Origin of the sequence: Chondromyces crocatus (genome assembly GCF_001189295.1) — a bacterium.
GTDB classification, from domain to species: domain Bacteria; phylum Myxococcota_A; class Polyangia; order Polyangiales; family Polyangiaceae; genus Chondromyces; species Chondromyces crocatus.
Map to the genome: position 1 here is coordinate 4,431,418 of NZ_CP012159.1, position 115,343 is coordinate 4,546,760.

Here is a 115,343-nt window from a genome sequence, read left to right on the forward strand (position 1 = left end):
CGGGGCAACCTGGCGCAGGAGGTGCCGCCCGCGACCATCCGCGAGCTGTCCGCGCTGGGGAGCGCGTTCAACGCCATGACCCGTCGGCTGCGGGCGTCCTTCGAGGCGCTGCAGTCGAGCCGTGTGCTGCTGGAGGACGCGAACGAGGCGCTGGCCGCGTCGAACCTGAAGCTCGAGACCACGAACCTGGAGCTGGAGCACCGGGTCGAGGAGCGCACGGTGGAACTCCTGCGGGCGAAGGAGGCCGCCGACGCCGCGAGTGCAGCCAAGAGCGAATTCCTGGCGAGCATGAGCCACGAACTCCGCACGCCGCTGAACGGCATCCTGGGCTACGCCCAGATCTTGCATCGGATGGCGCCAGAGGGATCGGTGGAGCGGGAGCGGGCACAGATCATCCAGCGCTCGGGAGAGCACCTGCTGCGGCTGATCAACGATGTGCTCGACCTGGCGAAGATCGAGGCGCGGAAGCTTTCGCTGTCCCCGCGCGACATGCACCTGCCGACGCTGCTGGAGAGCGTGACCGAGGTCTGCCGGGCGCGGGCCGAAGACAAGGGGCTCGTGTTCCAGGTCGAGCTGTCGGGGCCGCAGGGGATCGGGGTGCGCGTGGACGACAAGCGGCTGACGCAGGTGCTCTGGAACCTGCTGGGGAACGCGATCAAGTTCACGGAGCGGGGGCGCGTCACGCTGCGGGTGACGACGTCGGAAGGCGAGGCAGGCAGCGCGGTGCGCCCGGGGCCGCAAGGCGAGGTGGAGGCGGGCGAGGCGGCTCCGGGCATGCGGCGGATCGTGTTCCGGGTGGAGGACACCGGTCCGGGGATCCTGGCGGAGGATCTCGAACGGATCTTCCAGCCCTTCGAGCAGGCGGGGAGCGGACGCCGGCGCGCCGAGGGGACGGGTCTGGGGCTCTCGATCTGCAAGCAGATCGTCGAGCTGATGGGGGGCACCGTGCGGGTGGAGAGCACGCCCGGAGAGGGGAGCGTCTTCGAGGTGGCGCTCTCGCTGCCCGAGGTGACGATCGCGGCGGCCGAGGTGAGCTACCCCTGGGAAAGCATCATCGGTTACCGCGGCGCGCGGCGGCGGGTGCTGGTGATCGACGACATGCCCGACAACCGCGCGGTCATCGCCGACATGCTCGCCCCGCTCGGGTTCGACGTGGCGACCGCGGAGGGAGGCGCCGAGGGGCTGATGATGGCCGAGCAGCATGCGCCGGACGTCATCGTCGTCGACCTGGCGATGCCGGAGCTGGACGGCTACGAGGTGACGCGGCGTCTACGGCGCCTGCCGTCGCTCGCCGGCGTGCCCATCCTCGCCTCCTCCGCGAGCCTGTCGTCGGACATCGAGGAGAAAACGCGGGAGGCCGGGGCCGATGACTTCCTGCCGAAGCCCGTCCGCGCGGCGGAGCTGATCGGGGCCCTGGAGCGGCGCCTGGGGCTCGTGTGGGTCTTCCGGGACGGCTCCCCGCTGAGCCGGAGACCTCCTCCGCCAGGAGACGAGGTGGATGGGGCCGTGTCCGTGCGCGTCGCGCCATCCGCAGAGGACCTGGCGAGGTTGCTCGACCTGGCCAACCGCGGACGGATGCGAAAGCTGCTCGACGAGGCGGCGCGCTTCGAGCAACAGGACCCGGCCTACCGCCCGTTCGCCGCCCGCCTGCGCGAGCTGGTGCAGGGCTACCGGTTCAAGGAGATCGCCGCGCTCATCCAGCATCACGCCGGGCGGAGCGGCCCCGGTTCGTCGCGTTGAACGACGCGACCTGACGCGTGGCCATGGCGTGTGCGATGCCGTGCTGGAGGGTGCCGAAGGTGGCGACGCGGGTCATGTCGACGTCGAGTTCCACGAGCGCCTTGGCCACCTCGGGGCGGATGCCCGTGAGCAGGGCGCGGGCCCCGATGAGGCGAAGCGCATGGGCGCCGCGGAGGAGCTTGGCGGCGATGGCCCCGTCGACCCAGGGGACGCCGGTGATGTCGAGGATCACCGTCTCGGCGCCACGCGCCGTCACGCCGGCGAGCGTGTTCTCCAGGGCCTGATCGGCGCGTGCATCGTCGATCTCGCCGATGAGAGGCACGACCATGAGCCAGTCGGTGATGGGGATGAGCGGCGCGGCGAGATCGCGGAGCCGCTTGGTCTGGAGGGCAATGATCTGGTCGGTCAGCTCCGCGCGGGCCAGCTCGGCCTCTTCCCGATCGGCGAGCTGTCGTTCGAGCTGCTCCTTCGCCTCCCGCAGCGCCTCGGCGCTCTGCTCGAGCGAGAGCGTGAGCGTCATGCGTGTCGCCTCGGCGCGGGCCCGCTCCTCCATCTGGCGCGTCAGCTCGGCATTCTTCTCCCGGAGGGCGCGCGTGGCGTGGAGGAGGGCGAGATGATTCTGGACGCGGAGGGTCACCTCCTCTTCCTCGAAGGGCTTGACGAGATAATCGGCAGCGCCGAGCCGGAGCGCGCGGATCTTCTGTTCGCTGGAGGCGATGGCCGTCAGGAAGATGATCGGGATCTCGCGCGTGGCCTCGTTCTCCTTCAACCGGCGGCACGTCTCGAACCCGTCCACGCCCGGCATCAGGGCGTCGAGGAGGATGAGATCAGGGGGCTCGTAGCTGACCCGCTCCAGGGCCATGGCGCCGTCGCTGGCCGACGCGACCTCGTACCCCTGGAGCTCGAGGAGGTCGGAGAGCACCTCGAGGTTCACCGGATTGTCGTCGACGATGAGGATGAGCGAAGCGTTGCGGTCTGGAAGCATGAGCCTCGGCGTGGGCTTGCGGGACCCAGGAGAGCGCGCCCTCCAGAGGTCGTGTACGGGCCGCTACGATTGGACACTTCCAGACGGATGCGACCCAGTCAAGCTCCGTCGGCGACTTCCCCCGAGCGCTCACGTTCACGGTGCATGCGGTAGAGCAGGCGAGGCGAAGAACACGCAGGTTGCAGCGAGCGGGAGCGTCGTGTCGTCGTGAGCCGTGGCGGGAGATGGCGCGAGTGAACGCGAACGGCAGGGTCCAGTGAGGGCGCCTGGGCGAGCGCGTCGATCCTGCGTTGCCTCGACCGTCGAAGGACCGCTCGTGACGGCGAGGCCGTCCGCCCTGTGAGCCCGACGGCGTGCAGGCGAGCTTGATGGAGAGGAAGCGCTGGGCAGGCAAGAAACGAGGACGCGCTGTGCTGCTGCGCGCCCTCCTGGCGATCAGAGCGGCGCGCTCTGGGACAGCGGCGCCTTGGTCGACACGGGCGCCCGGCTCGACACCGGCCCGCTCACCCGATCAGCCGAGCCCTCCTCGGGGCCCCGTGCGGCCTCGGCGCTTTCGGTCGGGCCTTCGAGCGCGACCTGCCCGGCCGACATCGTTTGCGCGGCCTTTTCTCGCAGCGTCGCCCGGGCCCGCGCCTCGGTGCGCAGCTTCTTCAGCGGGACCGTCAGCGGCGACAGCAACATCTCCCCCTCGGCGACGCGCGCCTTGTCACGGCTCGACGCGCGGCTCTGCACGTAGCGCCGCAGCCGTCGCGCCACCTCGACGAACTCGCCCTGCGCATCCAGCGCGTGGTTCACGTGCTGCGACCGCGCCAGACGCGCCTTCGAGGCCGCGGCGAACGCCGCTTCGCTTTCCTCGATGGCGGCGGCCCATTGCGTGAGCCAGTCCGAAGGGAGCCTGATGGCCAGCACCGTCGGCGCGTGCTCTGCGCTGCCGAGCACCGACAGCGCCGTACGGCAGTAGCGGTTCTCGTCGGGCACATAGGCCCGGATGGGCTCCAGCCCATCGGGGAACGCTTGTGCCTGGAGTGCCTTCACGGCCCCCTGGAGATCGCCGGTTCGACGCAGCGCCTCCACTTCCAGGTAACTCTCGACGTGACGGAGCCAGGTGTCCACGTCGTCGTCGGCCTCGTCGAGCTGCACGAGCTGCGTGCGCCGCGCTGCATCCGCGACCTCACCCCCATCGACATGCCCATTCAATCTGGCGCTCACCGCAGTGAGCAGCGGAATGAATTCATCGAGCGCAGCTTCCGGCGGACCAGCCGCCGCGCGGTCCTGCAGCGCTCGAATGAGCTGCTGCGCAATGTCCCGCATCTCGGCACGATTTAATCTCGATAGCCCACTCATACGTTTGCTCCTCCCGAATCGGTTGGGTTGGTTCTCTGTCCCCGTCAGTGGGGTTCTTTCGGGAACGTGAACCCACGCTCTGGCTGAAACCAGGGAAATCTACATTCCTTGGAGTATTTTGGTGTGATGGGAACCTACGGTGCTGGCTGAGGTGGGTAATGGTGAGGGGTTCGTGTGGTGACGGTGGATTCAGAGGTCCTGGCGGGAGGGCGAGGCGCGGTCCAAGCGGATGGAGGGGACCTGTGCGCAGGGCGAGGCGCGGTCCAAGCGGATGGAGGGGACTTGTGCGCAGGGCGAGGCGCGGTCCAAGCGGATGGAGGGGACTTGTGCGCAGGGCGAGGCGCGGTCCAAGCGGATGGAGGGGACCTGTGCGCAGGGCGAGGCGCGGTCCAAGCGGATGGAGGGGACTTGTGCGCAGGGCGAGGCGCGGTCCAAGCGGATGGAGGGGATCTGTGCGCGGGGCGAGGCGCGGTCCAAGCGGATGGAGGGGATCTGTGCGCAGGGCGAGGCGCGGTCCAAGCGGATGGAGGGGACCTGTGCGCGGGGCGAGGCGCGGTTTAAGCGGATGGAGGGAACTTGTGCGCGGGGCGAGGCGCGCTCCACGCGGATTCCACCGCCGAGCATCTCGGCATCGCGTCCGGGTTCTTGGAAAGACCGACGACCACAGAGCGTAGGGACTTGGTTCGAGGGCTTCCGAGACAGGAACGATCCCGTGTGGGTCAACCAGGTCCCGGTTCGTGAGGAAGGTCGTGGTTCCCATGCCTTGGTCCTCTTCGCTCAACCAGCTCCGGTCCTGTGTGAGTCGACCAGCCGGGGGCGTGGATCATGGCCGTCCCAGGGATGCCTGTTTCTCTGGATCCTCGTCGATCCAGAGGTCCGCAGATGTTCGTGGTAATGACCCCAGGCTGAAGGGAATTCACAAGCTCCTCGTGACTGGTCAGTTCGGGCGTGAGGCACGGTACGTGCTGCCGGACTGGTGACGCCGCGTACTACCAGGCGTCGGCCAGGAGGGGTTTCCTTCGATGCGATCGAGGTCGTGTTGCCGCCCCTTGGGGACGGCGCTGGCGCTGCTTTGCGCCTGCAATCTGTCGAATCCTCTCCAGGATGCCCCTCAGGGAGCGGGAGGGCATGGCGCACATGTAGAAACGGGTGGTGTCCCTGCGACGAGCAGCACGGCTGGGGCGTCTTCCGGTGGTGGTGATGGTGGTCGTGGCCATGAGCAGGCCGGGCCCGGCGGTGATGGTGGCGGCGCCCAGGGGGGCGGGCCCGGTGGCCATGGCAGCGGTGGACTCGGTGGGCATGGTAGCGGCGGGCCCGGTGGTCAGGGCGGCGTAGGAGGTCAAGGCGGTGCATCCGTGGTCACCGTCTGCCTTCCTCAGGGCGCCAACGGTCCTCCCGCCCCCTCAGGGACGCCCTGCATCGACGCGGATCCTTGCAATGGTGACGAGGTGTGTGACGGGGCTGGCCATTGCGTTGCCAGCGCACCTCCCGCGATTGACGATGGGAATCCCTGTACGTTCGACGCTTGCGATTTCATGAATGGCGTCACGCACACGGCTTGCACACCCCTGGATCGCACCGTCGCCACCTTACCCGCGGACGGGCTGGCGTTTCTCCTCGAAGGCGCTGAGCCCATCCAGGCTGGCGCGGACCCGGGGATCCTTTCTCCGCGACGCGCTGCTGGGCTTCGTGGGACGGTGCACACCGTCGACGGCGACCCGCTGCCTGACGTCACCATTGCGCTCCTCGATCACCCCGAGCACGGGACGACGCGCACGTTCGCGGATGGTGGGTTCACGATGGTGGCTCGAGGGGGCGGCTCACTCGTGGTCACCTATGAGGCCGACGGGTTCTTACCAGCAGCGCGTCGGATCGATGTTCCGTGGCAAGGCTACGCTCAGGCCCCGGACGTCGTGCTCGTCCCGCTCGATCCGCAGGTCACGCCGATCGACCTCGATACCGCCCCTCCGTACGTCGAAGCCCGCGGTAGCGTCGTCACCGATGCAGACGGATCGCGCCAGGCGACGGTGCTCTTTCCGCCGGGTACGACAGCCAATCTCTTGTTCCCGGATGGCACGCTCCAGCCGATCAGCACGCTGAGCTTGCGCGCCACGGAGTACACGGTCGGCGCTCGGGGCCCAGCGGCGATGCCCGGTGAGCTGCCGCCGACGAGCGGCTACACGTACGCCGTCGAGCTGAGCGCGGACGAGGCGCTCGCAGCCGGTGCGGTGAGCATCGAGTTCAACCAACCGATCCCGTTCTACGTCGACAATTTCCTCGGGTTTCCTGCCGGCACGGTGGTGCCCATGGGCTACTACGACCGCGCCCGGGCGGCGTGGATCCCGTCGGAGAATGGGCGTGTCGTCGAGATCGTCGAGGTCTCGGGCAGTCTCGCCGTGCTCGACACGAACGGCGATGGCGAGCCGGACGACAGCGCGACGCTCGATGCGCTGGGGATCACGCCAGAGGAGCAAGCGAAGCTCGCGCAGCTCTATGCGTCCGGCCATTCGCTCTGGCGGGTGCCGATCCAGCATTTCACGCCGTGGGATGCGAACTGGCCCTATGGGTTTCCGGCCGATGCGTGCGTGCCGTTGAGCCTGACCTGCTCGATGGAGGGGGGCGAGGGCGACGGCGGAGAGGATGAGAGCCGTGATCCCGACCGGAGTGAGCCCGAGCCGGGCGCTTGCGAGGAGCAAGGGTCGATCATCGACTGCGAGAACCAGGTGCTCGGGGAGGCGCTGCCCATCGCAGGGACCCCGTTCTCGTTGCACTACCGGAGTGATCGCGCTGCGGGTCACGGTGCGCGGAGTACGCTGACGATTCCTCTCGCGCGGGGAGGTGTTCCGGCTTCGGTGAAGCGTATCGAGCTGCACATCGAGATCGCGGGGCGGCACATGGAGCAGTCATTCGCTTGCCCTTGCGCGCCGAGCAGCGAGACGACCTTTTCATGGGACGGCAAGGATGCTTTCGGGCGGGAGACGCAGGGTGAGCAGCCGATCACGGTGCGGATCGGATACGTCTACGAGGGCGTGTACCAGGCGCCGCGGGATTCAGCGCCAGCCTTCGGGGCGTTCGCGAGCGAGGACATCGCCTACAGCCGCACGCGCAGCGATGTCACCGCGTGGAAGCGGTGGCGAGGTCGACTCGGGGGGCTCACGGCGTCGGCGCTGGGGCTCGGGGGATGGACGGTGGATGTGCACCACGTCTACAGCCCGAGCGCGGAGGTGCTCTACCTGGGGGATGGGCGGCGTCGCACGGGGGCCGCGCTGGGGACCGAGCTGCGGACGGTGGCGGGCAAGGGGGGAACCACGGGGGCGCTCGGGGATGGAGGGCTCGCCATCCAGGCGCCGCTGGACACGGTCTCCGGGGTGGCGGTGGGGCCGGATGGGAGCGTGTACCTGAGCTCCACGGGGCAGGCGCGCGTCCGACGGGTGGATCCGGAGGGGTTGATCTGGCCGGTCGCGGGCACGGGGGTGAGCGGCGGTGGGGGAGACGGGGGGCCGGCCTTGCTGGCGCAGGTCCAGGCGCCGAGAGGGATCGCGCTGGGCGCGGACGGGAGCCTCTGCATCGCGGAGCAAGGTGGCCATCGGGTGCGCAAGATCGCGGTGGATGGGACCATCACCACGGTCGCTGGAAACGGGACGGCGGGCTTCTCGGGGGATGGGGGGCCGGCGACGCAAGCGCAGCTCCGGAATCCGTTCAGCGTTGCGGTGACCGAGGACGGGACGCTGTTCATCGCCGACACGCAGAACCACCGGATCCGACGGGTGGGGCTGGATGGGACGATCACGACGGTCGCGGGGAGCGGCACGGCGGGGTTTTCGGGCGATGGAGGGCTGGCGACGGAGGCACGCCTCGGGAGCCCGCGCGGGGTCGTTGTCGCGCGCGATGGGGGGTTGTTCGTGGTCGACCATGACAACCACCGGATCCGGCAGGTCGACAGGCGGGGGAGGATCTCGACGTTTGCGGGGACAGGCGTCGCGGGCAACACGGGGGATGGAGGGCCAGCGCGTGCGGCTCGGTTGCGGCATCCGACGGCTCTGGTGCTGGACGGGGAAGGGACGCTCTATGTGGCGGATAGCACGGGCTACCTGATCCGGAGGATCACGCCGGATGGGGTGATCCATGCGGTCGCGGGGACGGGGAACTGCTGTGATGTACCGCTGCCTGAAGGGGAGCGCGCCCTGAACGCGCGCGTCGGGACCATCGCTCAGCTCGCGCTGGGGCCCGATGGGGGTCTGTACACGGCCGAGATGGTGCTGAACCGGGTGCGGCGCATCGCGCGGTCGCCATTGCCCGGGGTGGGGCTCAGCGAGATGGCGATCCCGACGGAGGATGCGCGGAAGGCGTACGTGTTCAGCGGGACGGGGCGGCACCTGCGCACGATCGATGTGCGGACGGGGGCGACGCTGCTGGGGTTTCATTACGATCAGGCCGGGCTGCTCACGGGGATCCAGGATGGGGATGGGGCGCTGCTGACAATCTCGCGGGGGGTTGGCGGGATGGCCACGGCACTCACGGGAGCATTCGGGCAGACGACGACGTTGAGTGTCGATGGGGCGGGGTTGCTGGCCGCGGTGAGTAACCCGGTCGGGGAGAGCACTGGCCTGAACTACGATGGCCGCGGGCTGCTCACGCGAAGGACTGATGCGCTCGGACGAGAGCACAGCTTCGCGTACGATGGGCTCGGGCGGCTCACCCAGGACAGCGATCCTGCCGGCGGGAGCAAGACGCTGACGCGCAGTGGGATCGGGGGCGGGCGAGCCGTGAGCGTGACGACGGCGATGGGTCGGAGCACGACGTATGCGGTCCAGCGTCCAGGGGCGGCGGACGTGCAGCGCAGCGTCACCAGCAGCGCCGGGCTGACGGGGACGAGTGGTCCTGGTGCTGCTGGTCAGACGACGATGGAGCTGCCGGATGGGCGGATGATGCGCTGGTCACTGGCGGCGGATCCGGTGTTCGGGATGCTCGCGCCTTACAGGAAACAAGAGAGCGTCACCACGCCGGGGGGGAGGACGCTGACGGTGACGCGCTCGCGCAGTGCCGTGCTGTCGAACCCTGCCGATCCGTCGAGTTTCGTCTCGCTCCAGGACATCACGAACATCAACGGAAAGTCATTCGTCGACGTAACTACGCGAGGCACACGTACGACGACACGCACGACACCGGCAGGCCGGAGCTTCGTCACGACGACGGATCTGCAAGGCCGAATCGAGCAGATCGTGGTAGCAGGAATGCATCCCGTGCAGCTCACCTATGGGCCCCACGGGCGCCTCGACGCCATGACGCAGGGGATGCGCACGATCTCGCATGCCTACGGTCCGCACGGGTTCCGGGTCAGCACGACCGATCCGCTCGGGCAGGTGGAGGGGTTCGTCGTCGATCCGGTGGGGCGGGTGCAGGAGGCACTGCGGCCGGATGGGGAGGTGGTGGTCTACGATCATGATCTCGTCGGGAATCGGGTGTCGGTGACGCCGCCGGGCCGACCTGCGCACAGCTTCGGGTACACGGCGGTCGATCTGCGGGCGTCGTACACCCCGCCGCCGCCGGCCGCTGGGCCGACGACTCCGACGCAATGGGGCTACAACCTCGACGGTCAGCTCGCCACGACGGTGCTGCCGGGCGGCGCGACGCTGACCCAGGCGCGGGATGCGGCGGGGCGCCTTGCGGAGCTGGCGTTTACCGGGGGGACCGTGGCGCGTACGTACCACCCGACCACAGGCAAGCTCGCGACGATCACGGGTCCCGCTGGCGTTGATGTGAGCTTCACCCACGACGGGGAGCTGCTCACCGATGTCACGTGGACCGGGGAGATCAGTGGCACCGTTCATCGGGTCTACGACAACGATCTCCAGCTTGCGCAGGAGCTGGTGAACGGTGGGCACGCGGTGGTGTTGGGGCGGGATCCCGATGGGCTGCTCACCAGCGCCGGACCGCTCACCCTCAAGCGTGATCCCCAGAATGGTTTGCTCACCGGCATCACCGTCGGGCACGTGGTCGAGACGCTGAGCCATGATGCTTACGGGGAGATCATCGAGCGGAACGTGATGGTCGATGGCGCTACCCTGATGACGGTCGGTTACACCCGCGACCTGCTTGGCCGCATCGTCGAGAAGACCGAGACGCTGAGCGGTATCACCCACGTCACCGGCTACGACTATGACCCTGCAGGTCGTCTGCGCGACGTCTACCTCGACAGCAGCCTCGCGCTTCACATCGACCACGACGAGAACGGGAATCACCTCGCTCGTGTCGCACCCGATGCCGTGGTCGAGGGGCACTTCGATGCGCAGGATCGTTTGCTCTCTCAGGGGGACCTGGCCTTCACCTACGACGACGCGGGAAAGCTGCAGAGCCGAACCGACACCGCGACCGGCGATACCACGAGCTACAGCTACGACGAGCGTGGCAACCTGCGCCAGGTGATGCTGCCGAGCGGCACGGTGATCGACTACGTGGTGGATGGCCTCGGACGCCGCGTCGGGAAGAAGGTCGACGGTGCATTGGTCAAGGGATGGCTCCACCGCGACCAGCTTCAACCCGTCGCCGAACTCGGTCCGAGCGGCGCGGTCATCGCTCGCTTCCTCTACGGCGACAGGATCAACGTCCCGGAAGTGATGCTCAAGGAAGGTGCTGTCTATCGACTCGTTACCGATCATGTCGGCAGCGTGCTCCTCGTGGTCGACGTCGCGACGGGCGCCATTGCACAGCGCATCGATTACGACGCCTTCGGCCGCGTGCTGCTCGACACCAGTCCAGGATTTCAGCCCTTCGGCTTCGCGGGCGGAATGTACGATCCCGACACGAACCTCGTTCGGTTCGGTGCGCGCGACTACGACCCAGAGAGGGGCCGGTGGACGGCAAAGGATCCGCTCCTCTTCGAGGGCGGCGATTCCAATCTCTATGCCTACGCGCTGGGGGATCCGGTGAACCGTGTCGATCCTCATGGTCTTCGAACACTCTCGGACTATTTCTGCGTTGCAGGGGGGATTCTGCTCAGTGGAGGGATCTTTGGCGAGCCGCTCCAGGACATCCTGTCGTTGTGCATGCCGGGTCCCGCTGATGAGGAGGTGGATGGAGGGCTCTGCGAAGAGACTGCCGTATCCGATTCGTCATGCGACGAGCGCTATCAAGCATGCATAGGCAATGCTCCACGGAGCTGTATGCAGTACGAAGCTGGCAAGACGAAATGTCAGCGCTGCTGGGAACGTTGCAATGCAGGAGATTCACCCTCCCGCTCCTGCAAGAAGTGCCTCTTCTAGAGAACGAGCATGTCACTTCATATCGCCACCAGCGACCTGTCCCGACAACTGAGTCGGCTCATCGGTCAAACCGATCGTGTTCTCTCATTCAGCGACAATCTCCTGATAGGGCCGTGCCCTCGAAGCCTGGAGGATTTTGTACGCGCTCGTGTCGATTATTGGCGGGGTGTTCCGGCATCCGGAAGGACTTGGCGTGCCAGGTACATGCGGCTGCTTGATGCTGTGCAATCCCACTCGGAGATCATCATCTGGTCGACCGGCTCACTTCATCATGAGGTGCTTTGCTGGATGATCTGCTCACTGGCGAATGATCTGGACGACAAATGCGTACGCCTGATGGTGTGTGTGAGAGATGGGGGTGCCACGGAAGATGTGTTCCAGTGCGGGGAATGTCCGCTCGGACCAGGCAAAGTCCGAGCAATGCTCGCCGATGGTGGACAGCTTCTCAGCAGGACACAGCGGCGTGTCGCTGCACGAAACTGGCGCCGGTTCACGGCTCCCGATCCAGCAAGATTCAACAGAGCGTGTCGAAGCAGTGGGCCCAGGCTACAGCGAATCGGACAATACCATGTGCAATTTTTCCCCAGGAAGGTCAATGAGCGCCTACGGCTATCCTGCTTCGATGAGAGTCTATTTGCTGCCATTGGTAGCGAATGGAAACGGCCTGCAGAAATTGTCATGGCGGCTTCGAATGAAGGTCGCGTGTTGCGGCGTTTTCTCTATTGCACCGGTGACGCATTCATCGCTCGACGTATGTACGAATGGCACAATCACACAAGTCACAAGCCAGCGATCGAGATTCAGATCGACTCACCGCAAGACCTCTTTCACGGTGTACGCTACCGAATGAGCCGCTATGGTCGCAGTCTCCTGAAACAGGGGCTTCACGAGGTCTCTCGTGGCCCCGTATGCTTCATAGGGGGTGGTGCGGCGTACGATTCCAAGCGAGGCAGCGTAGCCGTCATGGAGGACGGGGCGTGGAGGCTCGTCGACCTGTGAGAGCAAACCCGGCTCAGGGCTTGGTCGGAGCCTGCACACGACCATCACCACGGTCGCGGGGAGCGGGACAGCGGGTTTCTCGGGAGACGGGGGAGGGGTTCGTCGTCGAGCCGGTGCGGCGCGTGCAGGCGGCACGGCGGCCGGATGGGCAGGCGGTGGTCTACGACCGCGAGCTCGTCGGGAGCCTGGTCTCGGTGGCGCCGCCGGGCCGACCTGCGCACAGCTTCGGGTACACGGCGCTCGATCTGCGAGCGTCGTACACCCCACCGCCTGCGGTCGCTGGGCCGACGTCACCAACGCAATGGAGCTACGACCTCGACGGTCAGCTCGCCACGACGACGCGGCCTGGTGGCGCGACGCTGACCCATGGGCGTGATGCGGCGGGGCGTCTGTCCGAACTGGCGTTTGCCGGGGGGACCGTGGCGCGTACGTACCACCCGACGACGGGCAAGCTCACGTCCATCGCAGGGCCTGCTGGCGTTGATGTGAGCTTCAGCCATGACGGCGAGCTGCTCACCGACGTCACGTGGACAGGCGTCATCAGCGGCACCATCCATCGGGTTTACGACAACGATCTAAAGCTTGCGCAGGAACAGGTGAACGGTGGGCACACCGTGGTGTTTGGGCGGGATCCCGACGGGCTGCTCACGAGTGCCGGGACCGCTCACCCTCACGCGTGATCCCCAGAACGGTTGGCTCACTGGCATCAGCGTCGGGCACGTGGTCGAGACGCTGATCCATGATGCTTATGGGGAGGTCATCGAGCGGAACGTCGTTGTCGATGGCTCTGCCTTGATGACGGTCGCCTACAGCCGCGATCTGCTCGGGCGTATCGTCGAGAAGACCGAGACCCTCAACGGTATCACCCATGTCACCGGCTACGATTACGATCTCGCGGGGCATCTGCGCGACGTTTACCTCGACAGCGACCTGGCGCTTCACATCGACCACGATGAAAACGGCAATCCGCTCGCCCGCGTCACGCCCGACAGCGTGGTCGAAGGACACTTCGATGCGCAGGATCGTCTGCTCTTTCAGGAGGATCTCGCTTTCGCCTATGACGATGCGGGCACCCTTCAGAGTCGAACCGACACCGCGACCGGCGACACCACGAACTACGGCTACGATGACCTCGGCAACCTGCGCCAGGTAACGCTGCCTGGCGGAACGGTGATCGACTACGTGGTCGATGGTCTCGGACGGCGTGTCGGGAAGAAGGTCGACGGCGCGCTGGTGAAGGGCTGGCTCTATCGCGACAGACTTCAGCCGGCTGCCGAACTCGGTGCGACTGGCGCGATCGTCGCACGTTTTATCTATGGGGACAAGATCAATGTCCCGGAAATCATGCTCAGGGAAGGTGTGGCATATCGGCTTGTTAGCGATCACGTCGGCAGTGTGCGCCTTGTCGTCAATGCTGCCACGGGAGCGATTGCCCAGCGTATTGATTACGATGCGTTCGGCCGCGTTCTGCTCGACACGAATCCAGGGTTTCAGCCGTTCGGGTTTGCCGGTGGCTTGTACGATCCGGATGCTCAGCTCGTACGGTTTGGTGCACGAGATTATGACGCCGAGGCGGCTCGGTGGACATCCAAGGATCCGCTGCTGTTCGACGGAGGCGACATGAACCTGTATTCATACAGCGCTGGGGATCCAGTGAATCGTGTGGATCCCATGGGAAAAGCCGTCGTAATACTCCCATTGTTCCCGTTGATTTCTGGGGAGATGGTTGTGGCCGCTACCGCTGCCACGGTTGGCGTGTGGGCTATATGGGAGGGCATATGTGCGATGATGAAGCCCACGGTGGCCATCGACGAGGCAAACCCGGATTCTGACGATTATCAGGAAGCCTGTCTTGGGAAACTATGGTTGTGTCAGGGGCAGGCAGACCAGCCGGTGTGGAATCAGGCTGACTTCGGAAAAAAGAAAGACTGCGCCGCTTGCTACCGCCACTGCATGAACGAGAAGGGTATCTGGCCTTATGACAAATGTCCTGAATGAACCTTGAATCCCAAGGGTAGGTGTCATGAGCCGTCGGTCCTGCGGTAGCTGTGGTCGCCACATTGAAGCGTCGTCGTCTGACGACGCTACACCTCAGGGGTTCTGTTCAAAGAGGTGCTTCGATCTGGCGCAGGTTCGAGAGGCGTTCGACAGCAAGCTCATCGAGATCGTGATGTTGAGCCGACCAGGCGGCGATGGTGAGCGCGCACTCGAGATACTGGATGGGTTGCGCAATGCATGGCTTGATAGCGATCACGATGGATGGCTCGATAGAACTATCCGATCTCATCGTGCCATCGTCTATCAGAATGCTGGTAGGCACCAAGATGCGCTAGACGAGTTGCGTATTGTCGAATCGAGTTTGCCCCCCTTGTCGGATGAACTTGTTTTGACCAAGGCATCCATCGTGAGGGGGCTGGAGGGCGCTGGTCGATACGATGAGGCGCTGGAGGAGTTGACGTCTCTCATCGCGGCTTGGGAGCAGCTACCTATTTTGCGCATTATGGGCATCTTGGGTATGTATGTGGATATCACTGCTGCCGCGGGGAAGGTCGTGGACGTGATCTGTTCTGAGGTACTTTTGCAATGGTCTGCGCGAACTGGTATCCACCTGTCGTCGGAGTTGGTCGAAACGGATCTTCCCGCTGCCATCCGCGATGCTACCGATCGACAGCAGAAAGGTGAAAAGCGATTTTCGCAACTTTGTCGGTTCCTGGAGAGTCAGACGGAAGAAGAACGAACCGACACGATACGTCAGTACATTGCCTCGGAGCCGATAATTTATTTGCAACAGCGCGCGAGCCGTTTGCTTGCCTTGGACGATGAAGAGTGATGCGAGGTTAATCATTCAGAACCAGGCCGGAATGGGGCTCTGCTTACATGTTGTCGCAATACTGTCGGCGCAGCACCACCGCAAATGTTGGTTCTTTCGGGCAGACGACCACGCTGAGTGGCGATGCTGCGGGGTTGCTGGCCGCGGTGCGTAACCCGGCCAGCGAGAGCACCACCCTCGGCTACGACGCCCGCGGGCTGCTGACACGACGCACCGATGCGCTCGGTCGTGAGCACTCCTTCGCATACGACAACCTGGGGCGGCTCACCCAGGACAGTGATCCTGCCGGCGGGAGCAAGTCGCTGACGCGCAGTGGGGTCGGGGGCGGGCGGGCCGTCAGCGTGACGACAGCGATGGGTCGGAGCACCACGTATGCGGTCCAGCGCCCGGGGGCGGCTGATGTGCAACGCAGCGTGACCAACAGCGCCGGGCTGATGGGGACGAATGGTCCTGGTGCCGCAGGACAGACGGCGATGCAGCTTCCGGATGGGCGCACGGTGCGCTGGTCGCTGGCGCCGGATCCGGTGTTCGGGATGCTCGCGCCTTACCGGAAGCAAGAGAGCGTCACCACGCCAGGGGGCCGGACGCTCACGGTGACGCGCTCGCGTAGTGCCACGCTGTCGAACCCTGCCGATCCGTCGAGCTTCGTCTCGCTTCAAGACATCACGAACATCAATGGAAAGTCATTCGTCGACGTATATGCGCGAGGCACACGGACGACGACACGCACGACACCGGCAGGCCGGAGCTTCGTCACGACGACGGATCTGCAAGGCCGAGTCGAGCAGGTCGTGGTAGCAGGAATGCATCCCGTGCAGCTCACCTATGGGCTCCACGGACGCCTCGACGCCATGACGCAGGGGATGCGCACGATCTCGCATGCCTACGGTCCGCACGGGTTCCGGGTCAGCACGACCGATCCACTCGGGCAGGTGGAGGGGTTCGTCGTCGATCCGGTGGGGCGCGTGCAGGAGGCACAGCGGCCGGATGGTGACGTGGTGCTCTACGAGCATGACCTCGTCGGGAACCTGGTCTCGGTCACGCCGCCGGGCCGACCTGCGCACAGATGATCTCCTACGGTGCAGTGAGACCGTCGGTCGTAGATCCTCGGAAGAGGTCGACCAGGCCCGCTCGCATGGATGAGCAAGACGGGGTCGTCCCTCGTCGGGGTGCGTAAAATCCCTGCGATGGTCAGGGATCTCGGCGTTTCGGGTCGATGCGTCGTGCTGGCCGATCGGCAGGTCACACGCTAGCGTACGCGGCGGACACGCAGAGAAGGTCGCATGCTCGCCGGACAGCAGATTACGCCTACGTTAAAGCTGGTGCGCCCGCTGGCCGAAGGGGCGATGGGCAGCGTGTGGATCGCCGAGCATCTGACGCTCGGCGTGCAGGTGGCGGTGAAGTTCATGTCCCCCACGCTGGCCGCCGATACCGAGCTGGTGGCGCGATTTCAGCAAGAGGCGCGGGCTGCGGCGACCATCCGGAGCCCGCACGTCGCGCAGGTGTTCGATCACGGCGTGACCGACGAGGGCTCGCTGTGCATCGTGATGGAGCTGCTGGAGGGCGAGACGCTCGGGCGGCGGGTCACGCGGCTGAGAAGACTGCCCGTGGACGAGGTGGTGCACATCGTGTCGCAAGCGGCGCGCGGGCTCGGCAAGGCGCACCGCATGGGCATCGTTCACCGCGACGTGAAGCCGGACAACCTGTTCCTGACCGACCTGGAGGGCGAGCTGTTCGTGAAGGTCCTCGACTTCGGGGTGGCGAAGCGCCACGCGGGGGAAGGGAACCCGGAGATCACCGCCACCGGGATCATGCTGGGGACGCCGCTGTACATGAGCCCGGAGCAGTTCGTGAGCGCGAAGCGGGCGACCGCGCAGTCCGATCTGTGGGGGCTCGCGGCCGTGACGTACTACGCGCTGACGGGAAAGACGCCATTTGCTGGCAAATCCCTGGGTGCGCTGGCCGTGGCGGTGAACGAGGGGGTGTTCTTGCCGCCGCGCCAGCTCCGGCCAGAGCTGCCCGTCGGCATCGACGAGTGGATGGCGAAGGCCTTGAAGGTCAAGCCAGCAGAGCGGTTCGGCTCGGCGGCGGAGATGGTGGATGCCCTCGTGGTTGCCGTGCAGGGGACCCGAGGGGCGCGCGCGTCGATGGACTCGGACGCGAACCCGACCACGGGTCTCCACGTCCCTGGACCGATGGTGAGCGGGGCGCTGCTCCCTGCACCCCTCGCGACGACGCCGCTCGCAGCAGCGCCGGTTGCGACAGCTCCGCCAACCATGACGCCGCTCGCAGCAGCGCCGGTGGCGACAGCCCAGCCGGTAACGACGCCATTCGCGGGAGGGCAGGGGGCGCCTCCGGCGATGAGGGCACCGTCGACGATGTCGCCCATGGCGGCGCGAGGGGCGCCGCTGACCGGGAGGTCGTCGCTCCCTGCGGGAGGGAACCTGGGGGCGTCGGACGGGACGGGTGGGGGGCCTGGTCTTGGTGGCGCTGGACTTGGTGGAACCATCGGGCTCGACGAGGGGCTCCCTCGAGGGACACTGGAGGGCGTCGGCTCGTCTGCGGTCGAGGTGGGGACGCTCCGGGGGCCACTGATGGCGGCCGCCGTCACCATCGGCGCGGCGCTCGCCGTGGGGGGAACGGTGGTCGCGGTGTCGGGGCTGGTCGCGGACGGTGCTTCCCCAGCGACCTCGGCGACTGGTGGGGCTCCCACGGCGCAGCAAGGCGAGGTCGACGCCATGAACGAGGAGACCACGGAGGGCGCGTCCGGGGCCATGGGAGCGGCTGGCGATGGCGGTGAGGCTGCAGCGCGGGGACTCCCTGCAGCAGGCGAGACAGCGGGCGAGGGGGCTGCGGGAGGGTCGGGGAACGGTGTGGCCAGCGAGGGCGAGGCGGGCGTCGTGACGCCAGGGGCGCAGGGGCTCGTGCCTTCGGCAGGTGGCCGCGCGGTGCGACCGCCTCCGGTGCCCCGGAGCAGCGCTTCCGTGGCGCCGGCCAGACCGCCGGCGAGCGCGAAGCCGCCAAACCGCTCCCCGCGTACGAAGACACGGAGGGACGATATTGGCTTCTGAAGGAAGATCGCCGTCGCGAGCTTGGCTGCGGGGTCCCGCTGCGGTCGCGTTCGCGGTGGTGTTCGCGAGCTCCGTGGGTGCGCAGGCGGCCGAGCCGACGGCCAGCGACAAGGAGCGGGCGCGTTCGCTGCTGCTGGATGGGCGGGCGAAGCTCGAGGCGGGGGATGCTCAGGCCGCGGTGAAGGCGTTCGAGGCGGCGCACGCGATCATGGGGGTGCCGACGACGGGGCTGGATCTGGCGCGAGGGCTCGCGGCGTTGGGGAGGCTGATCGAGGCGCGCGCGGTGGCGCTGGAGGTGACCAAGAAGCCTCCGGTCGCGAAGGAGCCCGCGGCGTTCACGCACGCGCGCGGGGAGGCGGCGAGCTTCGCGGAGGCGCTGGCGGGGCGCATTCCTTCGCTGGTGATCGAGGTGAGCGGGCCGCGCACCGGGGACGTGTCGGTGACGGTGGATGGGGGCGCGGTGCCGGCGCAGGCGCTGGGGCTTTCGTGGAAGGTGGATCCGGGCGAGCACACGGTGGAAGCGAAGGCCGCGGGCTTCGAGCGTGCGTCGCGGTCGGTGGCCGTGAAGGAGGGGGAGACGCTCGTGGTGGCGCTGTCGCTGCCCGCTGACCAGGGGGCGGAGGGGAGCGGGGGCGTCCCGGTGTGGGCCTGGATATCGGGGGGCGTGGGGCTGGCAGCGCTGGGGGCAGGGGTGGGGTTCACCATCGACTACGCGAACGTGCGGTCGCAGGTGGATCGAGACTGTCCAGGCGGGGTGTGTCCGGCGGCGCGGTACGACGTGGCGTCGGTGGAGGCGCTGACGGCGCGCTGGGACCGGGATCTGGGGTTCATGGTGGGGCTCGGCGCGGTGGCGGCGCTGGGGATCGGGGCGGCCATTTACGAGGTGGCGTCTGCGGGAGGCGCGGCGCCTGCCGACGTGGCGGTGGTGCCGTGGGTGGGGCCCGGTGTCGCGGGGATGTCGGTGGGGAGGGCTTTCTGATGGGGCGGCGTCGATGCGCGTGGGGGGCTGTCGGCGCGTGGGCCGGGGGATGGAGCGTGCTCGGTGGGTTGCTGCTGTTCGGTGCAGCGTGCGCGCCCGATCTGACGCTGGGGCCAGGGGCGGCGGAGGACTGCGACGACGGGCTGTCGGCGTGCGGCGAGGGCTGTGTCGATACGGCGATCGACGTGGGTCATTGCGGGGCGTGTGGTCACGACTGTCAGGGAGGCGCGTGCGTCGAGGGAATGTGCCAGCCCGTGCGGCTCGGCCAGGGGCCGACGCTGGCGTTCGACGTGGCCGTCGACGCACACAGCGTCTACTGGACGGCGCAAGGGCCGGGAGGCGCGGGCGAGGGGGCGGTGAGCAAGGTGGCGCGCGATGGGAGCGGCGAGGTGACGACGATCGCGGGCCGGCAGCTGGCGCCGCGCGGGTTGGCGCTGGATGAGGAGGACGTCTACTGGGTGAACCAGGACGGCGGCGCGGTCCTCTCCGCACCCAAGGCGGGAGGCTCGGTCAGGACGATCGCCAGCGGGTATACCGTCCGCGATGTGGCGCTCCACGCAGGGGTCGTCTTCTGGACGAGCCAGACGGGCGCCATCTTGCGCGCCGGGCCTGGCGCCGTCGGTGTGGTGACCTTGTTCGAGGGGGACGTCGGGCCTGATGGCATCGCGCTCGATGATCAGTTCGTCTACTGGGCGAACCGGGATACGGGCGATCTTCTGCGGGTGGCGCAGAGCGGAGGGGTGATGGACGCGGATCGTCTCCACAGCGGGCCGGACGGGCCGACGGACATCGCGCTGGACGCCACGCACCTGTACTGGTCGAACCACAAGACGGGGGAGATCATGAAGGTGCCTCTGAATGGCGCGGAGGACGCCGTGGTCCTGAGCGTGGAACAGGACAGCCAGCCATTCGGGATCGCAGTGGACACAGCGTATGTGTACTGGGCGAGCAATGGCTTCGGTCAGGTCAATCGGGCGCCCATCGGCGGTGGCCCCAGGACGGTGCTCGCGTCGAATCAGGACGGGCCGCGGCGTGTTCTGGTCGAGGGAGGCGTCCTTTACTGGACGAACCACACCTCCGGTGAGCTGATGAAGCTCGTGCCACCCCCCTGACGTCCACCGTCGGCGGAGCGCCTCCGCAGTCGGCGGAGCGCCTCCGTGCGTGTTCCGCCTGACGAATTCGTCTGTGCATTCCGGGGGCAGCGTCGAATGCGATTCACCGACCCGGACGCCTGGATCGCATGGCTCCACCACGGGGTGAAGCTATCGAAATGGGTGCGCAATGCACACGTGGACGCCGCACCGTAACCCGCCCGCACATCCGCCCGGTCAACAACCGTGCGCCTTCCAGGCGGACGCGATTTCTATTCTCTGGGGCCATGTTCTGCCCGTCATGCCAGGCCATGGATCATTCCTCGACACAATCGCCGCACGAATCCGTCGCTTCATTGAATCGGCACGCCCTTCGCAAAACGACAATGCAGCCGCCGACGAATCGGAGAGCGACGGCGCAGTGGCCATCAGGGGCTTCCGTGGTCGTGTCGAACCCCGTACCCGATGGCAGCGCGGTCGCGTGCGTCTCGATGGACGAGGCGTTTCTTCGAGCATTCGGTGGTGACCCGGCGCCTTGCGGGGGGCATCGAGGGGTAGGCGCGCATGCCTGACGTGCGCGCGATCGTGCGGGCTTTCGGGTCGATTGCGAGTGCGCGTAACGAGCGCGAGGGGGCGGATCATGAAGAGCATCGTCAAGCAGGGGTCGATTGCGGTGGGCGTGGTCTCGATGGTATTCGCAGCGACGACGGCGCACGCGGGCGGGCTCCCGCTCGTGTCGACGCCGGCGCCTGTTCCCACGACACCCAGTGCGCCGCCGGTGTCTCCGCCGAGCGCGCCGGTTGGTGCGCCCGACTGGACGGCGCCATTCTCGTGCGGATCGGGCAGCGCGGGAGGGTTGCTCGGATCGATTACCAACATCGTCGCCAATACGCTGCAGATTCAGGCGCTGAATCAGGTGAACGTGGAGAACATCTGCGTCGTCGACGTGGATGATGTGCTCAATGGCAACATCCTCAACCTTCTCACCTACAGTACGCTGATCGTGCAGAATCTCTTGAACGTCAGCCTGCTGCAGGTGGTGCTCAACGACGTGGATGTGATCGACAACGATGGCGCCATGCTCAACTTCCAGGACTTCATCAGCATCGGCGACATCAACATCGGCGATGTGGTGGGCAGCGAGCTGCGCAAGGACGGTACGCTGTTCATCTTCCACGAGTGAGCGTCGGCCTCGCGTCGGCGCCGGCCACGAGCAGGCGCCGGCCACGCGTCGGCGCCGGCCTCGAGCAGGCGCCGGCCTCGAGCAGGCGCCTACCTCCTGGGGGAGTGGCGCGCTCCTGGGCGTGGAGGGGTCCTCCGCAGGCTTCCCTGCCGCGCCTTCCAGGTGCAGGCGGGGGACCTGACATCCACGGGCAGATCCTGGCTCCGACGAGCACGGGCGGAGATGGGCTCCCACGAGCATGGGGAACCTGGCGCCGACGAGAAGGATCGGGCTTCCACGAGCGGGCCGAGAGGGGTGGATGGTCGGGCGCCGGCGAGCGCCCGGTGCCTTCCGTGTGCGGCTGCCCCGCGTGTCCACGAGCGGAGCGAGCGCTGGAGGCGCCGCGGCCCTCGCTCACCCCTCGCCGATGGACTACCCTCCGCGCCGTGTCGCGCCTGGTCTCGCTCACCCTGGTCCTCGGCCTCTCGGCTGCCGCTTGCGGTGCGCCCGCGCTTCCGGACCCACGGGAAGCGATGGAGGCGTATGCGGCGGCTGCAGCCAAGGGCGACGCGGACGCGATCTACGCGATGCTCAGCGAGAAAGGGCAGCGGTCCCTGTCGCGTGAAGAGGTGCGGCGCCTGGTCCAGGAGGAGCGGGCCGAGCTGGGGGACCAGGCGCGCAGCCTGGGGGCACCCGCGGTGGTGGTGAAGACGAAGGCGCAGGTGCGCTACCCGGACGGCGAGATCGCCACGCTCGACTACGATCCGGCGACGCGGGCCTTCCAGATCTCGGGGGCGGACGCGTTGCCTGCCGGCGCGCGAACGCCGGCGCAGGCGCTGGAGCAGCTCCGCCGCGTCCTCGCTAGGCGGAGCTACGCGGGGCTCCTGCGCGTGCTCACGCCGGCGACGCGAAGCGCGATCGAGAGCGATCTGCGGTCCCTCGTGGAGGGGCTGACCCAGCCGGAGGGGCTGGTGGTCGATGTGGCGGGGGACTCTGCGACCGTGCAGGTGCCAGGGGGGCACGGTGTGAAGCTGCGGCGAGAAGGCGGCGTATGGCTGGTGGAGGACTTCGATTGACCTGGAGCCGGCGACAGGTGCTGGGCGCTTCGCTCGCCGTTCTGGGAGCGGGGCTCCTGGAGACGAAGGAGGCGAGCGCGTTCGGGGAGGAGGGGGCGTTCAACCCGAGGCCGCTGCTCACCGGGAACGCTCGCTGGGAAGGCGTGCGGACGACGGCGCCGGGGCAGTGGGCGATGGAGCTGGAGCGGCGGACCAGCGCGCCATCCCGCAGGAGCCCGAAGCCGGTGCGCGCGGACGAGCCGGTGCTCCTCGCCGAGCCCTTCGTGTTGTGGGGTGGTGACGCGGACATCCCACCCCTGACGGCGCGCGAGGTGAGCGGTCTGTGGCGCTTCATCGCGCTCGGCGGGATCTTGCTGGTCGACGACTTCGCGCCAGAGACGGGGGCGTTCACCCGCGCCGTGAAGCGGGAGCTGGGACGGGTGATCCCGGAGGGGGCGGCGATCCCGATCGGGCCAGAGAACGTGGTGTTTCGCTCGTTCTATCTGATGCAGCGCGCGGTGGGGCGCGTGGAGGGGACGCGAGAGCTCCAGGCCATCGTGCGGGGTGGGTTGCCGCAGGTGATCTTCTCTGCCCACGATCTGTGCGGCGCGCTGGCGCAAGGGGAGGGGGGGCCGAGCGTGGCGATCACCCCTGGCAGTGATCGGCAGCGCGAGCTGGCCATCCGGCTGTGTGTGAACATCGCGATGTACGTGCTGTGCTCGAACTACAAGGATGATCAGGTCCACGCACCGTTCCTGATGCGGCGGCGCGCGTCGGGCGATGACGGTGCACCTGGCGGCGCCAGGTCCCCGGGGAGGCCGTGAGCGAGCGGTTCTCTCTGACCGGGGATCTCTCCCCGGCGGTGGTGATCGTCACCTGCGCGCTGGCTGCGTTGAGCCTGGTGCTGCTGGGGGTCGAGCTCTTCCGGCGTCGCCAGGCGGGCCGCGGCGTGGGGGTGATCGTGGGCTCCGGCGTGGTGGCCGTGCTGGCGCTGCTCCTCTCGGTGCTGCGTCCGGTGGTGGTGTCGTCGCGCAGCCACACGATGGGGCCCCGGGTGGTGGTGCTGACGGACCTGTCTCGCTCCATGGATCTGCCTGGCGTGGGCGGGACGCGGCGCGAGGTGGCGAAGGAGGCGCTCGAGGCACTGGGGCGGCGCGAGGGGGTGCGGCTCAGCGTGTTCGGCTTCGGAGAAGGGGCGCCGGTGCCCCTGTCGCGCACCGGGGGCAGGGAAGGGGGGGCGCCGACCCCTCCGTCGGACGTGGCGCCCAGCGGCAGTGCGTCCGCGGGGGCGGTGGCCTCGGCGTCGCCGATCGCGCCTGCTCCCACGGCGGTGCGGCCGGCGCTGCGCTCGGACCTGGGGGCCGCGCTGGAGGCGATCGCGCGTGCGCCGGACGAGCGCCCGGCGGCGATCGTGGTGATCTCGGATGGGCGTCTGGATCGGCCTGCTGCGGAGGGCGCAGGGGAGGCCGTCCGAGGGGCGCTGGAGCCGCTTTCGGGAGGCGTGTCGGGGACCGGAGGGGGCGTGGCGCTGCCGCCCGTGCACACGGTCGAGGTGGCGAGCGCGTCGCCCGCGGATGCGAGCGTGCGCGCGGTGCGTACGGCAGGCGCGGCGGTCGCGCATCAGCCGGTGGCGCTGCGGGTGGAGATCGGCTGCGCCGGAGGGCTCGATTGCGAGGGCTCCATCCCGGTGGCGGCGCGCGAGCTGCGGGAGGAAGGTGAGCCCATCCCCCTGGCGCGGGGCGAGGCGCGGATCGAAGGCGGCGCCGGGGTCGTGGAGCTGCCCATCACGCTCGATCGCGCGGGCACGCGGATCCTGGAGGTGAAGATCCAGGCGCCTCCGGGGGACACGCTGCCCGAGAACGACACGCGCTACGTGGCGGTGGACGTGGCCCGCGACCGGATCCGGGTGCTCCACGTGGCGGGGCGGCCGACGTACGACGTGCGCGCGCTGCGGATGTGGCTGAAGAGCGACGCGTCGGTCGACGTGGTGGCGTTCTTCATCCTGCGTACGCCGACCGACAAGGTGAAGGCGCTCGCGGACGAGCTGGCGCTGATCCCGTTCCCCGTCGATGAGCTGTTCAGCATCCACCTGCCGAGCTTCGACGCGGTGGTGCTGCAGGATTTCGATGCGGAGCCCTACGGGCTGACGAAGCACCTGCCGGCGCTGGGGCGGTACGTCGATCGGGGCGGTGGGCTGATCATGGTGGGAGGGCCCAACGCCTTCGTCGCAGGGAACTATGCGCGGAGCGCGGTGGCGCGGGTGCTGCCGGTGAGTCTCGACATCGGGCAGACGCAGGACATCGACGCGGCCTCGTTCACACCGCGGTTGACGCCGGCCGGGCAGGTGGCGCCGGTGCTGAAGCCGCTGCTGGGGTTGATCGGGGCCGAGCTCCCGGAGATGCCGGGGACGAGCGTGGTGGGCGACGCGATGCCCGGCGCGAGCGTGTTGCTCACGCACCCGGCGCGGAAGACGGCGCGAGGGGCGCCGATGCCGGTGCTGGCGCTCGGTGAGCACGGGAGCGGGCGGACCATCGCGCTGACGGTGGATGGGTCACATCGGCTGCTGTTCAGCGCCTTCGCGCAGAACTCGGCGGGGCGCGCGCACGGCGCCTTCTGGGACGCGCTGCTGGGCTGGTTGATGCGGGATCCCCGCTTCGAGCCAGCGACGATCGCCCCGAAGGGGGGCTGCATCGCCGGCGAACCGACGACGCTGCTCTTGCGGACGCTGGGGCTGGGGCTCGGGTCTGGCTCCGGGGAGGCGGGTGCCGCGCCAGCAGAGGCCGTGGTGACGATCAAGCGGCTGGGCTCGGGGGAGGAAGTGCGGACGCTGCGGGCGAAGATCCGGGCCGAAGGGGAGGGGATCGAGCTGGATGCCGGGGTGCTCGAGCCAGGAGGGTATGCGGCGACCGTGGAGGTGGTGCAGTCCGGCGGGGCGACGGGGGCCGAGCCCGAGGGGGCGACGCCGACGCTGAGCAAGGGGCCCGCGACGCGGCGGGACTTCGCCTGCGAGCGTGGAGGCGAGGAGTGGGCGGACCCGCGGCCCGATCGAGAGCGTCTGCAAGCGATCGCGGAGGCGACCGGGGGCAAGGCGGTGATGGCGGCGGATGCCGGCGCGCTGCCGCTGCCCGAGGGGACGCAGGTGCTGGCCGAGCGTCAGGTGCGGGCCCTCTTGCCCCCCTGGGTGTGGACGCTCGTCGCGGCTGCGGCGCTGGGGGCGCACTGGATCACGCGCCGGCGCGCAGGGCTTTCGTAATCCAGGGCGGGTCCGGTGCCTCCCGTCTCGGGAGAGGCTCCGTGGATCACCGGTCCTGTGGTGGTTCACGGGTCCTTCTTGGTACGGTGAGCGTGTGATGGGACCCATGCGTTGGCTGGTCGGTGTCGCGTTGTGTGTCGGTCTCTCGGGGGCAGCGGGGTGCTCGTCGTCCGACGAGGGGCTGTTCGGAGCGGGGGGCTCCGGCGGCGACGCTGGGAGCTCCGGCGAGGGCGCTGGCAGCTCTGGCGGGGCGTGTTCGTCGCCTGCGGACTGTCCGATTCCGCTCAGCCAGTGCGACGCCGCGCGCTGCACAGGGGGGGTCTGCAGCGTGGAGCAGGTGCCCGCGGGGACGCCGACGCGGGATCAGATCCCCGGTGACTGTCGCGTGGTCGTGTGCGACGCGAGCGGCGGGCTCGTGGTGCAGAACGACGACACGGACGTGGTCGATGATGGGCGCGTCTGCACGATCGAGAGCTGCGTGGGTGGGGAGCTGGTGCTCACGGCGGCGCCGCTGGGGACGCTGTGCAGCGAGGGGGGAGGCGTGTCCTGTAATGAGGACGGCGAGTGCGGTGGCGGCGTTTGCGGGGACGGGCTTCTCGGCGTAGGCGAGGAATGCGACGACGGCAACACCGACAACGCCGACGGGTGCCTGGCGACGTGCCGTGTGGCGCGGTGCGGGGATGGGTTTTTGCGCGCCGGCGTGGAGCAGTGCGACGACGGCAATGCGAACGAGGGGGACTGCTGCTCGTCGGCTTGTGTCCCCACCGGGCTCTGCCCCGCGGAGCAGGAGCCCAACGACACGTGCCCTCCTCCCGGGGCGCCGCTCTCGGTGACGACGGAGGTGACGGTGCTCGGGGCGATTCAGCCGGCGGGAGACCAGGACCTCATCGCCTTCACGCTGCCGCTCACCTCCGACGTCCGGATCGCCACCTTCCGGGGCAGCACGCCCGGCGCCTGCGACAACGCGACGGACACGGTGATCACACTCCTCGGCGCCGACTGCTCGACGGTGATCGCCACGGACGACGACGGTGGACCGGCGTACTGCTCGCTGCTCGAGCCAAGCACCACGCCAGCCATGGTGGGTCTACCGCCGGGCACCTATTACCTGCGCGTGACCGCCGTGAACAATGGGGTCATCCCCGCCTACAGCGCGGTGATCTCGGTGGCCTCGGCCTGCGGGAACGGTGTGCGTGAGGGGCTGGAGCACTGCGACGACGGCAACACAGCGTCCGGCGACGGTTGCTCGGCGCAGTGTCGGGCCGAGGAAGGCTTCTTCTGTTCCAGCGCCCAGTCTCCCGGCGTGTGCGCCCCGGTGGAATTCCGGTGCAACGATGGCGCTGACGATGACGGGGATCTGTCGGTGGATCTGGCCGACCTGGACTGTGCGCTGGGGGCGGCGATGGGAGGCTGCGCACCAGGGGAGTCGCTCTACGTGTACCGCTCGAGTGACGTGCCCGAGGCCATCCGGGACCAGAGCACCTCGACCAGCGAGATCCTGGTCGGCCAGCCGGGCGCCGTGCGGAGGGCGGTCGTGCAGCTCTGGATCACGCATACCTACGTGTCCGATCTCGACATCTACCTGGATGCGCCTTCCGGGCAGACGATCGAGCTGTCGACGGACAATGGTGGCGGTGGTGACAACTACACGGGGACGCGCTTCGACAGCACCTGCGCGACGCCAGTGACGTCAGGCTCGGCGCCTTTTGCGGGGTGCTTCCGGCCCGAGCAGTCACTCACCCTGCTCGACGGACAGAGCGCGTCCGGACCGTGGACGCTGAGAGTCCACGACGACGCGGGTGGGGACACGGGGACACTCACTGGCTGGTCGCTCGGACTGTGCGTCGCTCCGTGAGTCGGGTCGTCACGAGCGTGGCGAGGACGCATGGCGGGACGCATTCACGATGGGCCTGAGGTGAGCTGGGCCTCCAAATGAGTCGTCGAGCCACCGCTCGGCGCGTCCGAGCAGGGCGTCGAGGCGTCGACCGTCCCAGCGCCCCGGGAGCGGCAGCTCGCGTCGGTCAGCGCTCGAGCGCTCCCGGTGACCCGACGCGAACATCGCCAGACCCAGCGCTGCACGAAAAGGATCGGCCCCTCCATTCAGCATGAGGTGCGCCTCGGCGACGCGGGCCAGGCTCTGGACCTCGGCGGCGTCCCAGACCACGCCGTGATCGAGGCAGTCCAGGGCTTGCTCCGCGTTTCCCTCCGCGAGGGCCACATCCGCGGCGATCACGCGGGTGGCGAGCTCGCGCACCGCGCTCTGCTGAGGGGACCAGCCACCTTCGGGGGCATCACATCCTTCGCCGCTGACCGGCGTCGCGAGCGCCAAAAGCCAGCCGAGGTCGCAGCGCCCTTGAATGTACTCCGCACCGCGCAGAATGACCGAGAGCGCTTCCTTCTGCCGCCCGAGGTGCAGGAGCGCCATCCCCAGAAGGTGACAGCGGTGCTGGGCCGTCCCGTCGTCCACGCCGGTCATGTCGAGATCGCTCAGCGTGGCGACCACCTCACTCCAGCGGCGCAGGCTCGACACGGCGCGCGCGTGCCCGACGCGGAGTCCGGCGTGCCGCGGGTGAGATTCCATCGCCATCCGATCGAGCTGTCCGCCCTCTTCGGCGCGACCGAGGAGCTGGAGAGCTTGGCTCAGCTCGGAGAGGCGGTCCGGATCGTTGTCGCGCCTCGCCGCTGCGATCCGACGCGCCACGCTGTCTGGTGCTTCGCCCGCGATCGTGCGCGCCAACGCCCGCGTGGCGTCGGCCTGGGCGCCGGTCGGGCGGTGACACGTCGCGGAGACGAGCGACGTCCCCAGGCCGCGCAGGACACCGAGAGGATCCTCCGTGTCGACCGACGGGGGCTCCGGCCCCAGCGTGATCATCTCGAGGCCTTCCGTACGTCCCACCATCATCGCGAGGCCCCCCGAAGCGCACCGCAGGAGCGCGGAGCGCCTGGGAACGGGGCTTCGATAGCGTAGCTCGAGCCCTTCTTCGCGGGCCTCGAACGCCACGAGCTCGCGCTTCGTTCGTGCGTCGTCGATCAGAAAAAACGAGAGCCCCGTCAGTGGATCGCCCGCCCCTGCCACGGCGAACGCGCTCGTGCCGAGCCCTGAGAGGGCCTGAAATGGGCCAGCTTTCCCGTCGACGATCTCCATCCATCCCAGGGCAGGTTCCGCCATGCCGCTCGGAGGGGTGGCGGCGTCTTCTGCTTCCGGGGTGACGGGTCGAGGCGCGCGCACGAGTGCGACGAGCCTGCTGCCCGTCCGATCGAGCTTCCCGGACACCATCGCCGCTGCCGCCACGCCGAGGCGCAGGACTGGTGCATCGACGGTGCCCCCATCGAGCGCCGAGCCATCTTCCGCGTGCAAAGTGACGCCCGACGGCGTGGAGATGGCCACCAGTGGGGGCGTGAGTTCCGAGAGCAGGATCATGCCCGCTTGCGGATGCACCCCCCTCACCTCGCGTGCGCGCTGCTTTCCATCGCGATCGATCACGTGAATCGTGGTCGACATGCGGCGCATCCCGCTCCGGTGGGTGTGCATCATCAGCCATACCCAGCGCGCAGACCCATCCTGTGTCCCCGCAGAGGTCAGGAGGACCTGCTCCACCACCACCTCGGGGACCAGCAGCGAGGACATCTCGCTCCGCGGGACCTGGCGGCTTCTGGCTGTGAACTCGGCGGGGCGGAGGGCCTCGTAGCTCACCACGTCCCAGCCGTCATCGACGCGGAGTTCGAGCACCTCCCCGTGACCACCGAGCACCACGATGCGATCCCCGCTCACCTCGTAACCGAGGAGCCGAAGCGGCGATGGAGTGCGAAGTACCGCGCGGCTCGAGACCTCACCCGTCTTCACGTCGACCAGCCGCACGAAGACCCAGCAGCCCTCGACATCCATGAACACCGTCTTCCGCTCGTCCGTCGCGAGCGACCCGTGTGCGCCACCGATCAGGCGTAGATCCAGATCTCGCGTGGAGACTCTACGCGATCCCGGGCCGAGCGATCGCAAGCGCAGTGCCGAGCGGATGTCCTGGCCGAGTTCTTCGCGGGCCTTCGTGAGCCGCTCCCTCTCCTCCGCATTCGACGCGTCCTCGAGCAGCGACGCGATCGCTTCTCGGGCTTCGAGCAGCGCGCCGCTCGAACGGAGCCACAGGGCCCGTTCACCGAGCACGCGCCGCGCACGGGCCGTGGCCCCTCGTGTGCGCAACGACGCCGCCTCTACCCGGTCTGCTTCGCAGAGCGAGGCGAGGACGTCTTCGGAGAGGAGCTGCAGCGATGCCTCTCGATCGCCGGCGCAGAAGGCCTGCCGCGCGGCATCCAGTCGCCGTTCAGCGGCCTCCTGCGCCATGGCGGCTTGCTTCGCGGCCTCGAGCGACTTCCGCCTGGCGACCGTTCGATCGGCCTGCGCGACGATCCTCTGCGCCTCGTCGAGGACCGAGAGCGCTGGATGTGCCCGGATCCGGGCGAGGGCCTCCTCGGGGGCATCGGCCACGATCTCGGCCGCGTGCTCCAGCTCCATCACGGCGGTCACCGCGGAGCGGGCGCGGGGACCCGCCCCCTCCACGCCCATCGCGTCGAGCCGCGCCAGCGCCACGAGACTCGCCTTCATCCGCACCCGCCGGCGTGTGCTCGCGTCGAGCGCGAGATAGGCCATGAGCCCACTTGTGCGATCCTCTCGAAGACGCGCCAGCACGGACTCTGCCTGCTGGTGGGAGCGAAGCAGCCGGGCCGTGGCGGAGAGCAGCGAAATGCGCTTCTGGACCGCCTCCCTCGCCTCCCTTCCCATGCCGGGCAGCGTCCGTCTCAGCGTCTCCAGAGCGAGATCGACGTCACCCCGACGCTCCGCCGCCTCGGCTTCGACCAGGAGCCTCGCCAGCGTCTTCGCCTCGATCCGGGCATCCACCTCGCGCTGGAGCCGCCGCGCGCCCTCGCTACCGGGCCAGCGCGCCAGCACCTCCGCCGCTTTGAGACGGGCTTCGGCCAGCGCACCCCGCTCCAGCAGCGCCCAGCCTTCCTCCTCCACGGGTCGTGTCTCCTCGGCGCGCGCCTGCGCGAGGTCTTCGACGAGCAGCGTCAGGGCTGGATGAGACGGGGCGCTCTCGCGCAACTGCTCGATGTCTCTGATCGCCGTCTCCAGATCACCTCCAGAGAGCGCCACACGCGCCAGTGTTGCGAGCACCTCGCCCAGCTGGGCCCCCCGGGTGGTTCCCAACCACGCGAGCGCCCGTTCTCGCTCTCCGAGCCGCGCAGCAGCCTGCGCCACCAGGAGTCGGACCGGCTCACTGTCCTTCGCGCCTTTCCCGAGCGTCTCGCCGAGCACCAGCGCCTCGGAATCGGCTCCCAGATGATCCACGAGCAGCTCCAGCAGTGCCTCCGCAGCCTCCGTTTCTGCGCTCACGTCGCCGCGACCCTCTCTCAGAGCCGCCTCGAAAAGCTCCTGGGCATGCGTGTAGTCGTACGCTGCGAGCGCCTCCCAACCAGCGCGCAGATTCCCTGTACGGCTCGATTCGACGGCGCGATCATCCTCAGGAGCATCCTTGGGGAGGCCACCGCTCGGTAGGTTCGTGGCCTTCGGCTGGAGCTTCGATTCCGTGGAGGGAGGACCCACGGCGTTCAGGAGCCCTTCCTGGAAGTCGAGGGCTTGCTGGACGAAGGAGCGCGCATCCTCGTCCAGATCCGCGACCACGGCGTGGCAAGCATCGCTGCCGGAGAGCTCGAGCTGCAGGCTCACCACACCCGCGTGGGCCGAGTAAGGAGAGATGCGGAGTTCGTCTCCGAATCGTCGCACCAGGAGGCTCTGCAGCCGTCGCTTCAGCGTGTATCGACGCGTCGTCTCGGCAGGGGCCAGCTTCAACCCTGTTGGATTCACCGCCCGGATCAGCGACGCGAGTTCGTTCGAGGTCACCCGGACGCGTCCAGAGAGCACGTCCTCCGGATCGAGCGGCGTACCTCGGCCACGGTTCCTCCTCGTCATGATACCCGTCCTTGGTGGCGCAGCCTACCTCAACTCCGGAAGACAGGTGCCGCACGCGGCGTCATCAGCTCGTCTGGTGGTCCGACGTCAGCGAGCGGATCGTCACGCACGCGCTGCACATGCGTAGTCGCATGCGCAACACATGCGTGATGCGATGTCGCACGCTGTCGTCAACGCGCACCAGGCATGCGGATCCTGTCTTCCCCCACCCGAACGCCCCCGCGCTCGGGTCTCCTACGGCTCGATCATAACGCGGACCGCGCAGTGGGGTGCATCGTTCGCAGCGCCTTTTCGACGTCCGCCGTCTCCGCCGTTCGAGGTGCTCGCGCGCATGCTTTCTCCCTGGATTTCACCCTGGATGCCGCCCGGGACTTTCGTCGTTTTTGCATGCGTCGCGTCGTGTTCCGTAGGTGATGCTGTGTGTCGGCGCACTCGCCACCCGCGTGGTGCCGTCGCGTCAGGTGGTCGCCACGAGGAGGGCGTCGAGATCGGGTGCTTTGTCCAGCACGCCGATCTCGACGAGCTGGTTGCCGAGCGTCTCCCAGCGGGCGCGCGTCATCACACCGAGCCCCTTCTCCTTGGCCTCGCTCGTCTCCACGAGCGATCGCTGGGCGTCGGCAGCCGCAGCGAAGGTCTCGGCGTCCATCGAGGTGTTCAGCTTCCCCATCGCCGCGTTGGCGGGCTTCGGGTCGTCGAGGTAGGCGCGCCATCCGGCCTGCGCGGCGCGACGCAGAGCCCGCACCAGGTCCGGCTTCTCTTTCCAGAGCGCGGCGCGCGTGATGACCACCGCGGCATACGGGTTGAACCCCTCGTCGGCCACCAGGAACACGTGCGGCTCCACGCCCTTGCGCCGTGCGGCGAGTGGCTCGGAGAAGACGAAGCACTGCTGCGCGAACTCCTTGCTGGCGACGAACTGTGCGACGCCGCCGTCGTAGGGGACGACCTTGACCTTGTCGAAGCCGAACTTCTTCTTCAGCCAGCCGGCGTACGGCACCCCGGGCTCGATGGCGATCGTCCCGCCCGCGAAGACCTCGGCGAGCGATTTCACGGGGCGCTCCGGGTGGGTCATGATGCACTGGGGGAAGGTCTGGAACGTGGCGAAGACGGGCAGCACGTCGGCGCCTCGGGCCCGCGCCATCAGGATCTCGTCGGCGCCGGCGACGCCGAACTCGGCCTGACCCGTGGCGACCATCTGCACGACCGGCGAGCCCGGCCCGCCCCCGAGAAGCTCCACCTCGAGCCCCTCGCGCGCGAATGCGCCCGACTCGCGCGCGGCATAGAACCCACCGAACTCGGGCTCAGGGACCCAGTTGAGGGCGAACTTGACCTGCGTCTTGCCTCCGGGCGCGGGCGCGCCGCTGCCGCGGGAACACGCAGTGTGCGTGAGGAGCAGAGGCGCGGAGAGGCCGGCGAAGAGAAAGGCGCGGCGGCTGAATGACATGGCCCCGAATCTTGCCGAGGGGCCGCAGTTCCGCAAGCTTCCGCCAGAAAAACAGCGCTCAGGGGCGGGCCGAAGGGTGCCAGCGGCGGAGCAATCTGCCACCCGTGAAGCTCACGACGCCGAAGAGCGCGAGCCCCAGGGCCGCGGCGCAGAGCACGGCGGCGAAGAGCAGATCGGTGCGGAGCTGGCGGTAGGCAGAGAGCACCAGGATCCCGAGACCGGCGCCCCCCTCGGAGAAGCCCGCCACGAACTCGCCCACGATGGCGCCGATGACGGCGAGCCCGGCGGCCACACGCAGGCCCGTGACGATGCTGGGCAGCGCGGCGGGCAGCTCCAGCTTCGTCAGGGTGGCGAGCCTGCCCGCTCCATAGAGGCGGAAGAGATCCCGGAGCGCCGGCTCGACCGAGCGGATGCCGGTGAGCGTGTTGGCGATGACGGGGAACACCGAGACGATGAAGGCGGAGACGCTGACGGCGCGGTCACCAGGGCCGAACCACAGCACGAGGAGTGGTGCGATGGCGACGATCGGCACCGTCTGGAGGAAGACGGTATAGGGATAGAGCGCTCGCTCCAGCAGCCGCGATGAAGACAGGACCACCGCGGCGAGGACGCCGAAGCAGGCGCTGAGCAGGAAGCCCGTCAGCGCAGCGCGGGTGGTGGTCGCCGTGGCGAGGGCAAGGGTCGAGGCGTCTGCCACGGCCACCCTGGCGATGGCGGACGGGGGGGGAAGAAGGAAGGCAGGCACGGCCAGGACCGCGGTCCCGAGCTCCCAGGCGGCGACGAAGACCCCGAGGGCGATCAGCGGCGGCAGGGTGATGCGGAGCAGCGGGTGCTGCGAACGGTGGGGGGGCGACACGCGCGCCGGAGGCTACCACAGCGATCGGCGAGCCCAGGCCTCACCGGAACGCGCCGATGCGGATCGAGCGGCAAGGCGCGCCGTTCGTCTCGCTGAACGCCACGAACTGCTTCTCCGGCGGGTGAACGTACCCGAACAGGATGCACATCTCGTTGTCGCCGAGACCGAACCTCAGGTCGTGATCGGTCGTGTTGCGGAAGGTGCACTCGAACCGCATCTGATCGCCGTCGACGAGCGGGATGGCATCGTCGTACACGGTGATGTCGCTTTCCAGGTCGAAGCCGTTCTCCTCGTAGAGGCGCTCTGTCCGTCCGTCGGCACGCACGAGGTCGGTGACGAACCGTGCAGCGTACTTGTGGGTGTGCGGCATGAGCGAGACCAGCTCGCCGCCGAACACGTGGCACGTTGTGCCGACCACGTCGGTGGCGAAGGGCGGGATCGAGAAGTCCGCGACGCTCATCGCGAACGGAGAGACCTGACGAACGAGCTTCTCGGCGGGCATGGTGAAGTAGTCGTAGACGACCTCGATCGTCGCGGGCTCGCTCGCGGTGTTGAGGTAGTGAATGCTGGTCGAGACCTCCCTCGTGGTGTCGACCACGAAGCCCGTCCCCGGTGGGAACACGAGGGTCTCTCCCTCTTCCACCTGCGTCGAGTTGGCGAACAGCACGTCCGGGATCACCGCCGGGAGAGCGCCGAACGGGTCGTCCGCGCCAGGATGACAGCGGGGGTAGGGGTTCGGTCCGTGCTCGGGCACCACCGGCTTGGCGATCATGTTGCTGTGGTGCAGGCCGGGCGTCGTGTACAGCCGTGCGGCGTAGACCACGTTGTGGTTCAGCGTGGGGTACGGCCAGGAGACGCAGGTGCTGATCTCCTGGCCGGGCTGCACGACGATGGGGGGGGCGATCAGCCGGAAGCCGCTCTTCGGGGGCGGAGGCAGGGAAAGCCGGGTGAGCGGCTCCCCGTAGGCGACGACGTTGTCTCGATCGAGCGGCTGGGCGGGCTCGTAGCGCGTGATGGGGTCGACGCAGCGCCCTTCGAACGCCTCCTCTCCTTCAGCGCAGGCGAGGAGTTCGGCCGGCTCGGTCGAGGCGCATCCGATGACGCAGGAGACGAGGAGTAACCGCGAGGAGCATGCGAGCGAGATCGCAGGGTGGCGCAGCATGCTCTGATTGTGCCCTGCCTGAGGCCCCGCAGACAGCTCGCCTCATGCGCCCCCGCGCTCCAGCGCCTCTTGCAGGATCCGCACCTCGTGAGCGAACGAGGCCTCCAGCCGGAGTGACGCATCGCGCCTGGACGGCAAGGCGAGCGTCCTATCCAGGACGATCTGCGCTGGTCGGGGCGTGAGCACCACCGCCCGCTCGGCGAGATATGCTGCTTCGAGGATGGAGTGCGTGACGAAGATCACGGTCATCCCCAGCTCGGACCAGAGCGCCCGGAGCTGATCGTCGAGCCGCGCCCGCGTCAGCTCGTCGAGCGCGGCGAACGGCTCGTCGAGCAGGAGCAAGCGCGGCCGCGTGACCAGGGCGCGAGCCAGCGACACCCGCATCCGCATCCCGCCGGACAGCTCTGCCGGCGTGCGCCCTTCGGCGTCGGCGAGCCCCACCCGTGAGAGCTCACGCCGGGCCGCCTCCCTCCGTTCTGTGAGACCCACTCCGGTCAGCTCCAGCGGCAACGCCGTGTTGTCGAGGACCGTACGCCACGGGAGCAGGTGAGCGTCCTGGAAGACGAAGGCGATGGGCGCCTGGGACGCTGGCTCGCCTCGTGTCACCGACACGCTCCCTCCATCGGGCCGATCGAGCGCCGCGACGAGGCGCAGCAGGGTCGACTTCCCGCACCCGGAAGGACCGAGCAGGGCGACGAAGCTGCCACTGTCGATGTCCAGGTCGACACCCGTGAGCACCTCGACCTCACCCGCCTCTCCGACGAACGTTCGCCGGACACCCGAGAGCTGCACCCGGACGCCACGTTCCCGGGAAGGCGAAGGCTGATCCATGGCCGCCCTCACCGCCCCGAGGCCGAGCGCGCGCACCGGAACCCGCCGTCGGCGAAGCGGTAGCGCGCGTCGAAGCTCTGGCGCGTGTAGACCCGGAGCGACTGCGCTCCGTACATCCATGAGCCGCCCCGCATCACGAGACGCGCATTCCGCGCCGGGATGCGGCTGTTGCGTGGATTGCGCGGCGGTCCATCCGCGTAGAAGTCGGGATCGTCATAGTCGTCGCACCACTCCCAGACGTTCCCGGCCATGTCCAGCGCGCCGTATGGCGACGTCCCCTCGGGGTAAGCTCCCACCGGGCTCGTCCCGTTCTCGCGGCTGCGGTTGTCGAAGTTCGCGTACCGCGCGGTGGGCTCGGCGCGTCCCCACGGATAGCGCCGCCCGTCGGTCCCTCGCGCCGCCTTCTCCCACTCCGCCTCGCTCGGGAGCCGCTTGCCGGCCCAGGCCGCGTAGGCGCGCGCGTCTTCCCATGAAACATAGGTCACCGGGTGCTCCTCCATCCCCTTCGGGAGCTCCCCGCGGCGCATCTGGAACAGGAAGCGGTTCGCGTTCTGGTCCTCGGGCTGGTAGCCGGTCACCTCGATGAACCGCTTGAACTGCCGGTTCGTGACTGGCGTGCGATCGATGTAATACGCATCGAGGTGCACCTTGCGCCGCTGCTGGCCCATCAAGAACAGGCCCGCGGGCACGAGGACCATCTCCTCCCCGTTGCTCCCGCGCAGGATGGGCGGGGACTCGCGCCCCTCGGCCACCTCGTCCGGCCGGTGCTCGACGAGCGCCTCGTCGAGTCGTTGCCGGAAGAGTGCGCAGCTCGCGGGACGCTCTCCCGGCGCCTTGGCCAGCGCATCGAGGATGAGCGCTTCGAGGGCGTTGGGGAGGTCCGGCCGATGCGCGGAGGGGGGCGTCGGCGCATCGGTGACGTGGGCCATCATCACCGAGAAGTGGTTCGGACTCTCGAACGGCACCCGGCCGGTGACGAGCTGGTACAGCGTGATCCCCAGCGAGTAGATGTCCGAGCGCGCATCGGCCGACTGGGGCTGCTTCACCTGCTCGGGGGCCATGTAGCTGCACGTCCCGAGGAACGCCCCACTCAGCGTGTACGTCGTCCCCTCGAGGATCTTGGCGATGCCGAAGTCCACGATCTTCGGGCGCAGGCCGATCTCGTCGGCGACCACCAGGATGTTGTCGGGCTTCAGATCGCGGTGGATGATCCCGCGCCGGTGCCCCTCCTCCATCGCGTCGAGCACGCCGCCGAAGATCGAGCGCACCTCCCGGTACGGCACCCGACCCCGCCAGCGCGCCACGTGCTGCACCATCGTCAGGCCGTCGATGTGCTCCATCACGATCCCGAGGATGTGCTCCAGCTCCACGAAATCGTAGACGCCCACCACGTGCTCATGGGTCCACGAGCGCAGCACCCGCGCCTCGCGCGAGAAGCGCCGCCGGATCTCCGGGTTCCCTGCCAGGTTCGTGTGGAGGCACTTGATCGCCACCGTCCGCTCCCGCGCGCGATCGTGCGCCCGGTACACGACACCCATCCCCCCCTCCCCGATGACGCTCTCGACCTGGTACACACCCAACTCCGTCCCCGGGAGGAGGTGCACCGGCGGCAGCGGCAGCGCGTTCGCGCCTCCCTGGACGGGTGAGGGCTCGGTCGCGTGGAACGGCAACGAGTCGGGGAGAGATCCCTCAGCCTGAGCGGGAGGTGGCGCCACGCCACCGAACGGCTGCAGGGTAGGGGGGCGCTGCGCGCGGCCGCAGTTGGAGCAGAACCGCGCGCCGTCCGCGAGGGGAGAACTGCATCCAGCGCACCGATCTCGCGGCATGACGGACTCCGAGCATCGCACAACTCTGCGCGGAGGTGGGCTCCGAGCGGACGACCAAAGCGGCCGCGGCCTGGCTGGTCTTCTCGGTCGACCTCAGCGAGAGAACCCCGTCCCACTCCAGGCATAGCGGACGGGCTTCACGCCACCCCAGGGCAGCAGCAGCGGCTCCAATCCACCCACGGGTCCGCTGTCCTGGTTGAACGGGTAGCTCTGCTCCGTCCACCCAACGGCCTGCCCGGGGCCGAGCTGGATGGCCGTGCCGCGCCCGGCGCTCACGAACTTCACGTCCCCGCTCACCTTCTTGGCGCCCATCGCCCGCCCGATCTCCGCGGCGAACACGCGCCGGATCGCGTCACCTTGCACCTGGAACACGAAGAGCACCTCGCGGTCCACCGTCCCCCCGCCCGCCTCGCGCGGCGCGTTCGCATGGAACACGCCCTTCACCAGGATCTCGGCCTTTCCGTCGCCGGTCAGATCCCGTGTCGTCACCTCGCTGATGTCGGCGCCCGACGCGAACTGCGACAAGGTCAGGTACGAGTACCCGGTCCCGTTCTTGAAGCCCTTGCCGAACACCACCAGATCGCGATCGTGCAACAGCACCCGCTCGACCTCCGCGCTGCCTGCCACGTCGGCGGTGGCGTCCCAGCGCGCGCGTCCCTGAGCACCCCGATCCTTCTTGTAGAGCGCGTACACCTGATCGAGGAGCTGCGCTGCGTTCGGCCCTGGCGCAGGCGCTGGCTTCTGGGCAGTCGCCTTGGGGGGGGGCTCGGGCGCAGCGGGTGGCGGCGTCGCGGGCTGCGTCTCTTCGCGTGCCTTCTGGAAGATGTTGCCTGCGTACTTGTAGAGCTGGGACTTCACCGTCGACCACGGCAACAGCGCCGCATCGAACGACGTCTCCGTCGGCTCGGCGTAGTTGCCGGCGTGGTAGTTCTTGGCCTCTCCGGGGCGGATCTGGATCGCCACCTTCCCCCCATCGGGCACGAACGTCACCTCGTTGACGACCGCACCTTGCTCCGTCACCACGGCCACCTCGTGCTGGAAGATGGGTGTCGGCGTCTCACCGCGCCCGAACTGCAACACCTCCAGCCGCTCCCGGTACTTCGTCGGCGTCCCGTAGCGTTTGCGCACCAGGATCTCGTCCTGGCCGTCCCCGGTGAGATCCCGCGTCTCGAACGACGGCATCATCCCCGCCTTCGCGTCCGCATCCAGATCGGCGTAGTAGTACTGCATCCCCTTGCGGAAGCCGGGCCCCAGCACGACCAGGTAGCGCTCGTAGACCATGAGCCGCTCCTTGAGCGCGTCGCCTGCCACGTCGGCGATGAGATTGTACGAAGGAGCGCCCTTGAGCCCCTTGCTCTTCATCAGACCATCGGCGAGCGCCTGCTCCGGCTCCGTCGCCAGGGAGGGCAGACTCCCGTACGCCGACCCGTTTGCCGTGCCCACCACCGACTCCACCGTCGACGAAGCGTCGGCATCGTGTGCGAACAGCGCGGCGCGGAGCCCCACCCGGAGCGTCGCCGCCTGCGGGAACGTCGACCACGGGATGCGCGCCTCCAGCGTGTAGCCTCCCGTTTTCGGCGCCTCGATGATGCGCGCGCCCTGCACTGGTCGGCCAGCGAGCGTCACCTTGCCAGCGCTCTTGCCCGGCTCGCCGGGATAGAAGGCCACGTTGTGCACCGTGCCTCCCGGGAACCCCATCGCCAGCTCCACATGATCGGCGCCGGCTCGGAGCGTGTCGTCGGTGACGTCGGCGGCCACGTAGACGTACGTCTCGTCGTACGCGACGAGGCCATGGGCATCCAGGTCGGCGCGGCTGGTCTGTCCCTTCAAGGGCTGGGTGAAGCGCACCAGGCTCCCTGGCCACTCCTTCGGTACGCCATCCAGCTTGATGGACTTCGCGTCGACCAGGTTGGCGCGTAGCCCTGCCGCCTCCGCAGTGGGCGATGCCGCCGAGACGGCGAGGGCGAGGGAAGCAGCCAGGGGAACCGCGAGCACAGGTCCCCGGCCGGAACCGGGATGGGTGGGGCGACGCATGGTGGGCGTTGGACGCCGTGAGGCGTCGGAATGTTCTTACACCGAAGCCGATGTTGCCGAAATCCGCCAGGGACCGGCGAGCACGGTCCCTCCCGGCGTGGCTTCCCTGAAATCAGGGGCCTGTCGGAGCCGACGCGCCCGCTGGTCGCCCCCCTGCTTCCTTCGCAGAGGGACGAACGTGGGGAACTTTGATGTGGAGGTGGTCTCAGGCCCGGGGCGCCTTTGCGGCGCTCCCGGCGGGCAGCGAGGGAGGGCCGCTCAGCTCCGTGGGCGCTGCTGGATAGAGCCGCCTGTACACGAACTTTGCGATCTCCACGGCAGGGATGATCAGCACCGCCAGGCCCAGCAGAATCATCCACTCGTCGGGGGACAGCTCGTAGGTGCGGAACACGGGCCGGAGCGCCGGCACCAGCAGCGCCACCAGGTGGATCGCTGCGCTCGCCAGCACCGAGAGGAGCAGCGGCAGGCTGATCAGCGGTCGTGACGAGAAGAGCGACAGCCGCGGACTGCGGCAGCTCCAGGCATGGAACAGGGGCGAGAGCGCGAGGAGCGAGAACGCCAGCGCCCGTGCCCCGAGCAGCGACTGCTCGTCTTGCGGTGACATCCCGTAGAGCAGGATCGCGCAGAGTCCCATCACACCGCCGACGTAGGCGATCCCCAGGTAGTCACGCGCCTGGAGCAGCCCCTCGTCCGGGGATCGCGGCCCCTCGCGCATCAGGTGCGGATCCGGAGGATCGATCCCGAGCGCCAGGGCGGGCAGCCCGTTCGTCACCAGGTTGATCCAGAGGATCATCAGCGGCGTGAGCGGCGGCCACTTCCCGAAGAACGACACGAAGAACACGGCCACGAGCAGGCCCATGTTCGACGACAGCAAGAAGAAGATGAACTTCTGGATGTTGCGGTAGATCGTGCGTCCCTCGCGCACCGCATCGACGATGGTCGCGAAGTTGTCGTCGGCCAGCACGAGATCCGCAGCTTGCCGGGCGACGTCCGTCCCGCCGCGCCCCATCGCCACCCCGATGTGCGCCTCGCGCAGGGCGGGCGCGTCGTTCACCCCGTCGCCCGTCATCGCCACCACGTGGCCCCGCGCCTTGAAGGCCCGCACGATGCGCAGCTTCTGCTCCGCGGTCGTCCTGGCGAACACGCGCAGGCTCATGATCCGCTTGGCCAGCTCCGCATCGTCCATCGCCGCCAGTTCCGCGCCGCTGATCGTCTCGTCGCCCTCCTCCCAGAGCCCGATCTCCTGCGCGATCGCCGTCGCCGTGAGCCGATGATCCCCGGTGATCATCACCGCGCGAACCCCCGCTTTCTTGCAGGTCGCGACGGCCTCCGTCACACCGGCGCGGGGCGGATCCATCATCGCCACCAGCCCGAGGAACGTCAGCTCTCGCTCGACGTCCGCCTCGTCCTTGCTCACCTGCACCCGCCGGCACACCGCCAGCACCCGGAGCGCCTTCGCGCTCAGCGCGTTGGCCTCCTCGGTGATCGCCACCCGGTCGGCCTCCTCCAGCGCGCGCACCCCGGTGTCCGTCGAGTACTTCACGCAGCGCGGGAGCAGCGTGTCGATGCTCCCCTTCACGTGAGCGATCTCGCGCCCCCGATCGTCGCGCGTGATGACCGTCATCCGCTTGCGGTCGCTGTCGAACGGCAGCTCGTGCACGAAGCTGTGCGAGGGCGCGACCGACTCCCGGGGCAGGTGCCCCTTGGCGGAGAGGGTGAGCAGCGCCCCCTCGGTCGGATCCCCCACCACCACCCAGCGCTTCTCCTCCGACTGCTCGAGGTGCGCGTTGTTGCAGAGCGCCACCGTGGCCATCAGGTAGCTGAGGGGCGCCGGCAGGGTGTCGGCGACGTCCTTCCCCTGATCGTCCTGGATCTCGCCCGAGGGATCATAGCCCTCACCCGTGACGATGTAGCGCCGCCCACCGGCGAACACCTTGCGCACCGTCATCTCGTTCTGCGTCAGCGTGCCGGTCTTGTCCGACGCGATGATGGTCGCGGCCCCGAGCGTCTCGACGGCGGGGAGCTTCCGGACGATCGCACCCCGTCGCGCCATGCGCTGCATCCCCAGCGCGAGCGTGATGGTGGTGATCGCGGGCAGCCCCTCCGGGATCGCGGCCACCGCCAGGCTCACCGCTTCCAGCAGCAGCTCGTGCAGCGGCCGCCCACCCCGGAGCAACCCCCAGCCGAGCAGCACCACCGACAGCGCCAGGCAGACCTTCAGGATGATGGACCCGAACTTGTCGAGCCGTTCCTCCAGCGGCGTCTTCTGCTCCTCGACGGAGCGGATCATCTCGCCGATCTTCCCGAGTTCCGTCTTCGGCCCGGTCGACGTCACCACCGCGCGCGCCTTGCCGCGGACCACGGACGTCCCGGTGAACACCATGGTGAGACGATCCCCGAGCGGTGCGTCGGCCGTCACCACCGCGAGCGCGTCCTTTCCGGCCGCCGCGCTCTCTCCCGTCAGCGCCGCCTCCTCGGTCGCGAGATCGATCGTCTGCACCAGGCGCGCGTCTGCCGCGACGGCATCGCCCGCCTCCAGCTCCAGGATGTCTCCCGGGACGACCGTCTCGGCGGCGATGATGACCGAGCGCCCTTCGCGGCGCACCCTGGCGTTCGGCGCGCTCAGCTTCTGCAGCGCCTCCAGCGCGGCCTCGGCCCGCTGCTCCTGGTAGTAGCCCAGGAAGGCGTTGAGGATGACGATCAGCAGGATGGCGATCGCATCGCCGAACCGGCTGAGGAAGCTCTCTTCGTGCCCCGCGGTGATCCCCACGACGACCGCGATCACCGCGGCCGCGAGCAGCGTGAGCACGAGCGGGTTGGCGAACTGCTGGATCAGCTTGAGGAGCGCGCTCTTCTTCGGAGGATCGGGCAGCCGATTCGGCCCGTGCTCGGCCAGGCGCCGTCGTGCCTCCTCCTCCGACATCCCGTCGGTGGAGCTGACGGCGAGCCGCTCCAGGAAGACGCCGACGTCCTCGGCGTGGACCGGAAGCGCTCCGCTCGTCAGCGCTCCTCTGGCGCTCCCGGTCGTGTTGACGGATGGATCGGTGGCGACGTCGCGCGCGGTTCCCACCTTCCGCGCGCCCAAGGACTCATTTTCGCTCATGGAAGGTTCTCAGCGCTTCAGTCGAGCCTGCTCGCGCTGCTCTTCCGCTTCGAGCTCGGCGATCGCGGCGGCCAGCTCATCCTGCTCGTGTTGCGGGATGGCGGTGGGGGCCGACGTCCCGGCCACGCGCATCTGCACGGGCTGCGTCGGTTGGGGCGCCACCTCGGCGGGCGGAGCCATCCCCATCTTGCGCTTCAGCTCCAGCAGCGCGTCGTCCGCGCCAGCGGTCGCCTCGAGCTGTCCGAACCGGTGGGCGAGCGTGTCCCCCGAGTACTCCTCGGCCAGCTCGGTGGTCGCCTCGGCCTCGGCCTCGATCTGATCGATCTTCGCGGACATCCGCTCGAACGTCTCGAAGGCCGAGGCGTTCTGGAGCCCGCTCATGGTCTCCTGGATCGCCTTCTGCGCCTCCGCCCGCTTCTTCCGGGCGATGAGCACGTTCTTCTTCCGCTTGGCCTCCTCGATCTTGTTGTTCAGGAGGCGCAGCGCCGTCTTCAGCTGATCGACGGCCTGCTTCTGCTTCTGCCACTGATCCTTGTAGGAGGTGGCGAGCTGATCGTGCTCCTTCTTGCGATTGAGCGCTTCCTTCGCGAGGTTGTCGTCGCCGGCCTTGATGGCGAGCATCGCGCGGCGCTCCCATTCGGCGGCGTTCGCGGCTTCCTGCTCGGCCTGCTTCGCCAGGCGCTTCTCGTCGGCGATGGCGACGGCGACCTGTTTTTTCGCCTCGATGAGCTGGTTGGCCATGTCGATGACGACCTGGTTCAGCATCTTCTCGGGGTCCTCCGAGCGGCTGATCAGGTCATTCAGGTTCGACTTGATGAGGGTCGCGAGTCGGGCAAAAATTCCCATGAGAGCAGCTCCAGATCCGTGTGGCCAGGCTCGTAGACGCTACCTGTTCAGTGCAGCGCCATGTCGTGCAGGGTAGGGACGTGGCGAGCGAGCGCCAGGTCGATGTCGGCGAGGGTCGCCTCCAGCTCGTTCGCGTCCAGGTTGTCGAGGACGAGCCCCGCCGAGAGCACGATCGTGCGGTCTTCGATCCCGTAAGACGCGTGCAGCAGATCGGTCGCGTTGTACTCCAGCAGCCGACGGAGCACCCGGAGCTGGTGCGCTTCGTCCGATGGCACGGGCCCGATGGCGACGCGCACGGCGACGACGGGAGGATCGACGCGGAGCGCAATCGGGGGGGTCCCCTCGCGCCCCGTCAGGAGGAAGGTGCCGCCGTCGTTCTCGAACGTCCGGTCGAGCTGCGCGAGGTATCTCTCTACATCTTCCACGGTGCGGGACATGGCGGACGGGAGCCTACACACGGAAGCGCCTCGGTGCTAGGGGCCGACGCGCGGCGTCGACTGCCCGTGAGCTTCGACGCGTACCGCGAGCGCGTCGAGGACGTCGAAAGCGGGGCACGAGCACGCGGTGACGGCGCCAGGCGGGGACAATTGCCCCACTGGAGCGTCGCACGAGCGCGGACGCACAGCGCGGAGATGGGGCGCGGAGATGGGGCGCGGACGCACAGCGCGGAGATGAGGCGCGGCGATGGCGTTCCGCCCTGAGGTCTCGCGCGCAGGAGCGTCGTGATGGGACGCCCTGCCGAGCTTCTGCAGCGAAGCGTGGTTCGATGAGCGCGCGCAGGCGCACCGGGATCACGCGTCCGGCAGAGGCTTCGCGCCCGAGCGCCGACGCGCCTGAGCGGAGCGTCCTGCTGGAGAACGATCTCTGGAGCTTGCGTTGGTGCGCTCATCCCGGAGCGCCTGCGCCTGCGTCGATTCGATCACCGGGTGCCGGGTGCCGGACCGCCAGCCTCCGAGCGCGGAGCCGTCACGCCAGCGCCCGACACGTCGGTCCCCGAGCACCGACTTCCGTGATGACCCTGAGGGGAGGGCCGCGTGCTCATCGATATGTCGATTTTCGCGACGATCCTGGGCTTCGCGTGACCACGCCCCACGGCGTGTGCTGACGGACGCACCGACCTTGGATGTCGAACGGCCACACCGACCCAGAGCGCCTCCCCTGGCGTTCGTGCGCTCCTGCGACGCCCCGAGCGCTGCAGTGTGTTGCATCTTGCGGCAAAGAGCGCGCGTTCGAGGCCCCGCAGACCCATCGTGCGATGCTTTTTTCTCCTTCTAATTTGCGTTCCAGCGGTGGTACCGTCCCGATCCAGGCTACGTGGCGATCCACCCCGGGGACGTACTTGCTGGCTACCGCGTTACCCGCCTGCTCGGACGAGGCGGCATGGGCGAGGTGTGGGCAGCGCAAAACGATGACGGCCAGCAGGTCGCCATCAAGGTCTTGCTCGCGCGCGCCGCGATGAAGCCGGAGCTGGTCAAGCGCTTCGAGCGCGAAGCGCGCATCGCATCCGCGATCAAGAGCCCTTACGTGTGCCAGCTCCTCGACGTGGGGACGACGCCGGACGGCGCGCACCTCCTCGTGTTCGAGTACCTCGAAGGCGAGACGCTCGCCGATCGCCTCAAGCGGGAGCAGTACCTCCCCTTGAGCGAGGTCGGCCCCATCATCGACGACGTCTTGCAAGGGCTCGTCGCGGCGCACGCTGCCGGCGTGATCCACCGCGATCTGAAGCCTGGCAACATCTACGTCGAGCGCACCGGGGCGGCCGACCCGGCCGAGCGCGCCAAGATCCTCGACTTCGGCATCTCCAAGCTCACCCGCCGCGAGAAGGAAGAGCCCACGCTCACCGCCTTCGACGCCACCCTCGGCTCCTTCGCGTACATGGCTCCCGAGCAGGTGCGAGGCGCCGCCCGTGCCGACGAACGCGCCGACATCTATGCCGTCGGCGCCGTCGCCTTTCGCGCCCTCTCGGGCCGGCTCCCTTTCGAGAGCGCGACCGCTGCGGCCCTCGTCGCCATGAAGCTCGACCGCGACGCCCCCTCGCTCGCGGCGGTCACCGGCGAGAAGTGGCCCACCGGCATCGAGCGCTTCGTGGAGCGCGCCCTCGACCGTCGCCGTGAGCGCCGCTTCGCCACGGCCGCCGAGGCGCTCACGAGCTGGAGAGCCATCCAGCCAGAAAACATCACCCGATCCCGGCGCACCTCGAAGGCTGCGAAGCCCCAGCACGTCGACATTTCTCTCCCCATCGACGACGAAGCGACGATCGTCGACGGCCCCCCGACCATGACCATCGACGGGTCCTTCGTGGGCAACGCGTTCGAGGACGAGACGCCGCCTGAAGTGTCCGAGAAGCAACTGAAGACGGAGAGGCGCTGAAGGTGCTCGAGGTCACGGTAGGAACCAAGAACCGGGTCGAGGTCCGCGGGGGCCGCATCCGCGTGCTCAAGGCCAACGCCCGCAACCCCAACTGGGTGGACATCGGCCCGGAGCCGATCATCGTCGGCCGGAACGCCGCCTGTCAGCTCGTCCTCGAAGACGGCAAGGTCAGCGCCGTGCATGCCGAGTTCGTCGCCACCGAGCAAGGCGTCCGCCTCCGCGACCTCGGCAGCCGCAACGGCACCTTCATCGCAGGCGTGCGCGTCGCCGACGTCTTCCTCATGAGCAACACGAAGATGCGGCTCGGAGAGACCGAGATGCAGTTCGAGCCCGTGCGGCCCGAGCGCATCACCGTCTCGGCCCTCCCCGCCTTCGGCCCCATGGTCGCGCAGAGCCCCAGCATGCGCACCATCTTCGAGAAGCTCTCCAAGGTTGCGCCAACCGACCTCACCGTCCTCATCACCGGCGAGACCGGCACCGGCAAGGAGCTGGTCGCCCAGGCCGTCCACCTGGCGAGTCCTCGCGCCAAGAAGCCCTTCGTCATCGTCGACTGCGGCTCCATCCCGCCCACCCTCGCCGAGGCCACCCTCTTCGGCCACGAGCGGGGCGCCTTCACCGGCGCCGTCGACAAGCGCCTCTCCCCCTTCCTCGAAGCCGACGGCGGCACCATCTTCCTCGACGAGCTGGGCGAGCTGCCCATCGACGTCCAGCCCAAGCTCCTGCGCGCCCTCGCCGAGCGCCGCATCAAGAGCGTTGGCGGCTCCAGCTACCGCGAGGTCGACGTCCGCGTCCTCGCCGCCACCCGCCGCGACCTCGTCCGCGCCGTGAACACCGGCGCTTTCCGGAGCGATCTCTACTTCCGCGTCGCTCAGGTCAAGGTCGAGCTGCCCGCCTTGCGCCAGCGCATCGAGGACATCCCCGTCCTCGTCCGCAAGATGCTCCGCGACCTCGGCGACGAGAGCGCCTACGACCGCGTCACCAACGAGACCCTCGAACGCCTCATGCGGCACGACTGGCCGGGCAACGTCCGCGAGCTCAAGAACGCCGTGCAGGTCGCCTCGGCCCTCCACGTCGAAGGCGAAGAGGTCGACATCGCCTCGCACCTCGGCTCCCTCGCCGAGACCCCGCAAGCGAGCCCCACCCTCGGCGCGAGCAGCAGCAGCGTCTCGAGCGGCGGCAGCATCCCAGCCGCCACCTTCAAAGGCCGCCCGTTCCAGGAGGCCAAGCGCGACGTCCTCGCCCGCTTCGAGCGTGACTACTTCGCCGCCCTCGCCGAAGAGGCCAAGGGCAACGTCAGCGAGATGGCCCGCCGTGCCGGCATGGAACGCGCTCACGTCCGCGCCTACCTCCGCCGCCACGAGATCCTCTCCAAGGGCGAGCCCTCCGAGCAGGAGTGACGCCCCTCAGCGCGCGCGCACCCGGTCGTCCCCCACGCGACGGGTGATCCCCTCGCGATCGAACAGCTCGAGCAGCATGATCGTCTGCCTCCGGCCCAGCCCCGACAGGGCCTTGAAGTCGGCGACGCTCATCTTCGCGTGCTCCTCGAAGAACGCGACCACCCGCGCCCGGAGCCCGTCGACGGCTCCCCGCGAGAACCACAGCTCCCCCGCGTGGATGGCCTCACCGTCCCGCACGAGCCGCGCGAGGAGCGCCTTCACCTCGCGCGGCGGCGCCCCGGAAACCTCTCCCGCCTGAAACTCGGTCAACCCCTTGAGCGCCGCCGCGACCAGCGCTTGCTGCACGATCCCCAGCCCGCCCGTCGCTGCCGTCGCCCCGGTGAAGCTCGGCGAGCGGACCACGTCCCCCTCGACCACGAGCGGCTCCCCTTGCAGCGCCGAGTGCTTCGACGCCGCGAGCCGGATCGCCTCCTCGGCCGCCTCCGGGCTCGACGACGAACGCAGCCGCTGGCGCAACGTCTCCAGCGGCAACCCTCGATCGAGCGGTGCCCCGTGGTGGTGCGCTGCGACGTGGGCACGCGCCGCGCGCGCCAGATCGAGGAGTGCCGGTCGAGCGATCCATCCCGTGGACTTGAGACGAGCAACCTCTCCACGCTCCACCAGCTTGTCGAGCGCCCGCACGAGATCCTCCAAAGGGAGCGAGAAGCGGGCGGCGAGCGCAGCGCGGGCGAGAGGCCTCGGCGCCGCTTCCTGGATGAGCTGGAGCACGGTCGTGCTCGCAGAACCTTCCGACAGCGCCTGGAGCACGGCCCGACGGCGCGCGCGCGGCCGCACACGCGGCGGGTGCGCATCGAGCACCGTACCTCCCCCCAGCACCGCGCCCGACGGCGCATCGACCTCGGAGCCCCGGAGAACGAACCTGTCCCCACCGAACACCACCAGAGGCCGTGCGAGGCGAAGGCGAGCCAGACGCGGCCGGGCCTCCTCGCGGGCCACGTTCTCCTCCTCGCGGCTCTCCTCCTCGCGGCTCTCCTCGGCGCTCCGATCGAGGCGCGCAACGCGCACGCTGCTCCGGGCCGTCCCCACGTAGAGCTGTGCGGCCATCCCGTGCCGCAGCTCCCCCCCGGGGCGGAGCAGGACATCGACGAGCCGCGTCGGCGCCGCGTGGGCCTCCCCCGTGATCACATCCCCCCGATGCAGCTCATCGAGACCGACTCCCGCCAGGTTGATCGCGAGCCGCGTCGGCGCCACTGCAGCACTCACCGCCTGATCGTGAACATGCAGCCCCCGCGCCCCCGTCGCTCGCGCCCCTTGCTCCCCCACCAGGTACAGCGCCTGCCCCACCGTCACTTCCCCCTCCACCAGCGTGCCCGTCACCACCGTCCCGGCCCCCCGCACCGAGAACGCCCGGTCCACGCTCAGCCGCGGCGACCCCGACCGCGGCGGCGCCGGGAGCCCCAGCAGCGCACGCCGCACCCCCTCCCGCACCGCCTCGAGCCCTTCCCCCGTGCGCGCCGAGCAGAGCACCACCTCCGCCTCGAACCGCGCCCCCAGCAGCTCTCGCGCCTCCTCCCCGGCGAGCTGTGCCAGCTCGACCTCCACCCGATCGCACTTCGTCACCGCCACCAGCACGCGCCGGATCCCCAGCAGCTCGCACGCCGCAACATGCTCGCGCGTCTGCGGCATCACCCCCTCGTCCGCGGCCACCACGAGCAGCACCACCTGCATCCCGATCGCCCCCGCGATCATCGTGTGCACCAGCCGCCGGTGCCCTGGCACATCGATGACGCTCACCTCGACGTCATCCCCCAGCCGCCACGGCGCGAACCCCAGCTCGATCGTGATCCCTCGCCGCTTCTCCTCGGGCAGCCGGTCCGTATCGACCCCCGTCAACGCGCGGACCAGCGTGGTCTTCCCGTGGTCCACGTGACCGGCCGTGCCCAGAACGAAGCGCCGCACGCCGCGACCGTAGCGGATTTCACCCGCGGCGACCGCGTGGCGGGGTAGAACGCCCCTGGAAGCGCGTGGTCGGCTGGTGCCACCCCCGGTCTTCAAAATCGGTGCGGGGCAGCTCTGCTGTCTCGGGCAGGTTCGATTCCTGTGCGTTTCCGTGGCTTCTACGCCAGCCTTCGCGAGCGGCGCGTGGGGCCCCCCCCGCGCTCGCTAATCCTGCGACATCAGGCTCGGCGAACCCGTCGGCTTCGCGCCGGCCTTCGGCGCATCGCCCGTCCCGGCAGGGGCAGCCGCCGCGCCCTTCCCGTCCGACAGCCGCGCCGTCTTGATGTAGTCCAGCTCCGGGAACTTCTCGCGCAGGAACTTGTTCCCCTGCATCTGGATCGTCCCCTGCGCACCGCTCGGACGCTCCCCGTAGCCCGAGTAGATCTTCTCGACCACATCCATCCCGGGCTCCACCACCTTGCAGACCGGCGCGAAGCCCATCTTGTCCAGGTTGCTGTTGTCCGCGAAGTTGATGTAGAGCTGCGTCGACCGCGTATCCGGGCTGCCCGCCATCGCGAACGTCACCATCCCGCGCGTGTTCGAACCCTTCACCTCGTCGGGCGGCAGGTTCGCCGAGCGCCAGTGCTTGCTCACCTCCGGGTTCCCGTGGATGCCGAACTGCACCATGAAGGGCCGCGGCGTCTTCACCGCCCGGAAGAACGCCACATCGTCGAAGTACCCGATCTTCACCAGGTTGTAGAACCGGTCCACCCCGTTCGGCGCCCAGTCGCGCGTACACTCGATCTCGAAGTCGCCGGCCGTCGTCTCGAACTTCGCCTTGAACTTCGCCGGTGCCTTCTCGCTGGCCTTCTTCGGCTCCTGCATCGCCGGGTTCGTCGACTCCGGGAACGGCCCCTTCGCCTGAGGCGCTGCCGTGGGCGCGGCGGGCGTCGGCGCTGCGGCCGCCGTGGTCGCCGCCGCTGCCGTCGTCGCCGGCTTCGGCGTCGCTTCGGGCTTGGGCTCGGGGGTGGGAGACTCACAACCGGCGAGCGCGCCGGCGACGAGGACCAGGGAAAGGGCGAGGCACTTCATCGGGCGCCTTATCGCATGGCGTTCCAGCCGGCAGCAAGCGACCACAGGGCGCCCCGCCCGCGCTCCGGGACGGGCGGAACAACCCCGTCATGGATGGAACCCGGGGTGCTCCGGAAACTCCGTACGGCCCCTGGTCGCCCTCTGCCCTGCCTCGGCGCCACGCTCTCGGCGCGTGCTGCGCCTCCAGCGTCTCCAGCGTCTCCTCAGCCTCGCGTCACCTTCCCGCTCGCGTCCAGCTTGAGCTGCGCCTCCAGCCCCCCTCGGCTCCGCGCCACCCGCAGCGCCTCCTCCATCGTCACGTGCCCTGCCTGCACCAGATCCGCCAGCGAACGCTCGAACGTCTGCATCCCATCCCGCCGCGACGTCTCCAGCGTGTGCAAGAGCTGATGCACCTTCCCCTCCCGGATCTGCGTCCGCACCGCCTGCGTCGCCACCATCACCTCGAACGCCGGCACCCGCCCCTCGCCCATCGCCTTCGGCAGCAGCCGCTGCGCCACCACCGCCAGAAGCTCCGCCGAGAGCTGCACCCGCACCTGCGGCTGCTGGTGCGGAGGAAACACATCGATGATCCGGTCCACCGTCTGCGGCGCATCGTTCGAGTGCAGCGTCGCGAACACCAGATGCCCCGTCTCCGCCGCCGTCAGCGCCGCCGCGATCGTCTCCGGATCCCTGAGCTCCCCCACCAGGATCACATCCGGATCCTGCCGCAGGATGTTCTTCAGCGCCGCCGCGAACCCCTTCGTATCGGCCCCGATCTCCCGCTGCTCGATCGTCGCCATCTTGTTCTCGTGAACGAACTCGATCGGATCCTCCAGCGTCACCACGTGGCATGCCCGCGTCCGGTTGATCTCGTCCAGCAGCGCCGCCAGCGTCGTCGACTTCCCCGCGCCCGTCGGCCCCGTCACCAGCACCAGCCCTTGCTCTCGACCGGCCAGCTCCCGCACCGCCCGCGGCAGCCCCAGCCGATCGATCTCCGGCACCACCCCCGGGATCAACCGGATCGCCGCTGCCACCGTCCCTCGCTGGTAGTGCGCGTTCACCCGGAACCGGCTCCCACCCGTCACCGTCAGCGCGAAATCGATCTCCCGCTCCAGATCGAACCGCTCCCGCTGCGCGTGGCTCAGCAAGCTCAGCACCAGCCGCCGCGCCGTCGCAGGCGACAAGGGCTCCGCCCCCAGCAGCGGCCGCAGCGCCCCCGACACCCGCAACAGCGGCGGCCTCCCCGCGATCAAGTGCAGATCGCTCGCCCCGCCCCGCATCGCCGCCGCCAGCAGCCCCTGCATGTCCACCGGCGCCCGATCGCTCCCCAGCTCGCCCCCCAGCTCGTGCTCCAGGGTCAGCGTCGCCCCCCGCTCCATCCCTTGCGCGTTCATCCGGAACTCGTCCGCATTCTGCGCGTACGCCGCCCCCGTCTCGAAGCTGATCACCCCCTCCTGGTACAGCTTCACCAGCGCCCGGTTGAACGTCTCCATCCCCTCCGTGCCGCCCTGCATCAGATCCGCCACCTCATCGATCCGCTGCTCCCGGATCAACCGCCGCAGCGCTGGCGTCGCCGTCAGCACCTCCACCGCCGCCACCCGCCCTTCACCATCGGCCCGCGGGAGCAACCGCTGCGCCACGATCCCCACCAGACAGATGGACAGATCCATGCACACCTGCTCCCGCTGATGCTCCGGGAACCCGCTCAGCACCCGCTGCAGCGTCTGCGTCGCATCGATCGTGTGCACGCTCGACAGCACCAGGTGCCCCGTCAGCGCCGCCGACAGCGCCACCGCCATCGTCTCCGGATCCCGCATCTCCCCCACCACGATCACGTCCGGACTCTCCCGCACCACGTGCCGCAGCCCCACCGTGAAGTCCCGCGTATCGCTCCCCACCTCCCGCTGCGTCACCAGCGACAGCAGATCCTCGTGAACGAACTCGATCGGATCCTCCAGCGTCACGATGTGCTTCGAGTGCTGGCTGTTGATGTGATGCACCATCGCCGCCAGCGTCGTCGACTTCCCCGACCCCGTACCCCCCGTCACCAGCACCAGCCCTCGCGGCGCATCGGCGAACGACTGCACCACCGCCGGCAACCGCAGCCGCTCGAACGACAGCTGCCCGCTCGGCACGGCCCGCACCACCACCCCGATCGCCCCTCGCTGCATGTGGAAGTGCAACCGGAACCGCCCCAGCTCCGGGATCGACCGCCCCACATCCAGATCCCCCGTCCGCTCGAACAGTTCTCGCTGCGCTGGCCGCAGCACCGTCCCCAGGAACCGCTCCAGATCCTCCGCCGTCGTCGGCGGGTGCAGCGTCACCGTCACCTGCCCATCCACCCGCCACGCCGGCGGCCGCCCCTCGGCCAGAAACAGATCCGAAGCCCCCGCCTCCACCATCTCGGCGAGCAGCGTATCCAGCGGACTGTGTTGATAGGCGGCCGCGCTCTGCGGACCGAAGCTCCTGCTTTCGGACGTCACCCCGCCATGGTCGGGGCAGGGAAGGCCCTTCGGCAAGCCCTGGCGCAGCGAGCCCTGGCGCGGTGAGCCCTCACGCCGTGCGGCCTCAGGCTACCCGCCCTCGCAGCGCCGCATCGTGATCGTCCCTTCGAGCGCTTCGGCGCCCCGCCGAACGCCTCAGCGCCCCTTCAAACCTCTCAGCGCCCCTTCGACGCTCTCAGCGCCCCTTCGACGCTCTCAGCGCCCCCCGCCGAGCCCCACCAGCATCAACCCCAGCGCGGCCGACAGATCCGCATCCCGCCACCGCAAGAGTTCTGCGGGCAACCTCACCTGCGCTGGCATCGCCGCCGCCCCACACGACGCCATCCCCTCGTACTCGTGCCCCATCCGCGCCGTCCGCGTCAGCACGAACCCGCACGACCCCACCTGCACATCCATCCGATCCTCATCGAGCCGCAGATCCGTCATCTGCCCGGCCACCAGCCCCTCCGCGCGCAGCGCCCCGGCCTCGCGTGACACCCGCAGACGCAGCGGCGACGACCCCACCAGCCCGCTCACCTCGCGCTCCTTCGCCGTCAGGTTCACCGCACCGCTGCCCATCCAGCCCCGCAGCGCCTCGTCCCCTGGCTTCCCGCTCCGGTCCACGTTGATCTGCGGCGACAGCAGGTTCCCGGGCGACACCCGCACCACCAGGAACTGCCTCCCCGCGCGCAGGAACGCATCCTCGTTCGTCGCTGAGGCGGCCGCCTTCTCGTGGGGCTCCATCGGCTTCGCCTCTTGCGCGGGCGACGCTGCGGGCGCCGCCGGCTCGGACGCACACCCACCGAACACCAGCCCAGCGCCCAGCACGACCAACCCCATCCATCGCATCACCCACCTCCCTCTGCACCTTCTGACCACCGAAACCTGGGCGATCTCACCGCCTGCCGGTAGCTCTCGCGCGCCCTCCACCTCCTCCTGCGCGTCCCAACTCACGCCCCATTCCAGGCATCGACACCTCTCGGGCATATCTCCGCCATGCCGCGTGCTACACCTGAGGACATCCCCACGATGTGACCCCCCTGCCGATGCTGCCGAGGTTGGAGAAGCGCATGACAGCACACCGCCTGCTCCTCCCCATCGCCGTGCTTGCCACGGCCACGCTCCCCGCCCTCGCATCGGCCCAGCCGGCGGCTCGCCCCACCGACCCAGCGGCGACCACGCAGCCCAGGCTCACCCCGTCCCCGCGCCTCGCTCCGCCCCTGGTCGCTCCGTCGCCCGCTCGTCTGCCCTCGCCCTCGCCGCCCCCTCCCGCCGCGGCGCAGCGGAGCACGGCAGCTCCAGGCCCCAAGGCCGCCCCGCGCCTCCCTTCGACGCCAGCGCGTAGCGCCGCGTCACCAGTTCAGGCTGCACCGGAGCGCCTCCCTTCGACACCAGCGCGTAGCGCCGCGTCACCAGTTCAGGCCGCGCCGGAGCGCCTCCCCTCGACGCCAGCGCGCCTCCCCTCGATCCCGGAGCGCCTCCCCTCGATCGCAGAGCGCAACGCCGCGCCCTCGCCCCAGGCGGGCCCGCAGCGCCTCCCACCGCTCGCCGAGCTGCTCCCGCCGCAGCCCGTCGCTGCCGACACCACCGATCTCCCGGCCCACCCCGAGAAGCTCGACGTCGACCCCACCCTCACGCTCCCCGCGCGCGCTCGCCCCGCGACCTCAGCGCTCGCCACCTACCTCCCCTGGCGCGCCCTCGTCCTCGGCGGCGGCCCGCGCGCGACCATGAACCAGGTCGCCATCGAGGGTCACGTCCGGTACTTCCACGCCCTTCTCCCCACCTCCGTCGAGCGCCGCATCCTCTTCGCCGACGGCAACCGCTTCACCCCCACAGTCCAGTACCTCGACGGCTACCGCCTCCTGTACCGCACCCCGCGCCTCCCGCGTGTCGACGGCCCCACCACCCTCCAGGGCTTCGACCGCCTCTGGCGCGGCTTCGTCACCGACCGCGCCGACGACCCGCTCCTGCTCTACTTCGCTGGCCACGGCAGCCCCAGCCCCCAGCGCGACCTCGACAACAACGTCTTCGACCTCTGGGGCGGCGGCATCCTCTCCGTGCGCGACCTCGCCGCCCGCATCGAGCAGCTCCCCCCCAAGGCCCCCGTCGTCGTCGTCATGGCCCAGTGCTTCTCCGGCGCCTTCGCCAACCTCCTCTTCGAGGGCGGCGATCCCGACGCCGACGTCGTCGACCGCGACCTCGTCGGCTTCTTCGCCGCCACCCGCGACCGCCCCGCCTCGGGCTGCACCCCCGAGATCAACGAGGCCGACTACACCGACTTCAGCAGCTACTTCTTCTCGGCCCTCGCTGGCGTCGACCGCCTCGGCCGCCTCGTCGACGACGCCGACTACGACGGCGACCAGCAGGTCGGCATGCACGAAGCCTTCGCCTACGCCCTGATCCACCAGGCCACGAGCGACGTCCCCGTGGCCACCTCCGACGTCTTCCTCCGCCGCTTCGTCCCCCAGCACGACCGCGAGACCATGGCCACCCCGTACAGCAAGGTCCTCGCCTGGGCCCGCCCCTCCGAGCGCGCCGCCCTCAAGGCCCTCTCCGACGCCCTCCAGCTCCAGGGCGAAGACCGCCTCCGCACCGCCTACGTCACCCAGTTCGGCCCTGGCAGCGGCCGCATCAACTGGGACGACATCGAGGGCGCGCACCGCCTCCGCTTCATCCGCCTCGCCAAGACCGTCGTCCTCGCCCACACCCTGCGCGAGAACGGCGACCCCGCGATCCTCGAACGCTTCGACCGCCTCCGCGCCGCCGAGTCCCGGAACCCGCTCCTCGAAGTGAAGCCCAACCCATGAACGCGACGACGGCTTGCCAGCGATGACGGCTTGCTGACCCGCATGACGCTGGCTGCCTCGACGTCGCTTCGGGTGACGTCGTGGTACTCGCCGCCGTCCTCAGCGTCGAATCGAACGAGAGAAGGGGCGAACCTTTCAGCCCGTGAATCGTTCTCCCATTCTGCTTCTGCGAGGGATCAGCAATAGCGTTTGCGAGGGCGTGGCAAAAGCCAGACGGGTGCCGCACCCGTGGATTCACTTTCTTCGTTCATGACCCGCCTCGAATGGCGGCGATGTCCGACCCGGGCTTCGTTCGTGCGCTCGTTCGACGAGATGGGGTCTCCGTCCGCCTCGTGCCAGTGCTGGATCGCTCCAGGCTCGTCCTCGTGCTGACGCTGGCCCGTCGCGCTTGCGGATTGGCCACCTCGGTGCGTTGCGTCGGCGGATTGGCCACCTCGGTGCGTCTCGAATTGGCCACCTCGGTGCGTCTCGAATTGGTCACCTCGGTGCGTCTCGAATTGGCCACCTCGGTGCGTCTCGAATTGGTCACCTCGGTGCATCTCGATGGCGGCGTGGCGCTCACCCGCGCGCGCTCGTCGATCGCATTCAGCTCATCGGCGTGCTGACGCCCCCACGTGCAGAGCGCGCTCACGATCGGCCGCAAGCTCAGCCCGAGCTTCGTCGCCGTGTACACCACCCGCGGCGGCACCTCGGCGAAGATCTCGCGGTCGACGATGCCGTGCTCCTCCATCTCGCGGAGCGCCTGCACCAGCACCTTCTGGCTCACGTCGGGGATCAGCCGCCGCAGCTCCGAGAGCCGCTTCGGCCCCTCGAACAGGAAGTACAGGACGAACACCTTCCAGCGCCCCCCGATCACCTTCAGCGCACGCTCTGCGGGGACGAGAGGAAGCTCTTTCATGATCGGCATGGTTACCTTCTGGTGCCTAGCGTACCCAGACGTTCGTAGAGGGGGAAAGGGTCTCTAGTCACGCCTCGGAGCGTACGGCATCACTCCGGAAGCGCAGCCCAATCCCGCGCTGAAAGGACCGTCATGTCGAACGCCGAGCGTCAGACCCCTTCGCCCGTCGCCCTCATCACCGGCGCCAGCCGCGGCATCGGCAAGAGCACCGCCCTCGCGCTCGCCGACCGCGGCATCGACGTCATCCTGACCTACGTCTCCGCCGAGCAAGAAGCGAACGACGTCGTGCGCGCCCTCCGTGACAAGGGCCGCAAAGCCGTCGCCTTGCGCCTCGACGTCGCCAAGGTCGACACCTTCGACGCCTTCGTCGGCGAGGTCCGCCGCCACCTCACGCAGACCTTCGCCCGCGACACCTTCGATTTCCTCGTGAACAACGCCGGCTTCGGCGGCCACGCCCCCTTCGCGGACACCTCCGAAGAGACCTTCGACGCCCTCCTCGCCGTGCACTTCAAGGGCCCCTTCTTCCTCACCCAGAAGCTCCTTCCCCTGCTCGCCGATGGCGGCCGCATCGTCAACCTCTCGACTGGCCTCACGCGCTACGTGTTCCCCGGGCTCTCGGTCTACGCCGCCGCCAAGGGCGCCCTCGAGGTGCTCACCCGCGCCCTCGCCGTCGAGCTGGGCCCCCGCCGCATCGCCGTGAACACCGTCGCCCCTGGCGGCATCACCACCGACTTCGGCGGCGGCGTCATGCGCGACCCGGAGCTCCAGAAGGTCGTCACCGCCGAGACCCCGCTGGGCCGCATCGGCGAGCCCGAGGACGTCGCCGGGGTGGTCGCCTCCTTGCTGGCGCCCGAGACGCGCTGGATCACGGGGCAAAGGATCGAGGTCACCGGCGGCTACCGGCTCGGATAGGAGTGGGCAAGGAGCATTCTTCAGGGGTCAGCTCATGAGCCGTGAATTCAGGGTGACCATTGCAAGCCCGCCCGATCGCGAAAAACTGGTGGCCGAGATCTTCTTCGGAGACGAACAGGTCGCAGAGATTCATCAGGAATCGGACGAGCTGCAGATCGAGATCTACATGCATTCATCCGGTAAGCCATGGATGCTGCCCTATGTTGATTTCATGAAAGCGATGAGCAAAGCGAGGCAAAGGCTCGTGGGAGGTGACTTGTGATCGAGCGCTTCGAGCCGTGGAGACCGGCGTTCGGGTTCGTGGAGAAGTTCGCCCATCGGGCATGAGCCAGCAGGACCGGGGCGCGCGATCGAGGACGGCTTCACATTCCACGCGGGCGGGGGGTCGGGGGGGGCGCGTGCGTCGGCCGACCGAGCTTCAGGGGCAACATCCGCTTCCGGCCTGAGCGCCGGCCGTCGCGTGGGGGCGGGCGTTCCAGGGAGGACTTCAGCCCCACGCGGGCGCCAGAAGAAACGGGCGCCCGACCACGCACCCGGGTGAACCACGCCCCTCGTGTCCGGCGCTCCCGGTCCGGCGCAGCAAAAACGCTTCCAGAAACGTCGGGACGTGCATCGCACCCGTGCAACACGCCCGCCAATATTTCGGCGCATGCGTTGCACTCGTGCATTTCGCCTCCTCGAAGCATCCTGGCGCGAATTGCACTCGTGCAAAGCGTCCGCCGAAACGTCGGCGCGTGCGTCGCACTCGTGCAAAGCATCCGCCGAAATGTCGGCACGTGCGTTACACGAGTGCAAAACATCCGCCGAAATGTCGGCGCATGCGTTGCATGAGTGCAACGCTCTCCCCCGCCTCGAAGCGTGGGTTTCGTGTCAGGGGACCTGAAAAAGGAAAAGGCCGGCCGCAGTGCAGCCGGCCCAGGGGGGGCGGGATTCGCGCGCGCGGGTCAGCGCGGCGCGGACACGGAGGGCGGGCACTCCAGCTCGTCGTCGTCCTCGTCGAGCGGGTCGTCGTCGGAGTCGGCGGCCTGCGTGACCGAGCGGCGCCTCACCTCGTCGAAGAAGAGGTCCTGCATCTCCCGGTCGCCCGGGAATTGCGCCTGCACCGTTCTCGCGACCTCCTCGTAGACTTTGAGGAAGCGCGCCTTCTCGGCGTCGCGGAGGGCGCGCTGGGCGCGGGCGGTCTGACGGGCGCTGGTCCGGTCGCTGAGTGCGCCCTGGTAGTCCTCGCGGTGCTGGACGACCTCCGTCAGGAGCGTGGGGGCCTCGGACCAGCCCGGCACGGCTGCGGTGACGTCGGCCTCGAGGTCGATCATCGCCTTCACCTGGGACTCCCCGCGCAGGCGGGTGATCACGGCGGAGCCCTTGGGCATGATCATGGCGGCCGTCGGTCCGCCGCGTTTGCCGTCGCGGTGCTCGGCCTTCTTCTGGAGGCGTCGGACACAGCGATCGGCGGCGATGTCGGCGTACTTCACGTCGACGCGGGTGGGGAGGGCCGTACGCACGGCGGTCTGGTAGGCGGCCTGGATGGCGACGAGCGCGGTCCTCGCGTCGTCGAGGCGGGTGGCGAGCTGGGTGAGCACCGGGTTCGAGGGGAACTTGCTCATCATCCGGGTGGAGTAAGCAGCAAGCTCGTCGCACCTGGAGACCGGCGTCTTCATCTTCGGTAACTGCATGGTCATCTCCTGGTTGGGTTGGGATTTCCGCCGCCGCCGGACCCGGCTGGGTCCGCACGTCGGCGTGGAAAGTTGAAGCACTGACTGACGGAAAATCCAGGAAAGATCCTGTGCAGAACGAAAATAGGGAGGAGATGGTGCGATAACAGCGCCGTCGGTGGAGGAGGGGCCGAGGAGCGCCATCGGCCAAGGAGCGACATCGGCCAAGGAGCGACATCGGCCAAGGAGCGACATCGGCCAAGGAGCGACATCGATGGAGGAGGGGGCGGAGGACGGGAAACGCGTGATGGCGCGAAGCTGACGGGCGAGGGGCCGCGCGCGAGGAGCCACGAGCGCGGGCGCCATGTCGACGGAGGCGCTCCGGGCTGCTCTTCGAGATGCCCTCGAGATGCGTGGACGCCCGGTGAGTGTTCGTTCTTCGGTGGCGTCAGGGAGCGGGTGATCGCGGGCTCAGAGCACGTCCCAGAGGTGAACGATGCCTGGCGTCCCGTAGGGGGCGGTGGCGACGACGCGGCCGTCGGGCGAGACGGCAACGGTGCTGGATTCGCTGGCGAGGTGGAGGCGCGGGCTGCCGTCGAGGGCCGAGTGCACCGTCAGCCGGTCGGTGACGATCACGTCGCCCTTCGGTGACCAGAGCAGGCGGGTCACGGCGGCGGGCTGCGTCTTTGCTGTCCAGAGGGGCGCGCCCTGCGCGTCGCAGGCGATGAGCTTCGTCTGGGTGTTCGCGGCGACGACCTGGTTCTCCGGGCCGAGGGCGACGGCGCTGTCCACGCCGCGCATCGGGGCCGACCAGCGCTCACGGAGATCCGGGAGGTCGAGCTGTCGGAGGGTGCCTCCGCCAGCGAACAGCAGGACATCGGCGTTCATGGCCATGCCGTTCAGGGGGGCGAGGGGGGCGCGGGTCTCGGCCACGAGGCGCTCCCACATGGACTCGACGGAAGGCCCAGCGAACGCGGGGAAGCGGGCGTGCTTGGTGACGTCACGCCGGCAGCGCCACACGTAGCCGCGCTGGGGCCCGTACTTGACCCGGCCGGCGACGGCGAGGTGCTGGCCGTCCGGCGCGACGTCGATGCGAAACACGGTGCCGGGGAAGTCGTCGGAGCCGATCTCCTGGACGGTGCCGAGCAGCGACCAGGTCGCGACGCTGTCGAAGTCGCCAGAGACCTTGGAGCCGCCTCGTTTGCGGGTGACCACGGCGTCGAGGGTGGGGAAGAGGGTCGCTGTCCCCTCGCTCAGCGGGATCTCGTGGGTGGCGATCGGGAGGCCTCCGTCGCGCGACCAGATGCAGACGCGGCTGAAGCTCGCGGCGGCCACGCGGTCCGCGGTCACCACCAGGCTGGTGAAGGCGGGGCCGGGGGCGGGATCGGTGAGGGTGAGCGTGGGGGTGGAGAGGGTCGGGAGCGGCGGCATGGGTCTCCGTGGGGGGGAGCGGGACCGATCGCGCAGCAGGTCCCGGGCGCACTGTAACCAGCGCGGCCGCGGAGGACGAGACTTCGAGGGCGCGGGGGCGCGGGGGCGCGGCGCCGTCGCTCAGTTGAACACGCGGGCGATGACGCCTTTGAAGGGGTAGCCCTCGGAACGGCCGGCGACGAGCAGCTTGCCGTCGGTGGTCACGGCCATCGACTGGAGGACGTCGTCGACGCCGAGGTCGAGGTGCTGCACCGCGTTCGTGCCGAAGGTGGGGTCGAGGAGACCGTTGGGTTGCAGGCGGACCAGCAGGGGATCGGTGGCGTTGCCGGCGAGGACGAAGCGGCCGTCGGAGAGGCGCACCAGGGCTACGGGGTCGTCGTCGCCGCCGGTCAGGTCGAGGAGGAGGCCGCCGTCGTCGCCGGCGCTGCCATCGCCGAAGGTGGGATCGGGGGTGCCGTTCGCGTTCCGCCGCAGGACGAGGAAGTCGGCGCTGCCTGCCTCGTCGGTGCGGGCGAGGAGGACGATGTGGCCGCTGGGCTGGAGGAGCACGCCGACGGGTTGCTGCTGGCCCGTGCGGGCGATGGTCACGCGGCCGGCGTTGCCGAAGAAGGGATCGATCTGGCCGCTCGGGAGGAGCCGGACGAGGAGGATGTCGCGATCGCCGTTCGCTTCGGTCCAGCCAGCGACGATGACGCGGCTCGAGCCGTCGATGACCAGCGCCTCGCCCCCGGCGGTGCCGCCCGTGTGGTCGACGAAGGTGCGGCCGTTCGTGCCGAAGGCGTTGTCGAGCTTGTGCGCCATGGGGCGGATGGCCGTGACGAAGAGGCGTTCGTTGCTGGCGCCGGTGACGAGGAGGTGCTCGTCGGCGCTGAGGGCGACGGCGCGTACGGTCTCGTCGCCGCCGAGATCGAACAGCGCCTTGCCTTCGTCGTTGCCGACGGTGTGCGGGGTGCCGTCGTTCTTGAAGGCCATGAGGCCGACGTCGGAGGTGGTGCCAGGGCCTGCGCTCCCGCTGCCCGTGAGGACCAGGGTGCCGTCGAAGAGCTGGATCATGCTGCGCGCCTCGTGGGGTCGCGTGCAGCTACAGAAGCGGCCTCCGACACGGCCCGTGGTCGCGAAGGTGGTGTCGAGGCCGCCGTCGGGCAGGAGGCGGGCGCCCTCGAAGCGGGTGCCGCCGAGGCCGTCAGCGCTGAAGCCGGCGGTGAGGATCTTTCCCTGTCTGGCTTCGCGCAGGTCATAGAGGGCGGCGGCGTCGGTGCCGAGCGTCCAGGAGAAGATGCCGCCGTGGAAGCTGGGATCGAGCGAGCCGGCCTTGGAGGTGACCACGGCAGGGACGCTGCCCGTGTGGGTGAGGTCGCCGGCCTTCGCGGTCAGGGTGAGGGTGAAGGTGGTGCCGATGGAGAGCGTGCCGGAGGCGCCGAGCGAGAGCTTGCCCGTGGTGTCGTCGGGCTCGAGGGTCGCCCTCGTGACGACGAGGCCGGTGGGCGCGTCGAGGACGTCCACCTCGACGGGCGCATCGAACCCGTCGAGGCGCTCGATGGTGACCTCGACGTCGCCCAGGTCGTCGTAAGGGACATCGACGCGGACGGGGACGATGGTGAACGAGAAGTCGCCCTCGACGACGATGCCTTGGCCATGACTGCCCGCGCCGCCCTCACCATCACGGCCCGTTCCGCCCTGTCCGTCGGTGCCTGTGAAGGGCGAGCCGTCGGGGTCCCGAGGTGCGGGGGGGCCTAAGCGATCCGGGTCAGCGTCGGCCGTCGCCTTGCAGCTCGTGATGCCGGGGACGAAGAGGAGCGCGCCGCAAAAGAGCGTTGCGGACAGTGCCAAAAGACGTTGTTTCACGCGGCGAAAGCTACGGCAGCGAGAGGGGTGGGTCGAGCGAGCGAGGCCGTTTCTTCGAGTGAAGAAGGGACGCAGTGGCGAGGAATCAGTTGGTGATGAAAGTGAAGTTGGCCCCGGAGCAGACGGTGAGCTTCAAGCCGATGCAGCGGTGAGCGTGCGAGGTGAAGGCTCGTGGTGACGGCTCGTGGTGACGGCAGCGAAGTGACGGCAGCGAAGTGACGGCAGCGAAGTGAGGGCCTTGCGCGAGCTCGCTCCATCCGACGCCCTGTCGTGCTTGCAGGAGGAAGGTGGTGATGGTGGGATCGTCGCATCACCAGCTGGTGCGCGGCATGCTCGCCAGGGGACGGTCTGCGGGAGGCACGAATGGCTGGCTGGCCGGGCGCGGTGCTGGGATGGGTGAGCAGGTGGGTCGGGAGCGACAGCAAGCAGCCCCCTGAAGGGGATGTCGACGTGCCGCGCGTGCACGTCACGGAGAAGGAGGAAGCGCGGCCGGTGGCTGAGAAGGAGGAAGTGCGGCCGGCGGCTGGAAAGAAGAAGGCGCGCTCGGGGGCAGGCAAGAAGAAGGCACGGCCAGCGGTTGGCACGCAGGAGGACGCTCCGTCGTCGAGGCCCGCTCTGCATCCGGCGTGGCGAGAGGGGCAGTACGTGACCTACGTGCTCACGCGTGACGACGGGAGCTGGGCCGCGCTGGCGATGTCCCTCGTCAGCTGGAGCGAAGAGCGCAGGCTGTTGCTGGTCGACGTCAAAGACGAGACGGGCGATGGGACCGTGTTCATTCGCCCGGATCCGTACGGCGCGCCGGATCCGGAGGACATCTCCGCGGAGCTGCGTCGCGAGGCGGCGGGAGGCAAGGAGGTGGACTTCCACGTCGCCGACAATCCAGGGTTCCTGGCGCCGCTGGCGTTGAACCTGCTGCTCGTGAGGGATCTCCCGTACCTCTCGGAGGTGTTGCAGCGACCGCCGCGGAAGGTGGGTCATCCTTGCGGACTGGAGACATGTCACCGGGTGATCTCGGAGGGGACCGGCTACGAGAAGCACCACGACATGAACCCGGCGGTGCCGCTGACGGGGGTGGCTTGTCTGTCCGTCGACGGGAAGCGGAATCCGTTGACGGTCACCTCCTTCGGCGTGCGTGACGGGTCGACCTGGGAGCCTGGATCGGCGGATGATTTCGTCGATCTGAGCCACCCGAAGCCCACCGAACATCGGGGGTTCACGATGACGTACCCGGCGACGTGGTTCTTGCGCTCGGAGGGCGAGGAGGCCGAGGAGACGGAGCTGGCCGACGCCGCACTGGAGGAGGGGGAACGCGCGTACCGGGTCCAGCTCGGCGGGCCTTCCTGTGCGCTCGCCCTCTCGCTGTCGGTTTTCAAGGGGGCGCCGGAGGAGGTCGCCGCGATGCGGGCCTCGGAGAGCACATCGGTGGAGGTGGTGGAGGGGTGGGCACGACATGAAGAGGCGCCGCTCGCGCTGGAAGAGCGGGGGGTGGGCGCGATGTTCACGCGGGTCGACGGGGCGAACACATGCCGGGCGGTGCGGGCGGTGCTCTGGAACGAGGCCGGGGACGTGCTCACGACGTTCACTGCGAGCGGCGCCGTCGTCAGCGCCCGTGCGGACTGTGAGGAGGTGCTCTCTGCCATGGAGCGGGTGCTCGGCGAGGCCGTCGAGAGCTTCCGGTTCACGTGATGTCGGCGCCAGCCGGCTTGACGCATCGTCGCGTCCGTCTGTAAGGCACAGAGGTGCTCGGTCTGGCGGGTCGGCAGGTCGTCGGCGCAGGGGGTCGAGCCTGAGCGCCTCGTCATGGATGCGGCGTGGGCGCGTGAAGCGTGAGGAGAAGGGTCGTCATGGTCAGGGGCGTCTTGGTTCGGGGCTGCGTGGCGGTGGTCGGGCTCGTGGTGGCGGGATGTGGTGCATTCCCGGGCGATGCGGCCCACGCCGACGCTGCGCTGCACGGCGTCAGGGACCGCGTCGGGTTCGACATGGACTGCAAGGACGCGCAGCTGATGAGGCTGGGTGACGTGTCGCGCCTCGGGCAGCAGATGACGTCGATGACCATCGGCGCGGTCGGCTGCGGGAAGAAGGCGACCTACTACGTCGAGTGCGTCAGCAACTGGGGCAACATCACGTGTACGGCGAAGATGAACACGGCCCAGGATGTTCCCAGGCAACAGCCGGGAGGCGTGAAGCCCGAGCCTGGGGGCGCTGGCTCGCAGCAGGTCGCCGAGTAGGCCAGCGGTTCCGTTGGGGGGCTTGCGTGCTGCTCTGAAGAGGAGCCGCAGAGGTGTTGCGATCGGCGCTGTGACCTCTCACGTTGTGGGTGGCCATGGATGAACAGCGGACCGCGTTCGACTTCGACTACATCGTCGTCGGCTCAGGCTTCGGGGGGAGCGTCGCGGCGCACCGGCTGACCGAGAAGGGCTATCGGGTCGCGGTGCTCGAGATGGGTCTGCGGTGGACGCCGGAGACCATGCCGAAGACGAGCTGGTCCGTGTTCCGCTGGGTGTGGCGGCCCGAGCTGGCGATGCGGGGGTTCTTCAACCTGCACCTGTTCCGGCACGTGATGATCCTGCACGGCTGCGCGGTGGGCGGCGGGTCGATCACCTACGCGAACACCCTGCTGCTGCCGCCGGCGAAGGTGTGGAGCATGGGCTCCTGGGCGGGGCTCTCCGACTGGGCCGGGGAGATGCCCGCCCACTACGAGGAGGCCAGCCGCATGCTCGGGGTGATCGAGAACCGGATCCTCGGGCCCGCGGACCTTCTGCTGAAGCGAGCCGCCGACGCAGCGGGGGTGGGCGAGACGTTCTACCGGACGCGGGTGGCGGTGTTCCAGGCGCCCGAGGGGGAGGTGGGCGGCAAGACGGTGCCCGACCCGTTTTTCGGTGGAGAAGGCCCGCCGCGCACGACGTGCATCGCCTGCGGGGGATGCATGATGGGGTGTCGGTTCGGAGCGAAGAACACGCTCGATCAGAACTACCTCTACCTGGCCGAGCGGCATGGGGCGGAGGTGAGGCCAGAGACGAAGGTGGTGGACATCCGGCCGCTCGGGGGCGCGGAGGATGGGCGCCTCGGGTACGAGGTGCACACGGTGAAGTCGACGGCCTGGCTGCGGAAGCAGCCCGCGCGGCTGACGTGTCGGGGGGTGGTGGTGGCAGCCTCGTCGCTCGGAACGATGGAGCTGTTCTTCCGGCTGAAGGACCAGGGATCGCTGCCGCGCTTGAGCGATCACCTGGGAGACCAGGTGCGGACGAACTCGGAGTCCCTGATCGGGGTGCGCATTCCCGACAGCGACGAGGATCTCTCGGCTGGGATCGCCATCGGTTCGGGGATCTACATCGACGAGAACACGCACATCGAAGCGACGCGGTACCCGGAAGGGTCGGACGCGATGGCGCTGATGGGCACGCTGCTCACGCGCGGCCGTCCAGGAATCGCGCGGGTGGGGGCGTGGATCGTGACGCTCGTGCTGGCGCTGCTCCGGCACCCGCTGAAGACGCTGCGGCTCCTGTGGCCCGGGAAGTGGGCGCGCGAGTCCGTGATCCTGCTCTGCATGCAGGCGCTGGACGGGCACATCGACATGCGCTGGCGGCGACGGTGGTTCTGGCCCTTCCGGAAGGTGCTGGTCAGCGAGGGGGAGAAGATCCCGACGAACATCCCCGCAGCGAACGACTTCGCCGAGAAGATGGCGCAGGTGTCGGGTGGCACGGCGATGAGCACGGTGTCGGAGGTGCTGTTCGACATCCCGAGCACGGCGCACTGCCTGGGGGGATGCATCATCGGGGACTCGCCGCAGAACGGGGTGGTCGATCATCGGCACCGGGTGTTCGGGTACAGAAATCTGTACGTGTGCGATGGATCGGTGATCGGGTCGAACCTGGGGGTGAACCCGAGCTTGACGATCACGGCGCTGTCGGAGCGGGCGATGAGCTACATCCCGGCGAAGGCGGCGCAGCGCTGGGACGATGAGGCGGTGGTGCGCCCGCTGCCGTCACAGGTCGGTGTGCAGGTGCCCGTGGACCTCATCGAACAGCCCAAAGCGCCGGTGACGAAGGAGGCTGAAGAGGCGGGGTGAGGGGAGGGGCTGCGGCTCCTGGGGTAGGTCGTGGCGGAGGTTGCAGCGCAGCACGCGCCGGGCCTCGACGAAGATGCATCCGTGGGCGAGCGTCGACGCCCCCTGGAAGGGCCGTTCTCGCGGGCGTCGTGGCGCTCAGGGGGTGGCGGGCGCCAGGTTCTCCGCCAGGTTCGTCAGGCGGGCGGTGAGGAAATCGCCGGGGATCTCGCAGGGGGCGGCCTGGCACGGGAATCGCGAAGAGGCTCGGCATGCAAGCCGCTGCGCTCACGTTCTGTCTGGTCGGGCTGGATGCCTTCCCGATCCGGGTCGAGGTCGACTCGGGTCGTGGTCCGGCGTGCTTCCAGATGGTGGGGCTGCCCGAGGCGAGCGTGCGGGAAAGCCGGGTGCGCGTGCGGGCGGCACTCCAGCAGGTGAACGTCGAGCTGAACGAGTACGTGATCACCGTCAACCTCGCGCCTGCCGACGTCCGCAAGAGCGGTGGTGCCTACGATCTGGCCATCGCCGCTGCCACGCTGGCGGCGTTGCGGCGGATCCCGGCCGAGGCGCTCTCGCAGGTGGGGTTTCTGGGGGAGCTGAGCTTGTCGGGTGCGGTGCAGCCGGTGCGTGGTGTCCTGGCCGCGCTGCGGGGTGCGGCGGCGCGCGGGGTGCGTCGGGTCATCGTGCCCCGCGGCAATGCGCGGGAGGCGGCGAGCGTGCGCGGGATCGAGGTGGGGGTGGTGAGCCACCTGAAGGAGCTGCTGCCTCATCTCGGGGCGGGCAAGCCGCTCGATGGACCGGGAGAGGCGCCTTCCCTGACCTGCGATCCGTTCGATGCGGCGGTGGATCTCGCCGACGTACGGGGGCAGCACGCGGCCCGGCGCGCGCTGGAGGTGGCGGCTGCCGGGGGGCACAACCTGCTCCTGGTCGGTCCGCCCGGCTCGGGGAAGACGCTGCTCTCGCGGAGGCTTCCGACCGTGCTGCCGCCGCTGACCTTCGAGGAGGCGCTGGAGGTGACGGCGATCCACTCGGTCGCGGGGCTCTTGCCCGCGGACAAGGGATTCATTGCCTCGAGGCCATTCCGCGCGCCGCACCACACGGTGAGCGTGGCCGGGCTGGTGGGTGGGGGGGACCCGGTGAGGCCCGGCGAGGTGTCGCTGGCCCACCATGGCTGTCTGTTCCTGGACGAGCTGCTGGAGTTCCGCCGGGGAGCGACAGAGGCGTTGCGGCAGCCGCTCGAAGAGGGAGAGGTGACGTTGTGCCGGGCGCGGGCGCGGGTGACATTTCCGGCGCGTCCGCTGCTTCTGGCGGCGACGAATCCATGTCCTTGCGGGTTCGCTGGAGACCGGCTCCGGCGCTGTTCGTGCAGCGTGGAGCGGGTGCGCGCCTACCGGGCGAAGCTGAGCGGGCCGCTGCTCGATCGCATGGACCTGCACGTGGCCATGCCTCCCGTGGAGGTGAGCCAGATCTGCGCCGATACGCGCGGTGAGTCGTCGGCGGTGGTGCGAGCACGGGTCATGGCGGCGCGGGCGGTGCAGCGGGCGAGGTTCGAGGGGGGAGAGGCGTCCGCTTTGGTGAACACCGCGCTGGGGCCGCGGGATCTGGCGCGGGTGGCGGCTCCTGACGCGGAAGGCGAGCGTTTGTTGAGGGTGGCCGTGGAGCGGCTGGGGCTTTCGGCGCGGGCCTACGGGAAGGTGCTGCGGGTGGCGCGAACCCTGGCGGACCTGGCGGGGAGCGATGCGGTTCGTTCCGCTCAGGTGGCCGAGGCGATCGGCATGCGCCTGCTCGACCGAGAGGCGAGCGTCGCCACGGCGGTGGGCGCGGAAGCCTGAGGCCAGGCGAGGGGCAAGGGGGGCGTGCGTGCGGAGACGTTCAGGTGGGAGCGGGCGCTCCCGCCTGGAGAGCGGTGAACACAGACCGGAATCACAGAGGAATGAGCATGAACACAGCGACCGTGGAGAAACTTCGGACCGTGAAGACCATCGTGGGCTCGATCGAGAAGCAGTTTGGAAAGGGGGCGATCATGTCGCTCGAAGGGGAGGACGGTGTGCACGAGATCAACGTGATCCCGAGCGGTTCGATGGCGCTCGATGCGGCGCTCGGGATCGGCGGCTACCCGCGCGGGCGGGTGGTCGAGATCTATGGCCCGGAGTCGTCGGGGAAGACCACCCTGACGCTGCACGCGATCCGTGAGGCGCAGCGTGGCGGCGGGGTGGCGGCGTTCATCGACGCGGAGCACGCGTTCGACGTGACCTATGCGCGGGCCATCGGCGTCGATACGGAGCGGTTGCTCGTATCGCAGCCGGACAGCGGGGAGCAGGCGCTGGAGATCGTGGAGATGCTCACGCGCTCCGGGGCCGTGGACATGGTGGTGATCGACTCGGTGGCGGCGCTGACGCCAAAGGCCGAGATCGAGGGAGACATGGGGGATCCTCACATGGGGCTCCAGGCGCGGTTGATGAGCCAGGCGCTGCGGAAGCTCACGGGGATCGCCCACAGGACGGACACGGCGCTGCTGTTCATCAACCAGCTCCGGCAGAAGATCGGCGTGACGTTCGGCAACCCGGAGACGACCACGGGGGGGAACGCGCTGAAGTTCTATGCGAGCGTCAGGATCGACGTGCGGCGAATCGGGCCGGTGAAGGTGGGGGACGAGGCGGTCGGTTCGCGGACCCGGACGAAGGTGGTGAAGAACAAGCTGGCGCCGCCATTTCGGGAGGCCGAGTTCGACATCCGCTGGGGCGTGGGGGTCGATGCCGCGGCGGATTTGCTCGATCACGCCTGTCAGCTCGGGGTGGTCGAAAAGAGCGGGGCGCACCTGTCGTTCAGCGGCGAGCACCTGGGGCAAGGGAGAGAGCGGGCGCGGGAGGCGCTGCTGGCGAAGCCGACCTTGATGGCGGGCATCCGTGCGGGCGTGGCGGCGATGACGCCTGCGCGTTCCAGGGCGGGTGAGCGGGTGGGGGCGGAGGCGTGAGGCGCGGGGGGACCGACGGCCACGGGAGCGACGACATCGGTGATGGTAGCGAGATCGGAAGGCAGGGACGAAGCATGAGCGACGGCATGAACAAGGTGATGCTCCTCGGTAACCTCGGTGCGGATCCGGAGCTGCGCTACACCGCGAGCGGTGTGCCGCTCCTGAGCCTCCGGCTGGCCACGAACGAGACGTTCCTGGATCGTCAGCGGGAGATGCAGGAGCGCACCGAGTGGCACAACGTGGTGATGTGGGGGTCGCGGGCGGAGCCGCTGAGCCGCCTGCTGTCGAAGGGGGACTGCGTGCTCATCGAGGGGTCGCTCCGGACGACGTCCTTCGACAAGGACGGGTTGAAGCGGTGGAGGACGGAGGTCGTCGCGCGCGAGCTTCGCTTCACGGGGCGGAGACAACCTCCAGCGCTTCCGGATGATGGGCTGCTCCCGGACATGCCGATGCACGACGCGCCCCTGCAGGCGGGGTCGATGCAGCCCGCGTCGATGCAGGACGATGCCTTGCGACCTCCGGCGACGGCACGAGGGGGTCGGAAAGCGAAGGAGTCACGTCCGGGTCCCGTCGTGGACGCGATGCCCTACTGAGCCTCGAGGCCTCGGGAGAGCGGGCGGCGGTGGGCCGCCCAGGAGGCTTCGCCTTCGAGGCGGTCCCATGGCGTTCCCCGGGGCCAGAAGAGGGCCTACGATGAAGGGGTGATCGTCTCCAGCGCCCGGTGGGCCCCCCTCCTCGCACTCCTGGTCTCGGCTTGTGGCTCGGCAGCCGCGCCGCCTTCTGCTTCCCCGTCAGACACCACGACACCTGGCGCGGCTCCCGGCGCGGAGGCGGGAGGCGCGTCCGCGGGCGTCGATCCCGGCGCCGCGAGCAAGGCGGCGAGTGCGGCGCTCACCTCGCTGGAGCGGCGAAACTTCGACACCGAGGGCTGCGTCGCGTCGAAGGCGCGGGTGGTACCCGAGGCCGAGGCGCGGGCGGGGATGCCGAAGGGGGAGCGGTGCGGGATGCTGGTGGCACGCAAGAGCGACGAAACGTGGCTGGTCGTGGTGCGCTCGGCGCTGTCGTCGAAGTCGTACGGGGCGCAAGCCCTGGTGACCGTGGCGTCGGAGGGGCAGGGAGTCCGAGGGATCGAGTACACCAAGTGAGCGAGGGCGCGGGGTGGGCGATGACGGGCTGAGACCTGTCTCGCCCCCGCGGGTGAGCAGGGGGTTCAGTCCGCGGTGGCTTTCCCTCGGGCGGCGAGCAGGGCCTCCCGCTCCGACGGGGGAAGGTGCTTCACGGCCTCCCGGACGGTGAGGCCGGCGGCCCTCCGCACGCGGGGCGTCAGCCAGGCGATGACCCGCTCGGGCTGCTTCTTGCTGGCGTCGCGGAGGACCCTGCCGATGGCCTTGCGGATGAAGAACTCGCGCTCCTCCAGCATGGCGTCGGCGTAGCGCCCGAAGCGCTCGAAGTCGCCGCCGCCGGTGCGCAAAGGTACGAGCAGGGCGAGCAGGGCCGCGCGTCGGATCCAGAAGTCGGGGTCTCGTGCCCATCGATCCAGCGTCGCCCCGAACGCCGGGTGACGGGTGACCAGGGTGCCGACGGCCTGGGGGGCGAGGGCGTCGACGAGGGCCCAGGTCCTGGACTCGCGCAGGAAGCGCTCCAGGAGAGGGACGTCTTCGGGGCCCAGGCGATCGACGTGGAGGTTGAGCAGCTCGATCGCAGCGAGGCGGCGCTCGTGGACGGGCTCGTCCCAGAGGGCTTCGACGAGGGCCACGAGGTCATCGTGGGTCAGGTCCGGATGCTCTCGCCGGACGCGCTTGGCGATGGCGCGGACCGACGGCACCGGCACGCCGACGTGTTCGAGCGCGCTCTTGAGGTAGCGCTTCTCCTGGACGGCGCGCTCGGGGGTACCTTCGGCGCGCAGGGCGCGGTCGATCTCTGCGGCGAGCGCCCGGAGGCTGTCCTTCGGCCGGGGGCTCACGGGGTGACCACCGGGGTGCCGTGCCTCGATGCGAGGTCGGCGACGATCTTCCAGAGCAGCGAGGGCTCGACCGGCTTGACCAGGTGGTGGTCGAAGCCGGCTTCCTTCGAGCGCCGGCGGTCCTCGTCCTGGCCCCAGCCCGTCATCGCGACCAGCAGCACGCCCTCCAGGGCGGGCATCTGACGGAGCTTCTGGGCCACCTCGTACCCGGTCATTCCAGGCATGCCGATGTCGAGCAGGATGAGATCGGGCCGGTGCTGCAGGGCCATCTCCAGGGCGGAGAGACCGTCGTGCGCCATCTTCACGTCGTTCCCGGTGAGCTCCAGCAGCATCGACAGGCTCTCGGCCGAGTCCTCGTTGTCGTCGACCACGAGCACGCGGAGGGCGCTCTTCGGGAGCTGGGTGGTGCTCCTGACGGGCTCGTCGAGGGGGGCCTCGATGTCCGCAGGCAGCGGCAGGCGGACCGTGATCTCGCTGCCCTTTCCCTGGCCGGCGCTCGTGGCCTGGATCGTCCCGCCGTGCATCTCCACCAGGCGCTTGGCGATGGTCAGCCCGATGCCCAGGCCCCCCTGGGCGCGCTCCAGCGACGTGTCGGCCTGCGCGAACATCTCGAAGATCCGCTCCTGCATGCCCCGGGGGATGCCGATCCCGTCGTCGGTGACCCGGACCGCCACGTCATCGCCTTCCACCCGCGCCACGAGTTGCAAGTGGCCACCTTCCGGCGTGTACTTCGCGGCGTTGTGGAGCAGGTTGGCGAAGACCTGCGCGAGGCGTGTCGCGTCGGCGTCGAGGTGGACGGGCGCCTGAGGGAGGCTGACCGCGAGCTCGTGGCGTGACGCCTCGACGATGGGTCGACTGGTCTCCATGGCGCGCTCGATGATCGCCGACAAGGAGATCACCTCGCGACGCAGCTCGATGGCGCCGCGGGTGATGCGTGAGACGTCGAGGAGATCGTCCACGAGCCGCGTGAGGTGCTCGACTTGCCGATCGATGATGCTCCTCGCGAGGTGCAGCTCGGAAGCCGAAGGCTCCTTGGCGCGCAGGATCTGGACCATGTTCCGGATGGGGGCGAGGGGGTTGCGCAGCTCGTGCGCGAGGGTCGCCAGGAACTCGTCCTTGCGCCGGTCCTCCGCCTTCAGGGCCGCCTGGGTGTGCACCAGCTCCTCGATGTCGGAGCAGGCGCCGAACCACTTGATGATCTGCCCGTCGTGGTCGTGGATGGGGCGTGCCCGCGCCTGGAACCACCGGTAGGTGCCCTCCGCGGCCCGCAGGCGGTACTTCATCTCGAAGGGCTGCCCCGTCCGGACGGCCTCTCGCCAGAGTTCGGCGCGGGTCTCTCGATCGTCGGGGTGCACCGAGTCGGCCCATGCTGCGCCGACCGCGGTCCCCGCGGGGAGCCCGGTGTACTCGTAGAAGCGCGGGTTCGCGTAGTCCGTCCACCCATCCGGGCGGTTGGTGAAGAGGATGTCGGGCACCGTCTCGGCCATCGCGCGGAAGCGCTCCTCGCTGTCGCGCAGCGCTTGCTCTGCCCGCTTCCGCTCGGTGACGTCGGTGAAGGTGACGACGATCCCCTCCTCGCGCCCCTCCGACGTGCGGTACGGCAGGACCCTGCGGAGATACCAGGTCCCCTCGAGGGTCTCGACCTCGTCGACGAGAGGCCGCTCCGCCTCGCGCACCGCGCTTGGGCTCGGGAGCGGAGGCATGTGCCGCGCTCGATGGGTGAAGTGACCGAGCGGCCGTCCCACATCGCTGGGAAGCACGTTGTAGATGGCGGCGATCGCCTGCGTCCCGCGGCGGACATTGCCCGCCTCGTCGAGGAACAGCGTCGCGATCTGCGTGCTCGTCAGCAGGTTTTCGAGATCACTGTTCGCGCGCGCGAGGGCCTCGTTGGCTTGCTGCACCTCCTCCTTGGAGGTCTCCAGCTCCTCGTTCGCCGACTGCAGCTCCTCGTTCATGGAGAGCAGTTCTTCATTGGAGGACTTCAGGTCCTCGTTGGCTGCCTCCAGCTCCTGGACGGTCTTCTCGAGGTTCCCGCGGGTCGTCTCCAGCTCGCGTTCGAGCTGCTCGATGAGCGCCGACCCGTCCGTGTCGGCCGTCGAGCGGGGCACCTCGTCACGCGGCAACGGCGGGCCGACGTCCTGGAACACGACGAGGCACAAGCCGCTCTCCTCGCCGACCTGGGGCATCGGTTGCACGGTGAGCAGGATCTGCTGCACGCCAGCCTCGGTGCGCACCGAGAGCCCCTCCCGGACCACCCGTCGACACGAGCTCGTCGCCTCTGCCAGCGCCGTCCGCAAGCCGACACGCAGCCCTTCACGGGCCAGGCGGACCACGTTGTTGTGGAACACGCCAGCCGCGACCGTCAGGTACTTCTCCAGGCTGCCCGACGCGCAGATGATCTGCCCCTCTTCCGTGACGACCACCGACTTCGGCGCGAACTCGTCGAGGACGATGCGCTGCATGATCAGGTAGGTGTCCGCCTCGGTGGGTGTGGGGACGTTGGGAGGACGCGCCGAGGTCGGCGCCGTGTCCCGCTCGACGATGAGGCCGGGCGCGTTGATCGCCGTCGGGAGCCGCTGCGAGATGCGGTGCCGCGCGTCGACCGGTCGGAACAGCTCGCGGTGCGTGTTGATGCCCTCCGAGGGGCCCAGGAAGAGAAACCCTCCTGGCCGCAGCGCGTAATGGAAAAGCGGGATCAGCTTCCGCTGGAGGTGCTCACCCAGGTAGATGAGCAGATTGCGGCACGAGATGAGATCGAGCTTCGAGAAGGGCGGATCATTGATCAGGTTGTGTGCGGAGAAGAGGCAGAGATCTCGGATCTCCTTCGCGATGTGATAGTGCTGCCCTTTCTTCACGAAGAACCGGCGCAGCCGCTCAGGCGACAGCTCGTCGGCGATCCCCAGCGGATAGATGCCCTGACGCGCGGTCGAGATCGCATGCTCATCGATGTCCGTGGCGAAGATCTGGATCTCGGACGGCGGCGCCACCCGATCCAGGTGCTCGCAGATGAGCATGGCCATCGTGTAGGCCTCTTCTCCTGTGGCGCAGCCCGGCACCCAGATCCTCACCGGGGTGTCCGGCGGGCGCTCCTCGAAGATGCGCGGGAGCACACTGCGCGCGAGGACGTCGAACGCCTCAGGGTCTCGGAAGAATGCGGTGACGCCGATGAGCATGTCCTTGAAGAGCTGCTGGATCTCGTGGGGATCGGCGCGAAGGCGCTCCAGGTACTCACGCGCTGAATTGAGCCGCAGGACCTGGACACGCCGGAGCGTGCGACGGATCAGCGTGCTGTTCTTGTAGTGCCGGAAATTGTGGCCGGTAGCCTGGAACAGGATCTCACAGACAGTGGGGAGCGCGGCTTCCACCTGGTCCCGGAGCTGCTCGTCGCTGTGGCCCTCGCAGGCCTCGCGCAGGTGACGCGCGTAAGCAACCAGCTCGGCGGCCAGCTCGGCGGGAGGGAGCACGCGATCGACGGCGCCCGTGGCCAGAGCGCTCTGCGGCATCCCATCATGCCGAGCGGTGGCGGGATCTTGCACGAGCGTCATCCCGCCTGCCTCGCTCACCGCCTTGAGCCCGAGGGCGCCGTCGCTGCCCGATCCCGAAAGGATCACCGCCACCGCGCGCTCGCGCTGATCGCGCGCCAGGGAGTAGAAGAACTGGTCGATCGCTGCCCGCTGCGCGTCGGGTCGGTCCGTGGGCGCGAGCCGCAGCACGCCGTCCTCGAGCGCCACGCTGGTGTGCTCCGGGACCGAGTAGATGCAGTCCGCCTCGACGAGCGTCCCATCGGCCGCCTCCACCACCGGGACGCGTATGGCCTCGGAGAGGTCGTGCAGCAGGTTCGGTGCCGCGTGATCGACGTCCGTTTGCGGGTCGGGATGGACCAGGAGGATGACGGCTGTCCCGCTACCAGCAGGCACACCACCGAGGAAGGCGTGCAGGTCCTGCCTCTCGTTCGCAGAAGTACCGAGTCCCACCACGAGCGGACGATCCGCTCTCCGGCGTGCAGGCGAGCTGCACTCGGCCTTCCTCGTCAGGTCCGACATCCGGTCTCTGTACAACAGATCGGGGCGGGCGGAGCCTCAGGGGGGGCCTGGATTCCTATGAGCCGCCAGGATGTTCGCGGGCTGGGTGCTCTCGGGAGGTTCCCGAGTGTCTCCATTCGACGGATCAGGACGCAGAGCTGCGAGAGGGACCCCCGCGGGAGGATGACAATCCAGGCGCTCCACCCACGAGCGCCGTCGCCACGCGCGCGACCTCACGCACCGGGCAGCCGATCCATCGCGCGAGGGACGCTGGTGTCGGGCTGTCGGCTCCCGCCGTGAGCGCCTGGTAGATGCGCTCGGCGACGTCGGCGCGAAGGGCGCGCGAGCCGAACAGGGGATACCCCAGGGCCATGAACGCCTGAGCGTCGGCGCCGGGTGGCGTGGGCAGGGAGACCGTGCCCGGATGGGGGCAGGGAGGGCGAGCGCGACCTTCGAACCAGGCTCCGCACAGCGCGGCCCGTCGTTCCACGGCCCACGGCCGTAGCAGCGCAGGAGCATACAGGAGCTGCTCCCCCAGCATCACCCCGAGCTTCCCCAAAATCTCGCGATCACGCTCGGTGAGATCCGTGAGTTGCTCCGTGGCGTGCGTGACCAGCGCCGTGCCCAGCCCTTGCTCGAGCTGGTAGAGGATCCCGCGACCCGCCGCCTCCAGCTCGCGTGCCGCGGGAGCGCGCAGCGGCGCGAGCAGCTCCTCCACCAGATCGCGCGCACACGCCAGCAGGCGTCGCAGCAGCCGTGCCCGCATTCCGGGTCCGAGCTCGTCGAGACCGGTCAGCCGCACCTCCGGCAGGAGCAGCCCCGTCCCGCGCACGAGCTGTCCGAGCGGTCGCGCCGTCGCGCCTTCGGGAGCGCTGGCCCGGGCTCCCAGCTCCACGGCGATCCTGCCTCGTGCGTCGAGCTTGAAGTGCTCGGGCGGCGCCGCGATCACCGCCTCGAGCCAGCCCTCCAGCGAGCTGTCCGGCGGCGGCTCCGCCTGCGGGGAGAGCGCCACCCGCATCGCGGCGAGCCTCGCGAAGGGGTGGGACGAGGCCACGAGACCAGGCTCTGCCTCCCGCTCACCCCGTGACGCCGACGTCGCCCGCCCTCCTCCTGGGCTGGAGCGCGTCCCTGGCCTGCGGTTCCCTCGCTCCACGAAGCGCTGCACCAGGCGCTCGTGCAGCGCATCGCTCAGCTGATCTTCGATCTCCCGCGTTCGCGCTTGCCACCCCGCGGCGTCCTCCACCCAGCCTCCCTGATGCGCGATGTACGTGAAGGTCCTGATCGAGGCGATGCGCGTGAGCAGCGTGTCGATGTCCCCCGCGCCCACGTCGAGCTCGCTGATGCGGGCGTTCATCCAGTCGGGATCGAGGCGCCCGCGCGGCCCTGTGAGCTGCTGATACAGCTCCCGGAGCAGCGCGATGTGCGACTCGAAGAGCAGCTTGCGGAAGTCCGGAACACGGCACACCTCCCACAAGAGCCCCACGGCCTCGCTCCCCCGAGCCCGCCCCCTGATCTCCGGATCCTCGACCATCTTCCGCAGCGCGGCCGCGTCCTCCGCGTCTCCTGCCAGCTCGAGCCACCGCGACCGTGGCCGGTCCGTGAGTGACGCCAGCAGCGCCTCGATCGAGCCGAGTTCCAGGTCTGCGTTGCGCCAGCGCAGGCGCCTCAGCGGTGGAAAGCGGTGCGTCTCGATCGCCGCCATGACCTGGGGGCCCATGTCCACGGGGGCCACGGCCCCGAAGGTTCCATCGGTGTGGTAGCGGCCTGCACGCCCTGCGATCTGCGCCATCTCTGCCAGCTCCAGGGGTCGCACCTCGCGTCCGTCGAACTTGCGGAGCGAGGTGAACGCGACGTGATGCACGTCCAGGTTCAGCCCCATCCCGATCGCATCGGTTGCCACCAGGTAATCCACTTCCCCTGCCTGAAAGAGCGCGACCTGTGCATTGCGGGTACGCGGCGAGAGCGCACCCAGCACCACCGCCGCCCCACCGCGCAGCGCGCGCAGGCGTTCCGCCGTCTCGTAGACCTCTTGCATGGAGAAGGCCACCACCGCGCTGCGCGGCGGCAAGCGCGAGAGCTTCGTGGTCCCCGTCCCCGTGAGCCGCGAGAGCCGCGGATGCTCCTGGATCTTCGCCGCTGGCAAGAGCTCCGTCATGGCGGCGCGCATCGTGTCCGCCCCCATGAACCAGGTCTCCCGCAGCCCTCGGGCGTGCAGAAGCCGCTCGGTGAAGACGTGCCCTCGCTGATCGTGCGACGCGAGCTGGATCTCGTCGACCGCCAGGAAGTCGACCTCCAGGTCGGTGGGCATGGCCTCGACGGTGCAGACCCAGTAGCTCGGGTTGCGCGGGACGCGCTTCTCCTCGCCCGTCACGAGCGCGACCCGGGACTCGCCGAGCCGGGCTGTGATCTTGTCGTACACCTCGCGCGCGAGCAGCCTGAGGGGCAGGCCGATCATGCCCGTGTCGTAGCCGAGCATGCGCTCGATCGCGCGGTGGGTCTTGCCGGTGTTGGTCGGCCCCAGCAAGGCAGTGACGGGAGAGGCGTCAGGCATGGTGGGGCTGCGACAAGGTAGTCCATGGGGATCGTGGGGGCGAGGGAGAGTGAGGCAGGGCCGCGCAGCGAGCGGCTGCGCGACGAGGAGGCAAGGCGGACGGCGAAGAGGCGCGCGGGGGTCGAGCGGCGGGAGGATCTCTGCCGCGTGCCTCGCAGGAGGGCGACGGTCGAGGCGGAGGATCTCTGCCGCCCACGTCAGGCAGCCCGTCGGGGAGAGAGAGGTCTGGGGGGCGGTGTGGCCGGGCGTTCTGCGCTGTGGCGTGCCTGCCCGCTGTCCCGCCCCAGTTCACCGCAGCCCCTCCACCCCCCGCGCCTGCCTCTCACTCGTGACGGAGGGCCTCGATGGGGTTGAGCTGGGCGGCTTTTCGCGCGGGCAGGTACCCGAAGGCGATCCCGATGGCTGCCGAGAAGCTCACGGCGAGCACCACGATCCCCGGGGACACCACGAAGGGCAAGCTCAGCGCCCGCGTCGCCGCGAACGACCCCCCGAGCCCCAGCGCCACGCCGATCGAGCCACCCAGCAGCGACAGCACCACCGCCTCGACGAGGAACTGCAACAGCACCTCGTTCGCCCTCGCCCCGATGGCCAGCCGGATCCCGATCTCGCGCGTCCGCTCGGTCACGGACACCAGCATGATGTTCATGATCCCGATCCCGCCCACCAGCAGGCTCACGCCGGCGATGGCGCCGAGCAGCGCCGTCAAGGTGCCCGTCACGCTCGTCAGCGCCTGGCTCAGCTCCTTCATGTCCATCACCGAGAAGTCGGCGTCCTTCCCGGGCGCGACGCGGCGGCGCTCGCGCATCAGCCCCTCGATCTGCGTCTTCGCGCGCGTGGTGGAGCGATCGTTCTTCGCGCTCACCACGATCGAACTCACGTCGTTGTTGCCCGCGATGCGCCGCTGGTACGCGGTCAAGGGCATCACGATCAGATCGTCCTGATCTTGCCCGAAGGTCGACTGACCCTTGGATGCGATCGTCCCGACCACCGTGCACGAGAGCTGGCCCAGCCGGATCGACGTCCCGAGCGCGTCGTGGCTCCCGAACAGCTCCTTCCGCACCGTCTCGCCGAGCACGCACGTGGGCGCCGCGCCTTGCAGCTCCGCGCCCGTGAAGGCGCGGCCGGTCGCGATGTTCAGGCCACGGATCTCGAAGAAGGCCTCGGTCGAGCCGTAGACGGTGGTGTTGTAGTTCTTGTTGCCGTAGACGGCGAGCGTCATCCCGGCGGCGGTCGGAGCCACCGCCTTCACCGCGTTCGCCTCGCGGCTGATGGCGTCGGCGTCGCTGCGCTGGAAGGGTTTGGCAGCGCTGCTCGCGGGGCCGCGGCGCATGGCGCCGGGCATCACCGTGAGCATGTTGTTGCCCATCTTCGACACGTCGCTCGTCACCTGCGCCGTCGCACCGGAGCCAACGGTCACCATCATGATGACCGCGCCCACGCCGATGACGACGCCCAGCCCGGTGAGGATGGACCGCATCTTGTGACGGCGGATCTCCCGCAGCGCCATGATGATCGTCGCCCACCACATCAGCGGTACACCTCCGCGCGCGCGCCGGGTTCGTCCCGCTCCACGAGCCCGTCGCGGAAGGACACGATCCTCGAAGCGTACGCCGCCATGTCGGGCTCGTGGGTCACCATCACCACGGTGATCCCGCGGGACTGGTTCAGCTCGATGAGCAGCCGCATGATCTCCTCCTTCCGCGCCGTGTCCAGGTTGCCGGTGGGCTCGTCCGCGAGCAGCATCGCGGGGTTGGTCACGATCGCCCGCGCGATGGCCACGCGCTGCTGCTGCCCTCCGGACAGCTCCGCCGGCGTGTGCCCCTCGCGCCCCGTGAGCCCCACGTCGGCCAGCGCCTTCAGCGCCTTCGCCCGCCGCTCGCCCGCGGGGACCCGCCGGTACACCAGCGGCAGCTCCACGTTCTCCGCCGCGGTCGTGCGCGACAGCAGGTTGAAGCCCTGGAACACGAACCCCAGGTAGTGCCGCCGCAGCAGCGCGAGCTGATCGAGCGACAGCGTGCTCACCTCCACCCCCCGGAACCGGTGCGAGCCCGACGTCGGCCGATCCAGGCAGCCCAGGATGTTCATGCAGGTCGACTTGCCCGACCCGCTCGGCCCCATCACGGCCACGAACTCCCCCTCCTGGATCTTCAGGCTCACCCCGGCGAGCGCGCGCACCTCGGCGTCACCGCGCCCGTAGATGCGCTTCACGTCGGTCAGCTCGATCAGCGGGTTCATGGCGCCGAGGTCTCCGCGAGATCGGTCAGCACCCGCGTCCCGGGCTGCACCGCGGCGCTGGTGATCTCCGTGCGCTGCCCGTCCGTCGAGCCCACCGTGACCGGCTTCGGCGTCGGCTGATCGTTCTCCAGCACCCACACCCGCGGACCCTCGATCGTCGGCCCCGCGAGCTTCATTCCTCCTCCAGGAGGCCCACCAGGACCCCCGGGCCCTCCCGGCGTCGGCGGCGCGAAGCGCAGCGCCGCGTTCGGCACCAGCATCACATCCTTGCGGGCCTCGGTCGTCACCGTCGCCGTCGCCGTCATCCCGGGCCGCAACAGCAGCGCCGTGTTGTCGACGGCCAGCACCGCCTCGTACGACACCACGCCCGCGTCCGACTTCGGCTCGTTGCGCAGCGAGAGCACCTTCGAGGCGAACGTCTTCCCGGGGTACGCGTCGACCGTGAACGTCGCCTCTTGCCCCTCGCGCACCTGCCCCACGTCGGCCTCGTCCACGTACACGTGCAGCCGCATCCGCGTCAGATCCTCGGCCAGCTTGAACAGCACCGGCGTCTGGAACCCCGCCGTCACCGTCTGCCCGACCTCGATCTGCCGCGACAGCACGACCCCCTTGAACGGCGACAGGATCTTCGCCCGATCGAGCTTCGTCCGCGCATTCTTCATCTGCGCCCGCGCCAGGGTCGCGTCGGCGTTCGCGCCAGCGAGCGCGGCCTCGGCCCGCGCCGCCGTCGCCCGCAGCGTGATCAGGTCCTGCTTCGAGATCAGCCCCTCCGCAGCCTGCGCCTCCCCCTGCGCCAGCTTCGCCCGCGCCTCCTCCAGCGTGGCCTTCACCTGGAGCAGGTTCGCCCCGGCCGACGCCACCCGCGCCGACGACTCGTCGACCGTCGCCTGGAACGGCTCCGGATCGATCTCCGCGAGGAGCTGCCCGGGCTCCACCTGATCGTTGAAGTCCACGAGCACCTTGAGCACCCGCCCCGACACCTCGGCGCCCACGTCGACGGTGTTCAGCCCCTCCAGCGTCCCCGTCGCGGTCACCGTCACCGCGAGATCGCCCCGCACCACCTCCGCGTCCTCGTAGCGAGGTTGCGCCGCGTCCAGACGCCGCTGCTTGAGCCACCGACCGATCCCGACGATCGCCAGCACCACCACCGCGAGGACGATGACCCGCTTGACCCACCGCCGCCGCGGCCGCTCCGGCAACCCCAGGGTCTTCAGGACCTCCGGATCTCCCTGCGGCGGCTCCGTGTGCTGCTTCGTCGAGGGCCTCTCCGGTTGCGCCGTGGCTCGTGTCATCGCTGCGGAAGATAAGGCGTTCCGCAGCGCCTGGGCTTGAAAGGCATGTTTATGATTGTTGCGTAGTGTTAAGCCGCACGGCCGGAAGCGGGGGACGGCCCCTCAGCCGAGGGCCTTCAGCCCGTAGACATCCACATCCACCCCCGGGCTGTAGAGCGCGTGCGGGGTCCCTTCCGGCGCAGGGAGCCCCGTCGCCAGCACCATCGTCTCCCGCAGCTCGTGCACCTCGGCGCGGTGGAGCGGGTAGGGGTGGTGGTGCACCTGCCCGGTGTACAGCTTGCCGTCGCCCCCGTCGGCGTAGAGCAGGTACCGCTCGGCCAGGAAGTGCTCGAAGCTCCCTGGCACCGAGGCGCCGAGCGGCTCGCCGATGGTGTAGCGCGCCTCGAACTCGGCCGGGCGTTCGGTGGGCCACCGACGGCGGCTCTTGTAGTAGACCCGACGATCCGCCGTCCGCAGCTCCATGTCCGCGTAGAAGTAGGGCAGGTGCCAGCCACTGCGCGCGATGAGCACCGCGAGAAGCTTCGCGGCGTCGAGGCTGAAGAACCAGACCCCTGGATCGCGGCCCTCGTGGTGAACGTACGTCCGCACGTTCAGCTCGTGGAAATGAGAGATCCCTGGCACCGCGGGGGACCACCAGGGGCTGACGTTGCGCATGGTAAAAGGGACGACGCCCACGTAAGCGCGTCCCTCGTACGTGTCGATCGAGAGCGCGGGAGGCAGCAGCGGCCGCAGCGCCTCCATGGACACCTGCCAGTGCAGGAAGAGCAGGCTGCGCCATGCCTGAAATCCCGCGGGTCGACCCGCGGGCCGTAGCGCCTGGGAAATCCGATCCATGGCGCAGGATACACCGCACGCTCCGCCACGGCGCACGACCACCTGGGCACCCGGGCCGCTGCGCACCTCGCGCGGGCCTTGACGCGCTGTGCGGATCGCTCGATGCCCCAGGCGTGACTCCCGATCAAGCGCTCAAGGAAGTGAGCCAGGGCTCGCTACGCCCGGTCTACCTCGTGATGGGCGACGAGCGCTGGTACGTCGATCGCGTGGTCAGCGCGATCCGCGAAGCGGTGGCGAAGGGAGGCATCGCCGGCTTCAACGAGGACAAGTTCATGGCCGGCGAGGCCACGGTCGAAGCGGTCCTCGGCGCGGCGAAGATGCTGCCGATGATGGCCCCTCGCCGCTTCGTGCTCGCGCGCGGCCTGGAGCGCTGGGAGAAGAAGAGCGACGACGGCGATGAAGCTGCCGCCCCGGCGAAGAAGGGCGTCTCGAAGCAGCTCCCCCCGCTCGACGCCCTCGCGGAGTACGCCAAGACGCCCGCATCGACCGCCGTGCTGGTCCTCGTGGCGAGCAAGCTGCATGCGCAGCGGAAGCTGGTCACGCTGGCGAAGAAGTCGGACTTCCTTGTCGCGTGCGAGCAGCTCCCCAGGCGATCGCTGCCCGGGTTCATCAAGACGGTGGCGAAGGAGAAAGGCAACGCCATCTCAGGCGACGTCGCCGAGCACCTCGCCGAGATCGCGGGGCCAGAGCTGGGGTACGTCGTCGACGCGCTGGAGCGGCTCTCCCTCTTCGTGGGGGAGAAGCAGCCGATCACCGAGGAGGCCGTGGCCGAGATCGTGATCCGCGTCCGGCAGAGCACGACCTGGGAGCTTCTGGACGCCATCGGCCAGCGCCACCTCGACAAGGCGCTCGCGACCCTGGCCGACGTCTACGACCCGAGCGACCGAGGGCTGAAGCTCCTCGGCCTCGTGGCCTGGTCGGTGCGCGGGCTGGTGAAGTTCGACGCGGCGCTGGCCCTGGGTGTGTCGCCGCAAGAGGCGGCGCAGCGCGCGGGCGTCCCGCCCTTCAAGGCGGGCGAGATGGCGCAGACGGTGCGGCGGTTGCCGCCTGGGACGCTGCCCCGCTGGCTGCGCCTCCTGGCGGAGACCGACCTGGCGCTGAAGGGATCGAAGCGGCCTCCGCAGGCAATCCTGGAGACGATGCTGCTCGACATGTGCGCGAACTGAAGGCGGCCTCGCGCGAGCTGAAGGCGGCCTCGTGCGAGCTGAAGTCCGCTGTGTGCTCCGTCAGCCGAGGAGCGCGCCGAGCGCCTTGTCGGCGGTGAGATCCTGGAAGGCCTGTGTGGGGTTGCACGCGACGAGCGCGTCGAGCCCGTACTGCCCGGTCGCCACGGCGATGCAGTCGGCGCCGATGGCCTGCGCTGCGGCGACGTCCTTGGGCGTGTCGCCGATGACGACCACCCGGCAAGCGTCGACCGGCGCGCCGAGCGCCGCCGCCCCCCGCGACGCACCGATCCGCAGCAGCTCGTGGCGAACCTCGTGATCGCAGCCGTAGCCCCCGAACGAGAAGCGGTGGAACAGCCCGACCCGACCGAGCTTCAGCCGTGCCCCCGGGAGCACGTTGCCCGTCCCCAGCCCGATGGCGACGCCCGGGCGATTCGCGGTGGCCTCGAGGGCTTCGGCGATGCCCGGGTGGACACGGCAGTCGGAGTAGGGAAGCTCCTCCGCCAGGAGGGTGATGTACGTGCTGACGAGCCGATCGATCACCTCGTCGCTCGGCTCGTGCCCTGCGTTGAGGAGGGCCGTCCGGGCGATGGCCCGGTCGGTCATGCCAGCGAACGAGAAGTCACACACATCGCGTCGGTCGATGACCCGGAAGACGGCCTGCTCGAACGAGCGGCGCCCCGCGCCACCGGAGGAGATCAGGGTGCCGTCGATGTCGAAGAGGAGAACCGTGGGCTGCACGCGACCAGGGTACGTCGGGATGGCGCACGGCGCACCTCAGGCTTCTCCTGGCCTCTGCACCCGTCGACCCTGGCGGACGACGCCCTCATCCACGCGGCATTTCGCCTCATCCACGCAGCATTTCGCCTCATCCACACAGCGCCCTCAACGGAGGCCCAGCAGTGCGAGCCCCACGCAGAGCACCAGCGTGGTCGTCTCGATCCGTCGCGACCGCGTGGCGTTCAGGTGCTTGCGTGCGCGCTCACCGAGCAAGTTGCCTCCGAGCAGCGAGGCCGCGAGCATCGCCGAGGCCGCGAGCGTGGTTGCCGTCACCAGGCCACTCGCCCCGTACGCGAAGATGCGCCCCGCGTGCATCGCCGTGGTGGCCGCGGCGCCCGTCGCGACATACGCCGTCCCGGAGAGCCCCGTCGCCATCAGCACCGGCGCGAGCAGCAGACCGGCGCCACCCGACGTGGCCGACGCGGCGCCGATGCCGAAGCCCGCCGGCGTGAGCAGCGCAGGCGGCGGCTGGAAGTGCAAGAGATCCAGCGCGCGCGCCACCGCGAGCGCCGTGCTGCCTGCGAGGAGCCAGGCGAGCACCGTGGAAGGAATCGACGACACCAGGACACCGCCGATGAGGCTCCCCGGGACCGCGCCGAGCGCGAACGCCTTGGCCGTGCGCCGATCCACGTCACTCCAGTAGCGGTACGCGCGGTGGAAGTTGCCGATGAACAAGGCCGGCGCCGTGATCGCCAGCGCCTCGGCCGGACTCATGACGAGCGACAGCACCAGCAGGAGCAGCATGCCACCGCCCACCCCCGCGACGGTGGTCAGCGCCCCGGCCAGCACCCCGGAAGGAAGAAGAAGCGTCCAGAGCAGCACGTCGGCACCTCCTGTTCCCTCAAGAACTAGGAGCCGCGCCGTCATCCGGCCAATCGATTGTTTGGAACGCTGCTATCAACATCGCTGATGCTGGACGAGCTGAAGCACTTCCTCCTCATCGTCGACCACGGCACGTTCACCGAGGCCGCGAGGCGGGCTCACCTGTCCCAGCCGGCCTTGACCGCCTCCGTGCACCGCCTCGAAGGCTGGTTCGGCGCGCGCCTTCTCTCGCGGGGACCCGGCGGAGCGGCCCCGACGGCGGCCGGCGCGGCGCTCGTGCCCCGGGCCAGGGCTGCCCTCGCTGCGGTGGAGGACGGTCGCCGCGCCGTCGCCGAGATCGAAGGATTGCACGCTGGCGAAGTGCGCCTCGGCGCGGGCGCGACGGCTTGCACGTACTTCCTGCCGCCCGTCCTCGCGAAGTTCAGGGCCAAGCACCCCGCCGTCCGCTTCCTGCTCCGCGAAGCGACCGCCGACGAGGTGCTCTCCGCCTTGCACGAAGGCACCCTCGACCTCGGCCTCGTGGTCTCGGACGAGGGCGAACTCTGGCGCGAAGACGAGCTGATCCTCGTCGCCTCCCCCGCGCTCGCCTCCCCCGAACGAGCGCCCTTCGTCACGTTCGGCCGCGGCTCGTCGACGCGGACCCTCCTGGAGCAGCACTTCCCGGGCGCGCAGGTGGTGATGGAACTCGGCAGCATCGCGTCCGTGAAGGGCAACGTGCGTGCGGGCATCGGGATCGCCCTCGTCAGCCGCCAGGCCGTGGAGCACGACCTCTCCGTCGGCCGGCTCGTGGAGGTCCCTCACCCCGCGACCCCCATCGTGCGACCGCTACGGATCGTGCACCGCGGCCTCGACCGCCTCCCCCCCGCGGCGGCCAGACTGCGCGCGATGTTGCTCGCGCGGCGGCAGCCTTCCGGATAGCGTCGAGAGCACCGTGAGAATCGCTCATCGAACCCGGTTTGCCATGCTGATCGCGCCGGCGATCGTGGGGTGTGGGCTGGAGAGCCTGGGCCCCGAGCCGCTGCAACTCGAGCCGGGCTGCAACCCGCTCACCACCAGCGAAGAGTGCCTCTACCCTTACCCCAGCGCGTTCGTGCAGCGCGACGACGCGTCGAGCCCCACGGGCGTGCGGATGAACTTCGACGCCCAGAAGCTCCCCCTCCGCGGCGGCGTGACCCCGCTGGACGTCACCCCCTACAACGCGGCGGACGGCGTCTCCCCCGTCTCCTCGATCCTCCTCCACTTCGGCCGCGAGATCGACACCGAGCCCCTCCCGAACCAGCACGAGCTCGACCAGTCCATCCGCGACGACTGCCCCATCGCGCTCATCGACCAGCAGACCGGCGCGCGCGTCCCCTTCTTCGCCGAGATGGACCGCAACGCCAAGGACGACCAGATCGACCGCTCCGCGCTCATCCTGCGCCCCGTCGCCCCGATGGAGATGGGCCACCGGCACGTCGTGCTCGTGCGCCGCGGCCTCAAGGACACCGCGGGCAAGGAGATCGAGCCCACCGCCGCCTTCAAGGCCCTGGTGAGCGGCGAGAGCACGAGCAGCAAGGACCTGGAGGCCCTGCGCCCCCGCTACGAAAGCATCTTCACCCTCGCGGAGAGCTCGGGCTTCACCTCGGGCGAGCTGCTCACCGCCTTCGACTTCATGGTCGCCAGCCGCGACTTCGTGCTCGGCCCCATCCTCAGCATGCGCGAGCGCGCCCTGGAGATGGTGGGCACCACCGGGCTCCCCTACAAGATCACCGAGATCCAGGAGGACCCCAACGAGCACATGGCGAAGATCGTCTTCGGCGAGTTCGAGGTCCCCACCTTCCTGCGCGACGACGACAGCATCGAGCACGACGCCGACCACGTCCCCGTGCTCCAGACCCCGAACAAATCCTACCCCTTCACCCTGCTCGTCCCGAAGAAGGCCGCCGACGGCCCGCTCCCGCTCGTCGTGCTCGGCCACGGCATCTTCGGCTCGGGCCGCTCCTTCCTGACCAGCGGTGGCGACGGCGCCGCCATCCAGCAGATCGCCAACGATCAGGGCGCCGTGGTGATCGCCACCGACTGGATCGGCCTCTCCGAGAACGACCTCGAGCGCCTCATCCAGATCGCCGACAGCCTCGACAAGATCCACCTCGTCACCGACCGCCTCCAGCAGGGCATCATCAACGCCCTCGCGCTCACCCGCCTGGCGCGCGGCGCCCTCAAGGACGACGCGCAGGTGAAGCCGACGGACGGCCCCCTGCTCGACCTCGACCAGACCTACTACTGGGGCGCGAGCCTCGGCGGCATCCAGGGCTCGTCCTTCATCTCGCTCTCCCCCGACATCGCGCGCGCGGCCTTCGGCGTCCCCGGATCGGCGTGGAGCACCATGATCTCCCGGTCGAGCGTCTTCCCGCCCATCAAGGTCTTCCTCCAGCCGCACTACCCCGACCCGCTCGACTTCCTCTTCGGCGTCACCCTCATCCAGGCGCGCTTCGACCACAGCGACCCGGTCAACGTCTCGCGCCTCATGTTCCGCGAGCCGCTCCCCGACGCCCCGCCCGGCCGGCTCGTCGTCTTGCAAGAAGCCATCGGCGACTCCCAGGTGCCGAACCTCACCACCGAGATCCTCGCCCGCGCCATGGGCGTGAAGCAGCTCTCGCCCCCCGTGTACGACGTCTTCGGCCTGGAGCAGGTCACCTCACCGACGACCTCCTCCGCCCTCGCCCAGTACCGCATGGCGAACTACGACAAGCCTGCGCCCCCCGAGGAAAACCTCCCGCCTTCGGAAGACAACGGGGTGCACCATGACATGAACTTCCTGCCCAACGTGCACCAGCAGATCTTCCAGCTCTGGCTCGGAGGAGAAATCCGTCAGTTCTGTGACGGCCCCTGTGATCCCGACTGACGCCCTTCCACCGATCCGGGGTATGCTCTGGGCCTCCTACACCTACGGAGTTCCACCCCATGCGCATCTCCCCTTCAGGGCGTTTCGCCCTCACTTCTCTTCTGATCTCTGCTGGCTGCGCAGCGTTCGTCGCTTGCAGCGCCGTGGGCGGTGACAACGGCTTCGGCCCGAGCGGTGGCAACCCCTCGGGGGCCGGCGGGGGCGGCACGGGCGGCGACGACATCAACCTCACCAGCGGCGCGGGCGGCAGCGCGGGCGGCCCGCTGACCAGCGAGCCCTCCTGCGTGGGCGTCGACCCGAACATCGACAACGACGGCGACGGCTGGACCGGCGCGGCGGGCGACTGCAACGACTGCACCGCGCAGATGAACCCCGGCGCCATGGACTACCCGGGCAACAACATCGACGAGGACTGCAACGGCTTCGTCGACGACAACCCGACCTCCTGCGACACGGGCCTGCCGCTCACCGGCGACGCGCGTACCGGCGCCAGGGCGATGGGCTTCTGCAAAGAAGCCGTCGGCCAGTCCTGGGGCCTCCTCGACGCGCAGTGGGTGACCTCGGACGGGCAGCCCCGCAACTCCACCTCGTTCAACCTCGGCTACGGCATCCTCTCCGGCTTCGGTCCCACCGTGCAGCCCCAGGAAGGCCAGCGGCTCCTCGCGCTGTCGTCCGGCACCGCGCGTCAGCCCTCCGACAACGGCTACCGCTCCCCCATGGGCTACGACAAGGGCTACAGCACGCCCGCCCCTCCCGGTTACCCGAAGGAGTCGCCCGCGTGCCCGGGCGTCGTGACCGGCACGCCTTACGACTCTGCGGCCCTCCGCGTCGTCGTCCGCACCCCGACCAACTCCAAGTCCCTGCGCTTCAAGCTCAACTTCTACACGTACGAGTTCCCCGAGTACGTGTGCGACGAGTACAACGACTTCTTCGTGGCGATGCTCACCCCGCAGCTCGCCAACACGCCGGACGCGAACATCTCCTTCGACGGCCAGGGCAACACCATCAGCGTCAACGCCGGCTTCCTCCAGGTCTGCCACCCGCAGTTCGCTGGCGGCCGCAACTTCCCGTGCCCCCTCGGTCCTGGGCAGCTCGCCGGCACCGGCTTCGACTTCGTGAACAACAGCGCCGCCACCGGCTGGCTCCAGACCACGGCGCCCATCGAGAACCCCGGCCAGGAGATCACCCTGCTCTTCACCATCTGGGACTCGGGTGACGGCGTGCTCGACTCGACCGTCCTCCTCGACGACTTCGCCTTCGAAGCCGTCCCGGCCGACACCGAGACCCAGCCCGTCCCGCCGCCCCAGTAGCCCCTCGCCCTCACACCCGCCGTCGCCTCAGCCGACGCCGCGCGAGCCGCTCCTTCCCCACCCCAGCTCCCCCCGTGATGCCGTCCTCCCTCGCAGGAGGCGGCATCCCCTCGTGCGACGCGCTCGATTCGTGGGACGCGCTCGTGCTCGTCTGCGGCGCCTTCGCCAGCGCCTCGTGGGACGCGCTCGTGCTCGTCTGCGGCGCCTTCGCCAGCGCCTCGTGGGACGCGCTCGTGCTCGTCTGCGGCGCCTTCGCCAGCTCGTCTCGTTTGTCGGCGGGCAACTTCCAGCGCGAGATGGTGCCGGGCATGGCCCCGCTGGAGACGCGGCATCGGGGACACCAGCGCACGTGGTCCCAGGAGATGTCCTCCAGGCCCAGCTCTCGCAGCCGTCGCCGCTCCCAGGCGCGCGCCTCCGAGGAGAGCCCAGCGCAGGTGTGACCCCGCCGATCGCGACCCACCATCGATCCTCCTGTCCAAAACCGCAACACGCGGCCCTATCAGGATCTATTACGGCGAGCGCTCCTCGGTTACCGCCGGACCGAGATCATTTTGCCGGTGCGATGGCATTGCATCTGACGGGACAGATTTCTCGCTTCTCCTCACACCCCACATCATTCGCCCCCAACGTGCCTTCGTGGAGCGTCGTCATCGCTGCATGACGCGCGTCACCGCCCACGGCGCGTCACCGCCCACGGCGCGTCACCGCCTGCGGCGCGTCACCGCCTACGGCGCGTCACCACGCACGGTGCGTCACTTCCCACAGCGCGCGTCACCACGCACGGTGCATCACCACCTCCGGCGCATCAGCCTCGCGGCGCGCATCATCGCTGCACAGCGCGCCTTTCGCTCCCCGGCTCCGTCATCCCTCGACGGAAGACGCGCACGTCCCCCCATCGCAAGCCTTCGCGCAGAGCCATCGCCTCGGCCCGCTCCCCTCCTTGGCGAGCACGTCGTACGGGTTGGCGAGCCGGCAGTGATCCAGGGACAGACAGCCGCATCCGATGCACTCGGTCAGCTCGTCGCGTAGCCGCTGGAGGGTGACGATGCGCTCGTCGAGTTCTGCGCGCCACGCCTTCGACAGCCGCTCCCAGTCCTCGGTCGTCGGCGTCCGGCGATCCGGCAGCTTCGCGAGCGCGTCCCGGATGACGCTCAGCGGGATGCCCACGCGCTGTGACACCCGGATGAACGCGACCCGCCGCAACGTCTCGCGCGCATAGCGCCGCTGGTTGCCCGAGGTGCGCCGGCTGTGGATGAGCCCTTCGGCCTCGTAGAACCGGAGCGCCGAGACGGCCACGCCGCTCCGCTCCGCGAGCTGTCCCACCGTGAGTTCCATGCCTGCCTGCATGACGTTTTTCCCGCACCACCCGCCACCCGGCGGCCCTTGACCTCAAGTTTACTTGAGGTCCTACGGTGAGCCCATGCCTCCCTGAAAACGAGCCACCGGCTCGGAGGGGACGCTCGTGCCATCGAAAGGAGTTTCCCCCATGAACGACGACACCTCGCTCACCATCGGCGTCATCCTGGCGAGCCTGCGCGAGGGCAGGATGGGCGCGGTCTTCGCCGACTGGATCGCCGATGTACTCGCCCGCCGCGAGGGCATCACGCCCGAGATCCTCGACCTGCGTGACTGGGCCTTCGCTCCCTTCGGACAGGACACCGTGGCGGGAGCGCGTGACGCTCCCCTGCCTGGCCCTTCGCTCGAAGAGCGCTGGCGGGCGACGATCGCGCGCCTGGACGCCTTCATCATCGTCACGCCGGAGTTCAACCACGGCTACCCGGGCAACCTGAAGAACGCGCTCGACGTGGTGGGCACCCCCTGGAGCCACAAGCCCGTCAGCTTCGTGGGCTACGGCTACTCGGCGGCCGGCGCGAGGGCGGTGGAGCAGCTCCGCCTCGTGGCCATCGAGCTGCGGATGGTGCCCATCCGTGACGAGCTCGACATGCGCCTCGGCGGGTACGCTGCCGACGCGCGCGGCGTGCCCGTGGAGCCAGGCATCCTGCGGCAAGCCGAGAAGCTCACCGACGAGCTGTCGTGGTTCGGGCGGCTGCTGCGCGAAGGTCGGCAGCGCCGAGGCGCCGAGGCGACGGCGCGCTGACGCGAGGGGGCGACGGAGGGACGTGGGGATGAGGCGACCCCCCGGGAGATCAGGGGGCACGCCGGGGCGAGGACGTCAGGCCAGGAAGGCGACGCCACGCAGGGTCGGGCCACCCGGGTCGAGGGTGAGCAACGTCACCGGGTGGCCCTGGAGGAGGCCACGCCTCCGGCGAATCTCGCCCGTCAGCGCGTCGGGGCGAGCGTTGCACTGGAGCAAATCGCTCGCCGAAGTTTCGGGACGAGCGTTGCACTGGAGCAAACAGCTTGCCGAAGTTTCGGGGCGAGCGTTGCACCTGAGCAAACAGCTCGCCGAAGTTTCGGGGCGAGCGTTGCACTGGAGCAAACAGCTTGCCGAAGTTTCGGGACGTGCGTTGCACTGGAGCAAACCGCTCGCCGAAACGTCGGGACGCGCGTTGCGTCAGTGCAACGGTCTCCCCGACAGCGCGCCGGTCAGGTTTCCTGCAAATCCGGCCTCGTCGACGGAAGACGGGACCCCCATGCCGCCCTATCCACCCGGGCTGCCCGAGCGCGTGGGGTCCGTGGGTCCGCTGGCGTCCGTCCGTGGCAGCAGGCGGCGACCTTCCGAGCAAGGTGGGCGACGGAGGTGTCCACCGGCGGAGGTTCGCTCTCGTGGGCTGGACGCCAGACGCCCTGCTCCGCGTCGGCACCCTGGCCGTCGATGGAGACGGGACGTACGCTGTGAGGCCCGAAGACGCGAGCGTTCGGCGTGTCGCACCCCGGCACCTGGAGGACACCGCGCTGCCCGAAGGCGTGGTCCCCACGCTCGCTCCCTGGTGGAATCAGCGTACCGTGGACGGAGAAGGAGCCGAGGGGTCCGTGAGCACGATGTGGCTGTACGACCGGCTGGCCATCTGGCAAAATTCTGAGAACCGGAGGGGGTTTTGAGCAGGTTTGAGGTTCTCAGAAAAACGGCGCCCGCGACCCAGCACCGACTGACGTGATTTCAAGCACTTAGCGGAGCGCCCGCAGTCCGCTCCCCGCTGATGAGGGGATTGAAACACGTGGGCCGCGCGAGCTGGAGACCCGCTCGAGGACCCGCAGTCCGCTCCCCGCTGATGAGGGGATTGAAACTTGTTGAGGCACGCGCCCGGGATCCGCAGTCGCGAGCCCGCAGTCCGCTCCCCGCTGATGAGGGGATTGAAACAGCGGGATTGGCACACCAGGCGGGAAATCGACGATCGAGCCCGCAGTCCGCTCCCCGCTGATGAGGGGATTGAAACTGGTGACGCAGTGAGCGCGCTCGACCTCTTCGATCGGACCCGCAGTCCGCTCCCCGCTGATGAGGGGATTGAAACGAATAGTAGGTGATGGTTCGTCGCTCATCCCGTTCCCCCGCAGTCCGCTCCCCGCTGATGAGGGGATTGAAACCGTGTCATGCGGTCCACGTCTTCGGCAGCCCCGAAGGCCCCGCAGTCCGCTCCCCGCTGATGAGGGGATTGAAACGAATGCCAACGAAACCCTGGCACAACCCCTAGATTAACCCGCAGTCCGCTCCCCGCTGATGAGGGGATTGAAACTCAGAGCTTCCGAGCTGAGCACGAAGTACTCGTTTGCCCGCAGTCCGCTCCCCGCTGATGAGGGGATTGAAACAAAAGAGCACTATCGAATCTGACAACTGAGTGGTGTCAGCCCCGCAGTCCGCTCCCCGCTGATGAGGGGATTGAAACGAGGGCGTCGAGCACGATCAGGCTGACGATGTAGCCGCCCGCAGTCCGCTCCCCGCTGATGAGGGGATTGAAACAGGGAGACGGTAGGGAGACAGCCCACGGCCCCCGGACCCCGCAGTCCGCTCCCCGCTGATGAGGGGATTGGAACGAGCGCAGGCGATTGCCAGACGTTGCGTCGAATCGCTCTGCGGTGCGGGATGGCAGAAGAGGTAATTCCCTCTCGCTGGATGTAAGCGCGAGCGTCGCCTGGCTCGCACCCTTCTGCACGTACAGAGGGGATAGCCGAGGGCGCGTAGCGTGGTAGAGCGGCCGTACACGAGCTGCCTGCGGTGCATCCCGGATCATGAGCGTGATCACGATGGCAGGGGCGTGGTGTGTCATTGCCGCGCTGCGGCGCCGAGCGGAGCAATCAGGAGCCTGTGACAGCCATGTTGCCGCCATTTGCTGCCGAGAAGCGCGGTCGGTTTCGCCGCCTCTGGGATCGACTGCGCTCGCTGGAGGGGGCGCTGTTGCCGCCGTTTCTCCTGGTGGCGGCGTTGATGGCCTGCAAGACAGGGCGCATCGACATCTACACGTGTCCCGATCCTTGCGAGGAGTGCGAGGAGCCTTGTGCGTGTGCGGAGGGGACGTGTGTGCCCGTGCCTCCGCTCGGCTGGGAGGGGCCGGTGCTGCTGTGGCATGGGCCGCCCGAGGGGGAGCCAGCATGTCCGGCGCGTGCGCCTGCGCCCGTGTACGAGGGGCATCGTGGGCTGAAGACGATCCCGGAGTGCGCGCAGTGCGCGTGCTCGCCGCCGACGTGTCAGCTGCCCGAGCGTGTGAGCGCGAGCGCGACGAGTGATGTGTGTTTGGCAGGGCTGGAGACGCGGATGTTGCCCGAGGGCTGGGATGGGGCGTGCGTCGAGATCGAGCCGCTGGTCGCGCCGGAGTCGTTGCGCGTCGGGGCGACGAGCGTGGGGGCGTGCGAGCCGGTGACGATCACGCTCCAGAAGGCTTCGTTCGGGTGGGAGACGAAGGCCAAGGGGTGTGTGGCGGCGGGGGCCGCCGAGGCCTGCGCGCGCAATCACGAGGTGTGTGCGCCGCTCGTGGAGACGGAGCGCGATGGGTTCGAGCTGTGCATCTACCAGCGTGGTGACGGGAGGACGGAGAGCGCACAGCCGGGCTGGGGGACGTCGTGTCCCGTGGGGTTCCCGCAGGTGCGGGTGTTCTATGGCGGGGTGGCGGATGATTCGACGTGTATGCCGTGCTCGTGTGGCGAGCCGGAGGGGAGCGCGTGCGATGGGCGAATGATGCTGCACGAAGGGTCAGGCTGCCAGGGAGGCCGGCAAGAGATGCTCATCGGGCTCGATGGCGGCTCCTGCACGGCTCCCTCGAACCCCATTCCGGAGATATGGAGTGTGGAAGCCGCGCTGGTGCTGGATGAGCCAGGGAGTTGCAAGCCAGCAGGTGGTCAACTGGTCAATGGAGGAGTTCTCCTTGAACCAGCCACATTCTGCTGCCGGTAGGATCCTCTCGTCGTCTCTCGTGATGCATGGTGTTTGCAGTGCGAACGACCCAACGGATACGCCTGTTCTTCGTCCGGCTGGCGCTGGCCGGACTGGTCTGCTGCGGTGTGGATTCGAGTGTCCGGCAATTCGTGGGTACAATGACTCCGCATTGCAAGCAGGATGAATGCGATGACCCAACATCCCTCGGATGGGAAGGCCCGGTATGGCTGTGGTCTGGTGAGGAGGAGGTGGCTCCTCCCTGTCCAGATGCGGCTCCCATGCTGGTGTATGAAGGTCACGCGGGGCTTCAGACCCAGGGAGCGTGCGGTACGTGTTCCTGCAGCGGGCTGGAGTGCTTGCTGCCTGCAGGGATAACCATCTCCATGGGGGACTGCGGAGGACCGGGAATCGATGTCCTCGCTCCTCCTGGCTGGGACGGCTCGTGCTGGCCATTCCCGGCCATCAAGGAACCCAAGGGCGCCATCTTCTGGGGGTCGTCGCGCACCGAGTGCCAGCCGGTCGTTCCGCAGGTGGAGAAGCAAGCGTCGTTCAGCTGGGAAACATTGGCCAGGGCCTGCGCGACCTCCAGCGAAGAGCGAGCATGCCTGGATCGTGCAGAAGACTGCTCGCCGTCCATGCCGGCGGGGTTCGCGCGCTGTGTCTTCAGCGCCTCGACGGCGACGGTCTGCCCACAGGACTATCCAGAGAGACGTGTCTTCCACAGGAATGCAGAGGATGGTTCATCCTGCAGTCCATGCAATTGCTTGCCGCCCGAGACCAGCGCCTGTGACATCTTCATCGGTCTGAGCGCGGACAGTGAATGCGTCGTTCGGATGATGGGGGCGACGGTCGGTTATCAGTTGGATGACTGCATGTTGAGTTCAATCCCACCTCAGTTCGCAAGCGTGAGGGCGGAGATCCGGCTGCTCGATCCGGGGACCTGCATGCCTCAGGGCGGGGAGTTCGTGGGTGGGTTCGAGCCGTCGGAGGCCACCACGTTCTGCTGCGCGCAGGAGCGGTGAGGGGCGAGCGCTCCTGGGCGTGACGTCAGGCGACGTGAGTGGTGCTGGAAGGGCGGACAGTCCGATGGATCTGGTCGAGTCGCTCGAAGCGTCGCTCTCGCGATCGAGCAACTCGAAGCGTCACCTTTCAGGTGAACGTTGGGCGAGGTGTACGGGAGGGGTGGTCGCCGAGGGCGACGGGCGGTTCAGGGAGCCGCGGAGAGCTGCTGGCGGGTGCCGGTCTGGGCGGCGCGCTCGATGGCGTCGAGCATCTCGTGGCGGGTGACGGCGGCGTCGAAGTTCGGAGCGTGGTGTGTGCCCTTCAGGATGTCCTCGGCGAGGAGGGCGTAGAGCTGGGCGACGTTGAAGGGGGAGCCCGAGGGGACCTGGGCGGTGGTCGCGTGGTGTTCCTGGGGGATGGGGAGGTCGACGAGGGGGGCGTCCTTGCCGCGGGCGATCTGGAGGCGGAGGTCGACCATCTGGACGTGGCCGGAGGGGCCGGTGATGACGAGGTCGCCTTCGGTGCCGTTGATCTCCCAGAGCAGGTTGGTGCCTCGGCTCAGGCCGCCGCGGAGGTGCAGGGAGGCCACGGTGCCGCTCTGGAGGACGCCGCTCAGGGCGATCTGGTCGGGGGTGTCGAAGGGGACGGTGCCGCTCGTGTCGGTGAGGATGGCTTCGGTCCTGCGGGTGGCGATCGTGGCGGAGAGCTCGCGGAACTCGCCGAGGCAGTGGCAGAGGGCGTCGAGGAAGTGGCCGCCGGGGATGGAGAGCAAGGTCGCGCCGTTGCGATGATCGAGGAGGTAGGCGCCGGCGGTGTCGATGTCGCCGCCCCAGCGGCGGCCCGAGGCGACGGCGCTCGTGGAGAGGATCTGGCCGAGGTCGCCGCGGGCGATGAGATCGCGGATCTGGCGGATGACGGGGGCCGCGCGTGCCTGAAGGCCGACGGCGTGGTGGACGCCCTTCTCGTGGGCGAGGGCGCGCAGGGCGTCGGCTTCGGCGAGGCCGTTGCCGAGGGGCCACTCGCAGTAGACGTGCTTGCCCGCGTTCAGGGCGGTGGTGACGAGTTCGTGGTGGCGGGGGACCTTGACGGAGACCACCACGAGGTCGACGTCGGGGTGCTCGACCAGGGCGTGGTGGTCGGCGAACGCATGCGGGATGCCGAACCGTCTGGCGGTGGCGTCGGCCGTCGCTCGTCGCGTGGTGCTGACGGCGCGGACCTCGTAGGCGGGCAGCGCCTTCAGTGCAGGGATGTGCGCCGTGACGGCCCAGCCGCGGTCCGGGTTTGCGCCGATGATGCCCACGCCGATTCTGTTCGTCATCGTGACTCCTTGCCCGGGCGTGCCGTCCGAGGTCACGCGGCTCCGCGTCGGGCTCGTGTGATCTCGTGGTCGTGCGTGGCCTTGCGGTGTAGCGCTGCCGTCCCGGGCCTCGACCGTGGTGCATGCTTTGAAAGCGGCAGGTCGGACCGTCAAGGCCGAAGGCGCGATGCGTCGCGTGGTGGGAAGACGGCGCGGGCGACGTGCACGCTCGACGGAGCACTTCGTCGCCGTCATCCCCGCTCGCGGAGGTCGTGCGGACTTCGGTGTCGAGGGAGGCGCTTCCTCCCTGCAGGTCTGGTAACCTGCCGGCCGTGTCTGCGGCCGCTCCGATCTCCGTGCTTGGCCGGTACGCGATCTACGAACCGATCGCGGCGGGGGGGATGGCGCGGGTGTACCTCGGGCGGCAGCTCGGCGCGGCTGGGTTCGCTCGGACCGTGGCGATCAAGCGGATGCTCCCGCACCTGGTCGAAGAGCAGCGGCTCGTGACCATGTTCATCGACGAGGCGCGGCTCGCGGCGCGCATCCGGCACCCGAACGTGGTGTCGATCCTCGACGTGGTCTCCAACGGGACGGAGCTGTTCCTGGTGATGGAGTACGTGGTGGGCGACGCGCTGTTCGCCATCCAGCGGACGCTGCAGAAGAGCGGCGCGCGGGTGCCGCCGGAGATCGCGTCGAGCATCGTCTCGAGCGTGCTGTACGGGCTGCACGCGGCGCACGAGGCGGTGACGGAGGAGGGGACGCCGCTCGGCCTGGTACACCGCGATGTGTCGCCGCAGAACATCCTGGTGGGCGTCGACGGGATCACGCGGGTGCTGGACTTCGGCGTGGCCAAGGCTGCCGGGAGGCTGCAGCAGACGACGCAGCGAGGGCAGCTCAAAGGCAAGCTCGGGTACGTGGCGCCAGAGCAGCTCCAGACCACGATGGAGGTGACGCGTCACGCGGACGTGTACGCGACCGGCGTGGTGCTGTGGGAGCTTCTGGCGGGCCAGCGGTTGTTCCAGGGGGACAACCAGGGCGCGGTGATGCTGAGCATCCTGGAGGGGCGCATCCCGTCACTCGCGGAGGTGGCGCCGTGGGTCGATGCGGGGCTCGTCCGGGTGGTGGAGCGGGCCGTCGCGCGCGCTGCCGAGGAGCGCTTCGCTTCGGCGCTGGAGATGGCGAACGCGCTGGAGCGTGCGCTCTCGCCTGCGTCGCCCGGGCGGGTGGCGGCGTGGGTGCAAGAGGTGGCGCGTGAGGTGCTCGCCGCGCGTGCCGCGGTGGTCACCCGGGTGGAACGGGCGCCGTTGCCACTGGAGGTGGAGGACGCGCCGTTCTCTCAGCGTGGCAGCGCGCCGGAACTCCCCCCACCGAGTTCGGTCTCTCCCTGGTCGGACCGGCTGGGTCCGGGCCCGCTGCTGACGCCGAACCCTCCCTCGACGCTGGCGCCAGGTGCTCCCTCGACGCTGGCGCCGGCCGCGAGCCCGGGGGTGCGCGCGCGTCCCTCGCGCCGTCGGTGGATGGCGCTGGCCTTCGGCTGCGCGTTCGCCGCGCTGCTCGTGGCGTTCGCGGTGCGGCTCGGCGCGAGCAGCGCGGGCGTGTGGGGAGGGCAGGGGGAGCCTTCGGTCGGGAGCGATGGCCGTGAGGGCGTCGCGCAGCACGCCCAGGCGGCCGTCCCGGGGAGCGCGCCGCCGGTGCCCGTGACGGAGGTCGCCTCGCCGGATACGGCTCCCGACGTGTCCGCGGGTCCGGGAGATCAGGAACTGCGCGCCGGAGGGCCCACAGAGCAGCCCGACGGAGGTACGCTCGACGCAGGGGCGGCGGCTGTCTCCACGACCGTCGCGCGTCCCAAGAACCCATGCGATCCTCCCTACTACGTCGACAAAGAGGGAATTCAGCGCGTGAAGCGCTCCTGTTTTCCTCGCTGATCCGGAAGCTCTCGGTGGCCCTGGGCGTGGCGCTCGCGCTCTCGTCGGTGCAGGTCGCTGCCGCGGCCGAGAGCGATGAGAGCGATGCTTGCGTGAGCTCGTACGAGAACTCGCAGCAGCTCCGCCGCAACCAGGATCTGGTGCACGCGAAGGCGGAGCTGCGGCTCTGCCTCGGGACGTGTCCCCGGTTGCTGGCGCGGGACTGCGAGCGGTGGCTGAAAGAGGTGGAGCCGCAGATCGGGCGGGTGACGCCGTCGATCGTGGACGACGAGGGCCACGCGGTCGAAGGCGCGACGCTGCTGATCGATGGGGAGCCAGTCCGCATCGATCGGCAAGGCGCGGTCGAGGTGAACCCGGGGCGCCACACGATCCGCGCGGAGTCTCCTGGGCTCCAGGCGTCCGAGCAGGAGGTCGAGGTGAAGGCGGGGGAGCGGGCGCCCCTCACGTTGACGCTCACTCGGCCTCCGCGCCCGCAGGTGCCCCCGCCGGTGGCACCTCCGCCGGTCGTCGTGTCGTCGACGCCGGTGCTCGGGTTGACGCTGGGGGGCGCAGGGTTGCTGGGGCTGGGGGTCGGTGGAGCGCTCGCGGTGTTCGGTCACCTGGAGCGCTCGTCCCTCCTCGACGAGTGCGCGCCCTTCTGCAAGCAAGCCGAGGCCGATGCGGTGCGGCGGCTGTGGATCGCAGGTGGCGTGAGCGCCGGGGTGGGCGCGGTGCTTCTCGGGGTGGGCATGGGACTCATCCTCGCGAAACCTTCGGAGGAGGCGCGGGTGATCCAGCCGGTGGCGCACATCCTTCCCGGGTCTGCCAGTCTGGGTGTCCTGGGCCGCTTCTGAGCCACACGGCAGGGGCACGTGCACCCGGAGTTCCGCCGAGCCAGTGCGTCGGGACTCATCACGCCGTGATCCACTCTGGAAATCGGGCATGGCTAGCCGCTCCTGGCCTGGCGCTCGTCGCATCGGGGTACGGGTGAAGCGTCGGTCGTGTGGATGAGGGGGTCTGCACGGGCGCCGTGCGGGTAGACTGGGGGTCTCATGAACCGGTGGATCCCCCTTCTCGGCCTGGCTTGCGGACTCGGCGCTTGTACTCTCGTCGAGCTGACGAACGGTCAGCGTCCTCCCGCCGGCGAGGGCGGTGGGGGAGAGATGGGGGGAGCGGGCCCTGGAGGTTCGGGACCGGGGCCCGGCGGGAGCGGGGGCGGGGGCGAGGCCGGTGCTGGGGGGGCGGGCGGCGAGGGCGGTGGCCCGTGGGCCAACGGCCTGTGTTCGAGTGGTCCGCCAGGTTCGCAGGTCGACTGGGTCTGTCACTTCGGCAACGACGAGGATCAGGACTGGAGCCAGTCGCGCGTGCGCCTCGCGTCCCATCCGGAGGGCGTCGTCCTCGTCGCGAGCACGGCCGAGCCCATCGCTTTCGGTGACGAGCCGCGCGGTGACGTGGGTCGCCAGAACGTCTTCGTCGTGTCGTTCGATCGCGATGGGCATCCGAGGTGGAGCCAGGCGCTGACCGGGACCGCGACGAACAAGTCGGTCGCCGATGTGGCGGTGTCGCCCGTCGATGGGAGCATCGCGGTCGCCGGCTGGTACGAGAACGGGAACCTCGAACTCGATGGCGTCGCGATCGCGGCGCGTGGCATCGACGGTTACCTCTTCGTGTTCGAAGCGGATGGCACGCCGAGGGACGCACGGCTCTTCCGGGAGGTGGCCGGTGAGGCGAGCATCAACACGCAGCGGGCGTTCTCGGTGGCGTTCGACGACGCGGGGGCGCTGTACGTCGGAGGGGAGTACCGGGGTCAGCTCGCGGTCCGATCGATGGATGGGACGACCGATGCGAACGCCGGCTGCGCGCTGTCGAGCACGGCGGCGATGAACATGGAGGGCTACGTGCTGAAGCTGGAGCCCGGCGTGAACGGCGGGTTCGAGTGCGCGTGGGCGCGGAAGATCGGGGGAGCGCTCAACGAGAGGACGACGACGGTCGCGGCGTTGCCGAACGGCGGCGTGGCCGCCGGGGGGTACTTCCGCAACGTGGTCACGGTCGATACGACCCCGCCGTTCTCGTACGACAGCCCGGACGACGACTCGGATGACGGCTTCGTGCTGGTGCTCGGGGACGACGGCAGCATGCAGGCGGGGGGGTTCGTGCGCATCGGTGGGCTGAACACGGATCAGGTGACCCAGGTGAGGGCAGACGGCGACAGCCTCCACGTCGTGGGCCACCTCAGCTCCGGCTCGACGACGATGCCGGGGTGCGACGCCATCCAGGTCAGGGGGGGCGACAGGGACGCGTTCGTTGCTCAGATCCTCCTCGACGGCGCGATGTGCACGCATGCGACGAAGATCGCGAGCGAGTCGAGTGATGACGATGGGCTCGGGGTGGCGACCTCGGCCGGGTGGGTCGGCGTGGTGGGAATTGCGGGGCGAGACCTGACGGCTGGCAACGTCACCATGCCTTACCAGGGAGCCCGAGATGGCTTTCTGATGATGCTGGACGTGGAGACGGGGACGCCAATGCACGCGTTGCCGGTGGGCTCGCTCGGCGACGACGCTGCGCGCGCCATCGCGCCCGTGATGGGGTCGCCAGCGTTCTACGTGGCCGGGATGTACGGTGGTCCCATCGATGAGCTCGGGCTCCCGCGGCCGACCGCTCCGGAGGATTACTTCCTCGCCCGGGTGCGCGTTCCCTGAGCTATACAAAGGCCGGTTCCGAACACGCATCGGTCCCAAGGAGCGCGATGTTCATCTCCGAAGCGTTGCCCCGACCTCAGCTCGTGATCTGCGCCCAGGCGCCCGTGCCCACCCGGGTCGGGTTGTTCGACATGCTCGTGTTCCGGTACGGCGACGCAGCGCACGCGGAGACGGGGCTCTCTCCGGATCACGTCGCGCTGGTGATGGGCGACGTGCGTGGAAAGCGTGGCGTGACCGTGCGGGTCCACTCGGAGTGCTTGACCAGCGAGGTGTTCGGCTCGCTGAAGTGCGACTGCCGTGAGCAGCTCGAGGCCGCACAGGAAGAGGTGGCGCGGCGGGGGCTGGGGGTGGTGATCTACCTGCGCCAGGAAGGGCGGGGCATCGGTCTGAGCAGCAAGATCCGCGCGTACGAGCTGCAGTCCCGTGGGCATGACACGGTGGACGCGAACCGCTTGCTGGGGCTCCCGGATGATGCGCGGGACTATCAGCCGGCGGCGGCCATCCTGGAGCACCTGGGGGTCTCGTCGATCAAGCTGATGACGAACAACCCGGAGAAGGTGGACGCGCTGAGCAAGCTCGGTGTGGAGATCACGGCGCGTCTCCCCGCGATCATTCGACCGAACCCTTTCTCGGCGTCGTACCTGGATGCGAAGCGGCGCAGGATGGGCCACGCGCTGCCTCCCACGCATTTCGAGGAGGGGTCGTCCCTCGGCGAGAGCGTGGCCGACGCCGAGTGACGCGAGCTTGCGACGAGTGACGCGAGCGCGCTACGAGGGGCTTCGGGCCCCTCGGTTCCAGCGGATTGCTATCCGCGCATCGGCCTGAACACCCCTGCCACGAGGGTCATTTCCCGATCTTGAGACGGCCCTTGAGGCGGGAAGCGTAGCCTTCCTTGTTCTCCTGGCGTGCACGGCCGATGGCGAGCGCGTCGTCGGGTACGTCACGGGTCACGGTGGTCCCGGTGCCGACGTAGGCTCCTGCGCCGATGCGGATGGGCGCGACGAGCTGCGAGTCGCTGCCGATGAAGGCGCCAGGGCCGATCTCGGTCTTGTGCTTCCGGAAGCCGTCGTAGTTGCAGAAGATGGTACCCGCTCCGACGTTGGCGCCTTCGCCGATGTCGCCATCACCCAGGTAGGCGAGGTGGTTCGCCTTGGCGCCGCGGCGGACCACCGTTTTCTTCGTCTCGACGAAGTTGCCGATGTGGGCCTCGTCGTGGATCTCGCTGTCCGGTCGGAGGTGGGAGAAGGGACCGATCTGCGCTTTCTCGCCGATGCTCGAGCGCTGCGCCACGGTGTAGGGCTTGAGCACGGCGCCGGCGGCGACGACGACGTCGGTGAGTACGGAGCCGACGTCGATGTGGGCGCCGGCGCCGATGCGCGTCGCGCCGCGCAGGACGACGCCGTGCTCGATGATGGCGTCGGGGTCGAGGGCGACGCTGGCGTCGATCCGTGCGCTGGTGCGGATGGTGGCGCCCTTTCGCCGCCAGGCGTCGGCGATGCGGTGGTGGAGGACGTCCTCTGCGGCAGCGAGCTGGGCCCGGTCGTTGATGCCCGCGAGGGAGCCGGGATCGCGGGTGGAGAGGGCGCTGGTACCACCTGCGGTGGCGGCCTGGGCGACGATGTCGGTCAGGTAGAGTTCTCCCTGTGCGTTGTCGGTGGTGAGGCGGGTGAGCGCTTCGCGCAAGAAGGCCGTGCGCGCCACGTAGACGCCAGGGTTGACCTCGGTGATCGCGCGCTCTTCGGGGCTCGCGTCCTTGTGCTCGCGGATGCCGAGTACCTGTCCGTCGGCGCCTCGCAGGATGCGTCCGTAGCCCGTGGGATCGGGCAGCGTCATCGTGAGCATCGCGAGCGGGCCGCTCGACGCGCTCAGGGCATTCCAGAGGGCCTTCAGCTCTTCGGCTTCGAGCAGGGGGGTGTCACCGCAGAGCAGCAGCACGGCGTCGGCTTCGGGACGGAGCTGAGGGAGCGCGCAACGCACCGCGTCGCCAGTGCCGCGCTGCGTCTCCTGCACCGCCGTGCGGACGCGGTCTCCGAACGCGGATGCGAGCTGGGCGGAGACCTCGTCGCGTCCATGGCCGACCACGACGACGACATCGGCGGCGCCTGCTTGAAACGCTGCGTCGACGACGTAGTGGAGCATCGGGCGGCCGCAGAGCGGGTGGAGCACCTTGGGCAGGGGGCTCTTCATGCGGGTGCCCTGGCCGGCAGCGAGGATGACGGCAGTGAGCGGGGCAGCTTGGTCGGCAGTCATGACGCACGAGGCTAGCACCGGGGTGCGTCGGGCGGCTACGAAGCGCGGGCGCGTTGGGATTACGAAGCGCGGGCGCGTTGGGATATCGTGGTGTCGTTCGAGCGCAGGCGAGGGGGTCGCCCCGCAGCGCTGCATCGCATGGGAGGCGGGTCATGCGCCGACGTTCGTTTCGGTCTGCTTCGGGGTGGTGGAAGCGCGGGTGCGGCCTGCTCGGGGTGACGCTGCTCGTGGGCGCCGCCGCTTCGTGTCACGAGGCGTTCGACACGACGCGACGTGCGCTGCCCAGGGCGACGCTGGGCGACGATCTGTACGGGGTGCTCTGTGATCGGGTGGGGGCGTCGGCCCTCGCGGAGGATCTGACCGGGGCTTCGTACCAGGGGGTCTGTCACCTCGACGCGGACGGGGTGTATGCCGATGAGATCGACGTCGCGAAGCTGCCGACGCCGACGACCGGCGAGGCCGAGCAGGCGCGTCGCCGCGCGATCGCGCGGGTGGACGCGCTGGTGCGGCGCCGGTCGGCGCTGATCCACGCCGTCAACACGGCGTTTCCCGACGTGGAGATCGAGAACGTGGCGACCGAGGCGGGCGGTGACCGGATCCGCCTGCACGACGCGCTGCTCTCGTACTCGCAAGAGATCGCGGCGCTCTACGAGACGAACCCCTACGTGCCCGGTGGAAAGGCGCTCCTTCCGGAGTCGACCCGAGCGCTCGGGCGCCTGTTCGCCGCTTTTTCGGAGAGCGAGGCGGCGCGGGGAGCCTTTGCGCAGATGTGGGGGCGACAGGGGTATCGCCCGAGCCAGGTGATCCTGGGCGCCATCCGAGCGACGCTGGCGTACCCGAGCATGCGTGCCTTGAGCCGCACCAGCACGGAGGTGCTCGGGCCAGGGGGGGAGGGGGCGCCGGCGTTCGAGCAGCTGCTGACGGTGGTGGAGCAAGAGCTCGCCACCGCGAGGAGCAATGTGGCTGCGCTGCCACCGCTCACCCTGGACCCCAGCACGGCGCAGCCGAACCGGCCGCGCAGCAACGTGGAGATCTTGCGCACGCTGCTGGTGCGGGAGAGCCCCGCGTTCGCGACGTCCAGCGGAACAGGGCCGGCGTACATCGTGGCCCGGGATCGGCGTGGGATTGCGCTGCCGCTCGCGGGGGGCCCGTTCGTCGATGCGGATGGTGATGGACTGGCCGACATCGATGGGTCGGGACGTTTTCTGTCGGCGGGAGCGCCGCTCTCCGTGGATCCGCCGTTCGTCGTGCCGGGGTCGACCCCGCGGGAGGCGCTGGACTCGTTCGGGCGTCCAGAGCCTGCGCTGTACGCTTACATCGACACGTCGCGGACCGCCGGTGCGGCCCTGTCGCGGACCCTCCTGCCGCTCACGGATCCGCTGCTGAACGCCACGCCAGGCGATCCGGAAGCGTGGAAGCGTGAGAACGAGGCGTTGATGTACGCCCTTGCTGGCGCGTTCACCCTCTACGGGGATCGGGAGGCGGCGGCGTACGATCACCAGGCGGAGAAGATCCTGCCCGCCGGGCAGACGTGCGCCCACTGCACGCAGTACTCGCGGTTCCGGGGGGAGGACTCGCCGCTCGCCGACGTCTCGCATGCGATGGGGCAGTTTCTCGCCGATCCCGACTCGGATGCGCTGCTGCTCGGCGTGAAGGATCTGCTGGAGAACCACGAGGCCGTCGTCGCGCGGGTGATCGGGGCCGCGCTCCGGGCGCGGGAGTTTGCGGCGGCGCACGACGAGAAGGCGCTCCGTGGGGAGGAGCCGCGCGCGGAGATCCCCTACGAGACGCCGATCTGGGACGAGATGGGGGAGCTGCTCGGGCGCATGTCCGATCGACCCGGGCTGGTGAAGCGGCTGCTCTCGGCGTTCGCGGCGCGGGATGCGGCGGGCACGCCGCTGCTGGTGAAGCCGACGCCGAGCAGCTGGGGGCCCGGGGTGGCGCACTTCGGAGAGGCCATGGGGCAGTTCTTCCGGAACCGGGATCAGCTCAGCTACGACCCGGGGACGAGCGGTACGTCACGCCTCAATGGGCCGCCGGTGAACCTCACGGTGACTGCGGGGTCCGGCTCGCTGTCCTACGTCGACCCGTCGACCCCCGTGGACTGGAACGCTCCCCGGGTAGGGGCGAACCGCTCGATCCTTCAGCGCTCTCTCCAGCTCATCCACGACGCGCACGGATCTACGGCGTGCAACAAGCAAGGGGCTCAGGTCCGAGTGTTCGGGTTCCCGTTCGGCAACTACGACCAGTGTTCGCTGTTCCAGTTCGACAACGTGGCGACGTTCTACCTCGACTCGGCGCTGCCGGCGGGGCACCCCAAGAAGTCGAAGATCGAGATCAAGAATGGGTTCCTGGGTGCGATGCTCGACATCGCCGACTTCTTCAACATCAGCGTGGACTCGGTGTTCGAGGACGGGAGCGGGATCGACGGGCTGACGCTGACGCCCACGAGCAAGGCACTGAACCGGCTGGTGTTCTTCGGCGCCGACTCGACGCGGTATCCGAACCTGCCGGATCTCGACCCGCACCGCACCACGTCGAACAAGGACACGAATGCCTTCGTGTCGGGGCTCATCGAGCCAGCGTCCAGCTCGGTCTGCGTGAAGAACGCGGCCGGTGCGAGCCAGTGTGCGGCGTCGGTCGATCTGATGCGGCTGCGGGATGGCGGGGTGATCTTCACGTGGGAGCGGCTGGGGTTCCTCGACTACCTGCGCCCGATGATCCTGGCGTTTGCGAACGAGCCTTGCAGCGCGAGCGAGGGGCGCGATTGCGGTGAGGTGATGTTCGCTGACTTCATCCGGATCCTGAACCGTCACTGGAGCGGTCCGGAGCACGGGCCCGAGTGCCTGAAGTCGGGGACTTCGGCGAGCAACCCGAAGTACTGCTCCGAGGCCGGGGTGGCGACGTACGAGCCGCTGCTCGCCGATGTCGTGGAGGGGGACCTCGTGCCGGCGGTGGTCGCGTTCGCGGAGGCGGTGAACGAGCTGTCGGCGATCACGGTGCAGCGCGGGCCGAAGGCGGGGGAGGTGTGGACGGGCGCCGAAGTGCTGGAGCGGGTGACGCGGATCCTGTTCAGCAAGCAGTACGCCGGGAGCGTGGGGATGGTGGATCGGAAGGGGAGCGCGTCCACGACCTGGGTGGATGGCACGCCGCAGGCGCAGGTGACGCTCTTCTCGCTGTTCGCCGACGCACTGCACGGGTTCGATCAGCGCTTCGCGCAGAGCGGGGCGGCGGACGCCCAGGCCCGGAAGGGGCAGTGGAGGCGGGCCCGATCGCAGATCGTGGACGCGCTGTTCGCGGTGCAAGGGGAGGGGGAGGAGGCACGGTTCAAGAACCGGGCGACGCCGGCGCTCCTCGTGACGACCGTGGACCTGCTGCGCGAGCAGCTCAACGCGCACTGCCCTGCACGGGAAGGCGGGGAGCCCTGTGCCTGGGCGAAGGTGGGGCTCGGGCAGAAGCTGGCCGAGACGCTGAGCGGCCCGCTGTTCGCGGCGATCACCGACGTGAACGAAGCCCTGCGCGCGAACGAGCCAGCGCGTCGTGAGCTGGGGCGGCTGCTGCAGCATCTCCTCGGTGGCAAGTCCGATGCCGAGGCGCTCTCGGCGACGCTGGCGTCGCTCACGGATCTCTGTCAGGTGCTGGCGAGCGACGACGTGCTGGCGCCCGTTCTCCGGGCAGCGGCGGTCGTGGCGAACCCGGGGGCCGAGGCCGAGGAGACGGGGGCTGCTGCCACGCTGATTCCTTTGATGAAGGCGCTGGCCGACGATCGCTTCGATCGGTACCACGTGCTGGATCATGTGTTGCCAGCCATGGTGACGCCGATGGAAGGGGAAGGGGTCGCGCCGATCGAGGTGATGCTCGACGTGATCGCCGAGGTGAACCGGCTGGACGCGGACGTGGAGGCGCCGCTCTCGCAGCAGGACTATGCGGAGGTGTTCGGGGCCGTGAGCGAGTTCCTGACGGACGAGACGCGGGGCATGGAGCAGCTCTACGCGATCGTGAGCCGGCGAGAGCGCCGGTGATCGGAACTCGAGCCGGCAAATTCGCAGGGGGAGCTGCGGCGCTCGCCTTCGTGATCGTCGCGCTGTCGAAGGCGGCCCATGCGGGGGGGCTCTACGTGGCGGATCGGGGGGTGCGCCCGCTCGCCAGGGCCGGCGCGTTCGTGGCCGGTGCGGATGATCCCGGCGCGATGGCCTACAATCCGGCCGGGCTCTTCGACTCGGGCACGCAGTTTCTCGTCGATGGGAGCTGGGTGAACTGGTCGAGCGACTACACGCGGCGCTCGCTGGCCCAGCAGCTCGATCCGAGCACGGGCGAGCCGGTGGCGACGTACCTGCAGACGTTCGACGAGGTGAGCGGCTCTTCTCCGTTCTTGCCGATCCCGACGCTGGCCGGCTCGCTCCGGCTTTCGCGCGCCTGGGCGCTCGGGGTCGGGGTGTGGGCTCCGTATGCGGCGCTCGCGAGCTATCCGGAGGCGGTGGGCGGGGCGCCCGCGCCTCAGCGGTACGCGCTGTACAACCTCCGGGGGTCGCTGCTGGCGTTCGTGGGGGCGGGCATCGCGTACGCGCCGACGCCGGAGCTGCGCCTGGGGGCGGTGGTGTCGATGCTGACGGGCTCGTTCCGGAGTGAGATGGCCTTCTCGGGGTGCTTGCCCGAGCGCTTCCTGTGCGCGCCGGAGGATCCAGACTGGGATGGGGCTGCGGCGCTGAACGCGGGGCCGATCTTCGCGCCGACGGGGCAACTCGGTGTGCAGTGGGCTCCGGTGCCCGCGTGGCACTTCGGCCTGAGCTTCCACCTGCCGGTGTGGGTCCGGACGGGAGGAACGGTCCAGACACGGCTTCCAGCGTCGCCCGTCTTCGAGCGGGCGCGCGTCGAGGGAGACTCGGTGGATGTGGCGTTCGACCTGCCGTGGACGCTGCGGTTCGGGGTGGAGGCGCGGGTGGTGAAGGATCTCCGGGTGGAGGTCGGGGTGGCCTGGGAGCACTGGAGCATGCACGACGCCATCCAGGTCACCCCGGACGTGGCCCTCCGGGGGCTGCCAGGGTTCCCCGAGCCGTTCCACGTGCCGCCGATCGCGCTCCAGCGTCAGTTCCAGGACGCGGTCTCGCTGCGCGTCGGGGGGGAGTACGGCTTCGGCTGGCTCGACAAGCGCTGGGAGGCGCGCGGAGGGCTGAGCTTCGAGACGAGCGCGGTCCCGGCGGAGTACCTGACCGTGCTGACGATGGACGCGCCGAAGGTGACGGCGGCCCTGGGGCTGGGGGTACACCTGGGTCGCTTCCGGTTCGACGCGACGTTTGCGCGCGTGTTCGCGTTCGACGTGGATGTGGCGCCCGAGGAGGCGCGCGTGACGCAGGTGATGCCGCTCCGCGCCAACCCGCCGCGGGTTCCGGACACCATCAATGGGGGGGTCTACAGCGCATCGACCAACGTCGTCGGTCTGGGCGTGGCCTACAAGCTCGACGCGCTGTGATGCTCATGGCAGGGGCAAGCACCCCTGCCGTCTCGTCGAGCGCCGAAATGCTGGTGGGGCTTCGGTCGCAGGTTCAGCGGAACCGATCTGTCGCTTCGATCAGCTCGTGCACGGTGCCTGGCTCGAGGGCGGAGTGGCCTGCGTCCGCCACGATCCGGAGATCGGCTTCGGGGAAGGCGCGGTGCAGCGCCCAGGCGCTCTCCATGGGGCAGACCACGTCGTAGCGGCCTTGCACGATCACGGTGGGGATGTGGCGGATGCGATCGACGTCGTCGAGGAGCTGCGTCTCCCGCTCCATGAAGCCGCCGTTCGCGAAGTAGTGGCACTCGATCCTGGCGAAGGCGAGCGAGAACACCTCCCCCTGGGTGCGGGCGATCAGCTCCGGGTTCTGCCGCAGGCAGCTCGTCGTCCCCTCCCACACGCTCCAGGCGCGGGCTGCGGTGCGCTGCACGGTGAGATCGGTGCTGAGCAAGCGGCGGTGGTAGGCCATGAGCAGGTTCGAGCGCTCGGCCTCCGGGATGGGGGCGAGGTACTCCTCCCAGGCGTCGGGGAACATCGCGCTGGCGCCGCGCTGGTAGAACCACTCGATCTCCTGCCGGCGGAGCAGAAAGATGCCGCGGAGGACCAGCTCGGTGACGCGCTCGGGGTGCTTCTGCGCGTAAGCCAGGCCGAGCGTGCTGCCCCAGGAGCCCCCGAAGACCTGCCAGCGCTCGATGCCGAGGTGCTCGCGCAGGGTCTCCATGTCGGCGACGAGGTGCCAGGTGGTGTTCTCTTCGAGGCAAGCGTGAGGCGTGCTCCGGCCGCAGCCGCGCTGATCGAAGAGGATGATGCGGTACGCCTGAGGGTCGAAGAAGCGCCGCTGCTTGGGTTCGGTGCCTCCGCCAGGCCCGCCATGGACGAAGACCACCGGCTTGCCGCGCGGGTTGCCGGACTCTTCGTAGTAGATCTCGTGGAGATCGGAGACACGAAGCCGTCCAGCTCGGTAAGGCTCGAGCTCGGGATAGAGGGTGCGCTTCGGGGGGAGGGGACCGGGGGAAGGTTGGGCGCCGGATACCATGGGCGCGCCGAGCGTACGCGAGACGGGGCTCGGTGGGGAGCCCCCGGCAGGATCAGGCGGCGGCGTCCGAGGTGGAGCCGGACTTGTTCTTGGTCTCGTAGAGGCTCTCGATCTGCTTCTGGTAGCGCTGCCAGGCCACGCGCCGCTTCAGCTTGAGCGAGGGGGTGAGCATGCCGTTGTCCGTCGTGAAGTCCTCCTCCGCGAGGGTGATGCGCTTCACGCGCTCGAAGCCCTTCCACTCGGTGGAGTACTTGTCGACCTCGCTCTGGATCATGGCGATCACGCGCGCGTTGGTGAGGAGATCGGCCGCCGCCTGGTAACTCACACCTTCGGTCTTGGCCCACTCCTTCACCGCATCCAGATCGGGCACGACGAGCGCCACGTTGTGGAGGCGGTTGTCGCCGTAGACCATGGTGTTGAGGATGAAGGGGGAGAGCTTGAGCTGCTCCTCCAGGGGCGCAGGCGCGACGTACTTGCCGTTCTCCAGCTTGTACTGCTCCTTGATGCGGCCGGTGATGTAGAGGAAGCCCTCTTCGTCGATGTAGCCGAGGTCGCCGGTGCGGAAGCACTTGTCGGTGGTGAAAACCGCCTGATTTTCTTCAGGGCGGTTGTGGTAGCCCTTCATCACATTCGGGCCCGTGACCACGATCTCGCCGTGCTTGGGGTCACCCGACTCGGTCTTGTCGATGATGACCTTCACCCCGTCGATCAGCTTGCCGACGCTGCCGATGCGGTGCGCATCCGGGCGGTTGGCGGAGATGATGGGTGAGGTCTCGGTGAGGCCGTAGCCCTCGAACACCTTGATCCCCAGCCCGTCGATGAACTCTGCGACCTCGCGGGAGAGGGCGGCGCCACCGCTCACGGCGTACTTGAGCCGGCCGCCGAACTTCTGGCGGATCTTGGAGAACACGATCTTGTTGGCGAGGGCGAAGTTGAGCTTGTCGCCCAGCGAGAGAGCCTCTCCGTTTCGCTTCTTGGTCGCGATGCGGATCCCGGCGTGGAAGAGGTTGCGCACCACGGCGGGCTTCGCCGCCATCTGCTTGTTCACGCCGTCGTAGATGCGGTTGAAGATGCGGGGCACGCTGACCAGCACCGTCGGCTTCACCTCGGCGAGGTTGGGGACGATCTTGTCGACGGCCTCGGCGAGGGCCATGGAGGCGCCGAGGGACAGGAAGGCGTGCAGCTCGCAGGTGTGCCCGAAGGAGTGGGCCCACGGGAGGAACGAGAGGCTCCGATCTTCTGCGTTCAGCGGGAAGCAGGCGTGGACGGCGTTGATGTTGGAGCAGATGTTCCCGTGCGTGAGGATCACGCCCTTGGGGTTGCCCGTGGTGCCCGAGGTGTAGATGAGACACGCCGTGTCTTCCGGCGTGGGCTTGATCGCCGGGACCGGCTTCTGGGCGCCGGCTTCGAGGAGCGCGTCGTAGGAAAGCGGGTCACTCTTCGGCAGCGCGAGGCCGATGATGTGCTTGAGGGTGGGCGCGGTCTCCGGGATCTCTCGGCACTTCTCGTGGATCTGGGAGGTCGCTGCGATGACGGCCACGGCCTCGCAGTCGTTGATGATGAAGGCCCACTCCTTGGCGAGCTGCGCTTCGTACATGGGCACGAGGGCGGCGCCGAGGCCGTAGCAGGCGTAGGCGGCGACCGCCCACTCGACACGGTTGTTCGAGATGATCGCGACCCGATCCCCTCGCTGGATGCCGAGCGACGCGAGGCCACCGCGGAAGTTGTCGACCAGTCGGCCAATTTCCCCGTAGGACAGCCAGTTCCACTGGTCATCCTTCTTGGTGCCGAAAAGGTCTCGAGATCCGTACAGCTTGATCGAACGCTCGAAGAGCTCGACCAGGTTTTCGAAGTTCGCCATCGCCCTCTCCTGTCCAGCGCAGTGTCCAGCCTCGCCTGCCGTTCGTAGCCAGGCCGAATCGCGGCCTTTGGTGTACCATGCCCGCCGGATGCCTCGCTACGCCATCACAACCTTTGGCTGCCAAATGAATGTGCACGACTCGGAGCGCATGCGCGAGGTGCTCCGGAGCGCCGGTTACGCGGAGGCCGAGGGGCCCGCGGACGCGGATGTGCTGGTGCTCAATACGTGCAGTGTCCGGGAGAAAGCCGAACAAAAGTTGCGCAGTGAGGTGGGCCGCCTCGCCCGGTGGAAGCAGGAGCAACCCGAGCGGGTCCTCATCGTGGCCGGCTGCGTCGCCCAGCAAGAGGGGGAGCAGCTCCTCCGGCGCATGCCCACGGTCGACGTGGTGATCGGGCCGGACAACATCGTCGAGCTGCCGCGTCTCCTGGGGGATCTTTCGACAGGCGGGCTTCCGGTGGTGCGTACAACCTTCGACCTTGACGCACCGCGTTTTTTGCCGCCTCCGACCGGCGGTAGCGGGGTCACGGCGTTCGTGACGGTGATGAAGGGGTGCAACGAGCGCTGCTCGTTCTGCATCGTCCCGTACACGCGAGGCCCCGAGCGCTACCGCTCGAGTGACGAGATCGTCGCCGAGATCGCGTCGCTCTGCGCTTCGGGGACGCGCGAGGTGACCCTGCTGGGGCAGACGGTGAACAGCTACCGGGATCCGGCAACCCGTCTCCCCCGAGCGGAAGGCGCAGATCCCTCGGATCCGGACGAGAGCGAGTTCGCGGCGCTGCTCTGGCGCATCGCGGCAGAGGTGCCCTCACTCAAGCGTCTCCGCTACACGAGCCCGCATCCGCGTCACCTCACGCCGTCCCTGATCCGGGCTCACGCGGAGCTGCCGATCCTGCCGCGGCACGTCCACATGCCAGTGCAGTCGGGCTCGAACCGCATGCTCAAGCGCATGATCCGGCGCTACACCCGCGAGGAGTACATCGCCCGGACCCGCGCGCTCTGCGAAGCGGCGCCTGGACTGACGCTGTCGACGGACATCATCGTCGGCTTTCCCGGCGAGACGGAGGAGGACTTCGAGGCGACGCTCTCCCTCGTGGAGACGGTGGGCTTCCGGGGGCTGTTCGGGTTCAAGTACTCACGCCGTCCCTACACCCCGGCGCTCAAGCTTCAGGACGACGTGTCCGAGCAGATCAAAGGGGAGCGCCTCGCCCGGCTGTTCGCGCTCAGCGAGGCGCTGCTCGGCGGGCACCTCGGAGGGCTCACGGGGTCGGTCCAGGAGGTACTGGTCGAGGGGCCAGCGAAGGCGGGCGATCTCTGGTCGGGCCGGACCAGCCGCAACGAGATCGTGCACATCGAAGGGGTGTCCGAGCTGGACCTCGTGGGCGAGGTGGTGACCGTTCAGATCATCCGGGCGAACAAGCACTCCCTTCATGGCGAGCTCACTGAAGCGGCTCGGGCGGCGGCGCGGAGGGCGCGGCCTCGTCCTGCCGGGCGGCGCGTCTTGCCGGTCGTCGGTGAAGGCCCGCGCGCCGAGAGCTGAGGGAACGCTGTCGGCATGGCCTTGATCCTTCCTTACGGAGACACCTTTCCGCGCCTTGGGCGCGGCGTGTTCGTGGCTCCCAACGCGACCTTGGTGGGGGACGTCGAGCTGGGCGACGACGCCAGCGTGTGGTTCGGCGCGGTCCTGCGCGGGGACGTCGGCAAGATCCGCATCGGCGCCCGCACCAACCTGCAAGACCTGGTCTGCGTCCACGTCACCGACAACCTTTCGTGGACCCATGTCGGCGCCGACGTCACCGTGGGACACGGTGCCATCCTGCACGGCTGCATCGTGGGCGATGGCTGCCTCATCGGGATGGGGAGCATCCTCCTCGACAATGTGGAGGTCGGCGCTGGTTCGGTCATCGCGGCCGGCGCGCTGGTGCCACCGCGGATGGTGATCCCGCCTCGTTCCATGGTGAAGGGCAACCCAGCGAAGGTGGTGGGCGAGGTCAACCTGGATCAGGCGGATCTCGGTCGCTTCGGCGCGGCGCACTACGTGGAGAATGCGCGACGCTTCCGGGCCATCGTCGAAGCGGCGGGCTCGAGTGATCCCCGTGTTCCGCGCGCTGCGCCCCTGGACGGGGACGGGCACGGCCAGGTAAAGCGGGAGGCCCAGGAGGACAGATGAACGTCACGGTCAACGGGGAGCCGCGCGAAGTGCCGGCGGCGACGACGGTGCGGGCGCTCGTGGAGCTGCTCGGCCTGGGCGAGGGCCCGGTGGCGGTCGAGCAGAACGGCGACGTGATCCCGCGCGCAGAGCACGGCTCCACCGCCCTTCGTGAAGGCGATGTGCTGGAGATTGTTCACTTCGTGGGCGGAGGCTGACTTCGAGGGCGCCGCCTGACTCCAGGGGCGACGCCTGACGCGCGACACCATGACGATCGAGGTGCCCTCGTCGGAGGCCCGCGCGGCGGCGTTCATCGTTCGGCAGACCGAGATCGTCGCGCCTCCCCTCGTCCCCGAGCTGCGCCTTCATCTCGCCACCGAGGTCACCCCGCTCTGGTACGCCACGGAGCGCGAGCTCCAGCAGCTCGGGCTCGGCATGCTCTCCTCGGGGACCGAAGGTGAACCCCTCTCCTCCGGCACCATCCCGCCTCCCTACTGGGCTTTTGCGTGGGCTGGTGGTCAGGCCCTCGCCCGTCACGTCCTCGACCACCCCCAGCTGGTCGCTGGAAGGCGCGTGCTCGATTTCGCTGCCGGCAGCGGTCTGGTGGCGCTCGCCGCGGCCAAAGCGGGGGCCGCTTTCGTGACGGCCGCTGACATCGATCCCTTCGCGGGCGTGGCCATTGCGATGAATGCAGCACTCAACGGCGAGACCATCGCCACCCAGCTGGACGATCTCACGACCTCCGAGGCCGACGTGGGGTGGGAGGTCATCCTCGCCGGCGACGTCTGCTACGACCGCGAGATGGCGGCCCGGGTGATCCCCTGGCTTCGCGCCTGCGCGCGGCGTGGCGTGACGGTCCTGTTCGGCGATCCCGGGC

Annotated in this window: 79 protein-coding genes, 1 tRNA gene, 1 pseudogene and 1 CRISPR repeat array (2 of these 82 only partly in view); of the genes and pseudogenes, 46 read left to right on the forward strand and 35 right to left on the reverse strand. The window is 69.1% G+C overall.

The window, feature by feature from the left end; genetic code table 11:
* Nucleotides 1-1,740 carry the 3' portion of a hybrid sensor histidine kinase/response regulator gene (locus tag CMC5_RS16385; protein ID WP_050431319.1) on the forward strand. Its footprint begins 1,170 nt before the window's first position, so 1,740 of the gene's 2,910 nt are visible here — the last part of the coding sequence; the start codon falls outside the window, past its left edge; it ends in the stop codon at nt 1,738-1,740.
* Here the strand turns inward: CMC5_RS16385 and CMC5_RS16390 are convergent.
* Complete coding sequence (locus CMC5_RS16390; RefSeq protein ID WP_050431320.1) at nt 1,694-2,725, reverse strand: response regulator; 1,032 nt, start codon at nt 2,723-2,725, stop codon at nt 1,694-1,696. The two genes, CMC5_RS16385 and CMC5_RS16390, sit on opposite strands and share 47 nt — an antisense overlap.
* 435 nt (nt 2,726-3,160) lie before the next feature.
* Nucleotides 3,161-4,069 (reverse strand): hypothetical protein, encoded by a 909-nt coding sequence (locus CMC5_RS16395; RefSeq protein WP_156338640.1) that lies wholly within the window; start codon nt 4,067-4,069, stop codon nt 3,161-3,163.
* 1,152 nt (nt 4,070-5,221) lie between these two features.
* Here CMC5_RS16395 and CMC5_RS44580 point away from each other — a divergent pair.
* The 15 genes from CMC5_RS44580 to CMC5_RS16465 all read left to right on the forward strand — a co-directional run bounded on the left by CMC5_RS44580 (nt 5,222) and on the right by CMC5_RS16465 (nt 27,626).
* Entirely contained in the window at nt 5,222-5,404 is a 183-nt protein-coding gene (locus CMC5_RS44580) for a hypothetical protein (protein WP_156338641.1), read from the forward strand.
* Nucleotides 5,405-5,604: 200 nt separating this feature from the next.
* Nucleotides 5,605-11,331 carry an NHL domain-containing protein gene (locus CMC5_RS16405; protein ID WP_050431323.1) on the forward strand — a complete coding sequence of 1,909 codons (5,727 nt, stop codon included), beginning with the start codon at nt 5,605-5,607 and terminating at the stop codon, nt 11,329-11,331.
* 9 nt (nt 11,332-11,340) lie between these two features.
* Complete coding sequence (locus CMC5_RS49185) at nt 11,341-12,330, forward strand: DUF1835 domain-containing protein (protein ID WP_082363456.1); 990 nt, start codon at nt 11,341-11,343, stop codon at nt 12,328-12,330.
* Between the two features lie 122 nt (nt 12,331-12,452).
* Nucleotides 12,453-13,010, forward strand: a complete 558-nt coding sequence (locus tag CMC5_RS44585) for an RHS repeat domain-containing protein (RefSeq protein ID WP_169796559.1) — start codon at nt 12,453-12,455, stop codon at nt 13,008-13,010.
* Nucleotides 13,011-13,050: 40 nt separating this feature from the next.
* Nucleotides 13,051-14,328: an RHS repeat domain-containing protein gene (locus CMC5_RS16415; protein ID WP_156338642.1), complete on the forward strand. Its 1,278-nt coding sequence runs from the start codon at nt 13,051-13,053 to the stop codon at nt 14,326-14,328.
* A 25-nt stretch (nt 14,329-14,353) separates the two neighbouring features.
* The gene (locus CMC5_RS44590) at nt 14,354-15,160 is read left to right on the forward strand and encodes a hypothetical protein (RefSeq protein ID WP_156338643.1); all 807 of its coding nucleotides are present in this window, start codon (nt 14,354-14,356) and stop codon (nt 15,158-15,160) included.
* A 47-nt stretch (nt 15,161-15,207) separates the two neighbouring features.
* Complete coding sequence (locus tag CMC5_RS16425; RefSeq protein WP_082362538.1) at nt 15,208-16,230, forward strand: RHS repeat domain-containing protein; 1,023 nt, start codon at nt 15,208-15,210, stop codon at nt 16,228-16,230.
* Nucleotides 16,231-16,443: 213 nt separating this feature from the next.
* Nucleotides 16,444-18,231, forward strand: coding sequence for a serine/threonine-protein kinase (locus CMC5_RS46955; RefSeq protein ID WP_082362539.1), 1,788 nt, complete (start codon nt 16,444-16,446; stop codon nt 18,229-18,231).
* A 73-nt stretch (nt 18,232-18,304) separates the two neighbouring features.
* Nucleotides 18,305-19,210 (forward strand): hypothetical protein, encoded by a 906-nt coding sequence (locus CMC5_RS16435; RefSeq protein WP_156338644.1) that lies wholly within the window; start codon nt 18,305-18,307, stop codon nt 19,208-19,210.
* Nucleotides 19,210-20,322 (forward strand): hypothetical protein, encoded by a 1,113-nt coding sequence (locus CMC5_RS16440; RefSeq protein ID WP_218920276.1) that lies wholly within the window; start codon nt 19,210-19,212, stop codon nt 20,320-20,322. Before CMC5_RS16435 ends, CMC5_RS16440 begins: the two co-directional genes overlap by 1 nt.
* 619 nt (nt 20,323-20,941) lie before the next feature.
* Nucleotides 20,942-21,484: a hypothetical protein gene (locus CMC5_RS16445; RefSeq protein ID WP_050431331.1), complete on the forward strand. Its 543-nt coding sequence runs from the start codon at nt 20,942-20,944 to the stop codon at nt 21,482-21,484.
* 425 nt (nt 21,485-21,909) lie between these two features.
* Nucleotides 21,910-22,539: a hypothetical protein gene (locus tag CMC5_RS16450; protein WP_050431332.1), complete on the forward strand. Its 630-nt coding sequence runs from the start codon at nt 21,910-21,912 to the stop codon at nt 22,537-22,539.
* Nucleotides 22,515-23,342, forward strand: coding sequence for a DUF4159 domain-containing protein (locus tag CMC5_RS16455; RefSeq protein WP_082362540.1), 828 nt, complete (start codon nt 22,515-22,517; stop codon nt 23,340-23,342). The genes CMC5_RS16450 and CMC5_RS16455 overlap by 25 nt, the downstream gene beginning before the upstream one ends.
* The gene (locus CMC5_RS16460; protein WP_050431334.1) at nt 23,339-25,771 is read left to right on the forward strand and encodes a glutamine amidotransferase; all 2,433 of its coding nucleotides are present in this window, start codon (nt 23,339-23,341) and stop codon (nt 25,769-25,771) included. The genes CMC5_RS16455 and CMC5_RS16460 overlap by 4 nt, the downstream gene beginning before the upstream one ends.
* A 106-nt stretch (nt 25,772-25,877) precedes the next feature.
* Nucleotides 25,878-27,626, forward strand: coding sequence for a DUF4215 domain-containing protein (locus CMC5_RS16465; RefSeq protein ID WP_050431335.1), 1,749 nt, complete (start codon nt 25,878-25,880; stop codon nt 27,624-27,626).
* 9 nt (nt 27,627-27,635) lie between these two features.
* Here the strand turns inward: CMC5_RS16465 and CMC5_RS16470 are convergent, their stop codons facing one another.
* From CMC5_RS16470 to CMC5_RS16515, 10 genes are all read right to left on the reverse strand, one after another.
* The gene (locus CMC5_RS16470; protein WP_050431336.1) at nt 27,636-31,733 is read right to left on the reverse strand and encodes a coiled-coil domain-containing protein; all 4,098 of its coding nucleotides are present in this window, start codon (nt 31,731-31,733) and stop codon (nt 27,636-27,638) included.
* Between the two features lie 457 nt (nt 31,734-32,190).
* Nucleotides 32,191-33,174 (reverse strand): ABC transporter substrate-binding protein, encoded by a 984-nt coding sequence (locus tag CMC5_RS16475; RefSeq protein ID WP_063796288.1) that lies wholly within the window; start codon nt 33,172-33,174, stop codon nt 32,191-32,193.
* A 58-nt stretch (nt 33,175-33,232) separates the two neighbouring features.
* Nucleotides 33,233-34,030 carry an ABC transporter permease gene (locus CMC5_RS16480; RefSeq protein ID WP_245678468.1) on the reverse strand — a complete coding sequence of 266 codons (798 nt, stop codon included), beginning with the start codon at nt 34,028-34,030 and terminating at the stop codon, nt 33,233-33,235.
* A 40-nt stretch (nt 34,031-34,070) separates the two neighbouring features.
* Nucleotides 34,071-35,192, reverse strand: coding sequence for a monooxygenase (locus CMC5_RS16485; protein WP_050431337.1), 1,122 nt, complete (start codon nt 35,190-35,192; stop codon nt 34,071-34,073).
* 42 nt (nt 35,193-35,234) lie between these two features.
* A complete protein-coding gene (locus tag CMC5_RS16490) occupies nt 35,235-36,023 on the reverse strand; it encodes an ABC transporter ATP-binding protein (protein WP_179955523.1) in 789 nt (262 codons plus the stop codon).
* A gap of 8 nt (nt 36,024-36,031) precedes the next feature.
* Nucleotides 36,032-37,849, reverse strand: a complete 1,818-nt coding sequence (locus tag CMC5_RS16495; protein ID WP_082362542.1) for a bifunctional serine/threonine-protein kinase/formylglycine-generating enzyme family protein — start codon at nt 37,847-37,849, stop codon at nt 36,032-36,034.
* Between the two features lie 93 nt (nt 37,850-37,942).
* Nucleotides 37,943-39,844: a DOMON domain-containing protein gene (locus tag CMC5_RS16500; RefSeq protein ID WP_245678469.1), complete on the reverse strand. Its 1,902-nt coding sequence runs from the start codon at nt 39,842-39,844 to the stop codon at nt 37,943-37,945.
* Nucleotides 39,845-40,088: 244 nt separating this feature from the next.
* Nucleotides 40,089-42,986, reverse strand: coding sequence for a cation-translocating P-type ATPase (locus CMC5_RS16505; RefSeq protein WP_082362543.1), 2,898 nt, complete (start codon nt 42,984-42,986; stop codon nt 40,089-40,091).
* A gap of 9 nt (nt 42,987-42,995) precedes the next feature.
* Nucleotides 42,996-43,832 (reverse strand): PspA/IM30 family protein, encoded by an 837-nt coding sequence (locus CMC5_RS16510; protein ID WP_050431339.1) that lies wholly within the window; start codon nt 43,830-43,832, stop codon nt 42,996-42,998.
* Between the two features lie 47 nt (nt 43,833-43,879).
* Nucleotides 43,880-44,269 (reverse strand): type III secretion system chaperone family protein, encoded by a 390-nt coding sequence (locus CMC5_RS16515; RefSeq protein WP_050431340.1) that lies wholly within the window; start codon nt 44,267-44,269, stop codon nt 43,880-43,882.
* An 877-nt stretch (nt 44,270-45,146) separates the two neighbouring features.
* On the opposite strand from CMC5_RS16515, the gene CMC5_RS16520 reads away from it, so the two are divergent.
* Together CMC5_RS16520 and CMC5_RS16525 are read left to right on the forward strand one after the other, a co-directional pair.
* Nucleotides 45,147-46,202, forward strand: a complete 1,056-nt coding sequence (locus CMC5_RS16520) for a serine/threonine-protein kinase (RefSeq protein ID WP_156338646.1) — start codon at nt 45,147-45,149, stop codon at nt 46,200-46,202.
* A gap of 2 nt (nt 46,203-46,204) precedes the next feature.
* On the forward strand, nt 46,205-47,599 hold the full coding sequence (locus CMC5_RS16525; RefSeq protein ID WP_050431342.1) for an FHA and sigma-54 interaction domain-containing protein: 1,395 nt from the start codon (nt 46,205-46,207) through the stop codon (nt 47,597-47,599).
* 6 nt (nt 47,600-47,605) lie between these two features.
* On the opposite strand, the gene selB is transcribed toward CMC5_RS16525, so the two are convergent.
* On the reverse strand, nt 47,606-49,558 hold the full coding sequence (selB, locus tag CMC5_RS16530) for a selenocysteine-specific translation elongation factor (RefSeq protein ID WP_050431343.1): 1,953 nt from the start codon (nt 49,556-49,558) through the stop codon (nt 47,606-47,608).
* Nucleotides 49,559-49,615: 57 nt separating this feature from the next.
* Between selB and CMC5_RS44600 the strand changes: the two genes are divergently transcribed.
* Nucleotides 49,616-49,710: transfer RNA gene (locus CMC5_RS44600), tRNA-Sec, on the forward strand.
* 52 nt (nt 49,711-49,762) lie between these two features.
* Here CMC5_RS44600 and CMC5_RS16535 read toward each other — a convergent pair.
* The 3 genes from CMC5_RS16535 to CMC5_RS16550 form a co-directional block, all read right to left on the reverse strand.
* Nucleotides 49,763-50,629, reverse strand: coding sequence for a peptidylprolyl isomerase (locus CMC5_RS16535; RefSeq protein ID WP_050431344.1), 867 nt, complete (start codon nt 50,627-50,629; stop codon nt 49,763-49,765).
* 203 nt (nt 50,630-50,832) lie between these two features.
* Nucleotides 50,833-53,091, reverse strand: coding sequence for a type IV pilus twitching motility protein PilT (locus tag CMC5_RS44605; RefSeq protein ID WP_156338647.1), 2,259 nt, complete (start codon nt 53,089-53,091; stop codon nt 50,833-50,835).
* A gap of 216 nt (nt 53,092-53,307) precedes the next feature.
* Complete coding sequence (locus CMC5_RS16550; RefSeq protein WP_050431345.1) at nt 53,308-53,931, reverse strand: hypothetical protein; 624 nt, start codon at nt 53,929-53,931, stop codon at nt 53,308-53,310.
* Nucleotides 53,932-54,161: 230 nt separating this feature from the next.
* Here CMC5_RS16550 and CMC5_RS16555 point away from each other — a divergent pair, with 230 nt between their 5' ends.
* Complete coding sequence (locus CMC5_RS16555; RefSeq protein ID WP_156338648.1) at nt 54,162-55,898, forward strand: hypothetical protein; 1,737 nt, start codon at nt 54,162-54,164, stop codon at nt 55,896-55,898.
* Between the two features lie 574 nt (nt 55,899-56,472).
* Here CMC5_RS16555 and CMC5_RS48955 read toward each other — a convergent pair.
* A pseudogene (locus CMC5_RS48955) lies at nt 56,473-56,805 on the reverse strand (winged helix-turn-helix transcriptional regulator); the annotation flags it as partial.
* A gap of 123 nt (nt 56,806-56,928) precedes the next feature.
* On the opposite strand from CMC5_RS48955, the gene CMC5_RS16565 reads away from it, so the two are divergent.
* Together CMC5_RS16565 and CMC5_RS16570 are read left to right on the forward strand one after the other, a co-directional pair.
* Nucleotides 56,929-57,708 (forward strand): SDR family NAD(P)-dependent oxidoreductase, encoded by a 780-nt coding sequence (locus CMC5_RS16565; protein WP_050431347.1) that lies wholly within the window; start codon nt 56,929-56,931, stop codon nt 57,706-57,708.
* A 34-nt stretch (nt 57,709-57,742) separates the two neighbouring features.
* Complete coding sequence (locus CMC5_RS16570) at nt 57,743-57,970, forward strand: hypothetical protein (RefSeq protein WP_050431348.1); 228 nt, start codon at nt 57,743-57,745, stop codon at nt 57,968-57,970.
* Nucleotides 57,971-58,652: 682 nt separating this feature from the next.
* On the opposite strand, the gene CMC5_RS16575 is transcribed toward CMC5_RS16570, so the two are convergent.
* From CMC5_RS16575 to CMC5_RS16585, 3 genes are all read right to left on the reverse strand, one after another.
* Nucleotides 58,653-59,381 carry a hypothetical protein gene (locus CMC5_RS16575; protein WP_156338649.1) on the reverse strand — a complete coding sequence of 243 codons (729 nt, stop codon included), beginning with the start codon at nt 59,379-59,381 and terminating at the stop codon, nt 58,653-58,655.
* 450 nt (nt 59,382-59,831) lie between these two features.
* Complete coding sequence (locus tag CMC5_RS16580) at nt 59,832-60,791, reverse strand: WD40 repeat domain-containing protein (protein ID WP_050431350.1); 960 nt, start codon at nt 60,789-60,791, stop codon at nt 59,832-59,834.
* A 120-nt stretch (nt 60,792-60,911) separates the two neighbouring features.
* Entirely contained in the window at nt 60,912-62,636 is a 1,725-nt protein-coding gene (locus CMC5_RS16585; RefSeq protein ID WP_082362546.1) for a hypothetical protein, read from the reverse strand.
* A gap of 396 nt (nt 62,637-63,032) precedes the next feature.
* Between CMC5_RS16585 and CMC5_RS48520 the strand changes: the two genes are divergently transcribed.
* The 7 genes from CMC5_RS48520 (at nt 63,033) to CMC5_RS16620 (ending at nt 70,800) form a co-directional block, all read left to right on the forward strand.
* The gene (locus CMC5_RS48520; RefSeq protein ID WP_156338650.1) at nt 63,033-64,322 is read left to right on the forward strand and encodes a hypothetical protein; all 1,290 of its coding nucleotides are present in this window, start codon (nt 63,033-63,035) and stop codon (nt 64,320-64,322) included.
* A gap of 158 nt (nt 64,323-64,480) precedes the next feature.
* Nucleotides 64,481-64,864, forward strand: coding sequence for a hypothetical protein (locus CMC5_RS16595; RefSeq protein ID WP_050431353.1), 384 nt, complete (start codon nt 64,481-64,483; stop codon nt 64,862-64,864).
* 95 nt (nt 64,865-64,959) lie between these two features.
* Nucleotides 64,960-66,705, forward strand: coding sequence for a GMC oxidoreductase (locus tag CMC5_RS16600; RefSeq protein ID WP_063796289.1), 1,746 nt, complete (start codon nt 64,960-64,962; stop codon nt 66,703-66,705).
* A gap of 248 nt (nt 66,706-66,953) precedes the next feature.
* Nucleotides 66,954-68,513, forward strand: coding sequence for a YifB family Mg chelatase-like AAA ATPase (locus CMC5_RS16605; protein ID WP_050431354.1), 1,560 nt, complete (start codon nt 66,954-66,956; stop codon nt 68,511-68,513).
* A 107-nt stretch (nt 68,514-68,620) separates the two neighbouring features.
* On the forward strand, nt 68,621-69,655 hold the full coding sequence (gene recA, locus CMC5_RS16610) for a recombinase RecA (protein WP_050435930.1): 1,035 nt from the start codon (nt 68,621-68,623) through the stop codon (nt 69,653-69,655).
* 74 nt (nt 69,656-69,729) lie between these two features.
* A complete protein-coding gene (locus CMC5_RS16615) occupies nt 69,730-70,248 on the forward strand; it encodes a single-stranded DNA-binding protein (RefSeq protein ID WP_050431355.1) in 519 nt (172 codons plus the stop codon).
* Nucleotides 70,249-70,356: 108 nt separating this feature from the next.
* Nucleotides 70,357-70,800, forward strand: a complete 444-nt coding sequence (locus CMC5_RS16620) for a hypothetical protein (protein ID WP_050431356.1) — start codon at nt 70,357-70,359, stop codon at nt 70,798-70,800.
* A gap of 65 nt (nt 70,801-70,865) precedes the next feature.
* Here the strand turns inward: CMC5_RS16620 and CMC5_RS16625 are convergent, their stop codons facing one another.
* From CMC5_RS16625 to CMC5_RS16655, 7 genes are all read right to left on the reverse strand, one after another.
* Nucleotides 70,866-71,618: a DNA alkylation repair protein gene (locus CMC5_RS16625; protein WP_050431357.1), complete on the reverse strand. Its 753-nt coding sequence runs from the start codon at nt 71,616-71,618 to the stop codon at nt 70,866-70,868.
* Nucleotides 71,615-75,595 carry a CheR family methyltransferase gene (locus tag CMC5_RS16630; RefSeq protein WP_169796560.1) on the reverse strand — a complete coding sequence of 1,327 codons (3,981 nt, stop codon included), beginning with the start codon at nt 75,593-75,595 and terminating at the stop codon, nt 71,615-71,617. Before CMC5_RS16630 ends, CMC5_RS16625 begins: the two co-directional genes overlap by 4 nt.
* 190 nt (nt 75,596-75,785) lie before the next feature.
* Complete coding sequence (locus CMC5_RS16635; RefSeq protein ID WP_050431359.1) at nt 75,786-78,191, reverse strand: helicase-related protein; 2,406 nt, start codon at nt 78,189-78,191, stop codon at nt 75,786-75,788.
* A gap of 322 nt (nt 78,192-78,513) precedes the next feature.
* Nucleotides 78,514-79,719, reverse strand: a complete 1,206-nt coding sequence (locus tag CMC5_RS16640) for an ABC transporter permease (RefSeq protein WP_050431360.1) — start codon at nt 79,717-79,719, stop codon at nt 78,514-78,516.
* Complete coding sequence (locus CMC5_RS16645) at nt 79,719-80,426, reverse strand: ABC transporter ATP-binding protein (protein ID WP_050431361.1); 708 nt, start codon at nt 80,424-80,426, stop codon at nt 79,719-79,721. Before CMC5_RS16645 ends, CMC5_RS16640 begins: the two co-directional genes overlap by 1 nt.
* On the reverse strand, nt 80,423-81,718 hold the full coding sequence (locus CMC5_RS16650; RefSeq protein ID WP_050431362.1) for an efflux RND transporter periplasmic adaptor subunit: 1,296 nt from the start codon (nt 81,716-81,718) through the stop codon (nt 80,423-80,425). Before CMC5_RS16650 ends, CMC5_RS16645 begins: the two co-directional genes overlap by 4 nt.
* 102 nt (nt 81,719-81,820) lie before the next feature.
* Nucleotides 81,821-82,552: a YqjF family protein gene (locus CMC5_RS16655; RefSeq protein ID WP_050431363.1), complete on the reverse strand. Its 732-nt coding sequence runs from the start codon at nt 82,550-82,552 to the stop codon at nt 81,821-81,823.
* Nucleotides 82,553-82,665: 113 nt separating this feature from the next.
* Between CMC5_RS16655 and holA the strand changes: the two genes are divergently transcribed.
* A complete protein-coding gene (gene holA, locus CMC5_RS16660) occupies nt 82,666-83,718 on the forward strand; it encodes a DNA polymerase III subunit delta (RefSeq protein WP_050431364.1) in 1,053 nt (350 codons plus the stop codon).
* A gap of 60 nt (nt 83,719-83,778) precedes the next feature.
* Here holA and CMC5_RS16665 read toward each other — a convergent pair whose 3' ends face one another.
* Nucleotides 83,779-84,456 (reverse strand): HAD family hydrolase, encoded by a 678-nt coding sequence (locus tag CMC5_RS16665; protein ID WP_082362547.1) that lies wholly within the window; start codon nt 84,454-84,456, stop codon nt 83,779-83,781.
* Nucleotides 84,457-84,600: 144 nt separating this feature from the next.
* Nucleotides 84,601-85,317 (reverse strand): sulfite exporter TauE/SafE family protein, encoded by a 717-nt coding sequence (locus CMC5_RS16670; RefSeq protein WP_050431366.1) that lies wholly within the window; start codon nt 85,315-85,317, stop codon nt 84,601-84,603.
* An 87-nt stretch (nt 85,318-85,404) separates the two neighbouring features.
* Here CMC5_RS16670 and CMC5_RS16675 point away from each other — a divergent pair, with 87 nt between their 5' ends.
* The 3 genes from CMC5_RS16675 to CMC5_RS16685 are packed head-to-tail and all read left to right on the forward strand — an operon-like array spanning nt 85,405 to nt 89,511.
* Nucleotides 85,405-86,235: a LysR family transcriptional regulator gene (locus CMC5_RS16675; RefSeq protein ID WP_050431367.1), complete on the forward strand. Its 831-nt coding sequence runs from the start codon at nt 85,405-85,407 to the stop codon at nt 86,233-86,235.
* A 43-nt stretch (nt 86,236-86,278) separates the two neighbouring features.
* Nucleotides 86,279-88,201 (forward strand): alpha/beta hydrolase, encoded by a 1,923-nt coding sequence (locus CMC5_RS16680; RefSeq protein ID WP_050431368.1) that lies wholly within the window; start codon nt 86,279-86,281, stop codon nt 88,199-88,201.
* A gap of 59 nt (nt 88,202-88,260) precedes the next feature.
* A complete protein-coding gene (locus CMC5_RS16685) occupies nt 88,261-89,511 on the forward strand; it encodes a choice-of-anchor L domain-containing protein (RefSeq protein WP_050431369.1) in 1,251 nt (416 codons plus the stop codon).
* A gap of 10 nt (nt 89,512-89,521) precedes the next feature.
* Here CMC5_RS16685 and CMC5_RS16690 read toward each other — a convergent pair whose 3' ends face one another.
* Together CMC5_RS16690 and soxR are read right to left on the reverse strand one after the other, a co-directional pair.
* Complete coding sequence (locus CMC5_RS16690) at nt 89,522-89,974, reverse strand: hypothetical protein (RefSeq protein ID WP_050431370.1); 453 nt, start codon at nt 89,972-89,974, stop codon at nt 89,522-89,524.
* Between the two features lie 398 nt (nt 89,975-90,372).
* Nucleotides 90,373-90,846: a redox-sensitive transcriptional activator SoxR gene (gene soxR / locus CMC5_RS16695; protein ID WP_245678471.1), complete on the reverse strand. Its 474-nt coding sequence runs from the start codon at nt 90,844-90,846 to the stop codon at nt 90,373-90,375.
* Between the two features lie 151 nt (nt 90,847-90,997).
* On the opposite strand from soxR, the gene CMC5_RS16700 reads away from it, so the two are divergent.
* From CMC5_RS16700 to CMC5_RS44615, 3 genes are all read left to right on the forward strand, one after another.
* Nucleotides 90,998-91,609 (forward strand): NADPH-dependent FMN reductase, encoded by a 612-nt coding sequence (locus CMC5_RS16700; RefSeq protein ID WP_050431372.1) that lies wholly within the window; start codon nt 90,998-91,000, stop codon nt 91,607-91,609.
* Between the two features lie 982 nt (nt 91,610-92,591).
* Nucleotides 92,592-93,444: direct repeats of the CRISPR family, unit length 37 nt; unit sequence CCCGCAGTCCGCTCCCCGCTGATGAGGGGATTGAAAC.
* Between the two features lie 280 nt (nt 93,445-93,724).
* A complete protein-coding gene (locus tag CMC5_RS16710; RefSeq protein WP_050431374.1) occupies nt 93,725-94,798 on the forward strand; it encodes a hypothetical protein in 1,074 nt (357 codons plus the stop codon).
* Nucleotides 94,799-95,652: 854 nt separating this feature from the next.
* On the forward strand, nt 95,653-95,802 hold the full coding sequence (locus CMC5_RS44615) for a hypothetical protein (protein WP_156338652.1): 150 nt from the start codon (nt 95,653-95,655) through the stop codon (nt 95,800-95,802).
* Nucleotides 95,803-95,987: 185 nt separating this feature from the next.
* Here the strand turns inward: CMC5_RS44615 and CMC5_RS16720 are convergent, their stop codons facing one another.
* Entirely contained in the window at nt 95,988-97,100 is a 1,113-nt protein-coding gene (locus CMC5_RS16720) for a Gfo/Idh/MocA family protein (RefSeq protein ID WP_050435931.1), read from the reverse strand.
* 311 nt (nt 97,101-97,411) lie between these two features.
* Between CMC5_RS16720 and CMC5_RS16725 the strand changes: the two genes are divergently transcribed.
* The 4 genes from CMC5_RS16725 to ribA all read left to right on the forward strand — a co-directional run bounded on the left by CMC5_RS16725 (nt 97,412) and on the right by ribA (nt 102,419).
* Nucleotides 97,412-99,004, forward strand: a complete 1,593-nt coding sequence (locus tag CMC5_RS16725) for a serine/threonine protein kinase (protein ID WP_050431376.1) — start codon at nt 97,412-97,414, stop codon at nt 99,002-99,004.
* A gap of 14 nt (nt 99,005-99,018) precedes the next feature.
* A complete protein-coding gene (locus tag CMC5_RS16730; protein WP_050431377.1) occupies nt 99,019-99,837 on the forward strand; it encodes a peptidase associated/transthyretin-like domain-containing protein in 819 nt (272 codons plus the stop codon).
* 198 nt (nt 99,838-100,035) lie between these two features.
* Entirely contained in the window at nt 100,036-101,682 is a 1,647-nt protein-coding gene (locus CMC5_RS44620) for a hypothetical protein (protein WP_156338653.1), read from the forward strand.
* A gap of 47 nt (nt 101,683-101,729) precedes the next feature.
* Complete coding sequence (gene ribA, locus CMC5_RS16740; RefSeq protein WP_050431379.1) at nt 101,730-102,419, forward strand: GTP cyclohydrolase II; 690 nt, start codon at nt 101,730-101,732, stop codon at nt 102,417-102,419.
* Between the two features lie 106 nt (nt 102,420-102,525).
* Here the strand turns inward: ribA and glmU are convergent, their stop codons facing one another.
* Entirely contained in the window at nt 102,526-103,932 is a 1,407-nt protein-coding gene (glmU, locus tag CMC5_RS16745; protein ID WP_063796290.1) for a bifunctional UDP-N-acetylglucosamine diphosphorylase/glucosamine-1-phosphate N-acetyltransferase GlmU, read from the reverse strand.
* A 152-nt stretch (nt 103,933-104,084) separates the two neighbouring features.
* Between glmU and CMC5_RS16750 the strand changes: the two genes are divergently transcribed.
* Both CMC5_RS16750 and CMC5_RS16755 read left to right on the forward strand, forming a co-directional pair.
* Nucleotides 104,085-107,954, forward strand: coding sequence for a hypothetical protein (locus CMC5_RS16750; protein ID WP_063796291.1), 3,870 nt, complete (start codon nt 104,085-104,087; stop codon nt 107,952-107,954).
* Nucleotides 107,951-109,402, forward strand: coding sequence for an OmpP1/FadL family transporter (locus tag CMC5_RS16755; RefSeq protein WP_050431381.1), 1,452 nt, complete (start codon nt 107,951-107,953; stop codon nt 109,400-109,402). Before CMC5_RS16750 ends, CMC5_RS16755 begins: the two co-directional genes overlap by 4 nt.
* A 73-nt stretch (nt 109,403-109,475) precedes the next feature.
* On the opposite strand, the gene pip is transcribed toward CMC5_RS16755, so the two are convergent.
* The gene (gene pip / locus CMC5_RS16760; RefSeq protein ID WP_050431382.1) at nt 109,476-110,459 is read right to left on the reverse strand and encodes a prolyl aminopeptidase; all 984 of its coding nucleotides are present in this window, start codon (nt 110,457-110,459) and stop codon (nt 109,476-109,478) included.
* A 52-nt stretch (nt 110,460-110,511) separates the two neighbouring features.
* Complete coding sequence (locus CMC5_RS16765) at nt 110,512-112,320, reverse strand: AMP-dependent synthetase/ligase (RefSeq protein WP_050431383.1); 1,809 nt, start codon at nt 112,318-112,320, stop codon at nt 110,512-110,514.
* 88 nt (nt 112,321-112,408) lie between these two features.
* Between CMC5_RS16765 and miaB the strand changes: the two genes are divergently transcribed.
* The 4 genes in view from miaB to CMC5_RS16785 are tightly spaced (at most 49 nt apart) and all read left to right on the forward strand, a layout consistent with a single transcriptional unit that may run on beyond the window.
* Nucleotides 112,409-113,857 carry a tRNA (N6-isopentenyl adenosine(37)-C2)-methylthiotransferase MiaB gene (gene miaB, locus CMC5_RS16770; RefSeq protein ID WP_050431384.1) on the forward strand — a complete coding sequence of 483 codons (1,449 nt, stop codon included), beginning with the start codon at nt 112,409-112,411 and terminating at the stop codon, nt 113,855-113,857.
* A 15-nt stretch (nt 113,858-113,872) separates the two neighbouring features.
* Nucleotides 113,873-114,487, forward strand: a complete 615-nt coding sequence (locus tag CMC5_RS16775; protein ID WP_082362549.1) for a gamma carbonic anhydrase family protein — start codon at nt 113,873-113,875, stop codon at nt 114,485-114,487.
* The gene (gene thiS, locus CMC5_RS16780) at nt 114,484-114,684 is read left to right on the forward strand and encodes a sulfur carrier protein ThiS (RefSeq protein ID WP_050431385.1); all 201 of its coding nucleotides are present in this window, start codon (nt 114,484-114,486) and stop codon (nt 114,682-114,684) included. The genes CMC5_RS16775 and thiS overlap by 4 nt, the downstream gene beginning before the upstream one ends.
* A gap of 49 nt (nt 114,685-114,733) precedes the next feature.
* On the forward strand, nt 114,734-115,343 hold the 5' portion of the coding sequence (locus tag CMC5_RS16785; RefSeq protein ID WP_050431386.1) for a class I SAM-dependent methyltransferase. It continues 113 nt past the right edge of the window; the window shows 610 of its 723 coding nt (coding positions 1-610); the start codon lies at nt 114,734-114,736; its stop codon lies beyond the right edge, outside the window.

What these genes read in the sequence shown, in the direction of transcription:
- CMC5_RS16390 (WP_050431320.1), bottom strand. Translation starts at nt 2,725, where the DNA reads ATGCTTCCAGACCGCAACGCTTCGCTCATCCTCATCGTCGACGACAAT.
- CMC5_RS16395 (WP_156338640.1), bottom strand. Translation starts at nt 4,069, where the DNA reads ATGAGTGGGCTATCGAGATTAAATCGTGCCGAGATGCGGGACATTGCG.
- CMC5_RS16405 (WP_050431323.1), top strand. Translation starts at nt 5,605, where the DNA reads ATGAATGGCGTCACGCACACGGCTTGCACACCCCTGGATCGCACCGTC.
- CMC5_RS49185 (WP_082363456.1), top strand. Translation starts at nt 11,341, where the DNA reads ATGTCACTTCATATCGCCACCAGCGACCTGTCCCGACAACTGAGTCGG.
- CMC5_RS44590 (WP_156338643.1), top strand. Translation starts at nt 14,354, where the DNA reads ATGAGCCGTCGGTCCTGCGGTAGCTGTGGTCGCCACATTGAAGCGTCG.
- CMC5_RS16425 (WP_082362538.1), top strand. Translation starts at nt 15,208, where the DNA reads ATGTTGTCGCAATACTGTCGGCGCAGCACCACCGCAAATGTTGGTTCT.
- CMC5_RS46955 (WP_082362539.1), top strand. Translation starts at nt 16,444, where the DNA reads ATGCTCGCCGGACAGCAGATTACGCCTACGTTAAAGCTGGTGCGCCCG.
- CMC5_RS16440 (WP_218920276.1), top strand. Translation starts at nt 19,210, where the DNA reads ATGGGGCGGCGTCGATGCGCGTGGGGGGCTGTCGGCGCGTGGGCCGGG.
- CMC5_RS16445 (WP_050431331.1), top strand. Translation starts at nt 20,942, where the DNA reads ATGAAGAGCATCGTCAAGCAGGGGTCGATTGCGGTGGGCGTGGTCTCG.
- CMC5_RS16455 (WP_082362540.1), top strand. Translation starts at nt 22,515, where the DNA reads ATGGCTGGTGGAGGACTTCGATTGACCTGGAGCCGGCGACAGGTGCTG.
- CMC5_RS16465 (WP_050431335.1), top strand. Translation starts at nt 25,878, where the DNA reads ATGCGTTGGCTGGTCGGTGTCGCGTTGTGTGTCGGTCTCTCGGGGGCA.
- CMC5_RS16470 (WP_050431336.1), bottom strand. Translation starts at nt 31,733, where the DNA reads ATGACGAGGAGGAACCGTGGCCGAGGTACGCCGCTCGATCCGGAGGAC.
- CMC5_RS16475 (WP_063796288.1), bottom strand. Translation starts at nt 33,174, where the DNA reads ATGTCATTCAGCCGCCGCGCCTTTCTCTTCGCCGGCCTCTCCGCGCCT.
- CMC5_RS16485 (WP_050431337.1), bottom strand. Translation starts at nt 35,192, where the DNA reads ATGCTGCGCCACCCTGCGATCTCGCTCGCATGCTCCTCGCGGTTACTC.
- CMC5_RS16490 (WP_179955523.1), bottom strand. Translation starts at nt 36,023, where the DNA reads ATGGATCAGCCTTCGCCTTCCCGGGAACGTGGCGTCCGGGTGCAGCTC.
- CMC5_RS16495 (WP_082362542.1), bottom strand. Translation starts at nt 37,849, where the DNA reads ATGCCGCGAGATCGGTGCGCTGGATGCAGTTCTCCCCTCGCGGACGGC.
- CMC5_RS16505 (WP_082362543.1), bottom strand. Translation starts at nt 42,986, where the DNA reads ATGAGCGAAAATGAGTCCTTGGGCGCGCGGAAGGTGGGAACCGCGCGC.
- CMC5_RS16510 (WP_050431339.1), bottom strand. Translation starts at nt 43,832, where the DNA reads ATGGGAATTTTTGCCCGACTCGCGACCCTCATCAAGTCGAACCTGAAT.
- CMC5_RS16515 (WP_050431340.1), bottom strand. Translation starts at nt 44,269, where the DNA reads ATGTCCCGCACCGTGGAAGATGTAGAGAGATACCTCGCGCAGCTCGAC.
- CMC5_RS16535 (WP_050431344.1), bottom strand. Translation starts at nt 50,629, where the DNA reads ATGAAGTGCCTCGCCCTTTCCCTGGTCCTCGTCGCCGGCGCGCTCGCC.
- CMC5_RS16550 (WP_050431345.1), bottom strand. Translation starts at nt 53,931, where the DNA reads ATGGGGTTGGTCGTGCTGGGCGCTGGGCTGGTGTTCGGTGGGTGTGCG.
- CMC5_RS16555 (WP_156338648.1), top strand. Translation starts at nt 54,162, where the DNA reads ATGACAGCACACCGCCTGCTCCTCCCCATCGCCGTGCTTGCCACGGCC.
- CMC5_RS16565 (WP_050431347.1), top strand. Translation starts at nt 56,929, where the DNA reads ATGTCGAACGCCGAGCGTCAGACCCCTTCGCCCGTCGCCCTCATCACC.
- CMC5_RS16570 (WP_050431348.1), top strand. Translation starts at nt 57,743, where the DNA reads ATGAGCCGTGAATTCAGGGTGACCATTGCAAGCCCGCCCGATCGCGAA.
- CMC5_RS16575 (WP_156338649.1), bottom strand. Translation starts at nt 59,381, where the DNA reads ATGCAGTTACCGAAGATGAAGACGCCGGTCTCCAGGTGCGACGAGCTT.
- CMC5_RS16580 (WP_050431350.1), bottom strand. Translation starts at nt 60,791, where the DNA reads ATGCCGCCGCTCCCGACCCTCTCCACCCCCACGCTCACCCTCACCGAT.
- CMC5_RS16595 (WP_050431353.1), top strand. Translation starts at nt 64,481, where the DNA reads ATGGTCAGGGGCGTCTTGGTTCGGGGCTGCGTGGCGGTGGTCGGGCTC.
- CMC5_RS16600 (WP_063796289.1), top strand. Translation starts at nt 64,960, where the DNA reads ATGGATGAACAGCGGACCGCGTTCGACTTCGACTACATCGTCGTCGGC.
- CMC5_RS16605 (WP_050431354.1), top strand. Translation starts at nt 66,954, where the DNA reads ATGCAAGCCGCTGCGCTCACGTTCTGTCTGGTCGGGCTGGATGCCTTC.
- recA (WP_050435930.1), top strand. Translation starts at nt 68,621, where the DNA reads ATGAACACAGCGACCGTGGAGAAACTTCGGACCGTGAAGACCATCGTG.
- CMC5_RS16615 (WP_050431355.1), top strand. Translation starts at nt 69,730, where the DNA reads ATGAGCGACGGCATGAACAAGGTGATGCTCCTCGGTAACCTCGGTGCG.
- CMC5_RS16635 (WP_050431359.1), bottom strand. Translation starts at nt 78,191, where the DNA reads ATGCCTGACGCCTCTCCCGTCACTGCCTTGCTGGGGCCGACCAACACC.
- CMC5_RS16640 (WP_050431360.1), bottom strand. Translation starts at nt 79,719, where the DNA reads ATGTGGTGGGCGACGATCATCATGGCGCTGCGGGAGATCCGCCGTCAC.
- CMC5_RS16645 (WP_050431361.1), bottom strand. Translation starts at nt 80,426, where the DNA reads ATGAACCCGCTGATCGAGCTGACCGACGTGAAGCGCATCTACGGGCGC.
- CMC5_RS16650 (WP_050431362.1), bottom strand. Translation starts at nt 81,718, where the DNA reads ATGACACGAGCCACGGCGCAACCGGAGAGGCCCTCGACGAAGCAGCAC.
- CMC5_RS16655 (WP_050431363.1), bottom strand. Translation starts at nt 82,552, where the DNA reads ATGGATCGGATTTCCCAGGCGCTACGGCCCGCGGGTCGACCCGCGGGA.
- CMC5_RS16675 (WP_050431367.1), top strand. Translation starts at nt 85,405, where the DNA reads ATGCTGGACGAGCTGAAGCACTTCCTCCTCATCGTCGACCACGGCACG.
- CMC5_RS16680 (WP_050431368.1), top strand. Translation starts at nt 86,279, where the DNA reads ATGCTGATCGCGCCGGCGATCGTGGGGTGTGGGCTGGAGAGCCTGGGC.
- CMC5_RS16685 (WP_050431369.1), top strand. Translation starts at nt 88,261, where the DNA reads ATGCGCATCTCCCCTTCAGGGCGTTTCGCCCTCACTTCTCTTCTGATC.
- CMC5_RS16690 (WP_050431370.1), bottom strand. Translation starts at nt 89,974, where the DNA reads ATGGTGGGTCGCGATCGGCGGGGTCACACCTGCGCTGGGCTCTCCTCG.
- soxR (WP_245678471.1), bottom strand. Translation starts at nt 90,846, where the DNA reads ATGGAACTCACGGTGGGACAGCTCGCGGAGCGGAGCGGCGTGGCCGTC.
- CMC5_RS16700 (WP_050431372.1), top strand. Translation starts at nt 90,998, where the DNA reads ATGAACGACGACACCTCGCTCACCATCGGCGTCATCCTGGCGAGCCTG.
- CMC5_RS16710 (WP_050431374.1), top strand. Translation starts at nt 93,725, where the DNA reads ATGTTGCCGCCATTTGCTGCCGAGAAGCGCGGTCGGTTTCGCCGCCTC.
- CMC5_RS44615 (WP_156338652.1), top strand. Translation starts at nt 95,653, where the DNA reads ATGTTGAGTTCAATCCCACCTCAGTTCGCAAGCGTGAGGGCGGAGATC.
- CMC5_RS16720 (WP_050435931.1), bottom strand. Translation starts at nt 97,100, where the DNA reads ATGACGAACAGAATCGGCGTGGGCATCATCGGCGCAAACCCGGACCGC.
- CMC5_RS44620 (WP_156338653.1), top strand. Translation starts at nt 100,036, where the DNA reads ATGAACCGGTGGATCCCCCTTCTCGGCCTGGCTTGCGGACTCGGCGCT.
- ribA (WP_050431379.1), top strand. Translation starts at nt 101,730, where the DNA reads ATGTTCATCTCCGAAGCGTTGCCCCGACCTCAGCTCGTGATCTGCGCC.
- glmU (WP_063796290.1), bottom strand. Translation starts at nt 103,932, where the DNA reads ATGACTGCCGACCAAGCTGCCCCGCTCACTGCCGTCATCCTCGCTGCC.
- CMC5_RS16750 (WP_063796291.1), top strand. Translation starts at nt 104,085, where the DNA reads ATGCGCCGACGTTCGTTTCGGTCTGCTTCGGGGTGGTGGAAGCGCGGG.
- pip (WP_050431382.1), bottom strand. Translation starts at nt 110,459, where the DNA reads ATGGTATCCGGCGCCCAACCTTCCCCCGGTCCCCTCCCCCCGAAGCGC.
- CMC5_RS16765 (WP_050431383.1), bottom strand. Translation starts at nt 112,320, where the DNA reads ATGGCGAACTTCGAAAACCTGGTCGAGCTCTTCGAGCGTTCGATCAAG.
- miaB (WP_050431384.1), top strand. Translation starts at nt 112,409, where the DNA reads ATGCCTCGCTACGCCATCACAACCTTTGGCTGCCAAATGAATGTGCAC.
- CMC5_RS16775 (WP_082362549.1), top strand. Translation starts at nt 113,873, where the DNA reads ATGGCCTTGATCCTTCCTTACGGAGACACCTTTCCGCGCCTTGGGCGC.
- thiS (WP_050431385.1), top strand. Translation starts at nt 114,484, where the DNA reads ATGAACGTCACGGTCAACGGGGAGCCGCGCGAAGTGCCGGCGGCGACG.